General features: G+C 39.3%; 109 protein-coding genes, 2 pseudogenes and 1 riboswitch (1 of these 112 running past the window's edge). Of the genes and pseudogenes, 96 read left to right on the forward strand and 15 right to left on the reverse strand.

Going from position 1 to position 115,343, the window contains the following annotated elements; translation table 11 throughout:
• Window positions 1–577 precede the first annotated feature (577 nt).
• Window positions 578–2,665, reverse strand: coding sequence for a transglycosylase domain-containing protein (locus tag M3627_RS00005; protein ID WP_353056441.1), 2,088 nt, complete (start codon window positions 2,663–2,665; stop codon window positions 578–580).
• Between the two features lie 159 nt (window positions 2,666–2,824).
• Between M3627_RS00005 and speE the strand changes: the two genes are divergently transcribed.
• From speE to argS, 5 genes are all read left to right on the forward strand, one after another.
• Window positions 2,825–3,658: a spermidine synthase gene (gene speE, locus M3627_RS00010; protein WP_169361405.1), complete on the forward strand. Its 834-nt coding sequence runs from the start codon at window positions 2,825–2,827 to the stop codon at window positions 3,656–3,658.
• Between the two features lie 3 nt (window positions 3,659–3,661).
• On the forward strand, window positions 3,662–4,534 hold the full coding sequence (gene speB, locus M3627_RS00015) for an agmatinase (protein WP_251552226.1): 873 nt from the start codon (window positions 3,662–3,664) through the stop codon (window positions 4,532–4,534).
• Between the two features lie 492 nt (window positions 4,535–5,026).
• Window positions 5,027–5,551: a DUF3916 domain-containing protein gene (locus tag M3627_RS00020; RefSeq protein ID WP_251552227.1), complete on the forward strand. Its 525-nt coding sequence runs from the start codon at window positions 5,027–5,029 to the stop codon at window positions 5,549–5,551.
• Window positions 5,552–5,655: 104 nt separating this feature from the next.
• Window positions 5,656–6,075 carry a YwiB family protein gene (locus M3627_RS00025; protein WP_169361170.1) on the forward strand — a complete coding sequence of 140 codons (420 nt, stop codon included), beginning with the start codon at window positions 5,656–5,658 and terminating at the stop codon, window positions 6,073–6,075.
• Between the two features lies 1 nt (window position 6,076).
• A complete protein-coding gene (gene argS, locus M3627_RS00030; protein WP_251552228.1) occupies window positions 6,077–7,744 on the forward strand; it encodes an arginine--tRNA ligase in 1,668 nt (555 codons plus the stop codon).
• Window positions 7,745–7,880: 136 nt separating this feature from the next.
• Here the strand turns inward: argS and M3627_RS00035 are convergent, their stop codons facing one another.
• The 4 genes from M3627_RS00035 to M3627_RS00050 form a co-directional block, all read right to left on the reverse strand.
• Complete coding sequence (locus M3627_RS00035) at window positions 7,881–8,072, reverse strand: hypothetical protein (RefSeq protein ID WP_169361172.1); 192 nt, start codon at window positions 8,070–8,072, stop codon at window positions 7,881–7,883.
• 151 nt (window positions 8,073–8,223) lie between these two features.
• A complete protein-coding gene (locus M3627_RS00040; RefSeq protein WP_169361173.1) occupies window positions 8,224–9,102 on the reverse strand; it encodes an ABC transporter ATP-binding protein in 879 nt (292 codons plus the stop codon).
• The gene (locus M3627_RS00045; protein WP_251552229.1) at window positions 9,099–11,582 is read right to left on the reverse strand and encodes a hypothetical protein; all 2,484 of its coding nucleotides are present in this window, start codon (window positions 11,580–11,582) and stop codon (window positions 9,099–9,101) included. Before M3627_RS00045 ends, M3627_RS00040 begins: the two co-directional genes overlap by 4 nt.
• 197 nt (window positions 11,583–11,779) lie before the next feature.
• Window positions 11,780–12,097, reverse strand: coding sequence for a hypothetical protein (locus M3627_RS00050; protein WP_169361175.1), 318 nt, complete (start codon window positions 12,095–12,097; stop codon window positions 11,780–11,782).
• Between the two features lie 466 nt (window positions 12,098–12,563).
• Between M3627_RS00050 and M3627_RS00055 the strand changes: the two genes are divergently transcribed.
• The 16 genes and pseudogenes from M3627_RS00055 to M3627_RS00130 all read left to right on the forward strand — a co-directional run bounded on the left by M3627_RS00055 (window position 12,564) and on the right by M3627_RS00130 (window position 24,956).
• Window positions 12,564–13,037 (forward strand): DUF2975 domain-containing protein, encoded by a 474-nt coding sequence (locus M3627_RS00055; RefSeq protein ID WP_169361176.1) that lies wholly within the window; start codon window positions 12,564–12,566, stop codon window positions 13,035–13,037.
• Window positions 13,034–13,348 carry a cold shock domain-containing protein gene (locus M3627_RS00060; RefSeq protein ID WP_251552230.1) on the forward strand — a complete coding sequence of 105 codons (315 nt, stop codon included), beginning with the start codon at window positions 13,034–13,036 and terminating at the stop codon, window positions 13,346–13,348. Before M3627_RS00055 ends, M3627_RS00060 begins: the two co-directional genes overlap by 4 nt.
• Before the next feature lie 34 nt (window positions 13,349–13,382).
• Window positions 13,383–14,007: pseudogene (locus tag M3627_RS00065) on the forward strand (immunity protein Imm33 domain-containing protein).
• A gap of 12 nt (window positions 14,008–14,019) precedes the next feature.
• Window positions 14,020–14,700: a DUF1963 domain-containing protein gene (locus M3627_RS00070; RefSeq protein ID WP_251552232.1), complete on the forward strand. Its 681-nt coding sequence runs from the start codon at window positions 14,020–14,022 to the stop codon at window positions 14,698–14,700.
• Between the two features lie 655 nt (window positions 14,701–15,355).
• Window positions 15,356–15,497, forward strand: a riboswitch (cobalamin riboswitch).
• A 121-nt stretch (window positions 15,498–15,618) separates the two neighbouring features.
• Window positions 15,619–16,572, forward strand: coding sequence for an ABC transporter substrate-binding protein (locus M3627_RS00075; protein WP_251552234.1), 954 nt, complete (start codon window positions 15,619–15,621; stop codon window positions 16,570–16,572).
• 4 nt (window positions 16,573–16,576) lie between these two features.
• A complete protein-coding gene (locus M3627_RS00080; RefSeq protein ID WP_285841612.1) occupies window positions 16,577–17,560 on the forward strand; it encodes an iron ABC transporter permease in 984 nt (327 codons plus the stop codon).
• Between the two features lies 1 nt (window position 17,561).
• Window positions 17,562–19,031 (forward strand): heme ABC transporter ATP-binding protein, encoded by a 1,470-nt coding sequence (locus M3627_RS00085; RefSeq protein ID WP_251552243.1) that lies wholly within the window; start codon window positions 17,562–17,564, stop codon window positions 19,029–19,031.
• A gap of 1 nt (window position 19,032) precedes the next feature.
• A complete protein-coding gene (gene cbiB / locus M3627_RS00090) occupies window positions 19,033–19,989 on the forward strand; it encodes an adenosylcobinamide-phosphate synthase CbiB (protein ID WP_251552245.1) in 957 nt (318 codons plus the stop codon).
• A complete protein-coding gene (locus tag M3627_RS00095) occupies window positions 19,976–21,052 on the forward strand; it encodes a pyridoxal phosphate-dependent aminotransferase (RefSeq protein WP_251552247.1) in 1,077 nt (358 codons plus the stop codon). Before cbiB ends, M3627_RS00095 begins: the two co-directional genes overlap by 14 nt.
• A complete protein-coding gene (locus M3627_RS00100) occupies window positions 21,025–21,555 on the forward strand; it encodes a bifunctional adenosylcobinamide kinase/adenosylcobinamide-phosphate guanylyltransferase (RefSeq protein WP_251552249.1) in 531 nt (176 codons plus the stop codon). The genes M3627_RS00095 and M3627_RS00100 overlap by 28 nt, the downstream gene beginning before the upstream one ends.
• Before the next feature lie 9 nt (window positions 21,556–21,564).
• Complete coding sequence (cobS, locus tag M3627_RS00105; RefSeq protein WP_251552257.1) at window positions 21,565–22,314, forward strand: adenosylcobinamide-GDP ribazoletransferase; 750 nt, start codon at window positions 21,565–21,567, stop codon at window positions 22,312–22,314.
• Window positions 22,284–22,883 carry a histidine phosphatase family protein gene (locus M3627_RS00110; RefSeq protein WP_251552260.1) on the forward strand — a complete coding sequence of 200 codons (600 nt, stop codon included), beginning with the start codon at window positions 22,284–22,286 and terminating at the stop codon, window positions 22,881–22,883. The genes cobS and M3627_RS00110 overlap by 31 nt, the downstream gene beginning before the upstream one ends.
• On the forward strand, window positions 22,835–23,239 hold the full coding sequence (locus M3627_RS00115; protein ID WP_251552262.1) for a bifunctional adenosylcobinamide kinase/adenosylcobinamide-phosphate guanylyltransferase: 405 nt from the start codon (window positions 22,835–22,837) through the stop codon (window positions 23,237–23,239). The genes M3627_RS00110 and M3627_RS00115 overlap by 49 nt, the downstream gene beginning before the upstream one ends.
• Complete coding sequence (locus M3627_RS00120) at window positions 23,223–23,813, forward strand: cob(I)yrinic acid a,c-diamide adenosyltransferase (RefSeq protein ID WP_169361189.1); 591 nt, start codon at window positions 23,223–23,225, stop codon at window positions 23,811–23,813. Before M3627_RS00115 ends, M3627_RS00120 begins: the two co-directional genes overlap by 17 nt.
• 5 nt (window positions 23,814–23,818) lie before the next feature.
• Window positions 23,819–24,301 (forward strand): ECF transporter S component, encoded by a 483-nt coding sequence (locus tag M3627_RS00125; RefSeq protein WP_251552263.1) that lies wholly within the window; start codon window positions 23,819–23,821, stop codon window positions 24,299–24,301.
• The gene (locus M3627_RS00130; protein ID WP_251552277.1) at window positions 24,294–24,956 is read left to right on the forward strand and encodes a hypothetical protein; all 663 of its coding nucleotides are present in this window, start codon (window positions 24,294–24,296) and stop codon (window positions 24,954–24,956) included. The genes M3627_RS00125 and M3627_RS00130 overlap by 8 nt, the downstream gene beginning before the upstream one ends.
• A gap of 87 nt (window positions 24,957–25,043) precedes the next feature.
• On the opposite strand, the pseudogene M3627_RS20980 reads toward M3627_RS00130, so the two are convergent.
• Window positions 25,044–25,145 (reverse strand): annotated as a pseudogene (locus M3627_RS20980) (enoyl-CoA hydratase); the annotation flags it as partial.
• Window positions 25,146–25,440: 295 nt separating this feature from the next.
• On the opposite strand from M3627_RS20980, the gene M3627_RS00135 reads away from it, so the two are divergent.
• A complete protein-coding gene (locus tag M3627_RS00135) occupies window positions 25,441–27,495 on the forward strand; it encodes a bifunctional diguanylate cyclase/phosphodiesterase (protein WP_251552286.1) in 2,055 nt (684 codons plus the stop codon).
• 88 nt (window positions 27,496–27,583) lie between these two features.
• Here M3627_RS00135 and M3627_RS00140 read toward each other — a convergent pair whose 3' ends face one another.
• Window positions 27,584–28,249 (reverse strand): HAD hydrolase-like protein, encoded by a 666-nt coding sequence (locus M3627_RS00140; protein ID WP_251552288.1) that lies wholly within the window; start codon window positions 28,247–28,249, stop codon window positions 27,584–27,586.
• Between the two features lie 625 nt (window positions 28,250–28,874).
• Window positions 28,875–30,074 (reverse strand): IS256 family transposase, encoded by a 1,200-nt coding sequence (locus tag M3627_RS00145; RefSeq protein ID WP_251552297.1) that lies wholly within the window; start codon window positions 30,072–30,074, stop codon window positions 28,875–28,877.
• Between the two features lie 1,080 nt (window positions 30,075–31,154).
• On the opposite strand from M3627_RS00145, the gene M3627_RS00150 reads away from it, so the two are divergent.
• From M3627_RS00150 to M3627_RS00190, 9 genes are all read left to right on the forward strand, one after another.
• The gene (locus M3627_RS00150) at window positions 31,155–33,308 is read left to right on the forward strand and encodes a heterodisulfide reductase-related iron-sulfur binding cluster (RefSeq protein WP_251552314.1); all 2,154 of its coding nucleotides are present in this window, start codon (window positions 31,155–31,157) and stop codon (window positions 33,306–33,308) included.
• 158 nt (window positions 33,309–33,466) lie between these two features.
• Window positions 33,467–34,675, forward strand: coding sequence for an acetyl-CoA C-acetyltransferase (locus M3627_RS00155; RefSeq protein WP_169359438.1), 1,209 nt, complete (start codon window positions 33,467–33,469; stop codon window positions 34,673–34,675).
• A complete protein-coding gene (locus M3627_RS00160; RefSeq protein ID WP_169359439.1) occupies window positions 34,672–35,523 on the forward strand; it encodes a 3-hydroxybutyryl-CoA dehydrogenase in 852 nt (283 codons plus the stop codon). Before M3627_RS00155 ends, M3627_RS00160 begins: the two co-directional genes overlap by 4 nt.
• 20 nt (window positions 35,524–35,543) lie before the next feature.
• Window positions 35,544–36,680: an acyl-CoA dehydrogenase gene (locus M3627_RS00165; protein ID WP_169359440.1), complete on the forward strand. Its 1,137-nt coding sequence runs from the start codon at window positions 35,544–35,546 to the stop codon at window positions 36,678–36,680.
• 67 nt (window positions 36,681–36,747) lie between these two features.
• Entirely contained in the window at window positions 36,748–37,887 is a 1,140-nt protein-coding gene (locus M3627_RS00170; RefSeq protein ID WP_169359441.1) for an acyl-CoA dehydrogenase, read from the forward strand.
• 1 nt (window position 37,888) lies between these two features.
• Window positions 37,889–38,527 carry a TetR/AcrR family transcriptional regulator gene (locus M3627_RS00175; RefSeq protein WP_169359442.1) on the forward strand — a complete coding sequence of 213 codons (639 nt, stop codon included), beginning with the start codon at window positions 37,889–37,891 and terminating at the stop codon, window positions 38,525–38,527.
• A gap of 49 nt (window positions 38,528–38,576) precedes the next feature.
• On the forward strand, window positions 38,577–41,834 hold the full coding sequence (icmF, locus tag M3627_RS00180) for a fused isobutyryl-CoA mutase/GTPase IcmF (RefSeq protein WP_251552316.1): 3,258 nt from the start codon (window positions 38,577–38,579) through the stop codon (window positions 41,832–41,834).
• Window positions 41,835–42,153: 319 nt separating this feature from the next.
• Window positions 42,154–42,726 carry a DNA-directed RNA polymerase subunit delta gene (rpoE, locus tag M3627_RS00185; protein WP_251552324.1) on the forward strand — a complete coding sequence of 191 codons (573 nt, stop codon included), beginning with the start codon at window positions 42,154–42,156 and terminating at the stop codon, window positions 42,724–42,726.
• A 144-nt stretch (window positions 42,727–42,870) separates the two neighbouring features.
• Window positions 42,871–44,466, forward strand: coding sequence for a CTP synthase (locus M3627_RS00190; RefSeq protein ID WP_169359444.1), 1,596 nt, complete (start codon window positions 42,871–42,873; stop codon window positions 44,464–44,466).
• Window positions 44,467–44,984: 518 nt separating this feature from the next.
• Here the strand turns inward: M3627_RS00190 and M3627_RS00195 are convergent.
• Window positions 44,985–45,503 (reverse strand): DUF2529 family protein, encoded by a 519-nt coding sequence (locus M3627_RS00195; protein ID WP_169359445.1) that lies wholly within the window; start codon window positions 45,501–45,503, stop codon window positions 44,985–44,987.
• A 197-nt stretch (window positions 45,504–45,700) separates the two neighbouring features.
• Here M3627_RS00195 and M3627_RS00200 point away from each other — a divergent pair, with 197 nt between their 5' ends.
• The 10 genes from M3627_RS00200 to rpmE all read left to right on the forward strand — a co-directional run bounded on the left by M3627_RS00200 (window position 45,701) and on the right by rpmE (window position 54,734).
• On the forward strand, window positions 45,701–46,057 hold the full coding sequence (locus M3627_RS00200) for a response regulator (RefSeq protein ID WP_169359446.1): 357 nt from the start codon (window positions 45,701–45,703) through the stop codon (window positions 46,055–46,057).
• A 198-nt stretch (window positions 46,058–46,255) separates the two neighbouring features.
• Entirely contained in the window at window positions 46,256–47,113 is an 858-nt protein-coding gene (locus M3627_RS00205) for a class II fructose-bisphosphate aldolase (RefSeq protein WP_169359447.1), read from the forward strand.
• Window positions 47,114–47,214: 101 nt separating this feature from the next.
• Window positions 47,215–47,862, forward strand: coding sequence for a fructose-6-phosphate aldolase (gene fsa, locus M3627_RS00210; protein ID WP_169359448.1), 648 nt, complete (start codon window positions 47,215–47,217; stop codon window positions 47,860–47,862).
• Between the two features lie 20 nt (window positions 47,863–47,882).
• Window positions 47,883–49,160 carry a UDP-N-acetylglucosamine 1-carboxyvinyltransferase gene (locus M3627_RS00215; protein ID WP_169359449.1) on the forward strand — a complete coding sequence of 426 codons (1,278 nt, stop codon included), beginning with the start codon at window positions 47,883–47,885 and terminating at the stop codon, window positions 49,158–49,160.
• 428 nt (window positions 49,161–49,588) lie between these two features.
• Window positions 49,589–50,551: a class II fructose-bisphosphatase gene (gene glpX, locus M3627_RS00220; RefSeq protein ID WP_169359450.1), complete on the forward strand. Its 963-nt coding sequence runs from the start codon at window positions 49,589–49,591 to the stop codon at window positions 50,549–50,551.
• A gap of 119 nt (window positions 50,552–50,670) precedes the next feature.
• Window positions 50,671–51,954, forward strand: coding sequence for a transcription termination factor Rho (rho, locus tag M3627_RS00225; protein WP_169359451.1), 1,284 nt, complete (start codon window positions 50,671–50,673; stop codon window positions 51,952–51,954).
• Window positions 51,955–52,098: 144 nt separating this feature from the next.
• On the forward strand, window positions 52,099–52,641 hold the full coding sequence (locus M3627_RS00230) for a sigma-70 family RNA polymerase sigma factor (RefSeq protein WP_251552807.1): 543 nt from the start codon (window positions 52,099–52,101) through the stop codon (window positions 52,639–52,641).
• Entirely contained in the window at window positions 52,626–53,036 is a 411-nt protein-coding gene (locus tag M3627_RS00235; RefSeq protein WP_251552326.1) for a helix-turn-helix transcriptional regulator, read from the forward strand. The genes M3627_RS00230 and M3627_RS00235 overlap by 16 nt, the downstream gene beginning before the upstream one ends.
• The gene (locus M3627_RS00240; RefSeq protein ID WP_251552334.1) at window positions 53,026–54,354 is read left to right on the forward strand and encodes an FtsW/RodA/SpoVE family cell cycle protein; all 1,329 of its coding nucleotides are present in this window, start codon (window positions 53,026–53,028) and stop codon (window positions 54,352–54,354) included. Before M3627_RS00235 ends, M3627_RS00240 begins: the two co-directional genes overlap by 11 nt.
• 164 nt (window positions 54,355–54,518) lie before the next feature.
• Window positions 54,519–54,734, forward strand: coding sequence for a 50S ribosomal protein L31 (gene rpmE, locus M3627_RS00245; RefSeq protein ID WP_169359455.1), 216 nt, complete (start codon window positions 54,519–54,521; stop codon window positions 54,732–54,734).
• A gap of 242 nt (window positions 54,735–54,976) precedes the next feature.
• Here rpmE and M3627_RS00250 read toward each other — a convergent pair whose 3' ends face one another.
• Window positions 54,977–55,264 (reverse strand): hypothetical protein, encoded by a 288-nt coding sequence (locus tag M3627_RS00250; RefSeq protein ID WP_251552336.1) that lies wholly within the window; start codon window positions 55,262–55,264, stop codon window positions 54,977–54,979.
• Window positions 55,265–55,288: 24 nt separating this feature from the next.
• Here M3627_RS00250 and M3627_RS00255 point away from each other — a divergent pair, with 24 nt between their 5' ends.
• The 34 genes from M3627_RS00255 to M3627_RS00415 all read left to right on the forward strand — a co-directional run bounded on the left by M3627_RS00255 (window position 55,289) and on the right by M3627_RS00415 (window position 83,380).
• Window positions 55,289–55,867: a thymidine kinase gene (locus M3627_RS00255; protein ID WP_169359456.1), complete on the forward strand. Its 579-nt coding sequence runs from the start codon at window positions 55,289–55,291 to the stop codon at window positions 55,865–55,867.
• Window positions 55,868–55,915: 48 nt separating this feature from the next.
• On the forward strand, window positions 55,916–56,044 hold the full coding sequence (locus tag M3627_RS20690) for a hypothetical protein (protein ID WP_285841601.1): 129 nt from the start codon (window positions 55,916–55,918) through the stop codon (window positions 56,042–56,044).
• 317 nt (window positions 56,045–56,361) lie between these two features.
• Window positions 56,362–57,441 (forward strand): peptide chain release factor 1, encoded by a 1,080-nt coding sequence (gene prfA, locus M3627_RS00260; RefSeq protein ID WP_169359458.1) that lies wholly within the window; start codon window positions 56,362–56,364, stop codon window positions 57,439–57,441.
• Complete coding sequence (prmC, locus tag M3627_RS00265) at window positions 57,434–58,291, forward strand: peptide chain release factor N(5)-glutamine methyltransferase (RefSeq protein WP_353056442.1); 858 nt, start codon at window positions 57,434–57,436, stop codon at window positions 58,289–58,291. Before prfA ends, prmC begins: the two co-directional genes overlap by 8 nt.
• A 45-nt stretch (window positions 58,292–58,336) precedes the next feature.
• Entirely contained in the window at window positions 58,337–58,867 is a 531-nt protein-coding gene (locus M3627_RS00270) for a stage II sporulation protein R (protein ID WP_169359460.1), read from the forward strand.
• 67 nt (window positions 58,868–58,934) lie between these two features.
• Window positions 58,935–59,966, forward strand: a complete 1,032-nt coding sequence (locus tag M3627_RS00275) for an L-threonylcarbamoyladenylate synthase (protein ID WP_251552346.1) — start codon at window positions 58,935–58,937, stop codon at window positions 59,964–59,966.
• Window positions 59,967–60,054: 88 nt separating this feature from the next.
• Window positions 60,055–60,558: a manganese efflux pump gene (locus M3627_RS00280; RefSeq protein WP_169359462.1), complete on the forward strand. Its 504-nt coding sequence runs from the start codon at window positions 60,055–60,057 to the stop codon at window positions 60,556–60,558.
• 45 nt (window positions 60,559–60,603) lie between these two features.
• Window positions 60,604–61,035, forward strand: coding sequence for a low molecular weight protein arginine phosphatase (locus M3627_RS00285; RefSeq protein ID WP_251552355.1), 432 nt, complete (start codon window positions 60,604–60,606; stop codon window positions 61,033–61,035).
• A gap of 12 nt (window positions 61,036–61,047) precedes the next feature.
• A complete protein-coding gene (locus tag M3627_RS00290; RefSeq protein ID WP_251552357.1) occupies window positions 61,048–62,358 on the forward strand; it encodes a methyl-accepting chemotaxis protein in 1,311 nt (436 codons plus the stop codon).
• A 115-nt stretch (window positions 62,359–62,473) separates the two neighbouring features.
• Window positions 62,474–62,911, forward strand: a complete 438-nt coding sequence (gene rpiB, locus M3627_RS00295; RefSeq protein WP_169359465.1) for a ribose 5-phosphate isomerase B — start codon at window positions 62,474–62,476, stop codon at window positions 62,909–62,911.
• A 21-nt stretch (window positions 62,912–62,932) separates the two neighbouring features.
• A complete protein-coding gene (locus M3627_RS00300) occupies window positions 62,933–63,478 on the forward strand; it encodes a TIGR01440 family protein (RefSeq protein WP_251552366.1) in 546 nt (181 codons plus the stop codon).
• Window positions 63,475–64,734 carry a serine hydroxymethyltransferase gene (glyA, locus tag M3627_RS00305; protein ID WP_205964045.1) on the forward strand — a complete coding sequence of 420 codons (1,260 nt, stop codon included), beginning with the start codon at window positions 63,475–63,477 and terminating at the stop codon, window positions 64,732–64,734. Before M3627_RS00300 ends, glyA begins: the two co-directional genes overlap by 4 nt.
• A gap of 334 nt (window positions 64,735–65,068) precedes the next feature.
• Window positions 65,069–65,698: a uracil phosphoribosyltransferase gene (gene upp / locus M3627_RS00310; RefSeq protein ID WP_169359468.1), complete on the forward strand. Its 630-nt coding sequence runs from the start codon at window positions 65,069–65,071 to the stop codon at window positions 65,696–65,698.
• 602 nt (window positions 65,699–66,300) lie between these two features.
• Window positions 66,301–66,672, forward strand: coding sequence for an ATP synthase subunit I (locus M3627_RS00315; protein WP_169359469.1), 372 nt, complete (start codon window positions 66,301–66,303; stop codon window positions 66,670–66,672).
• A gap of 26 nt (window positions 66,673–66,698) precedes the next feature.
• Complete coding sequence (atpB, locus tag M3627_RS00320; RefSeq protein WP_169359470.1) at window positions 66,699–67,412, forward strand: F0F1 ATP synthase subunit A; 714 nt, start codon at window positions 66,699–66,701, stop codon at window positions 67,410–67,412.
• Between the two features lie 65 nt (window positions 67,413–67,477).
• Window positions 67,478–67,702: a F0F1 ATP synthase subunit C gene (gene atpE, locus M3627_RS00325; protein ID WP_144540512.1), complete on the forward strand. Its 225-nt coding sequence runs from the start codon at window positions 67,478–67,480 to the stop codon at window positions 67,700–67,702.
• Window positions 67,703–67,844: 142 nt separating this feature from the next.
• Window positions 67,845–68,372: a F0F1 ATP synthase subunit B gene (atpF, locus tag M3627_RS00330; protein WP_169359471.1), complete on the forward strand. Its 528-nt coding sequence runs from the start codon at window positions 67,845–67,847 to the stop codon at window positions 68,370–68,372.
• Window positions 68,369–68,905 carry a F0F1 ATP synthase subunit delta gene (locus M3627_RS00335; protein WP_251552381.1) on the forward strand — a complete coding sequence of 179 codons (537 nt, stop codon included), beginning with the start codon at window positions 68,369–68,371 and terminating at the stop codon, window positions 68,903–68,905. Before atpF ends, M3627_RS00335 begins: the two co-directional genes overlap by 4 nt.
• A gap of 27 nt (window positions 68,906–68,932) precedes the next feature.
• Window positions 68,933–70,441 carry a F0F1 ATP synthase subunit alpha gene (gene atpA / locus M3627_RS00340; protein WP_169359473.1) on the forward strand — a complete coding sequence of 503 codons (1,509 nt, stop codon included), beginning with the start codon at window positions 68,933–68,935 and terminating at the stop codon, window positions 70,439–70,441.
• Window positions 70,442–70,485: 44 nt separating this feature from the next.
• Window positions 70,486–71,352, forward strand: a complete 867-nt coding sequence (locus M3627_RS00345; RefSeq protein ID WP_169359474.1) for a F0F1 ATP synthase subunit gamma — start codon at window positions 70,486–70,488, stop codon at window positions 71,350–71,352.
• A gap of 28 nt (window positions 71,353–71,380) precedes the next feature.
• Window positions 71,381–72,796 carry a F0F1 ATP synthase subunit beta gene (gene atpD / locus M3627_RS00350; RefSeq protein ID WP_169359475.1) on the forward strand — a complete coding sequence of 472 codons (1,416 nt, stop codon included), beginning with the start codon at window positions 71,381–71,383 and terminating at the stop codon, window positions 72,794–72,796.
• Between the two features lie 24 nt (window positions 72,797–72,820).
• Window positions 72,821–73,225 carry a F0F1 ATP synthase subunit epsilon gene (locus tag M3627_RS00355; RefSeq protein WP_169359476.1) on the forward strand — a complete coding sequence of 135 codons (405 nt, stop codon included), beginning with the start codon at window positions 72,821–72,823 and terminating at the stop codon, window positions 73,223–73,225.
• 359 nt (window positions 73,226–73,584) lie between these two features.
• Window positions 73,585–73,818, forward strand: a complete 234-nt coding sequence (locus M3627_RS00360; RefSeq protein WP_169359477.1) for a DUF1146 family protein — start codon at window positions 73,585–73,587, stop codon at window positions 73,816–73,818.
• Window positions 73,819–74,144: 326 nt separating this feature from the next.
• On the forward strand, window positions 74,145–75,440 hold the full coding sequence (gene murA, locus M3627_RS00365) for a UDP-N-acetylglucosamine 1-carboxyvinyltransferase (RefSeq protein WP_251552410.1): 1,296 nt from the start codon (window positions 74,145–74,147) through the stop codon (window positions 75,438–75,440).
• Window positions 75,441–75,918: 478 nt separating this feature from the next.
• Window positions 75,919–76,818 (forward strand): stage II sporulation protein D, encoded by a 900-nt coding sequence (spoIID, locus tag M3627_RS00370; RefSeq protein ID WP_251552420.1) that lies wholly within the window; start codon window positions 75,919–75,921, stop codon window positions 76,816–76,818.
• A 1-nt stretch (window position 76,819) separates the two neighbouring features.
• A complete protein-coding gene (locus M3627_RS00375) occupies window positions 76,820–77,509 on the forward strand; it encodes a peptidoglycan DD-metalloendopeptidase family protein (protein WP_353056443.1) in 690 nt (229 codons plus the stop codon).
• 66 nt (window positions 77,510–77,575) lie between these two features.
• Window positions 77,576–77,836, forward strand: a complete 261-nt coding sequence (locus tag M3627_RS00380; RefSeq protein WP_169359480.1) for a sporulation transcriptional regulator SpoIIID — start codon at window positions 77,576–77,578, stop codon at window positions 77,834–77,836.
• 310 nt (window positions 77,837–78,146) lie between these two features.
• Window positions 78,147–78,569 carry a hypothetical protein gene (locus M3627_RS00385; protein WP_251552422.1) on the forward strand — a complete coding sequence of 141 codons (423 nt, stop codon included), beginning with the start codon at window positions 78,147–78,149 and terminating at the stop codon, window positions 78,567–78,569.
• Window positions 78,570–79,229: 660 nt separating this feature from the next.
• Window positions 79,230–80,222, forward strand: coding sequence for a rod shape-determining protein (mreB, locus tag M3627_RS00390; RefSeq protein ID WP_169359482.1), 993 nt, complete (start codon window positions 79,230–79,232; stop codon window positions 80,220–80,222).
• 16 nt (window positions 80,223–80,238) lie between these two features.
• Window positions 80,239–81,075: a flagellar hook-basal body protein gene (locus M3627_RS00395; RefSeq protein ID WP_169359483.1), complete on the forward strand. Its 837-nt coding sequence runs from the start codon at window positions 80,239–80,241 to the stop codon at window positions 81,073–81,075.
• 21 nt (window positions 81,076–81,096) lie between these two features.
• Entirely contained in the window at window positions 81,097–81,936 is an 840-nt protein-coding gene (locus M3627_RS00400) for a flagellar hook-basal body protein (RefSeq protein WP_169359484.1), read from the forward strand.
• Between the two features lie 15 nt (window positions 81,937–81,951).
• A complete protein-coding gene (locus M3627_RS00405; RefSeq protein WP_169359485.1) occupies window positions 81,952–82,248 on the forward strand; it encodes a DNA-directed RNA polymerase subunit beta in 297 nt (98 codons plus the stop codon).
• 15 nt (window positions 82,249–82,263) lie between these two features.
• Entirely contained in the window at window positions 82,264–82,704 is a 441-nt protein-coding gene (gene fabZ / locus M3627_RS00410) for a 3-hydroxyacyl-ACP dehydratase FabZ (protein ID WP_251552439.1), read from the forward strand.
• Between the two features lie 307 nt (window positions 82,705–83,011).
• On the forward strand, window positions 83,012–83,380 hold the full coding sequence (locus M3627_RS00415) for a hypothetical protein (RefSeq protein WP_251552441.1): 369 nt from the start codon (window positions 83,012–83,014) through the stop codon (window positions 83,378–83,380).
• A 40-nt stretch (window positions 83,381–83,420) separates the two neighbouring features.
• Here M3627_RS00415 and M3627_RS00420 read toward each other — a convergent pair whose 3' ends face one another.
• On the reverse strand, window positions 83,421–83,855 hold the full coding sequence (locus M3627_RS00420) for a YwpF family protein (protein WP_169359488.1): 435 nt from the start codon (window positions 83,853–83,855) through the stop codon (window positions 83,421–83,423).
• A gap of 247 nt (window positions 83,856–84,102) precedes the next feature.
• Here M3627_RS00420 and M3627_RS00425 point away from each other — a divergent pair, with 247 nt between their 5' ends.
• Window positions 84,103–84,501 (forward strand): single-stranded DNA-binding protein, encoded by a 399-nt coding sequence (locus M3627_RS00425; protein WP_169359489.1) that lies wholly within the window; start codon window positions 84,103–84,105, stop codon window positions 84,499–84,501.
• 83 nt (window positions 84,502–84,584) lie between these two features.
• On the opposite strand, the gene M3627_RS00430 is transcribed toward M3627_RS00425, so the two are convergent.
• The 3 genes from M3627_RS00430 to M3627_RS00440 form a co-directional block, all read right to left on the reverse strand.
• Window positions 84,585–87,296: a DEAD/DEAH box helicase gene (locus M3627_RS00430; protein ID WP_251552450.1), complete on the reverse strand. Its 2,712-nt coding sequence runs from the start codon at window positions 87,294–87,296 to the stop codon at window positions 84,585–84,587.
• Window positions 87,293–88,873, reverse strand: coding sequence for a hypothetical protein (locus tag M3627_RS00435; RefSeq protein WP_251552452.1), 1,581 nt, complete (start codon window positions 88,871–88,873; stop codon window positions 87,293–87,295). The genes M3627_RS00430 and M3627_RS00435 overlap by 4 nt, the downstream gene beginning before the upstream one ends.
• A 142-nt stretch (window positions 88,874–89,015) precedes the next feature.
• Entirely contained in the window at window positions 89,016–89,411 is a 396-nt protein-coding gene (locus M3627_RS00440; protein WP_169359492.1) for a helix-turn-helix domain-containing protein, read from the reverse strand.
• 179 nt (window positions 89,412–89,590) lie between these two features.
• Here M3627_RS00440 and M3627_RS00445 point away from each other — a divergent pair, with 179 nt between their 5' ends.
• The 3 genes from M3627_RS00445 to M3627_RS00455 all read left to right on the forward strand — a co-directional run bounded on the left by M3627_RS00445 (window position 89,591) and on the right by M3627_RS00455 (window position 92,246).
• A complete protein-coding gene (locus M3627_RS00445; protein WP_251552454.1) occupies window positions 89,591–89,923 on the forward strand; it encodes a hypothetical protein in 333 nt (110 codons plus the stop codon).
• 131 nt (window positions 89,924–90,054) lie between these two features.
• Window positions 90,055–90,516: a transcriptional regulator gene (locus M3627_RS00450; protein WP_169359493.1), complete on the forward strand. Its 462-nt coding sequence runs from the start codon at window positions 90,055–90,057 to the stop codon at window positions 90,514–90,516.
• Between the two features lie 902 nt (window positions 90,517–91,418).
• Window positions 91,419–92,246: a flagellin N-terminal helical domain-containing protein gene (locus M3627_RS00455; protein WP_251552462.1), complete on the forward strand. Its 828-nt coding sequence runs from the start codon at window positions 91,419–91,421 to the stop codon at window positions 92,244–92,246.
• 220 nt (window positions 92,247–92,466) lie between these two features.
• Here M3627_RS00455 and M3627_RS00460 read toward each other — a convergent pair whose 3' ends face one another.
• Window positions 92,467–92,613, reverse strand: a complete 147-nt coding sequence (locus M3627_RS00460) for a hypothetical protein (RefSeq protein WP_251552474.1) — start codon at window positions 92,611–92,613, stop codon at window positions 92,467–92,469.
• Window positions 92,614–92,682: 69 nt separating this feature from the next.
• Here M3627_RS00460 and M3627_RS00465 point away from each other — a divergent pair, with 69 nt between their 5' ends.
• From M3627_RS00465 to argJ, 17 genes are all read left to right on the forward strand, one after another.
• On the forward strand, window positions 92,683–94,059 hold the full coding sequence (locus tag M3627_RS00465) for a S41 family peptidase (RefSeq protein WP_251552483.1): 1,377 nt from the start codon (window positions 92,683–92,685) through the stop codon (window positions 94,057–94,059).
• 16 nt (window positions 94,060–94,075) lie between these two features.
• Window positions 94,076–94,753 (forward strand): hypothetical protein, encoded by a 678-nt coding sequence (locus M3627_RS00470; protein ID WP_169359496.1) that lies wholly within the window; start codon window positions 94,076–94,078, stop codon window positions 94,751–94,753.
• Window positions 94,750–96,009 (forward strand): efflux RND transporter periplasmic adaptor subunit, encoded by a 1,260-nt coding sequence (locus M3627_RS00475; protein ID WP_251552485.1) that lies wholly within the window; start codon window positions 94,750–94,752, stop codon window positions 96,007–96,009. Before M3627_RS00470 ends, M3627_RS00475 begins: the two co-directional genes overlap by 4 nt.
• A gap of 388 nt (window positions 96,010–96,397) precedes the next feature.
• Window positions 96,398–97,315, forward strand: coding sequence for a DMT family transporter (locus M3627_RS00480; RefSeq protein ID WP_169359498.1), 918 nt, complete (start codon window positions 96,398–96,400; stop codon window positions 97,313–97,315).
• Window positions 97,316–97,529: 214 nt separating this feature from the next.
• A complete protein-coding gene (locus tag M3627_RS00485) occupies window positions 97,530–98,543 on the forward strand; it encodes a hypothetical protein (RefSeq protein ID WP_251552487.1) in 1,014 nt (337 codons plus the stop codon).
• A gap of 86 nt (window positions 98,544–98,629) precedes the next feature.
• Window positions 98,630–99,379: an RNA polymerase sigma-I factor gene (gene sigI, locus M3627_RS00490; protein WP_251552495.1), complete on the forward strand. Its 750-nt coding sequence runs from the start codon at window positions 98,630–98,632 to the stop codon at window positions 99,377–99,379.
• Window positions 99,376–100,494 carry an anti-sigma factor domain-containing protein gene (locus M3627_RS00495; RefSeq protein ID WP_251552497.1) on the forward strand — a complete coding sequence of 373 codons (1,119 nt, stop codon included), beginning with the start codon at window positions 99,376–99,378 and terminating at the stop codon, window positions 100,492–100,494. The genes sigI and M3627_RS00495 overlap by 4 nt, the downstream gene beginning before the upstream one ends.
• Before the next feature lie 480 nt (window positions 100,495–100,974).
• Entirely contained in the window at window positions 100,975–102,282 is a 1,308-nt protein-coding gene (locus tag M3627_RS00500; RefSeq protein ID WP_251552499.1) for a right-handed parallel beta-helix repeat-containing protein, read from the forward strand.
• A 39-nt stretch (window positions 102,283–102,321) separates the two neighbouring features.
• Window positions 102,322–104,484: an NAD-dependent epimerase/dehydratase family protein gene (locus M3627_RS00505; protein ID WP_251552516.1), complete on the forward strand. Its 2,163-nt coding sequence runs from the start codon at window positions 102,322–102,324 to the stop codon at window positions 104,482–104,484.
• A gap of 1 nt (window position 104,485) precedes the next feature.
• Window positions 104,486–105,403 carry a hypothetical protein gene (locus M3627_RS00510; RefSeq protein WP_251552525.1) on the forward strand — a complete coding sequence of 306 codons (918 nt, stop codon included), beginning with the start codon at window positions 104,486–104,488 and terminating at the stop codon, window positions 105,401–105,403.
• Window positions 105,378–107,213, forward strand: a complete 1,836-nt coding sequence (locus M3627_RS00515) for a DUF2194 domain-containing protein (protein WP_251552529.1) — start codon at window positions 105,378–105,380, stop codon at window positions 107,211–107,213. The genes M3627_RS00510 and M3627_RS00515 overlap by 26 nt, the downstream gene beginning before the upstream one ends.
• 2 nt (window positions 107,214–107,215) lie before the next feature.
• A complete protein-coding gene (gene pelF / locus M3627_RS00520; protein ID WP_251552533.1) occupies window positions 107,216–108,643 on the forward strand; it encodes a GT4 family glycosyltransferase PelF in 1,428 nt (475 codons plus the stop codon).
• Entirely contained in the window at window positions 108,631–111,723 is a 3,093-nt protein-coding gene (pelG, locus tag M3627_RS00525; protein WP_251552535.1) for an exopolysaccharide Pel transporter PelG, read from the forward strand. Before pelF ends, pelG begins: the two co-directional genes overlap by 13 nt.
• A complete protein-coding gene (locus M3627_RS00530) occupies window positions 111,723–112,430 on the forward strand; it encodes a polyphosphate polymerase domain-containing protein (RefSeq protein WP_251552537.1) in 708 nt (235 codons plus the stop codon). The genes pelG and M3627_RS00530 overlap by 1 nt, the downstream gene beginning before the upstream one ends.
• A gap of 107 nt (window positions 112,431–112,537) precedes the next feature.
• Window positions 112,538–113,218, forward strand: a complete 681-nt coding sequence (locus M3627_RS00535; protein WP_251552538.1) for a DUF4956 domain-containing protein — start codon at window positions 112,538–112,540, stop codon at window positions 113,216–113,218.
• A gap of 284 nt (window positions 113,219–113,502) precedes the next feature.
• Window positions 113,503–114,537: an N-acetyl-gamma-glutamyl-phosphate reductase gene (argC, locus tag M3627_RS00540; RefSeq protein WP_251552540.1), complete on the forward strand. Its 1,035-nt coding sequence runs from the start codon at window positions 113,503–113,505 to the stop codon at window positions 114,535–114,537.
• A 14-nt stretch (window positions 114,538–114,551) separates the two neighbouring features.
• Window positions 114,552–115,343, forward strand: the 5' portion of a protein-coding gene (argJ, locus tag M3627_RS00545; protein WP_285841603.1) for a bifunctional ornithine acetyltransferase/N-acetylglutamate synthase. The gene runs 432 nt beyond the window's last position; only the first 792 of its 1,224 coding nucleotides appear in the window; its start codon is at window positions 114,552–114,554; the stop codon falls past the right edge of the window.

The following is a 115,343-nucleotide window of genomic DNA, read 5'->3' on the forward strand; positions in this document are numbered from 1 at the left end:
GGAAATACAAGGAGCCACAACCATATTTGCGGTCAACTTGAAGCGAATCCTAAAGTTACTTAACGAATGAGAGCAAGAATAAGGCAATGAAAAAGGGTATTTTCTGTTCAGTTTGAACAAAAAGTACCCTTTTTTAATTTTCAAAAACAAAATTATTATAAAAACGTAAGTTTTTCAGTGCCCTCGCTTTGCTCCTGCGGGGCTTTCAGCTCGAGCTATTCCCCCAGGAGTCGCCGCCTCCACTCCAAACAATAGGAATGGATAGATGTCTTACAAGAAATTAGCAGCTTTAAAAAGAAATAAAACCGTAAAATCAAGTTGCCGATTCACGGTTTCAAAAGTTAAATGAAAAAACTAACTGGTTTTCGGTAAAAACAATATAAAAGTAAATTGAGCTTGAAATTATTCTCCCTAGCTCAATTTTTTAAAGTTATCAATTTCATAAATAGCAATTTACCAATTAAAACACGAACAATTTATATGATTGATTGTAGCGGCAGGCGTCCGCCGAAACGGAAAACAACTCCATTTTATTTAGAAGATAGTCTTGACCCAGCCTTTTAACTGTTTTAAATGCTTAGTTTCCAAAGAAGTTGAAAGGGAAGATGGACCAGGATTCATCTTCTTTTTGTTGTTCCGATAAATCCTCGAATGTGTGCTGTTTTAGTCGTGGATCTGTACAAAGCTTAGTTGGAATATCTTTTTCTTTCAGATAAACAAGACGCTGCTTTTCACAATCAGAGGTTGCAAGTCCTCCTGTTTCTATATCTACGATAACCCCGCGTACACCTGCAGGAGCGATAAATGGCTCCTCGGGTAGTCCACGATGCACTTGCTCCATGAATTCAATCCATACTTGTTTCGTTACCTGCTTCGCTTCTGCATCACTCACTGCCTTGCCTTGGTCATAGCCATTCCAAACCCCAGTAGTTAGCTGTGGTGAGAATCCTATCAGGTACTGGTCTGTATTCGTTGTTCCCGATTTAGCTGCGTAAGGACGTGTTTGCTTTGCGCGTATACTAATACCGGTAGCAGGAGAGTAATCATTAAAAGTAGGGTCAAAAGTTCCAGTCATCAAATGTGATAATAAGAAAGCATCTTCTTCTAACAATACTTTCTTGCCTTTTCTTTTTTCCTCACTGATGTCATATATAACTTTGCCCTCATTGTCTGAGATTTTCGTAATATACGTTGGTTTCATTTGGATTCCTTTATCTGATATCGTATTGTATGCCTTCGTCATATCCAGTAAGGAAGCCTCTGGTGTACCTAACGCGGTAGCAGGTGTTTGATCGACCTTCATGTTGATATTAAAGCGTTCCACCAGTTGTTCAAATGGTTTATAGCCTATATGCTCCAATGTTTTCACTGCATATATATTGTCGGAGATTGCTAAGGCCTGCGCCATCGAGATTGGATGATTAGCAAACTCTCCATTTACGTTTTTAGGCTCGTATTCTCTTCGTCCATTGTCATAGGTGAAAATCGTTCGCTCACTTTTTAAGTAAGTAAGGGGTGAGAAGCCATTCTCTAGTGCTGCTGCAAACAGTAAAGGCTTGATTGTTGATCCAGTTTGTCTTTTTGCTTGTGTAACTCGGTTAAAGGGACTTTCGGTAAAGCTTCTTCCTCCAACCATAGCTGTTATATAACCTGTTTTGGGCTCCATACTGACGAAACCAATTTGCAGTTCCCCTTTAGGCATCCACTTTTCAATGGTTTCTTCTGCTACCTGCTGATGCTGTTTATTTAACGTAGTAGTAATCGTCCACCCACCTTCTTCGATGCGACGGCCTTTGCTCTCCACTATTTTTGTAGCTTCCTTCCAAACTTCCTCTAAGAAATAAGGTGCTGTCTTTTTGGCTACTCTTGATTCTTCTGTCTTTAGAGCTAAATGCTCTAGGTTAGCACGTTCCTTTTGTTCCGAAGTAATGAATTGCTGGTTATTCATTAACTGCAATATTAGCTTTTGACGATTAACGGCCTTTTCTTCGTTCACAATTGGAGAATAGTGGGTCGGCCCTTTTGGAATACCCATTAAAAGAGCGGATTCTCCTAAAGTTAAAGACTTAGCACTTTTCCCAAAATAATACTGACTTGCTGCCTCTACTCCGTACATCCCATGTCCAAAATAAACAGTGTTCAAATAACCCTCTAGAAGCTCATCCTTTTCATAAAAGATTTCTAAGCGATAAGCATACAATGCTTCATTTATTTTTCTTGTCCATGTTTTATCGTGGGTTAAAAACACATTACGTGCATATTGCTGAGTAATAGTGCTGGCACCTTCAACTTTTTTCCCTGCCTTTACGTCCTTTAGAAGAGCGGAAGCAATTCGAGAGTAATCAAAACCATTATGCTCGTAAAACTCCTGGTCCTCCACGGAAATAGTTGCTTGTGGAATAAAGGGAGACATTTCATCTAGTGATATCCAGTACCTACGCTGCTCATTAAAACGATCTCCTATGACATTACCTTGATTGTCTAAATATACAGAGGAAATTGGAACCTGAATAATCGGTGCGCCAACTATTTGCGCATATATTCGAAGGGTGACTATGGCACTTAAAAATGCACAGCTAGCAGCTATTCCTATTAGGAGAACTCTTTTTAATCTTTTATTTCGAGTAGTCTTCTTTTTATATTGCGCGCGCTTCAAAAAAATCAACCCCGTTCTCACCTGTGTTTTTAACAGTATGAGAACTATAGAAACAAATTAAACCGAGAATTAAAAAACTATTGCACTTTTGCCAAAAACCACTATACTTTCTTTGTATTTACTTTTTAGGTAAAGTAAAAGAATCATATTTTGGAAGGAGATAGATAAATGGCTGGATTTTGGTTTACAGAAAAGCAAACCGAGAACTTTGGCATCACAATGAAGGTGAAACGCACACTTCATACAGAACAAACGGATTTTCAACTGTTGGAAATGGCTGAAACAGAGGAATGGGGTAACATGCTCTTTTTAGATGGCATGGTTATGACTTCCCAAAAGGACGAGTTTGTTTATCATGAAATGGTTGCACACGTTCCTTTATTCACGCACCCTAACCCAGAAAATGTATTAGTAGTTGGTGGGGGAGACGGTGGAGTAATTCGTGAGATTATGAAGCATCCGAAGGTTAAAAAAGCGACATTAGTTGATATAGATGGAAAAGTAATTGAGTACTCAAAAAAATATTTACCAGAGATTGCTTGTGAATTAGAAAACCCAAGAGTAGATGTGCAAGTAGGAGACGGGTTTATGCATATTGCTGAATCTGAAAATGAATATGATGTCATTATGGTAGATTCAACAGAGCCGGTAGGACCTGCAGTAAATCTATTTACGAAGGGCTTTTACGCTGGAATCTCCAAAGCTTTAAAAGAAGACGGATTGTTTGTTGCACAATCGGACAACCCTTGGTTTAAAGCGGATTTAATCCGCCAAGTACAAAAAGATGTGAAGGAAATATTCCCAATTACAAATATGTATTTGGCTAATATCCCAACGTATCCAAGTGGTTTATGGTGCTTTACAATTGGATCTAAAAAATATGATCCACTACAAGTTCCAGATGAGCAATTCTTCGATATAGATACTAAATATTACACAAAAGAGCTTCACAAGGCTGCATTTGTTTTACCGAAATTTGTGAAAGACCTTGCAGGAGAGTAAATTATGAGATTCGATGAAGCATACTCAGGTAATGTATTTATTAAAAGTAAGAAGAATTACGACGAAGCACAGGCTGTCATTTATGGCATGCCGATGGATTGGACAGTAAGCTATCGTCCTGGATCTCGTTTCGGTCCCCAGCGTATTCGTGAAGTATCTATTGGTCTAGAGGAATATTCTCCATATCTTGATAGAGAACTAGATGATGTGAACTATTTTGATGCAGGAGATATTCCACTTCCATTTGGAAATGCAGCGAAAAGTCTAGACTTAATTGAAGGGTTCATCCGCCAGCTTTTGCAGGACGGAAAAATTCCGGTCGGCATGGGTGGAGAGCATTTAGTTTCTTGGCCAGTAATGAAGACGGTGGCGAACAAATATGATAACTTGGCAATCATTCACATGGATGCACATACAGATTTACGGGTGGAATATGAAGGAGAACCACTATCTCACTCCACTCCAATTCGTAAAATTGCAGAGCATATAGGACCTAAAAACGTCTACTCATTTGGAATTCGTTCTGGAATGAAGGAAGAATTCGATTGGGCAAAAGAAAATGGCATGCAAATTGCTAAGTTCGAAGTGCTGGAGCCTTTGAAAAAGGTACTTCCAACACTTGAGGGACGCCCTGTTTATGTGACAATTGACATCGATGTACTAGACCCAGCACATGCACCTGGTACAGGAACAGTAGACTGCGGAGGAATCACAAGTCGCGAACTACTAGCCTCCATCCACGCAATCGCAAACTCAGGTGTCAACGTAGTAGGCTTCGACCTAGTAGAAGTAGCCCCAATCTACGACCAGTCGGAGCAAACCGCAAACACAGCATCGAAACTACTACGCGAAATGCTACTAGGATGGGTTAAATAGAAAGTGGTCTCTAATGTTCTGCGGAGCTGAACGAAGTGAAGCGGAAGCACAATAGCAAACACAGCGTCGAAACTACTACGCGAAATGATCTTAGGCTGGATCAAGTAGAAAGCAGTCTATAGTGTTCTGCGGAGCTGAACGAAGTGAAGCGGAAGCCAAACCGCAAACACAGCGTCGAAGCTCATACGAGAAATGCTACTAGGATGGGTTAAATAGAAAGTGGTCTCTAATGTTCTGCGACGAGCAATCGCAGGTAAATGCCCAGTCCTATGTACTAAAAAAGTTGAATTAGATAAGCTCTTAAAATTTTACAACCAGTAAAATTTTAAGAGCTTTTTTAGGATATTTTCTAAAACAATGAAGTGAATATAAAAGTCTGAGCAGAAGAATAGATAAAGTAATACAATGGGCTTGTAGATATTTCCAAACTCATTTCTTACTTGTAATTAAAAAGGTGAATCGAATGAATAGAAAAAAAGAGAGGAGTCAAACATGTCTAATAAGAAACAAAGAGGAATAAGAAGAAAAACTAGAAATATGATAAAAAGAATTTTGGAGGAAACCTCGGAATTTCCCTCGGACTTTTATAATGGGTATTGGCATCTCCATTTACCAACTTCAGAAGGGTTTATCGATTCAAACAGAACGCCCATAGGAGTAAAGAAGACCTGTGTTCAAACCTTATTGAAACAGGCTGTTCATTTAATTGAAAAGAAGTCAAATTCTTTAGGGTACTATCGAGTAGTTGTTTATATTGATTTTAAAGCATTATTTGATGCTCAAATCATAGTGTTTGCGGAAGAATCATACTTCAAACAGTTCTTTAATCGAAACAATGATTCTCAAAAATGGCTTCCTTTGAGCAAAGAAAAAAGCCAAACTTGGAGATTAGATATTCCACAAAATATGAAAACATTAGGCTTTGAAGAAAGCATAAGAGACGAAGCTGGAAATGCTTATAAAAAAGATATCTGGTTTATAGGTGAATTAGAAGAAATTTTGGATGGCTTACGTTAGAAATAGAGAGAAACGTTGTAACTTAAGCTGTTTTTAAGCTATAATATGAAGGTTATATTTTTACATAAATAAATTAATATAAAATGCTTTAAAGGATGAAGTCCATGTCTGAACCATTAAAAAAACAAGTTACTGTTCGGTTGCGATCAACAATCCAACACCCGAAGTCTAAAAAAGAATCCTTTGACATTCGTACATCTGGCGTTCTAACCTTAAAGGGAGAGCAGCCTTATTTAGTTTATGAGGAAGTACAGAACGAAAAGGTAGTTCGAACAACAGTAAAATTAAATGCTGAATCTGCGTTAATACTTAGAAGTGGTGGTGTCAAAATGCGCCTGCCATTTCAAAGAGGAGAACAGCAGACCGGTAGCTATGACACAGGCTACGGCACATTCATGATTACAACCAATACAAAGAAATTGCAATTCACAGATGGTCAATTCCTAGTACATTATGAGCTTATAGTGGACGAAGAAGTGGTCGGTACATATAAATTAGAACTAACATATACGGAGGCGGAATAAAATGAATGCAGTAGAAAAAGTCCAACAATCCATTAAGGAAGCTTTGCAGCAAGCAATCTTTAAAGCAGAACTTGTAACCGAGGAGCAACTGCCATCAGTTCATCTTGAGACACCAAAAGATAAAGCAAATGGTGACTATGCAACAAACATTGCTATGCAATTAACTAAAATTGCGAAGAAAAACCCTCGTCAAATCGCAGAGGCAATTATTGAAAACCTTAATATGGACGGAACAATGATGGAGAAAGTAGACATCGCTGGACCAGGCTTCATGAACATTACTGTACGTAAAGATTACTTGCAGGATGTAGTAAAAGCAGTACTTTCAGAAAAAGAAAATTACGGCCGCACAACATCTGGTGGTAACGAAAAAATTCAAGTAGAATTCGTTTCTGCCAACCCAACAGGTGATTTACATTTAGGACATGCACGTGGAGCTTCTGTTGGAGATTCCTTATGTAACGTATTAGACTTTGCTGGCTACGATGTTTCTCGTGAATATTATATAAACGATGCAGGAAATCAAATCAATAACTTAGCCGTTTCTATTGAAGTGCGTTATTTTGAAGCATTAGGTATGGAAAAGGATATGCCTGAAGATGGATATCGTGGTCAAGATATTATTGATATTGCTGCTGACATTGCAAAAGAACATGGAGACAAATTTGTTCATATGTCTGATGAGGAGCGTTTCCAAGCATTCCGTACTCACGGGTTAAAGGTAGAATTGGCGAAGCTTCAAAAGGATTTAGCAGACTTCCGTGTTAACTTTGATAACTGGTTCTCTGAAACTTCCTTATATGAAGGCGGTAAAATTGATATTGCGTTAAACAAATTACGTGAAAATGGTCATATTTTTGAAGAAGAGGGGGCAACTTGGTTACGCTCTACTACATTCGGAGATGACAAGGATCGTGTACTTATCAAAAGTGACGGCTCCTTCACGTATTTATTACCGGACATCGCTTATCATGAGAATAAGCTAGCTCGTGGCTTCGATCAGCTTATTAATATTTGGGGAGCAGACCATCACGGATATATCCCACGTATGAAAGCTGCGTTTGAAGCACTTGGATATAACCGTGAAAAACTAGAAGTATCTGTTATTCAAATGGTTCAGTTATATAAAGACGGCGAAAAGATGAAAATGAGTAAGCGTACGGGTAAAGCGGTAACGATGCGTGAGCTTGTAGAAGAAGTAGGACTAGACGCAGTTCGTTATTTCTTCGGTATGCGTTCAGGTGACTCTCACATGGACTTTGACTTAGATTTAGCTGTTTCCCAATCAAATGAAAACCCAGTATATTATGCACAATACGCACATGCTCGCATTTGCTCTATTTTACGCTCAGCAGAAACACAAGGTATGAAGGCTACTACTGATTCCTTGGATTTACTGCAAAGTGAAAAAGAATTAGATTTATTGAAAAAAATTGGTGACTTCCCACAAGTGGTAGCAGACGCTGCAAAACTTCGTGCACCTCACCGAGTTGCAACCTATATTCAAGAGCTTGCAGCAACATTCCATAGCTTCTACAATGCAGACAAAGTATTAAATGCAGACAATATGCCACTTTCAGAGGCACGTCTAGCATTAGTGACATCTGCACGTCAAACGATTGCAAATGCATTGAAACTAATTGGTGTATCTGCTCCAGAAAAAATGTAATTAAACCTCTAAAGGCATTAAGAATTCGCTTCTTAATGCCTTTTTTATGCTATGTTAAAGTTAATGGTTGATAAGTATAGAAATTGAGCTTGAGGAAGCATTGCCAAGCTCATTTTATATTTCTTAACGCACCCCGTTACTTTAAGAAGATATTATCTTGCTTCATTGAGCCCTTGATAAAAAAACCTGTAGTTAAAACAATAATACCTATAATACCTCCGATAAATTCAGCAATATAAAAATCTCCATCTCGCACCAAACGAATCAAAAATCCTCCACCAAAAATAATGGTAATAATGCCCCCAAAAAATAATAGAAAATACTTCAAATTATTACCTCCTCTTTTCTTTTTAGTTAACGTTCCCATTCTGTATATATTCACATAATAAATGATTTAGGAAATATACTCCAAGCTCATTTTATGCTAAAGCTTTTACTTACCTGTATGACCGTTAATATAATCAAGCAATAGGTAGGGGCTACACCTCGTAAAAATGCTTATACCTTTCCTCCAGATTAGGCTTCCTTTGGTTGACGGATAGAATTTGTACTTTATTCTTTAGTAGCCACTCCAAATATTCTCCTACATCATGATTTTGATCTGTAATAATTCGGTTTTCCCACACCTGATAAGGTAATGAACTGTCGGTCATCAGCTTTTCTAACACGGTATCCTTGGGAACTAAAACTTCAATTTGATAAGGGAGATTTACTACTAATGTTTTGTCGTCTTTAAACAATGTTCCGTCTTTGATAAACCATATTTTTTTCGTCAGATCCTCCAAAATATCCAGGTTATGTGTGGAAATGAGAAAGCTAATTCCTTGCGCATGTAAGGTGCGAATCAGCTCCTTCAATTCGATCGTACTTGTAGGGTCCAGTCCATTAAAAGGTTCATCCATTAAAATGACAGAAGGCTTTGTTAGAATGCATAATGCAATAAGTAAATGCTGTCTCATCCCGAACGAGTAGGATTTTACGGGCTGGTCGACATAGGATCGAATTCCAATTTGCTCAATAACTTCTTCAATTGCCGTTTTCTCCAACCTATAGATGTTTGCAACAAATGCTAAATGGTCGAATCCAGTTAGCTGCATATATAAATAGTTATCGCTCGGTAAGAAGGTAACGTGTTTATAAAAGTCAGGACTCTGATTAGAGACGTTTTTGACCTTCACCGTTCCATATTCAAACTCTTCAATTGCTAGAATGGATCGTAAAAGAGTGGATTTACCTGCTCCATTTGGGCCTACTAGACCGATAACATCGCCTTCATAAATTTCAAATGAAATATCTCGCAAAACAATTTTTTTCCCATACTTTTTTCTAAGCTGGCGAACTTCTAATACTGACATCATGACACCCTCTTCCTTCTTGGTATGAAGCCTATTAGGAACAATAGCAAACCACTAAGTAACAGAATCATCGACCCATTACGGAAATTGACGGAGGACGAGCTCGCTAATACGGATTTCCAGCCATCTACAATGTTCCATGTATCAAAATAAACAAATGGATTAAGATACATAAAGGAAGTAGTAATGTATTGATTTGCGAAGTAATAACCCAATACGGAAACTAATAATGTGATAACTAAAGAAACATAATAGTTTTTAATCCATCTCCCAATTAAACTAAATAAGCTGTTCAGAAAGAAAATTTGGGCAACGATAAGAAATCCACTTTTAACGAGTAACACTAGTAAACTCTCAAAGTAAAAATAACTATTATCGACAGGAGAAAAAAACGTATTTTCGCTCGCATTTTTAAGAGCATAAACTAAAATCGGATAGTCCGGTTCACCGAATCCACCTATAATTGAACTGACAATAAATGTAATTCCTCCGCTAATTAGAATTGCCCCATAAGCAATTAATAGATTGTAGGCCCATTTGCTTGCATAAATAGATTGGAAAGTAATGGGCTTGGTAGCCAAAAAATGAATGGATGATGTTGGTCGCTGTTCCTCGGAAAGACATGTCCATAGCAGAAGTATAAACACACATAAGACCACCAACATTATGTTCCAATCTAAAAATTTATACATAGTGAACAAGCTACTATTTCCATATTTCGTGTTTCTTTCTTGAGATGATTTTAGTAAGGTGTAGTGTTCGTTACCTAAAGCATAACTAGGATCATTGAAATGAGAAATCCACTGATACCCGATCGGCCATGGTGTAATATTTTTCTTATCTAATATATGCTGTTGCTCCTCAGAAGCCATTACAGTAACGTTCCACATGGGTGAATCTAACTCTTTATAGGATTGGTCGGGCTTCGTAATTTCATTATATTTTTGAGCGAAATCTTTCGAACCAATATTATATTTTAACTCATCCAATACGTTGTATTCGTTTTCAGCGTGTCTAATCATCATGGTGAATGGGTTTTCCTCGGGAAAGTCTGTCGTCCCGTCTCCTGAATCCTCCGACATGCGATTCGCTTCAACTTCTCTATTAAAATCTTCTTCATGGACCCTCCACTGTACTTGTTCTTCAATAAGGAGGTTTTGTAAATCTTCCATAACATTCAAGTATATGGTTGGCAGCTTTTGATAGGTTTGATTGACGATAATAAATGTACTACCGATAATCCCAGTTAACAGAATAATGGTAAGCAACACATGACCTTTGCGCTTCTTTTTAATATGTTCAAATTGAAGCAACTGCATCCTCCCCTCTAGTTTCGGATAAAATCGCTTGCGAGCATAAGCAGGGAGGGGGGAGGTGAATACCACATTCTTCGATTTAAATACCGGAAAGCATGCAAGTATACCTAGAATGAGCAAGAGGAGCATTCCAGTTAAATACGTTACAAAACGATTGGTAGGTAGTAAATGCATCTCATAAGAAACAATTAGATGGATAGGATTAAACATATGAAATCCAAATAGAACAGAACAAATATAGCCACACACGACCAGGACGGTAATGATTGCTAAAAGTACACTAAATGAAAGCCGCTGTTTAAACAAACATATTGCAATCGTCAGCATAAGTGCCACAAAAATTGCCCAACCAATTGGTAGGAAGAGTAGCCATTTCCATACTGGCACCATAACTGTTCCTGCACCAATAAGCATATCTATTGGATAGTGTATCGTCTCTAAATTCCCAGTCAAAAGAGGTGGCAATAAGGTAAAGAATGCTACTAAAATCGTATATACAATCACAAGCATTAAAAAAGGTATGAGATACCCGTAATAGATTGCTGTATTTGAAAGTGAGTTAACTTTAAAGAACTCGAACGTCCTATTTTGTTCATCCGAAATAATTTTATAAATGAAGATGAGAAAAAATAGAAATGCAGTAAAGGGACTGAATAATAGCTGGAATAACTGCTTAGAAAATAGTGCTGTATTAAAAGGGGTCTCTTGTTCCGTAAAAGGTAGGCCTTGTTTCGTTAATGCGGCTGCTTTTTGTTGCTCAACTTTTAAAACCTCAGGATTAATATAACTTATAAAGTCATAGCTTTCATACTCACTATATGCTTTTAAGTAGGCGAGGTTTTCGTTGGAAATATTTAAATCTCCTCGAATCAGCTTAGTTGATATTTCTTTTAAATACACTTCTTGGATGAGTAAACTGTCTAGTGCTAGTTGTTGTTCCTCGGTTAAGCCTAAATCCTTTTTTTTATTTAATAGGCTACCAATGATAAAATTAATGGTTTCCTTTCGATCATTAAATGTGTCTTGTAGCTCTTGTTGAGTTGTTCCGGATTCATTACTATTAATAGCCATCAAAGAAACGATAAATAGAATGATAATAAAAGGTACCAATAATATGTATTTACTTTTTAAGATTCCTTTCATAACGAAACTTATAACTTCTCTCATGAGTTCCCCCCTGAAAAACAGACGTAGATTGTTCCACTTCCTCTTTATATATGATTATATGCTTGTAGAATCGAGCATATTTTCTAGAAAAAGAAAACATCCCTTTAAATAGTGAAACTTACAGAGAACTGCAGAGTTAAACAACTACGTAAAGGGATGATTTCTAAGAAAGCCTTTATTTTAACTATTCTATCTTCCTATTTATCAAGTTCACGTGATACTGGTGCGTAAGGACCTGTTTTAATGTATCCTGAGAAAAATGAGTAGTTTCCAGAGCCGTCTGCAAAACCTCTATTATAAATATACCCAGAATACGTTTTACCATTTCTAGTTTCAGTTACCCACATAGATTGATCTCTAGTAAAACGAACCGTTCTTGAAACAAAAATTTGTTCTGAAGATACATCAACTTTTGTTTCTTTACTTTCAGTGGCTTGTACATTTTCTGCTTGGGCTGTGAATCCAAAACTTAAAGCAATTACAAAACTTAACAATAATATTTTAAATTTCTTCATAAAGTATATTCCTCCGTATCAAATTTTATTTTTTTAGAAAACAAAATACTTAGGAAGAAAATCGGCCGATTATTCTTACAATTCAATCTTTTCATATTATGATAACCTTGTCCAGCTCTTTTTGTTACACACTTTCTTAGAGGAAATGCCCATTTTTAGTATGTTTTCAAGAGTAACTTGTGTAAGTAATTATAAATATTTTTTGAAATTTTCAAATGTGAGATCAGTCCACATTGCCTTTTAAAAGACGAAATTAGATTAAAATCCATAATTCTATAATGCAGAAAAAGTGCTAAATGCAGCAAATGGATCTCTTTCAGGAATAAAGACATTTAAAAACTTTCAGAATTCTATTCTGGTTCTTTTGTTATCCTAGAGTATTAATATATTTTATTTACAATAGTATTTATTCTAAAACAATCAAATATGTAATATAATGTAAATTATTAATGAGGGAGGTGCTTTTATGGAAAAAGGAATTCTATTGTTTTTAAAGTTAGCTATTGTTTTAATGGGAATCCCAGTTCTTGCTTTATGTATATTTCTAGTACCTGAAATAGCAAGCTTTGTAGTAGAATTATATCCTGAATATGCTTATTTGAAATACCTAGTTTATATCGATTTGTATGCAACAGCTATTCCTTTTTACTTTGCTCTATACCAAGCACTAAAGCTTTTAAATTATATAGGTCATCATAATACCTTCTCTGAACCTTCAGTAAGAGCCTTGAAGAAAATAAAATACTGTGGATTAGCTATTAGCTCTTTATACGTTTTAGGTATGCCAATATTCTTTCTTATGGCAGATAAGGATGATGCGCCTGGAATCATAGGCATCGGACTAGGCATGATTTTTGCTTCCCTTGTAATTGCAGCCTTCGCATCTGTTCTACAAAGACTTCTACAAGAAGCAATGACACGAATGGAACATAACAAATGAAAAGTAGAGGCTTAATTATTGGAATGACTATAATCAGTATTGCTGTCCTTACTTTTTTTCTTTTAAATAGAGCTGATTACCATGGCAAAGTAGGGGATATAACGGATAATAACTTTACCTTATATCCTCTGGAAGTTAACCCTGAATACGAGCATTTTACTCCTAAAGTTCATATCTCTAATTTCACCAAAATAACAGGTAAAATAAATAACATGCGGAGCTTAAAAGAAGGACAAGAAGTGGAAATATGGGCTGTGGAAAAGGAAGGAAAGATAGTTGCAAAAAAAATTAAGGTATTGAAAGACTCGTAAAAATTATGTTAAAACTGTTCAAGGAGAAGATATAATGTCATGGTACTTAGAGAGTGTTTATAAGAGAAATAAAGAAGCGCCCTATACTTTTTATATTCCTAGCCAGGAAGTAATTGATATTTTAAGAATAGGAGATCGGGTCAAATTAATTTTCGAATGCGAGACTAGAGCAGACGGGTATGCTGGTGAAAGAATGTGGGTGAAAATTACCCATAGGGATATGGAAAACTTTAAGGGAGTTCTTTCAAACGACCCATTCAATATAAGTGAATTAAAAATTGGACAAGAAATTTCATTTCGTGCAGAGCATATATGTGACACTGAGTATAATGATCCAAATGCTTCTAAATGGGATTATTATTTTGATACGAAAATAATTGTAAGCAACGATGTTTTAGAGAGAAGAATTTAATTTTATGTTAAAAGACGATCCAAAAGATGGTCAAGATTCTGGTTGGTCTGTTTTAAGTGGTTACGAAGACGATAGATTTTTAAGTAATTCTGATAATTTCCAGTATATATCCATAGGTGTAATTTTAAATATAGATGACTCTGTTCTATCTTTTATTGATGAGCCACCTCTATGTGCATATGAAAGAAATGACCACGGTGTCTTCTATAAAATAGAAGATTACGATTGGGAGTCTTACTTAGCTTAGGAGGGGATTTATATGAACATTGCTCAATTAAAAAAAGTACTATTTAAGCAAGCTACCATTTTTGAGACGGGTGGTTATCGACCAACGGAAGAATTAGGAGAGAGCTGGATTGGAAAGGTCATGTGGGGAAAAGAAGAAAATATACCTTCACAGTACGAGCCTTTAAGTACAATTTTTTTAAACAATCTCCCTTACGTACCGGAGGAATTGGAAAATATTCAACTAATCACCATTTATATGGACTTTAATGTATATGATCATTTAAATGATGATAACCTAGCGCCTTTTTTTATTATCAATTGCTATACAAGCTTCAATGGATTACAAAAAATAAATAACCAATCTGCGAGGATAAAGTCTTTTCCGTTACAGCCAAGATTGGTTAAGAACGATACTCCTGCCTGGGATTCTGAAGATATAGAAACGGAAGTCCAAGATGAGATTTTACGTCTTGAATTGGAGGAGGATATTGAATATTACGATGACATCGTGGAGGATATCTATCCTATGCATAAGATCGGTGGGTACCCCACTTATACACAGAGTGGAGTTTCATACGGTGAAGAATATCCATTTGTTTTTCAAATAAGCTCCGATCCGAAGGCACAATTCAATATAGTTGATAGTGGTAGTTTTTATTTTTTCTTTAATCAACGCAAACAAGATTGGATTGTATACTGTGATTTTTATTAATAGCAGGTAAAAAAGTAGTAATGGATTAAAGCTCATTTCAGTAAAAGTTTTTTTATATTATTATTTATCTCAAAATGTTTTGATTCAATTATTCCCTTTGTTTTTAGATATATTAAGAAGATGGAGCGAATTTCAGTTGTACACAACTAAGAGAGGGTGTTCTTTTTGACTGGATGGAAAGAAGAAAATAAACCAAATATCCTGAAAACAGCACGAGAACAATCAAAAGCAACGAAAAAATACTAAAAGAAGTACGAGAAACGATTGAAAAAAACAATGATGAAAACAAAAAATCGCGATGAAAAACTACTATATTAAGCTTTTTTAAGGTTAAAGTTGTGTTTTATATATTATAAAGAAGTCTTTACCAATCAACCATGAACCTTTTCTAATTATTGATTGAAGTGGCAGGCGGAGCGATAAGACCTCACAGCCACGCGCGTAAGCGATGGGTGAGGGCTTATCGCTCCCCCCCGCGGAAAGCGTCCGCCAGAGCGGAAATCTATTCTACTTTCCACATTTAAAAGCATATAAACTTCAATATTCTTTATTAATCGTTCGTATTGTTGAAATGTATAAAATGTATGCTTTTTCAAATACCGACTTCAACTCGACAACATCTAAATATAAGGTATAATAAATGCAAGAAACAATAGAATAACATTTGCTTAAAGGTGCTCTAGTTATCGGTTACTAGAGTTAAAAGGGAAGCTGGTTAAAGTCCAGCGCGGTCCCGCCACTGTAAGTGATGCATATGCATCATAAGCCAGAAAACCTGCCTTTACGTACACACCCATTACCTACGCGGATAGGTCTGGTGTAGGTCCGCTTTCGGTTTTTCGTGGCTGATTTATACCTATCTATCTCTCATCCTAGGATGGGGGATTTTTTGTTGTCTATATTTAGGAGGAATAAAGGATGAAGAAACTGTGGTTAATTATTGGAATGACCTTGCTGATTTTAGGTGGTTGTAATGAGCAAGAGACACTTCCAACAGAAAAAGAAAGTAGCCAAGAAATTGGTAACTCAGAAACGGCATTCCCACTTACACTGACGGATGCAGTAGGACAAGAAATTACGCTAGAGGAAGCTCCGACATCCATTATATCTATGATTCCGAGTAACACGGAAATTCTATTTGCTTTAGGGCTAGATGATGAAATTATCGGTGTAAATGATTATGAGAGCTACCCTAAGGAAGCCTTAGAAAAAGAAAAAATTGGTGGCATGGAGTATAACATTGAAAAAATTATCTCTTTAAGTCCGGATATCGTATTCGCTCATGAATCCATTGTTTCAATGGCAGAGTCAGGATTACAGCAGCTTCGAGATGCTGGTGTAAAGGTATATGTTGTACAGGATGCAAAGGATTTTAACTTAACCTATACAACTATTGAACAAATTGGCCGAGCAACGGGGAAATATGAGGAATCACAAGCCGTTATAGAGGATATGAAGGCAAAGGTTGATGAAATTCAAGAAAAAGTTGCAAAAGTAGAGACAAAGAAAACAGTATTCGTAGAAACTTCCGATGTACCAGAAATCTATACTCCTGGTAATGGGACATTTATGCAAGAAATTTTGACGATGGTCAATGCAGAAAACATTATGGCCGATCAAGATGGCTGGTTTCAAGTTAACCCAGAGGAAATAGTAAGCCGTAACCCAGATGTAATGTTAATCACCTATGACTACGTGGAAGGAATTGTAGAAAAGGTGAAGCAGCGTGATGGCTTTGACACAGTGACTGCCATTCAAAACGATGAGGTGGTACAAGTGGATGAGGATGCAACGAGTCGTCCAGGTCCACGTTTAGTAGAAGGCCTAGAGGAAGTGGCTAAGGCTATTTATCCGGAGGCATTTAGTGAGTAAATCAATGATCGGTTATATCTTGTCACTGGCTACGTTAATCGTAGCCATTTGGCTAGGTGTGTCGGTCGGATCTGTAAAGGTACCGATCAGTACTTTATGGGATACGGGTACAGATGCGATTGCAACAAATATCGTCTGGAAGATTCGCATGCCGCGAGTTATACTCGCAGGATTAGTCGGAGCATCCCTGGCAATAGCGGGAGCAGCTTTTCAAAGTCTGCTTAAAAATCCGCTAGCCGATCCTTATACATTGGGAGTGTCGTCCGGAGCATCAGTTGGTGCAGTGGCTACACTCTTTTTTGGAATATCAGTACCTTTTTTAGGAATGTTCACCTTGCCTGTTTTCAGTATGGCAGGGGCGTTAATCACTATGCTGATCGTCATATCCTTTGCGAAGCTTGTTGATCGAGCGATGAAAATGGAAACTATTATTTTAACAGGCATTATCTTTAGCTCGTTTCTCGGCTCAGTCATTTCCTTAATGATTGCATTAACAGGGGAAGAGCTGAGACAAATTATCGGTTGGTTACTTGGAAGTGTCTCTATGCGTGGCTGGAGCTATGTTCAAATGGCATTGCCGTTTATAATAATTGGTTCACTTTTATTATGGTTGAACCGTAGGGAGCTAAATGCAATGCTCTTTGGAGAAGAACGGGCACAGCATTTAGGTGTGGAAGTGAAGAAACGTAAAATGATGATTCTAATAGGAGGGTCCATGCTTACCGGGACCGCTGTAGCTGTTTCGGGAACCATTGGATTTGTCGGACTCGTAGTGCCTCATATGACGAGGCTGCTATTTGGCTCCGATAACCGGCATGTTCTTCCCTTAAGCTTCATAAACGGAGCTTCGTTATTAATCATTTGTGACTTGGTGTCACGTACCATTATATCTCCAACAGAGCTACCAATAGGTGTCATCACTGCCTTTATAGGTGCACCAGTATTTGCATTTATCTTCTTCCGACAACGTAAAAAAGGAGCTGCTTAGCATGCTAGAGATCAAAAACATTTCTGGTGGTTACAATCAAAAACTAGTCGTGCATGACGTATCCTTCCAGGTATCTAAAGGAGAGATGCTAGGAATATTAGGTCCAAACGGCAGCGGGAAATCTACCCTTTTAAAATTGATGAGTGGCATACTTACCCCTGCAACGGGAGAAGTATTGATTGAAGGTAAGCAACTAAAATCCTATTCCTCAAAGGAGCTTGCGAAAAGGCTGGCCGTTTTGCCGCAGCTGCACAATCAAGCTTTTTCACATACCGTTCGAGATACGGTTTCACTCGGTCGTTACCCTCACCAGTCGGGCTGGTTTTCAACATGGTCGCAAGAGGACGAGGTAGCGACACAGGAAGCAATGAGGCTGACTGCTATCGACAAATATGAAAAGCATTTACTAGAGCTTCTATCAGGAGGAGAACAGCAGCGGGTGTTTGTAGCACAGGCATTGGCTCAGCAGGCTCCCATATTGCTGTTAGATGAGCCGACCAATCACTTGGATATTGCTCATCAAAAACAACTTCTAGATACGATTAAGACACAAGCAATTGAGAATGGTATTACGGTTATAAGCATTTTTCATGATATTAACCTTGCATCGCTTTACTGTGACAGGCTTTTATTGATGGACCAAGGGAGGATTAAAGTAATTGGAGAACCGCATGAGGTAGTAAAAAAGAGTTTAGTGGAAACGGTTTATGAAGCCAGAGTTAGCACTAGTCCTCATCCAGAACGTCCTAAACCACAAATAACCATTTTGCCAGACGTAAAGGAAAAACAAGACGATAAACCAATTACAGTGTCCAATTTTCAAGTAACGGATGATTATGTTCTCTTCCGAGCAGAAAATCAATTAAAGACGTGGTCATCTGCAGTCATTAATGCAGGAAGTGGCTGGTATAGAAACTTTGTCAATCGAAGAGTGGATGCGAGCTACCATTGTGATAACGTTCAGGAGGAAATGATAGAATACCTTGCTACCGAAGGATTATCAGAGGCAGATACGGTAGGTATGATGACAGCGGTCAAAACTACGGACGCTATCATAAAAGAGTACAAAACACCTCTTGGTAATCTAGTCGTAATGGTAACTGCGGGGGTTGGAAATGCAGTGGATGTCTCTAGAGCGCATGAGGTTGAAATGTTTCCTTCTGTAGGTACGATCAATACATGGATTGTTATTAATGGTGAGCTAGCAGAGGAGGCATTTATTCAATCAGTTATCACTGCAACGGAGGCTAAAACGAAAGCGATGGCTCATGAACAAGTGAGGGATTCAAGAACTGGTACACTTGCGACCGGTACCTCGACAGATAGCGTCCTAATTGCTGCTACACAAAAAGGCACTTCTATTGAATACGCAGGTCCTATAACAGAGATCGGTAAAAAGATTGGGCAAGGCGTATTTGAATGTACAGTGGAGGCTATTCAGATATATAAAAAGGCAAAGGGATGGGTGTAAGATGGCATCTCATATGATAGCAATAGCAATTGGTCTTCTGCTAGATCGATTAATAGGAGATCCTCCTAATTGGCCTCATCCAGTCCGCTGGATCGGCACGTTTATTTCATGGCTAACCAAGCAATTAAACAAAGGTAGTAAGAGGAAGCTTAAAGGGCTGATCCTAGTCCTAGTTATAGTGGGCATATCATTTAGCATTGCTCTAGTGCTTGTAACCGTTGCTTATTCTATTCATATTGTTTTAGGAATTGCGCTAGAAAGTATACTTATTGCTTCTGGCCTCGCCCAAAAAAGCTTGAAGAACGCTGCAATGGATGTATACAAGCCTTTGATAGAGGGGGATTTACCTAATGCAAGGGTTAAGCTTTCATGGATTGTAGGAAGAGACACGGAATATTTGGACGAGGAGGAAATAACTAGAGGGGTAGTAGAAACCGTCTCTGAGAATATAAGTGATGGAGTTACTGCACCTCTATTTTTTGCCTTCTTATTTGGCGCTCCTGGTCTGTGGGCATATAAAGCAATCAATACTTTAGATTCCATGGTTGGTTATAAAAATGAACAGTACGAGGAGTTTGGTTATACAGCAGCAAAGTTAGATGATGTTGCGAATTATATCCCGAGTCGATTAACTGGGTTGGCCATTATGCTGGGAGGAAGAAAGGAAACTGACATTCCCTTGAAGGAGAGAATGAAGGGCTGGTGGATGGATGCTAAGAAGCATCCGAGTCCCAATAGTGGCTTTTTAGAAGCATCCACGGCCTATCAATTAGGCATACAGTTAGGCGGAAGAAATACATATAAAGGAGTCGTTTCCAATCGTGCATTGATGGGAATTCGTAAGGTTCCTTTAAGTGCAAGACATATATTAGGAGCGATTTCCCATTTACACACAGCCGTCTTTCTTTTCTGGTTTGGAATGACGGGGATAGGAGGTTTAATACTTGTCGTTACCTAGCCACGGAGCAAATGCTCACCAATTATATCAACGTCTAAACATTCCAATACCTGAGATGGTCATTGATTTTAGCGAAAATGTGAATCCACTAGGTCCCCCCAATTTTGTGAGGGAGCAGTGGGAATCCTATGCAAATCTAATAACGAAATATCCAGATCCCTATGGAGAGCCATTCCTAAGCGCGGCTGCAATGTATCATGGTGTGAGCTTAAAACAAATACTCATTGGCAATGGTGCAGCTGAGATATTTGCAAGCATTGCCATTCGCTATCAGCATAAAAAAGTAGTGATAATTCATCCGACATTCTCTGAATACGAGGCTACGATCAGACCATATGGGGCAGTAATCAAGGAGATTATAGCAATAAGTTCGCTGCCGATGAATGAGGTGCTTAGCGCCGTAGAAAACGCAGATGTTCTGTATATGTGCAGACCAAATAATCCTACAGGCTACCTGGTTCCCTTAGAGGAAATCATACAGATAGCGACTGCTGCAAAAAGGCATGTTTGTGATTTAGTGTTGGACGAGGCTTTCCTAGATTTTATAGAGGAACAGGAATCTTTTATTCCGTATTTAAGTGATTTTCCTAATGTTATCGTTGTCCGTTCAATGACTAAGATGTATGCAATTCCAGGGCTACGACTTGGCTATGCAGTAGCGGGGAAAGCAACAATAGATGATATTCGTTCAAGGCTGCCTCACTGGAATAGTAATGCATTGGCAACTACGATTGGTGCACAGTGCTTCAAGGAAGAGGAGTATAGACAGCATGCTATTCATTTTGCGCGAAAGGCACGAACGGACTTCACCCAATTTTTAGAGGGGCTTAATTGTAGAGTGCTACCATCTCAAACAAATTTTCTTTGCTTTCAGCTTCCCGACCCTGTTCAGTCGAAGGATTTTTTTGAATATTTACTAGCTAAAGGCTGCGTGCTCCGACATACGGAAAACTTTAAAGGACTAGATGGTAATTGGTTTAGAGTAGGGATGAAGAAAGAAGATGACATGCAGTACTTGAAAAAGGAGTTGACCACATGGTTCGAGGAAAGCTTGTCTTTATAACAGGGGGAGTGCGGAGCGGGAAAAGCCACTTTGCGGAGCAATACCTGATGAACGAGCAGGCTCCTCGTAATATATACGTTGCTTCAGGTGTAGCAACAGACAGAGAAATGGAACAAAGAATTGCACATCACCAAAGAGATCGGGAAAATTATCCGGTAAACTGGATTACGATTGAGCAACCGAGATATTTGGAGAAACTAGTGCCAGCAATCAAGGAAACAGATGGAATCCTTTGGGACTGTGTCACGACTTGGCTAGCAAACGAGCTTTATGTTAGTGACATGGAAAAGGTGGAAAAGAGGCTATTTGAAACAATCGACCGATTGTTAGAAAAGGTAAAGGTCATGGTCGTTGTATCCAATGAAGTGCTAGATGAACAACTTTCTAGCTATGAAAGTGTGCTTCTCTATCAGCAGTGGATTGGTCGTATTCATCAAAAGTTAGTTGCTAAAGCCGATGTTGCATACGAAATGGAGTATGGATTAGGACATCAGTGGAAATGAGGTGGAATGATGAATAGCCTGTTATTGGCACTTCAATTCTTTACCATTATTCCGGTTAAAAAAAATCTGCCGATGGAAAAAAGAGAAATAACTGGGATGTATACTTTTTTTCCTTTAGTAGGAGTTGGCATTGGAGCAGTCGCTAGTTTGGCTCTCTATTTTGAATGGAGCCCCTTAATGACTGCATTTGTGATTGTCAGTCTGGGAATCCTACTGTCAGGAGGACTCCATATGGACGGCTTTATCGATACTTCAGATGCTTTTTTTTCCTATAGAGATTTAAAAAAGCGAATGGAAATTTTAGATGACCCTCGAGTTGGTGCTTTTGGTGTGATCGCTATTGTTTTGCTGATTGTAGGTAAAGTAATCATCATAGCCGAGGTGTTGTCTTCTGAAAGTTTTCATTGGATATTTATAGTGATTATTCCTGTCTTATCACGCATAGTTCTTGTGGCGCTATTTAGTACTACAGTAAATGCTAAAGAGAGCGGTCTGGCCTATTTCTTTAAGCAAAGGATTCATATTCCACTACTATTACCGTTAACAGCATGCTCATTGTTTATAGCCATTTGTTTAATTGGTCTAACGACGTATTGGCTTATTGCGATTACAATCTTAAGTGTGTTAGTCGTATTTAGCTGTGTATATCGTAGCTGGACGTTAAAGAATTTCGGGGGCATTACGGGTGACTTACTCGGTGCCAGCCTAGAGCTGACGGAGGTTATTCTATGGATCACGCTTTTACTGTTACTCTCATAAGACATCTTCCCACGAAAGGGAATACTGATAGAAAGTATATTGGATGGACAGATGAGCCCGTTATTACTGGTCTAAAGACCGTTAATAAGATAGGAGAAGCAACACAAGTGTTTGGGAGTGATTTACTGCGATGCCGCCAGACTGCCGATATAATTTTTGGAGATATTCCATATATTGAAAGTGCTAAGCTCAGAGAGTGCTCCTTTGGTAGTTGGGAAGAAAAAACATACGAGGAATTAAAGCATGAAGCAAAGTACCAGGCGTGGCTAGACGATTATGAATGTATTGCCCCACCAGGTGGGGAATCTCTACGACAGCTAGAAGTAAGGGTAACAAAAGGGTTTTGTGAAGTTATTACTAGCTCTAATCATCCTATTATCATTACACACAGCGGGCCTATTCGAGCATTGTTAAGTAAATTTGTAAATGACTCTAAAAAGTTTTGGGATTGGGATGTGCCCCATGGAAGCATGTATACACTGTGTTGGAAAGATAGACAAGAAATACTGGAGGGAAAGCATTGCACGTCATATTCGGTGGAGCATTTAATGGAAAAAGAGCTTTTGTAGAAAAGAAGCTAGCTGGACGTCATGTTCAATGGATTAATGCAGGGGAAGAACTCCCTACGACATTATTTCCCGATAAAGAAATACTGGCGATAACAGGGTTTGAGAATCTGCAACAAGATCAGTTAAATATATGGTATACGTATTTAAAGAAATGGGATCTGGAAAAAGAGGTTTATGTGGTTGCTACTGAAATTGGAAGAGGGATTGTTCCGATGGAGGCAAGTATGCGGAAGATAAGAGATGATGTGGGAAGATTTTATCAGCAGCTTTTTGCTGTTGCAGAGAGTGTTACACGTATTTGGTATGGTATTCCACAAACTATAAAGGGAGATGTTCACAATGAAAATTTACACTAAAACAGGTGACAAGGGACAAACAGGATTAATCGGAGGCAGAACAGATAAAGACGATATTCGAGTAGAGGCATACGGAACAATTGACGAAGTAAACTCATTTATAGGAAAAGCAGTGACAGAGCTAGATCCAACCAAATTTGCAGATCTTCTAGAGGATTTGGAAACGATTCAGCACGAGCTATTTGACTGTGGTGGAGATCTAGCAAACGTATCTAATCGCAGAATCTATAAAATGACAGATGAGGCAATCGAGGCAATGGAAAAACGCATTGATGTATTAGTAGAAGAAGGCCCAGTATTAGAGCGATTTATCCTTCCGGGAGGAACTCCAGCTGCGGCGACGCTTCATATTGCGCGTACTATTACACGTCGTGCAGAGCGATTAACTGTGACGTTATCTAAAACGCAAGAGGATGTACCTTCCGTTGTACAGCGTTACTTAAATCGTTTATCGGATTATTTATTTGCAGCAGCTCGTGTGGCAAACGTGCGGGAAAACGTAAGTGATGTTGAATACGTAAGAAGCGCAAAAGTGTTTAAAAACGTTGGAAGCGAGAAAAAAGAAGGGGAGTAATCTATATGAAGCTTCGACTATTAACACTTGCAGCCATGTTCGCAGCTCTTTGTGCAATTGGAGCGTTGATCAAGATTCCAGTGGGGATTGGAAGTGCGGCACTAGATACAGTGCCTGCACTTATTTCTGCTCTTTTTTTACCGCCAATGTATGCAGGAGCGGCTTCTTTAGTAGGTCATCTAGTCTCTTCCTTATCAGCTGGGTTCCCACTAGGTCCATTACATATAATCATAGCCCTGGAGATGTTTGTCATTCTATTTGTTTTTACAAAGCTCCATCAAAAGGGATATCACTTTTGGAAATGGGTTTTCTTTATCTTTGCAAATAGTGTACTAGCAACCTTACCTTTCTACTGGATTATTTCACCTGCGTTCTTCATAGGTGCTTTACCGGGTATCACGCTGGCAACTATACTTAATGCTTCCATTGCTATGATTGTTTCACCTGTTGTTGAAAAGGTAATCGAACGAGTGAAGACACATGCGTAATGCTATATTATTGCCAAATGGAATAGTACTAACCACGGATAATTCGGCAGCGATAGGTAAAAAGGAAAACGATGTAGTGTCTATATCAGATGAGGCAGTAGCCTACTTTGCCGCTCGAGTCTCTATCTTGGAGCAGTGGGCAGCTAGCGCGTACCCACAAACGATAGTGGTTCATAATTTTTCAGGGAATGACAGCTGGAACAAGTATATAAAAGGAATAAAGAAATTGTTTAATGAGATTGCAGAGGAATGTCCAACCATTACAGGTAGCAGCGAAACGAATATAGAAACCATGCAATCAGCCGTGGCTATTACGATGCTTGGTCAGCAACAGCTAAAACACGATCAAGATGTTCAATGGTATGCCTACGGAAAGCCATGTATAGGGGAAGAGGTTATTAAAGAAGCAGACAAAATCGCAGACCTAAAAAAAGTTTGGGAGGCAATGAGGTCTGGATTGGTTCATGAAGTTTGGCCGGTCGGCTCTAAAGGGATAGCAGGTGAATGTAAGCAACTAGAGCTCGAGTGCAATATGAAAGGCTGGGAAGTCGAAAAATCTGCTGGTCCAGCAACGACGGTACTAGTAGGTATTAATAATTCGAGACAGCAGGAAGCAAAACTATACTTTGGCGAATACTTTCAAGCAATCATTTAGCTTACTTAGCCTTATAAAAAGCAGTCCATTTCCTAGTTGGAACAGACTGCTTTTTTTAGTGATTATAATATTACCCCTGAGATACATATGATGAATACCTTCATCCCCTGAGATCTTTATAAATAATTCCACATCATTTAATGTAAAAGTTCTTTCAAACCTAACTATATCTCCAATCTTTAAAGACATATAATCTCCCCCTTAAAAGAATATTATATTACTTGTATAGCCAAGTCTTACTGGATGGTACAACTCGTAAAATCTAATGGAAATGAAGCTATTTTTCTCGTCTTACGATTTTGGTATCTTTATCACTCCCAATTGAGGTATATTAAGAGACCGGTATCACCTTCAAAAGAAAGTTTCCGTAGAGCTTCAAGATGAGTTAATTTGTAGTACTCACTGCCGATAAAAGGAGGGTGATTACTATAGAAACATGGATTTTACGTTTATAGACACGAAAATGTAAAAGGAGATCAATTGAATGTTTGAAAATTATTTGGAAGAGGATATGGTCGTCATTCAAGGTGACTATGCTACTTCTGTTGTTATATTGTCCATTTTAATAGCCGTAATAGCCTCATATTCAGCCTTGACGATGAATGGAAGAGCGCAAAGGATTGGGTTTTTTCATCGAAATCTATGGTTAATGTTTGCTTCTATTGCGATGGGATTTGGAATATGGTCTATGCATTTTGTTGGGATGAGTGCATTCTCCTTGCCTGTCCATATGACATACAATGTTACACTGACTGTTTTATCTATTGTGCCAGCAATGGTAGCATCGTTTATAGCCTTTTATTTATCTAACCTGCCGAAAAGAGGGCTTTGGGTTTATATCCTAGCTGGAGTTTCGATGGGAGCTGGCATCTCTTCCATGCACTATATGGGAATGTATGCCATGAAAATGGATATCTTTTATTCTTATAACTACTTAATATTTATAGTTTCTATTGGTATATCAGTGGCAATCTCGATGTTAGCCGTCTATATTTTTTCAAACCTGCAACTTTATATGAAAAATCGTTGGATTCAATTATTTACTGCTCTAATTATGGGTTTAGCAGTGTCTAGTATGCATTATACAGGTATGTCAGCAGTCACTTTTTATGTGCCAAGTGATTTTCATGCACACGCACTAGCACATGACATGGGGAATATAGGTGGTTTAGTTATCATTGTCACTGCAGGAATGGCGTTACTGCTTGGTATACTTTTTTTATTGGGTCAAATAGATCGTTATGTGGCGTACCACACGAATTTTTTTGATTCCTTTACAAAACTACCAAACCGGCGACTATTTGAGCAAGATCTTCGAAAGCATTTATTTCCGGAGTACTTAATCATATGGCAGCTTCATGGATTAGAGGAACTCAATAAAGAATATAGTTATCAATTCGTTGATGAAGTGATTAAGCTAACAGCTCAAAGATTTCAAACAATGCGACCTCCATCCTCTGAACTATATAGAATTGAAGAGAACCGCTTCGCTTTTTTGATGAAGGATGTTAAGGAAAGCTCACATGTAAAAGAAGCTATGCAGAGAATTTCTGAATATCTACAAACGCCATTCTTTATTGATGGGGAAAAAATATATCTTTCTTCCGTTTGTGCAGTTGCAGAAGCTAACAATAAAACCGAGGCAGCAACCTTGTATGCTAACGCTTTAGCTGTTATCCGCCACTCCTCTACTAAGTTTGAAAATGAGGTAATTTTCTTTGATCCATCAATTCACACACATGCTTTTGAGCGTGAGATAGTGGATGGAATAGGTCGTGCCATTAAAACGGGGGAACTGTTCTTAGTCTATCAGCCGAAAGTTTCTCTTAAAGGGAATCAGGTGGAAGGTTTAGAAACCTTACTCAGATGGAAACACCCCATTCATGGACTACTATCTCCGGCTTTGTTTATTCCTATACTCGAAGCACATAATCGAATGGAGAGAGTTACGGACTGGATAATTGAGGAAGTCTGTAAACAAATCGCAAGTTGGAGGGAAGAGGGGATCTCTTTCGGGCAACTTTCTATTAATATACCTGGAGACTATGTAACCTCACCAAAACTTCTCCAAGTACTACAAGCTAATATGCGGAATTATGAGGTATTAGCCTCTCAGCTGGAGCTTGAAATAACGGAAACGAGCTTTGTTAGAAACATAGAAAAAGCAATCCAAGCTGTCATCGCTTTTCGAAAGGAAGGGCTATCCGTAGCTTTAGATGATTTTGGCACAGGTGTTTCTTCTTTGTCCTATTTAAAAAAAATGCCTATTTCCACGTTAAAGATAGACAAATCTTTTATAGATGAAATTCCGACATCAGAAAAGGATTCATCCATACTGGAAGCAATGATTGGGCTTGGTCAATCGCTAAAACTAACGATTGTGTTTGAAGGTGTAGAAACAAAGGAGCAAATAGAGTTCCTACGAAACACTTGCATCAAGCCGGTTGTACAAGGATATTATTACTCAAAGCCACAATCCAGTGAAGAAATAGTGTTGTGGAATCAAGTCCACTTAGCGACATCTAAAGGATTGGCATAGAAAGCATCGAGTGAGACTCGATGCTTTTTTCAAATTAGGAAAAGATAAATCTTAGTAGCTAACCGGTTCCGCTTTAAAAAGAGGAGAGTTATTTCTGAGAAAGGCTAGTTTTTATTAACACGTCATGGATATTAGAAAAGCTATCAAGAATATAATCAGCATGAATCAGCTCAGCTTCCTGTGAAAAATCAAATCGTACACCAATAGAGAGTAGATTGTTATCTGAAGCAGCCTTAATATCTGAGGAACGGTCCCCAACTACATACCCTCGCTTTACTCCATTCTCTTTCATAAGTAACGACACTAATTCAGATTTATTCCCAGATTTAACTAAATCAATGCTATACATATCCTTTATCCACCTATTTAGAGTGTAATGCTCCATAATTGCCTCTAGATAGGCAGCTTGACCATTACTTGCAATATACATGGGAAATTGAGTTGCAAGCTCCGCGAGAGTAGATTCTACACCCTCATATAATGCACCTCGATCGTTTTGAATCTGTTCGATAAGAGCCATTTGAAACAATTGATTACTCTCCTCACGAACTGCATCGCTATGAGCTGGACATAAAGTTTCCCAAACAACGGGTAAAGGTACCCCCATAATCTCTCTGTAAGTCTCAATCGGAGTCTCGCCGCTCCACAGGCCTTTATTTCGCAGTTGCTCAAAAGTAGCCTCAAGAGCAGGCTCTAATATTAGGTTTGTTTGAAACAACGTGCCATCCATGTCAAAAATAATTGCTGTATCCATTGGAACACATCCCTCCATCGACATTTGGTATAGATTACTTATCAGTATGATCTACCTTTTATAATGACGCTGTTTGACTCTAGCAAGATTCTTAATAGCTAGGTCAGTTTAACTTTAGTAGAACTTTTCAATTATTAACACACCTTTCAAAAATTAAATCTAAATGATACAAGGGGAGCATTTATATGAGGAGATTTTATGAGGTTATGAGGCAAATAAAGATTTTTATAGGACGTTTCTTCTAAGGTTATGGGCCATATAAAGACTTTTACGGGCGCTTTCTGAGTTTATGGGCTATTTCAAGACTTTAATGGGTCACTTCTTATATGTTTATGGGCGTTTCTTTTAAGGTTATGGGTCATATCAAAACTTTTATAGGCGCTTTGGGGAATGTAAAATATTTTGTGTAAATGTATTACTATCTTTATTCTAAACACATACTTACTTTATCCGTTAAGGGGATAAGGCTCTGCTGAAGAGCAACCTGAGCACTTAACCGATGGCCAAAAAGGAGAGGGTTTTTCTCTCTCTTTTTCTTATCTTTTTGGTCTAAATAAAGCGTAAAACTTTTGGGTGTAGCGTAGCGGAGCCCAACACGACTGTACATGAACAAGGGATAATCCTACTAAATCCGCCCCTCAAAAATAATTTTGAATTGTCCCTCACACTCTAGCCATCCTGGAATAGGCTTATTCCATTTTTTTATGGCATCCATCGTGGCCAAATAAAGAATCTTCTTTAGTGAATTGTCCGTAGGATAGGCTGTTTTTGTCTTTGTTACCTTTCTCAGTTGGCGATGGAATCCTTCCACTGTATTGGTCGTATAAATGATTTTCTGTATCTCCGTCGGGTAGGAAAAGTAAGCTGTAAGCTCCAACCAATGTTCCTCCCAAGAACCAATAACCTTCGGATATTTATCTTTCCATGATGCCTTTACTTTTCCAAACTCAAGTTCAGCTTGCTCCAAAGTAGAAGCCTTGTATACCTTCTTTAAATCGGTCATAAACGGGTTTCGTTCCCTTGAAGGCACATACTTCATGGTATTTCGTAATTGATGGATCACACACAACTGAATATGCGTCTTTGGAAAGGTGCTCTGGATCGCTTCTGTAAAGCCAGAAAGTCCGTCCTTACACGCAATAAAGATATCTTCTACACCACGACTTTTAAGGTCTGTACAGACACCTAGCCAAAAGCTCGCGCTTTCATTTTCACCTACCCATATACCAAGGATATCCTTAATTCCATCGGAATTAATGCCGAGAACAGTATAAGCAGCTTTATTAATAATACGGTTCTCGTGCTTCACCTTGAAGTGGACCGCATCCAAATAAACAATTGGATACACACGGTCTAAAGGGCGGGAGTGCCATTCGAAAATCTGAGGTAAAATTTTATCTGTTACCTTACTAACCAAGCTAGGAGATACTTCGACACCATATATATCTTTCATATGTGACTCGATATCTCTTGTGGACATTCCTTTGGAATACAAAGCTAAAATCTGTTCTTCTAAGCCATTGATGGACGACTCGTAATTCTTCACGATTTGCGGTTCATATTCACCATTGCGGTCTCTAGGTATATTTAATTCTGTATTTCCAAACTTTGTTCGAATCACCTTTGAACGATAGCCATTTCTACTGTTTCCGGTATTATTTCCTGTCGGGCTATGTTTGGAGTAGCCAAGGTGGTCTTCGATTTCGGCCTCAAATACAAGCTGTAATGTTTCTTTAAAAAGATTTTTCATCATCTCGATGATGTCATCAACAGATTGACACTCTCTAGCTAAATCCTTGATTCTCATATTTTCGTAATTTTGCATAATGATCATCTCCTATAGGAAAGTTATGGTCATTTACACAAAATTTTATACGTTCTCGCGCTTTGCGAGTTTATGGGCCATTTCAAGACTTTTATGGGCCACTTCTTCTAGGTTTATGGGATGTTTCTTAGAAGGTTATGGGCCATATAAAGATTTTTACGGGCGCTTTCTGAGTTTATGGGCCATTTCAAGACTTATATGGGTCACTTCTTCTAAGTTTATGGGATGTTTCTTAGAAGGTTATGGGCCATATAAAGATTTTTATGGGCGCTTTCTGAGTTTAGGTCACATTACTACTCTTTAACATTGCAGCATGCTTGGTGATTGAAGCGACAGGCGGCGACTCCTAGGGGAACAGCACGAGGGAGAGACTACAGGCTCGACCCGTGCCCCCAGGAAAGCGCCCGCCGAAAGCGGAAATCTGTGATTTCTAAATCTACTTAATTATGTGGAACTTATTATTAATTAATCTATGTAAAACTCGATTCCAATATCTAAAATCCTTTCCCCATCCTATATGATTGAAGCGACAGGCGGCGACTCCTAGGGGAACAGCACGAGGGAGAGACTACAGGCTCGACCCGTGCCCCCAGGAAAGCGCCCGCCAAAAGCGGAAATCTGTGATTTCTAAATCTACTTAAATGTGTAGCTTATTATAAATAAATTAATTTATGTAAAACTCGATTCCAATATCTAAAATCCTTTCCTCATCCTATATGATTGAAGCGACAGGCGGCGACTCCTAGGGGAACAGCACGAGGGAGAGACTACAGGCTCGACCCGTGCCCCAGGAAAGCGCCCGCCGAAAGCGGAAATCTGTCATTTCTAAATCTACTTAACAATGCGAGTTTCATTATTAAATTTATATCTATAATTCCTAAATACCATCTGCATTTAATATAATACTTTAACGCAAAGCCTAGAAGATTAAATTATTTTAAAAAAATAACATTTTTGAAAAGAATATATATTTCCCTATTGACTGAATGCTCATTCAGTTTTAATATTGTATTAATTCATATAATTCTATTATAATGTTATTCTATTAGTAATTAGGCACATCTTAGAGGGGGAAAAGGAATGAATCCATTGTTAATCGCAAACTGGGTGTTATTCATAGGTGTTGTACTGTATGCGGTATATCTATTTGTATATCTACTACGAACGAGATACGCATACATTAAATTGGGGAAAAAAGTTGAGTTTGAAGATAATGTGAAGGAAAGACTTCGCAAAATCTGGGTGTATGTATTTGGACAAAAGAAATTATTAAAAGACAAGAAGAGTGGATCTATTCACGTCATGTTCTTTTATGGATTTATCTTAGTACAGTTTGGAGCAATTGATTTTATCTGGAAGGGACTAGCACCTGATTCACATTTACCGCTAGGACCACTATATCCAGCATTTACATTCTTCCAAGAAATCGTAACTTTAGTTATTTTAGTAGCAGTAATCTGGGCATTCTACCGCCGTTACGTAGAAAAGCTAGTTCGTTTAAAACGTGGATGGAAAAATGGCCTAGTACTGATTTTCATCGGTGGACTAATGGTGTCTGTATTAGTCGGTAACGGTATGGGAATGATTTGGCATGGACATGAGGCAACCTGGAGTGAGCCTGTAGCATCTGCTGTTGCAACCGTTTTCCAAGGGATACCTGAGGCAGCCGCAATCACTGTATTCTTTGTTATGTGGTGGATTCACTTATTGTTCCTATTATCATTCTTAGTTTATATACCACAATCTAAGCATTTCCATTTAATCACTGGACCTGCAAACGTATATTTTCACCGTCTAGATAAAGTAGGTAGATTACGTCCTATTAATTTTGAAGAAGAAGAGGACGAGGAAGCGGATGAAGAGGAAATGCCAGTCTTCGGTGTCGGTCGCGTCCAAGACTTTACACAAGCACAGATGATAGACTTCTACGCGTGTGTAGAATGTGGTCGTTGTACGAATATGTGTCCAGCGACAGGAACTGGTAAAATGCTTTCTCCAATGGACTTAATTGTGAAGCTTCGTGATCACTTAACATTTACTGGAGCAGTAGAAACGAAACAAAAACCATGGGTACCTTCACTAGCATTCCAAGGAACAAAAGGAAATCAACTAGCGATGGCAGCTGGTGCAGAAGGTGCAGTCATTGAAGATATTTACAGTCCTTCATTAATCGGTGATGTAATCACTGAGGAAGAGATTTGGGCTTGTACAACTTGCCGTAACTGTGAGGACCAATGTCCAGTTATGAACGAGCATGTAGATAAAATTATAGACCTTCGCCGTTATTTAGTAATGACAGAAGGCAAAGTAAACCCGGATGCACAACGTGCAATGACAAACATTGAACGTCAAGGCAATCCTTGGGGTCTTAACCGTAAAGAGAAAGAAAACTGGAGAGATGCTCGCCCAGATCTTCATATTCCTACTGTAAAAGAAGCTTCTAAAGCTGGGGAAGAAATTGAATATCTATTCTGGGTTGGGTCTATGGGATCCTTCGACAACCGTTCTCAAAAAATTGCTTTATCGTTTGCTCATCTGATGAATGAAGCAGGAGTGAAATTCGCAATTTTAGGTAACAAGGAAAAGAATTCTGGAGACACACCGCGACGTCTAGGAAACGAATTTATGTTCCAAGAATTAGCTGCAGCAAATATTAAAGAATTTGAAAAAGCAGAGATAACGAAGATTGTTACAATCGATCCTCATGCATATAATATTTTCAAAAATGAATATGGCGATTTTGGTTGGAGTGGAGAAGTTCTTCATCATACAGAGTTACTATATGACTTAGTAATGGCTGGTCGCTTAAAACCTAAGCATGCGGTAAATGAAACAATTACCTTCCATGATTCCTGCTACTTGGGACGTTATAACGATGTGTATGATGCACCTCGTGAAATATTAAAATCGATTCCAGGAGTTCAGCTAGTAGAAATGGCGCGTAACCGTGAAAACGGGATGTGCTGTGGCGCTGGTGGAGGCTTGATGTGGATGGAGGAGCATGTTGGTAACCGCGTAAATGTTGCTCGTACAGAACAAGCGTTAGAAGTAAAACCAACCGTTATTTCTTCTGGATGTCCGTACTGCTTAACGATGCTGTCAGATGGTACGAAAGCGAAAGAAGTAGAAGATACAGTAGGAACATATGATATTGCTGAGCTTCTAGAAAAATCCATCTTCGGTGAGTCAGTGACTGAAATAGAAGAGGTTAACGAAGAACAGAATGTTCAATAATAATTGCAATCACAAATTACATTAAGTAAACTTAAACTAATGAGGAAGGGAGTGGAAATACTCCCTTTTCTTAACAGTATGAATCGAGCGAGCGTTCAGTCAGTAATATTTTATTTAAATAATCTTGAAAGCGTATACAAATCAAAGGGGTGACTGTATTGACGAAAACAGTAATTTTGGATGGGGCACGTACAGCTTTTGGTAAGTTCGGTGGAGCACTTAGTAACTTAACAGCTTCCGATTTGGGAGGAGTTGCTATAAAAGAAGCACTTGCAAAAGCAGGTGTAAATCCCGAGCAGGTAGATGAAGTGATTATGGGGACAGTTCTACAAGCCGGGCAAGGTCAAATTCCTTCTAGACAGGCAGCTAACAAGGCTGGAATTCCTTGGAATGTCCAAACAGAAACGATCAACAAAGTTTGTGCTTCAGGGATGAGAAGTGTAACGATGGCAGATCAAATCATTCGTTTAGGGGACGAAGAGGTAATCGTAGCTGGGGGAATGGAATCTATGTCCAACGCTCCATACTATTTGCCGAAAGGTAGATTTGGTTTAAGAATGGGAGATGGCCAAATGGTCGACGGAATGATTTACGATGGTCTTTCTTGTTCATTCCATCCGAAGCGTGTTCATATGGGAACTTACGGAAATTCGACTGCTGAGACGTTTGAGTTATCACGTGAAAAACAAGATGAATGGTCATATAGAAGTCACAGCCGTGCGTTGAAAGCGATTGAATCTGGAATATTTGCAGAAGAAATTGTTCCGGTTGAGATTCCCCAACGGAAAGGTGATCCGATTGTTGTGACTCAGGATGAGGCTCCTCGGACGGATACTTCGGTTGAATCACTTGCTAAGCTGAAACCTGCATTTGGTAAAGAGGGCACTATTACAGCTGGAAATGCACCTGGGGTAAATGATGGTGCTTGTGCACTTGTACTGACAAATGAAGAAAAAGCAAAAGAGCTTGGAAAAGAGCCACTAGCATATATAGTTGGCCACACTGCCATTGCAATTGAGCCAGAAAACTTTCCACAAACTCCGGGGCTAGTTATTAACAAGCTACTTGAGAAAACAGGGAAAACTATTGATGAAATTGATTTGTTTGAGATCAACGAGGCTTTTGCAGCAGTTGCGTTAGTGAGCAGTCAAATTGCTGGTTTATCAGAGGACAAAGTGAACGTGAACGGTGGGGCTGTTGCATTAGGTCATCCAATTGGAGCATCTGGTGCACGAATTATACTTACGCTTGCGTATGAATTGAAGCGTAGAGGGGGAGGCATCGGAATAGCTGCCATCTGTTCAGGTGGAGGCCAAGGAGATGCCATCATGATTGAAGTTCCAAAAACAGGGGGAAATCTAGCATGAACATTCAAAAGGTAATGGTAATAGGCGCAGGGCAAATGGGTTCTGGAATTGCACAAGTCTGTGCACAGGCAGGCTATGAAGTGAAGCTAAATGATCGAGAAGAAAAATTCTTTGACCGAGGCTTTCAAACAATCTCCAAAAATCTTTCTAGAAATGTAGAAAAGGGAAGAATGACCGAGGACGACAAACAAGCGGTTTTAAATAAAATCAGTAAGTCACTATCAATTGACGATGCAAATGACGTAGATCTTGTCATCGAAGCAGCTGTAGAAAACATGGAAATCAAACAATCTATTTTTAAACAACTAGATGCTATTGCACCAGCTCATGCTATTTTAGCAACGAATACGTCATCACTTCCAATCACAGAAATTGCAGCGGCTACCAATCGTCCAGAGCAAGTAATTGGCATGCATTTTATGAATCCAGTTCCCGTGATGAAGCTCGTTGAAATTATTAGAGGTCTTGCAACTAATGATGAAGTTTATGCAGCGATTGAGGAAATGACGAAAAAGTTAAGTAAGGTTCCTGTTGAAGTAAATGACTTCCCAGGATTTGTTGCAAACCGTGTATTAATGCCAATGATCAATGAGGCAATTTATACATTATACGAAGGGGTAGCAACGAAAGAAGCAATCGATGATGTCATGAAAATGGGTATGAACCATCCGATGGGACCTCTTCAGCTAGCTGACTTTATTGGTCTAGACACATGTCTATATATTATGGAAGTGCTTCATGAAGGATTTGGTGACAGCAAGTATAGACCTTGTCCGTTATTGCGTAAATACGTGAAGGCTGGATGGCTAGGGAAGAAAACTGGAAGAGGCTTCTATATCTACGAATAACCAACAAAGGGGATTTATTAATGGAGTTAACATTCACTGAAGAGCAGCTAATGATGCGCAGCATGGTTCGTGATTTTGCAAAAGCCGAAATAGAGCCTTTTATTGAACGGATGGAGCAAGGGGAGTTCCCTCGTGAAATTATAAAAAAAATGGGTGAGCTAGGTTTAATGGGGATCACGATACCAGAGAAGTACGGTGGATCGGAGATGGACTTTACTAGCTATGTGATTGCCATCCATGAATTATCCAAGGTAAGTGCGGTTGTAGGGGTTATCCTTTCTGTACATACATCGGTAGGGACGAATCCAATTCTTTACTTTGGTAATGAAGATCAAAAACAGAAGTACATCCCAAAGCTTGCATCTGGCGAGTATCTTGGAGCATTTTGTTTAACAGAGCCATCTGCCGGGTCGGATGCAGGTGCTCTTAAAACGAAGGCAATCAAAAAAGACGATCAGTATGTGCTGAATGGATCCAAGGTGTTTATTACAAATGGTGGAGAGGCAGATGTTTACATCGTATTTGCTTCGACAGATGCTTCGCAGGGCTCTCGCGGAATCTCCGCCTTTATCGTGGAGAAGGACACACCAGGTTTTATCATTGGAAAAGACGAACACAAGATGGGCTTGCATGGATCGAGAACAGTCCAAATCACCTTCGAGGATATGAAAATTCCAGTAGAGAACCTTCTTGGAGAAGAGGGCGAGGGCTTTAAGATTGCTATGGCCAACTTAAACACGGGACGTATTGGAATTGCAACTCAAGCTCTAGGTATAGCCGAAGCTGCTTTCGAAGCAGCGGTAGGATATGCAAAGGAGCGCGTCCAATTTGGTAAGCCAATTGCTGCAAACCAAGGAGTTGGATTCAAGCTTGCAGACATGGGGACAGCAGTAGAGGCAGCTAGATTACTAGTTTACCGAGCAGCCAATATGCGAGATAGAGGACTTCCTTGTGGGAAAGAAGCATCGATGGCTAAGCTATTCGCTTCTAAAACAGCGGTAGACGTAGCAATTGAGGCGGTTCAAGTATTTGGCGGCTATGGATACACAGAGGATTATCCAGTAGAACGCTATTTCCGCGACGCAAAGATTACCGAAATTTACGAGGGCACAAGTGAAATCCAACGAATCGTTATTAGTAAGCATTTGATGAATTAAGAGATATGTCTATCAGAACGATCTATAGCAGACAAAAATAAATATGACAAAAAGGCGGAATGTACAAATGAATTTTCAACTAACAGAAGAGCATGAAATGATTCGTAAAATGGTACGTGACTTTGCTGTGAATGAAGTAGCACCAACAGCTGCTGAACGTGATGAAGAGGAGCGTTTTGATCGTGAAATTTTCGATAAAATGGCAGAGCTTGGACTAACAGGAATTCCGTGGCCTGAAGAGTACGGCGGAATTGGATCAGATTATTTAGCTTACTGTATCGCAGTAGAAGAGCTGTCACGAGTTTGTGCATCTACAGGAGTAACGCTTTCTGCACACACATCTTTAGCTGGATGGCCAATATTCAAATATGGAAATGAAGAGCAAAAGCAAAAATATCTTCGTCCAATGGCAGAAGGAACAAAAATTGGTGGTTACGGATTAACAGAAGCGGGGTCTGGTTCCGATGCAGGTGGCATGAGAACAACTGCTAAATTAGATGGAGATCATTATGTGCTAAATGGCTCTAAAATCTTTATTACGAACGGTGGGATTGCAGACATTTATGTAGTGTTTGCTGTAACAGATCCAGAATCTAAGCATAAAGGAACAAGTGCATTTATCGTAGAAGCTGGATTTGAAGGATTCTCAGTTGGGAAAAAAGAGAAAAAGCTAGGAATTCGTTCGTCGCCTACAACAGAAATCATCTTTGAAAACTGCCGTGTGCCTAAGGAAAATCTATTAGGTCAAGAAGGCGAAGGATTCATCATCGCTATGAAAACGTTAGATGGCGGTCGTAACGGTATCGCTGCACAAGCGGTCGGTATTGCTCAAGGTGCTTTGGATGCTTCCGTTAGCTATGCGAAAGAGCGTGTACAGTTTGGCAAGCCAATTGCTGCGAACCAAGGAGTTTCCTTTAAGCTAGCAGATATGGCCACATCAATTGAAGCTTCACGATTACTTACTTATCAAGCAGCTTGGTTAGAGTCTAATGGACTTTCCTACGGGAAGGAATCTGCAATGGCTAAGCTAATGGCTGGAGATACAGCTATGAAAGTTACAACAGAAGCAGTGCAGGTATATGGTGGATACGGGTATACGAAGGACTATCCAGTGGAACGTTTTATGCGTGATGCTAAAATAACTCAAATTTATGAGGGTACACAAGAAATTCAACGTCTTGTTATCTCTCGTATGCTTACTAAGTAACATGGACAAAAAACACGAAGTATTGACCTCTGTAAAGGACGGAAACTTAATTGAAAAAAGACGTCAGCAAATGATTCGAGCAGCTGTCACTTTATTCAAACAAAAGGGCTTTCACCGTACTACTACAAGAGAGATCGCGAAGGAAGCGGGCTTTAGTATAGGCACGCTTTATGAATATATCCGCACCAAAGAGGATGTACTCTATTTAGTTTGCGATAGTATTTATCATGAGGTTCATGGAAGGCTTTCAGAATTTCAGCCTGAAAAAGGCACGACGATGGAGGATTTGAAAAATGCGATATATCACTATTATGGGGTGATAGATGATATGTCGGATGAGTTTGTCGTCATGTACCAGGAATCCAAATCGTTACCAAAAAAAGCACTCGAATATGTATTAACGAAAGAGCTAGAAATGGTGGATATATTCCATAAAATCATGGTTGGCTGTATTGAGGCTGGGGAGCTGAAGCTAACTGCGGAGCAGGCTAAACTCTATGCTCATACCTTGGCTGTCCAAGGGCAAATGTGGGCATTTAGAAGATGGGCCTTGCGCAAGGAATTTACCATCGAGCAATTTACAGATCTACAAGTGCAGTTATTACTCAGTGGGATGGGTAAAGCGAAGGACGTTCTTTAAATTAGTCCAGGGTTTGGAATAAATGTTCACACAAACAAGGAGGAACAACATGTCTAAGGTAGAAGTATATCGTCCAAAAAATCATGTTCGTTTTGTAACGGCGTCGAGTCTTTTTGACGGTCATGATGCATCCATCAATATTATGCGCCGCATTTTACAGGCGAGCGGAGCAGAGGTGATCCACCTAGGCCACAATCGTTCGGTTGAAGAGGTTGTTAATGCTGCTATACAAGAGGATGTTCAAGGGATTGCCATCTCTTCCTATCAAGGAGGACATGTCGAGTATTTTAAATATATGAAGGACTTACTTGCCGAAAGGGGAGCACCTCACATTCGTATATATGGTGGTGGCGGTGGAGTAATTATCCCAAAAGAAATTAAAGAGCTGCAGGAATATGGTATTTCCGGAATATTTTCACCTGAAGACGGTCGAAAGTTAGGACTGCAAGGGATGATCAACAAAATGCTAATGGAGTGCGACGTTCCAACAGAGCCTTCAGGAGCAAAAGAAACAATTGAGAAGGTTACAACTGAAAATCCGGAGGTACTCGCTCATCTGATTACACTAGCAGAAGAGGCACATCACACCAAGGATTCCGAAACAAAGAGTATGCTTGAGCTGGCACAAGGCTTGTCTAAGAATACTCCCGTGCTAGGGATCACGGGTACAGGTGGTGCAGGGAAAAGCTCCTTAACGGATGAATTGATCCGTCGCTTTCTTCAGGAATTGCCAGATAAAAAAATAGCGGTTTTATCGATTGACCCTACAAAGCAAAAAACTGGTGGGGCTCTGCTTGGAGACCGTATCCGTATGAATGCTATTTTTAATAAACGAGTATTTATGAGAAGCTTAGCTACTCGTGGATCACGGACAGAATTATCAGGCGCAATTGCAGATGTATTAGATGTTGTGAAGGTTGCCGGCTATGATCTGATTGTCGTAGAGACAAGTGGAATCGGTCAAGGGGATGCCGAAATTACGAATGTTTCTGACCTCTCTATGTACGTCATGACTAGTGAGTTTGGAGCACCGTCTCAACTAGAAAAAATTGATATGATTGACTATGCAGACTTAATCGTTATCAATAAATTCGAACGAAAAGGCTCTGAGGATGCATTAAGACAGGTGCAAAAGCAGTATCAACGCAGCCGGGAGCTATGGGATGTGGAGCTGGACAAAATGCCAGTTTACGGTACAATTGCTAGCCAGTTCAATGACAAAGGGACTAACTCATTATTTGCAGCGTTAATCGATACGCTGAATAAAAAATTGGGCACAGATTGGGCAACTTCTTACGATCAGTTTGTGAAAACGCAAAAGCAAAATGTCATTATCCCTAACGATCGCAGGTACTACCTTCGTGAAATTACGGACACAGTTAGAGGATATCATAACAAGTCTCAAGAGCAGGTAGAGTTTGCAAGACGATTGTTCCAACTAGAGGGTGCAATTGATGAGGTTAAGAAAAAAACAGCAGACGATGCTTTAATTCAATCATTAGAATCTCTAGCCGAGGGCGTTAAAGATGAATTAACGGCAGAATCAAAACGTATTCTAGACAACTGGCAGGCACTAAAAGATGCGTATGCAGGCGATGAGTTTGTCACAAAAATTCGGGATAAAGAAATTCGTACAATTCTACGTACGGAAAGCTTGTCTGGCTTGAAAATCCCAAAAGTCGCTCTACCGAAATTTGTCGATTACGGGGAGATTTTGAAATGGGTTTATAAAGAGAATGTACCAGGATCGTTCCCTTATACTGCAGGGGTATTCCCTTTCCGTAGAGAAGGAGAGGACCCTAAGCGTCAGTTTGCAGGAGAAGGAACTCCAGAGCGTACTAACCGTCGTTTCCATTATTTATCTAAGGATGACGACGCAAAGCGATTGTCTACAGCGTTTGACTCCGTAACGCTTTACGGAGAAGATCCGGATTATCGTCCAGATATTTACGGCAAGGTCGGGGAATCTGGTGTTAGCATTTGTACATTAGAGGATATGAAAAAGCTATATGCTGGCTTTGACTTATGTGCGCCATCCACGTCTGTGTCGATGACCATCAACGGTCCGGCTCCGATTATTTTAGCAATGTTTATGAACACGGCAATTGACCAGCAGGTACGCCTAAAGGAAGAAGAGCTAGGTAGAACATTGACGGTAGAAGAATTCACTCATGTGAAGGAAGCAACATTGCAAGTCGTTCGAGGTACCGTACAGGCAGACATCCTAAAAGAAGATCAAGGACAAAATACGTGTATCTTTTCGACAGAATTCGCACTTCGAATGATGGGGGACATCCAACAATACTTTATTGACCATAAGGTTAGAAATTACTATTCTGTTTCTATTTCTGGTTACCATATTGCAGAGGCAGGGGCAAATCCTATTTCCCAGCTGGCATTTACGATGGCAAACGGTTTTACTTATGTTGAGTATTATTTAAGCCGTGGGATGAATATTGATGAATTTGCACCTAATCTATCATTCTTCTTCTCAAACGGGCTAGATCCAGAATATACGGTGATTGGTCGCGTTGCCCGTCGTATATGGGCTGTGGTTATGCGTGAAAAGTATGGGGCAAATGAGAGAAGCCAGAAGTTAAAGTACCATGTACAAACATCGGGAAGAAGTCTTCATGCCCAAGAGATAGATTTCAATGATATACGTACAACGCTTCAAGCCTTGATGGCATTGCAGGATAACTGTAACTCGCTCCATACAAACGCGTATGACGAGGCAATCACCACTCCTACAGAGGAATCTGTACGTCGTGCCATGGCTATCCAGATGATTATTACAAAAGAGCATGGTTTATCAAAAAACGAAAACTCTTTACAAGGCTCCTATGTAGTGGAAGAGCTGACTGACCTTGTAGAAGAAGCGGTTCTAACCGAATTTGATCGGATCAATGACCGCGGCGGTGTTCTTGGAGCCATGGAAACTCAGTATCAGCGTGGCAAAATTCAAGAAGAGTCTATGTATTATGAGATGAAGAAGCATACAGGGGAACTTCCGATTATAGGAGTTAACACCTACTTAAATCCAAACCCTGCTTCTGAAGATGATATAGACAATATGGAACTTGCCCGTGCATCCAAAGAGGAAAAAGAAACTCAAATTAATAATTTAAGAGACTTCCAAGCTAAGCATGAAGCTAAAGTGGAGCATGCTTTAGAGCGCTTGAAGCAAGTTGCAATGAGTGGTGGCAATATCTTCGAAGAGCTCATGAGCACAGTCCAAATTGCTAGCTTAGGTCAAATTACTAATGCTCTTTATGAGGTCGGCGGTCAATATCGAAGAAATATGTAAAAATATTAGTGTCTCTAGGTATATTAGAGGCACTTTTTTATTATATTTTTTGTATAATGTATATATAAAGTCGTAGAGGAGAAGTGTGATGAAAAAGCCTGTTCAAATTATGGTTATAATTGTTCTCCTTTTAACGACAGTTTGGTTGTATAATAAAAGACTCGCTTCCATACCGTTACTCTTGCTTTCTTTTTATTTATTTTCTATAGTTGGTAGGAAAATATCTCTTTTCAAAAAGAATAAATGAATGTAGCATATAACTTAATTGTTTGTATATAATGGAAAGTATGCAAGCGGACATAGAAAGGACGTGCACGATTTGAATTTTCGTGAAATGACAACAGCACAATTACAAGAAGAATCACTAATAGATCTTGGATTTGCCATACTAGAAGACAAGAAAAATTCTTTAACATTAACAGAATTATTTGATGAGATTCAAAAGTTGAACGGCTTTACAGATGAAGAGATGGCAGATCGTAAGCCACAATTCTATACAGACATGAATATTGATGGACGTTTCCTAGCAATTGCTGAAAACCAATGGGGCCTTAGAGAGTGGTATCCAGTGGAACAAATTGAAGAAGAAACTGCTCCAACTGTAAAAGTACGTAAGAAGAAAACAAAAGCAGTAGATGATTTAGACGATTTGGATGATTTGGATGAGGATGAAATTATCTTTGAAGAAGAATTCGATGAATTTACTGAAGATGACGACGATGACGATGACGACGACGATGACGATGATGTAGTAGCAATCGATTTCGTGGAAGCGGAAATTGATGAAGTAGACGTAATCGAGGAAGATTTAATCGACGAAGACGATGAAGACTTTGAAATCATTGATGATGAAGATCTAGATGATGATGAAGAATTAGACGAAGAAGAATAATTCTTGACTTCTACTAGCAAACGCTATAAGATTTTATTGGGCTCTTTTTGAAGAGACATACTCATGTGCATACGCGCTCCCCTGCTAAAACCAGCAGGAGGAGCGCTTTTTATTATTGGAACACGATAAATAGGAGGAACGACAATGACTAAATTTATTTTTGTTACTGGTGGGGTTGTATCTTCGCTTGGTAAAGGTATTACAGCTGCGTCTCTTGGACGTTTATTAAAAAATAGAGGATTGAAAGTAACGATTCAAAAATTCGATCCTTACATCAATCTAGACCCTGGAACAATGAGTCCATATCAACATGGGGAAGTTTTTGTAACAGACGATGGTGCAGAAACAGACTTAGACTTAGGTCACTATGAGCGTTTCATCGACATCAATCTGAACAAATACTCTAATATCACGACAGGTAAAGTGTATTCGTCCGTTTTAAGAAAAGAACGTCGTGGAGATTATAACGGCGGAACTGTACAAGTCATTCCTCATATTACAAATGAAATAAAAGAAAGATTATTCCTTGCTGCGAGAGAAACTCAAGCGGACATCGTGATTACGGAGATTGGTGGAACAGTAGGGGATATAGAATCACTTCCTTTCCTAGAAACAATCCGCCAAATGAAGCGCGATGTTGGAAGTAATAATGTCATGTACATCCACTGTACGCTAGTACCATTTATCAAAGCTGCTGGTGAGATGAAAACAAAACCAACTCAGCACAGTGTTAAAGAGCTTAGAAGCTTAGGTATTCAACCAAATGTCATTGTTGTTCGCTCTGAAATGCCTGTACCACAAGATATGAAAGATAAAATCGCGTTATTCTGTGATATCAAACCAGAAGAAGTAATTGAATGTATCGATGCTGATTCTTTATATGAAATTCCTTTAAACCTACAAGCTCAGCATTTAGACCAAATCGTTGTAGATCACTTCCAGCTTACTACGCCAGAAGCAGATATGACGGACTGGATAGGATTAGTAGATCAAGTAAAATCATTATCGAAAAAAGTTCGTATTGGTCTAGTAGGTAAATACGTAGAGCTTCAAGATGCATACATTTCTGTTGTAGAAGCAATGAAACATGCAGGATATGCATTTGATGCAGATGTAGAGATTAAATGGGTAAACGCAGAGCACGTAAGCAATGAAAATGTTGCTGAAATTCTTTCTGACGTAGATGGTATCCTTGTTCCTGGTGGATTTGGAGATCGTGGAGTAGAAGGTAAAATTGCAGCGATTAAATTTGCTCGAGAAAACAAAGTACCTTTCTTCGGAATCTGCCTAGGTATGCAATTAGCAACAGTTGAATATGCTCGTAACGTGTTAAACCTAGAAGGAGCACACTCAACTGAGTTAGATCCAAGCACACCACACTCTATTATTGATCTATTGCCAGAACAAAAAGACGTAGAGGACCTTGGTGGTACACTTCGTCTAGGATTATATCCATGTAAATTAACTCCTGGCTCTAAAGCACAAGAAGCATACGGCGAAGAGCTTGTTTATGAGCGTCACCGTCACCGCTATGAATTCAACAATGAGTTCCGTGAGCAATTCGAGGCTGCTGGATTTATGTTCTCTGGGACAAGCCCAAATGGTCGATTAATCGAAATCGTTGAGCTTCCTGAGCATCCTTTCTTCGTAGCATCTCAGTTCCATCCGGAGTTTGTGTCTCGCCCGCAGCGTCCACAACCATTATTCCGTGAATTCATTAAAGCTTCCGTTGGAGAATAATTGAAGATAGAAAAATGAAAAGATAGCATCGAGCACTTTACTCTTTTGTAAAATGTTCGATGCTTTTTTTGTACACAAAAGTGATAATCTTTCACATAAACAGCAATGTAATTATTATACAGTATAGGTTATAATAGGATTAGTGAGGTAGGGAAGGAAGCGCCAAGTAGTAATTCTATTAAAAATCATACAAATTTTAAATATTCCAATTACATATGAAACTTTGATGTAAGATAATAAGTCTACTATTCATAAAGGTTTTTTTGGTGAGAGCGAGTTAGCAGGCAAGGGATTGTAGTAAAAAGTGGGCTCATTGTCGTAAAGTAGCGGGTGATTGTAGTAAAATACCGTTCTATTGTCGTAAAACTAGTCAGAGCGAACTAGCGGAAGGAAGTTTCTTTCAGAAACAAACAACTGTTAAAGTCACGAGGCAGGCGCCGATTCTAGTGAATAATGTTTGTATATTTTTATCATTAAAAAAAGCTAGCTTTTGGCAGCTAGCCTTTTATACCTAATATTTATTCCTCACTTTTAAGTATTTCGTCGATTTGTAATTTAACAGCCTCATATACGAACAATCCAGCTAGTGCGTGTGGGAAAACTACTCTAGAGCCATCTTCAGCAGGAAGTAATCCTTTAGAAATCTTTAAGGATATATATGTATATGCAAGATCAAATAACAAATTATCGTCCCCAGCCGGCTCGCTAGTTAAAACGCCAAAAGGGATAAACTGCTCACTTAAGCTTTTAGCGAGCGAAATTGCCTCATCATTAAGAGCGGAGCGAGTAATGATCCAAACTCTGTCTGCGCTAGTAAACTCTACATCAGGACTCCATCTTTCCATTTTTGGAAATGGCTCAGTAGCATACTGTGCATTTATCGCAATGCTATGCATTTCATCAAACGTTGCAAAATAGATTTTCCCTTCCCCTGCAGCCGCTTGTGCAAGGAGGCGAGCAGTTTCTTCTATGCTTTCTTCCTCGGAGCTAGCAATTCTTTGGAGCAGCCCGGAAAGTTGTGTTGTTAACATTTTCATTCTTTTCACCTCCAAATTATTATATAAGAATTTGGATAATCATTGTAGTAACTTGTATAGCAATCATAAAATAGTTTCTATTTTTATGAAATTTTATCCTTTTTATCATAATATTTTCAACGGTAAAAGGAGGAAAGAGGAATGTTTGTAGCGAATATTACATTACTAGAAAATACGGTAAAAAGGGGTCTTCCTTCATGAAACAGTTACTAATTGTAGATGATCAACTTGGGATACGGATGCTCTTAAAAGAAGTTTTCGCTCAAGAAGGGTACGAGATTAGCCTAGCTTCAAATGGTTATGAGGCATTGAAGCAATTAGAAGAAAAGCCGATTGCTGGTGTATTATTAGACATGAAAATACCAGGTATGGATGGGATTCAAATTTTAAAAAAAATAAAAGAACAATCACCTGAGTTACCAGTGATGATGATGACTGCTTATGGTGAGTTAAATCTAATTCAAGAGGCGATGGGCTTAGGCGCATCTCTCTATTTTACAAAGCCCTTTGATATTTTTGAAGTAAGGGATGCTGTGAACAATTTACTAAAATAATGAGGGTATGAGCAGGCAGTGGAAAACATCGCCTGTTTTTGTTATGATTGTGTAGGAAATGAGTAGGCTAACTCTAAACAGTTTATTTGGACAAAATATAGGGTATTTTATTATGTGGAACGTTTAGATGTGTGTCCTGCTTAAGCATTTGATTAATTATTTGCGATGTACCAATTAAAATATAGGAGGTCCTTTTAAATGGCTTTAGTTTCTATGAAAGAAATGCTTGAAAAAGGTAAAAAAGAAGGCTATGCAGTTGGACAATTCAACATTAATAACTTGGAATTCACGCAGGCTATTTTACAAGCAGCTGAAGAAGAAAAGTCACCAGTTATTCTAGGTGTTTCTGAAGGCGCTGCAAAATACATGGGCGGATTTACAACAGTTGTACATATGGTTAAAGGATTAATGGCGGACTATAATATTACAGTTCCGGTAGCAATTCATTTAGATCATGGTTCAAGCTTTGATAAATGTAAGGCTGCAATTGATGCTGGATTTACTTCTGTCATGATTGACGCATCACATCATCCTTTCGAAGAAAATGTAGAAATTACTTCAAAAGTGGTAGAGTATGCTCATGCTCACAGTGTTTCCGTAGAAGCAGAGCTAGGGACTGTTGGCGGTCAAGAAGACGATGTAATAGCAGATGGCGTTATTTATGCCGACCCAGCAGAATGTGCAGAGCTTGTAAAACGCACTGCAATTGACTGTCTTGCACCTGCTCTTGGATCCGTTCATGGTCCGTATAAAGGTGAACCAAACTTAGGTTTTGAAGAAATGGAAGAAATTTCTAAGTTAGCTGATTTACCGTTAGTACTACATGGCGGAACTGGTATTCCAACAAAAGACATTACAAGAGCTATTTCATTAGGTACAGCTAAAATTAATGTAAATACAGAAAACCAAATTGCTGCAACAAAAGCAATTCGTGAATACCTAGCAGCTAACGAAGAACAATACGATCCACGTAAGTATTTAATCCCAGCACGTGATGCAATAAAAGCAACTGTGATTGGAAAAATGCGTGAATTCGGAAGTTCTAATAAAGCATAAGTAATATAAATAGCTATAAAGGAGAAGTGCTCTTTGGCTCTTAAGTAGAGTGACAAGAGGGACTTCTCCTGTTTTTCCATCAAGAGGAGGATATTATTAATATGAAATTTTTTATCGATACAGCAAACTTTGACGAAATAAAAGAAGCACACTCATGGGGAGTAATCTCAGGTGTTACTACAAATCCATCTTTAGTAGCAAAAGAAAATATTTCTTTTCACGATCGTTTACGTGAAATCACAGCTTTAGTAGATGGTTCAGTAAGTGCAGAGGTTATAGCTTTAGATGCAGAAGGTATGATTAAAGAAGGTAGAGAGCTAGCTGCAATTGCACCAAACATCACAGTTAAGCTTCCAATGACACCAGAAGGCTTAAAAGCATGTTCGGTTTTCCGTGCAGAAGGTATTAAAACTAACGTAACTTTAATCTTCAGTGCAAACCAAGCATTAATGGCAGCACGTGCTGGTGCTACATATGTTTCTCCTTTCTTAGGACGTTTAGATGATATTGGCCATGATGGTATGGAATTGATTGCTAAAATCTCAACTATATTCTCTATCCATAACATTGACACAGAAATCATCGCTGCTTCAATCAGACATCCACAGCATATTACGGATGCAGCATTAAATGGTGCACATATCTCTACTACTCCATTTAAAGTTTTAAAACAATTATTCAATCATCCTTTAACTGATAAAGGAATTGAAGGTTTCCTAGCGGATTGGAACAATAGAAAAAGCGAGTAACCAACACGAAGGAGAACGGTATGGAAGTTTATAAAATAAAAGGAGGAAACACCCTCCGTGGCACGATTAAAGTAAGTGGGGCAAAAAATAGTGCAGTAGCTCTTATTCCCGCTTCGTTGATGGCTAATTCTCCCGTTACAATAGAAGGCTTACCTGAAATATTGGATGTTTTCACCCTAAAGGAAATTTTAGAAGAGGTTGGTGCAAAAGTAACCTTCTCTGAGGGGACTATGGTGATAGATCCGACAAATGTTGTAGATATGCCTATGCCTAATGGTAATATTAAAAAGTTACGAGCATCTTATTACTTAATGGGTGTTATGCTAGGGAAATTCAAAAAAGCAGCTATTGGGCTGCCGGGCGGCTGTCATTTAGGCCCTCGACCAATTGACCAGCATATTAAAGGGTTTGAAGCGTTAGGTGCAGAAGTGAGCAATGAGCACGGAGCAATCTATTTGAGAGCAGACGAGCTAGTTGGATCAAAAATATATCTAGATGTTGTAAGTGTGGGCGCCACAATTAACATCATGCTTGCTGCCGTCCTAGCAAAAGGTAGAACTATTATCGAAAATGCCGCAAAAGAGCCAGAAATCATTGATGTGGCAACGTTACTTTCAAATATGGGAGCTAATATTAAAGGTGCAGGAACAAACGTGATTCGTATTGATGGGGTAGAAGAGCTGCACGGTACAAAGCACACGATTATTCCGGACCGTATAGAGGCTGGCACTTTTATGATTATGGCTGCACTTGCCGGTGATGGAGTAACCATTGATAATGTCATTCCATTTCACGTGGAAGCTTTAACTGCAAAGCTTCGAGAAATGGGAGTAGCTGTAGAAGAGTTTGAAGAGAAGGTATTTATTCCTAAAACGACAAATTTACAAGCTGTTGACGTTAAGACACTTGTTTATCCTGGGTTTGCCACGGATCTTCAGCAACCTTTTTCTGTTTTATTGACACAAGCTACCGGAACTTCGGTCATTACTGATTCTATTTACTCAGCGCGGTTTAAACATATTGATGAGTTACGCCGCATGAATGCAAATGGAAGAGTAGATGGTAGAACTGCTGTGCTAACTGGACCTGTTAAGCTAGAGGCTGCAACCGTTCGAGCGAGTGATCTTCGCGCAGGGGCTGCTCTTGTACTGGCAGGCTTAATAGCAGACGGTGAAACCGAAATTCAAGATATCTACCATATAGACCGAGGATATAGCTCATTAATCGAGAAGCTACAAGGTATAGGGGCAGATATTAGAAGAGTGGAAGTACTGGAAATCGAACAAAATAATAGCTAGAAAAATGGAGGGTATTTTCTCCATTTTTTTAGAAACTAGACATAACTTAGGTGATTTCTGTCGATTGAGAGACAGGCGATTGCGCTTTTCTATTTGTCCAGCTCCATCGCCTTGCCCCTCGGGGTCAAATGGATAAAAGCAGCGGTGGCTGAGGAGCTGCCTCCTCGCTTTTCTCCATTTGCCTGTCGGGGCAGACATAGGCGATTGCGCTTTTCTATCTGTCTAGCTCCATCGCCTTGCCCCTCGGGGTCAAATGGATAAAAGCAGCGGTGGCTGAAGAGCTGCCTCCTCGCTTTTCTCCATTTGCCTGTCGAGGCAAAGACAGGCGATTGCGCTTTTCTTATTTGACAAATATGCTACAATGATATCGGAAGAAACAAATTCGTATGTATTTATATACAATCCGTAATACGGGAGGCACAAACGAAATGGAACGTAGTTTATCAATGGAATTAGTCCGAGTGACTGAAGCAGCCGCTATTGCATCTGCTCGCTGGATGGGACGAGGATTAAAAAATGAAGCAGATGATGCAGCAACTACTGCAATGCGTACAGTATTTGACACTATCCCTATGGAGGGTGTTGTAGTAATTGGGGAAGGTGAAATGGACGAGGCACCGATGCTATATATCGGAGAAAAGCTTGGCCATGGCACAGGAGGTCCTCAAGTAGATGTAGCAGTAGACCCTTTAGAAGGTACTAATATTGTAGCTTCTGGTGGCTGGAATGCATTGGCAGTTCTAGCAATTGCAGATCGCGGAAATTTACTTCATGCACCAGATATGTATATGGAAAAACTGGCAGTAGGACCTGAATCCGTTGGCCAAGTGGACATAAATGCGTCTGTACTTGATAATTTACGTGCTGTTGCTCGTGCAAAAAACAAAGATATTGAAGATGTTGTTGCGACTATCCTAGGTCGTCAGCGCCATGAAAAAATTATTGAAGAAATTAGAGCAGCAGGCGCTCGCATCAAGCTAATTACCGATGGCGATGTAGCTGGGGCGATTAACACTGCTTTTGATAATACTGGTGTTGATATTTTATTCGGCATGGGAGGAGCTCCAGAAGGAGTTATCTCAGCAGTTGGATTAAAATGCTTAGGTGGAGAAATTCAAGGGAAGCTTGTTCCTCAGGATGAGGCAGAACTTGAAAGATGTAAAAAAATGGGACTAGATGTTAACAAGATTTTACGTATGGAGGATCTTGTTAAAGGCGATGATGCAATCTTTGCTGCAACTGGAGTTACAGATGGAGAGCTTCTTCGTGGAGTACAATTCAAAGGCGCTTTTGGTTCCACGCATTCTATCGTAATGCGCGCCAAATCCGGAACTATTCGTTTCGTAGAAGGCCGTCACAGCTTAAACAAAAAACCGAATTTAGTACTATAAAACTAAACTTCTTTGTATACCCGATAGTTCTCTATCGGGTATCCTCTAATAAAACTTCTTTCCTTTTATCCAGTTTCAATAAGTAAACAACAAAATATAGTAAAGAGTGGTGCGTGCTAATGACACAAACAACGATCAATGAGCTAGAGAATATGACCTTAAAAGAGCTCTATACTCTTGCGCGCAAGTATAAAATAGCTGCTTATAGTAAATTATCAAAAAAAGAACTTATTTTTGCAATCTTAAAATCTCGTGCAGAGCAAGAAGGCTTTTTCTTTATGGAAGGTGTTTTAGAGATCATTCAGCAGGAGGGCTTTGGCTTCCTACGACCGATTAACTATTCTCCTAGCTCCGAAGATATTTATATTTCCGCGTCACAAATTAGAAGATTTGATTTGCGTAACGGAGACAAAGTAACAGGGAAAGTACGACCACCAAAGGAAAGCGAACGTTATTACGGTCTTCTGCATGTAGAGCTAGTAAATGGAGAAGATCCTGAAATTGCTAAAGAGCGAGTTCATTTCCCAGGACTAACACCTTTGTATCCAGATCGCCATATTAAATTGGAAACTGTTCCAGAGAAGCTATCTACTAGAATTATGGATTTAGTAGCTCCAGTAGGTTATGGTCAGCGTGGTTTAATTGTTGCTCCACCGAAGGCTGGTAAAACTTTATTAATAAAAGAAATTGCTAATGCTATTACAACGAACCATCCAAATGCAGAGCTAATTGTATTATTAATAGATGAGCGCCCGGAGGAAGTAACAGACATCGAGCGTTCTGTAAAAGCTGATGTAGTAAGCTCCACATTTGATGAGGTACCAGAAAATCACGTCAAGGTAGCAGAGCTTGTCTTGGAAAGAGCTATGCGCCTTGTAGAGCATAAGCGTGATGTTATTATCCTAATGGATTCTATCACTCGTTTAGCACGTGCTTACAATCTTGTAATACCGCCAAGTGGGCGTACTTTGTCAGGTGGTATTGACCCTGCTGCATTCCATCGTCCAAAACGCTTCTTCGGTGCTGCGCGTAATATCGAAGAGGGTGGAAGCTTAACTATTTTAGCCACTGCTTTAGTAGATACTGGTTCACGAATGGATGAAGTTATTTACGAAGAATTCAAAGGTACAGGAAACCTAGAGCTTCACCTAGACCGTAGTCTAGCAGAGCGCCGTATCTTCCCGGCCATTGACATCCGTCGTTCAGGAACAAGAAAAGAAGAATTGTTAATTCCTAAAGACCAATTGGATAAACTATGGGCTATTCGCAAAACTTTCTCTGATTCTTCCGATTTTGGAGAGCGTTTCTTGAAAAAACTACGTTTAACGAAAACGAACGAAGGTTTCTTCGAGCAATTGAGCGAGGAAATGAAAGCACATCGTAGTGGTAAAGTGTCACTATAATTGAACTAATAACTTTAAATGGAGACTCAAGACAACAGTCCTGAGTCTCCTTTTTTGATGTTTTTAAATAATGATTTCATAAATGAAAACTTTTCTAACTGCACACTCGTCTAATGTGCAAAAGGGGGGACAACGGTGGAGCGAATGCTAATGGGGGATACTAAATCCGAGAATTATGAGCAGCTCATCGATGAACTGATGAGTACACATGGTCAGGATATATTGCAGCTAGTCTATGCTTACGTACATAACGAAACGATTGCTGAGGATTTAACACAAGAGATTTTTGTGAAGTGCTACAAAGGGTTACCGAGCTATAGAGGCCGATCATCTATTAAAACATGGTTATGGCGCATTGCCATCAATCATGCCAAGGACTATTTAAAAAGCTGGTATAACCAAAATGTTAGGATAACAGAAGATGCGTTTCTAAATAGAGCTACATTGTCTTCAAGTGTAGAACAAATCATTGTCCAGCAAGATGAGGATGCATCGCTTGCAGCGGCAGTCATGAGCTTACCTATTAAATATCGTGAAGTAATTTACTTAGCTTATTTTGAAGAACTGACCATGAGGGAAGCAGCAGCCGTTTTGCAGCTTAATGAAAACACCATTAAGACGAGGCTGCGCAAAGGAAAACTTCTATTAAAGAATATATTGGAGGGGTCTGAGTGGAAGAACGATTGAAGGGCTTAAAAAAAGCTATGAAAAGTACTACATTTGAGCATCTGCAATTTTCAGAGGTACATCAAAAAGTAAATGACCAAATTAAACAACTCTCTCCAGCTGCTTTAACAGAAGAGATTTTACCTCTTTTAGTAGAATCTAAGACGGGTAGTGAGTTAGTAGAGCTTCTGCATGTAAGAGGAGAAAAATCTATTAGATGTAATGAAGGAGCTGTATATACCTCACTTCATCTGGCGGAACAAAACGGTGAGCTAGAATCCTTTTGGACTGAAGGAGAAAAGTATTATAGATTATCGAAAAAAGGACATAAGCTATTACAGAAAAAGCATTCTTCTACAGCAACTCGTTTCTCACTAAGGCAGTTATTTCACGAGGTGACTACAGATGAGCATTAAAGAATATTTACAGTCAGTTATTGCACATATTCGCTCTAAAGAGGCAAAAAGTTATGTGGAAGCTGAGCTAGCTAATCATATGGAACACTCGAAGATGTCTTGGATGACAAAAGGATATACGGAAAAGGAGGCAGAGGGTAAAGCTGCTTCCGAAATGGGCAGTCCTACCGTGCTCGGTAAATCATTAAATGAAATCCACAAGCCTAGAATAGATTGGCTGCTTCTCTCCTTACTAATTGGAATATTATTACTGAGCTTTTTGCCAATTATAGCTTTGAATCAGCCACATTATGAGTACAGATATGGTCATATGATTCCTGCGTTTTTATCTAATCATGTAATTCATATTATCTTAGGCTTTGGCGTTGCTCTTGGATTAATGTTTTTGGATTATCGAAAGTTTGCACAATTGGGTTATGTTTTTTTCGGCATTGCCTCCTTATTTATAATATTTTTATATAGTTTTTACAATGCACAAATAAACGGAAAAGTAATGATCCAAGTTGGATTTATTAGTTTAAAGGTTTGGATGTCGATCCCACTTTACTGTATTGCCTGGGCAGCATTGTTTTCTAAACAGAACTTTGCCTTATGGAAAGCGACTGTACTAGTAGGAATTTCATTTATTTTATTTAGCTTTAATGCGGACTTGTCAATTTTATTAATATACGGAGCTCTTGTTGCAGTGTTATTCATGAAAAGTAAGTTTTCAAGAAAGCAAAAAAGTATAGTTACTGGAGCTGTGGCAGCTTTAATCATTAGCTACATTATATTTGCATGGTTCAGCTATCAAAATGGAAGTATTGCAAAATACCAGATAGCACGTCTACTGGGCTTCTTTAATCCAGCAAGTTATGCTGAAGGTGCAGGATATATGAATGTATTGCTTACAGATTTACTTCAAGGAGCTAAATGGTTTGGAGCAGGAACGACCTATAAACTTCCAGAAGCACATACAGATTTAGTTTTTGGACATCTCATTCAATCCTATGGTTTAGCTATGGCGATTGGAATATTTATAATACTAAGCTTAGTGATTGTGCGCTTTTTACACAATACTTCTTCAGTGAAGGACTCCTTCGGAAGATTAATCATTACAGGATGTATTACAATTTTTTCGACACAATTCATCTATGCCGTTGGAATGACAGTTGGGTTAGTTCCAATTGTATCGATATCACTACCGTTTTTTAGCTACGGATTTATGCCAACCGTACTCAATGCTTTCTTAATAGGCTTAGTCCTTAGCGTATATAGACGAAAACACTTTGTACAGACACTCCACGTTCCTAAAATAACTTCTAAGGTAAGTCATTAAACAAAAACTAATGACTTGTCTAGAACGTGAAGACATGTTATTATATGAAACGTAAGTTTATACATTTCTGCTACATATGCGATTGACATCAATCGGATCGTGTAAGGTATCAGTTTCATAACCAACTCTGTTCCAGATGGTTCAGGGCGAGAGGAGAGATAGAGATGAAAGCAGGAATTCATCCCGATTACAAAGAAGCAACAGTATCATGTTCATGTGGTAACACATTCACAACTGGTTCTGTAAAATCAGACATTAAAGTCGAGTTCTGTAACGAATGTCACCCATTCTATACTGGACGTCAAAAATTCGCAGCTGCGGATGGCCGTGTTGATCGCTTCAACAAAAAATACGGAATTAAAGAAGAAACTCAAGACTAATAACAAAGTACCTGCAGAGCACTTAGTGCTTTGCAGGTATTTTTGTTTATAGTTTAGGAAATTATAAAATTCTCAATCTGTGGATAGTGTCTAGCTCTACCGCCATGCCCCTCGGGGTCAAATGGATAAAAGCTCCGGTGGCTGAGGAGCTGCCTCCTCGCTTTTCTCCATTTGCCTGTCGGGGCAGAGATAGGCGGTTGCGCTTTTCTTGATGTCTAGCTCCACCACCATGCCCCTCGGGGTCAAATAGATAAAAGCTCCGGTGGCTGAGGAACTGCCTCCTCGCTTTTCCCCATTTGCCTGTCGGGGCAGGGATAGGCGCTTGCGCTTTTCTTGATGTCTAGCTCCACCGCCTTGCCCCTCGGGGTCAAATGGATAAAAGCTCCGGTGGCTGAGGAACTGCCTCCTCGCTTTTTTCCATTTGCCTGTTGGGGCAGGGATAGGCGGTTGCGCTTTTCTTGTGACAATTCCTTTAAAATAGTTTCGGGGAATACACCCGTATGATATAAATAGATAGAAGCAAAATACATAGTCGATAAGTAAGGAGATATATCATGGCTCAACTATTTTTTAAGCACGGCGCGATGAACAGTGGAAAATCAATTGAAATTCTAAAGGTAGCACATAATTATGAAGAACAAAACAAACCAGTCGTTATTTTCACACCTGGTATTGATACTCGTGATGAGGTGGGACACGTCTCTAGCCGAATTGGTTTGAAGAGAAAGGCCACTGCAATTTATGATGAAACAAACCTATATGAAGTAGTAAAAGAAATAGATCCGAAACCATATTGTGTGTTAATCGATGAGGTGCAATTCTTAAAAAAAGAGCATGTTCTTCAGCTTACACAAATTGTAGATGAACTAAATATCCCTGTCATGGGCTTTGGCTTAAAGAATGACTTCCAAAACGAAATGTTCGAGGGTAGTAAATATATGCTGATCTATGCTGATAAAATCGAAGAAATGAAAACGATATGCTGGTTCTGCCATCGCAAAGCAATCATGAACTTACGAGTGGATGAGAGCGGTCAACCAGTATATACAGGAGAACAAATTCAAATCGGTGGAAATGACTCCTATTATCCAGTTTGTCGCAAATGCCACTCCAATCCACCGCTTACTCAGTGAACGAGTAGGTATTTCTAATACAATATAGAGAACCTTGCGGAGACGGCGATGAACCTTGCAGAGACAGGGACTAACCTTGCGGAAATGAGCAAGAACCTTGCAGAAAGCCAAAAACCTTGCGGAGACGAAGCCGAACCTTGCAGAGATGGCGATGAACTTTGCAGAGACAGGGACTAACCTTGCGGAAATGAGCAAGAACCTTGCAGAAAGCCAAAAACCTTGCGGAAATGGGCAAGAACCTTGCAGAAAGCCGAAAACCCTGCGGAGACGAAGCGAAACTTTGAACAAACGGTTCCCACCTGTGCAGTTGAGCTATCAATCCGTAAAGTAGCGGATGGCGAGCGAAATTGTATCTTCGCGAGCCCTTTACTGAATAGAATAGGTATATATTCTTTCATTAGCATAAAGGCTCTTTAAAATAGAAAAAGTAGCAAGGACTCGGCTTTTTCTTTATAATAGTACTATTAGACATATAAATGAACGAGGTGAGCACGATGTTTGATCGATTACAATCGGTAGAAGACCGTTATAATAATTTAAATGAATTGCTTAGTGATCCAGATGTAGTGAATGATACGAATAAGCTAAGAGAGTATTCAAAGGAACAATCGAATCTACAGGCGACAGTGGATGCGTATAGAGAATATAAGGATGTTAAAAGCCAATACCAGGATGCAAAGCAAATGCTTGATGAGAAGCTAGATGCAGATATGCGTGAAATGGTAAAGGAAGAAGTGAACGAGCTAGAAGGTCAGATTGCTGAGCTAGAAGAGCGTTTACGTATTTTGTTGATTCCGAAAGATCCGAATGATGACAAAAACGTTATTATGGAGATTCGTGGAGCTGCGGGTGGAGATGAGGCAGCCTTATTTGCAGGAAATCTTTTCCGTATGTACAGCAGATTTGCGGAAACACAAGGCTGGAAAATCGAGGTTATGGAATCGAATCCAACTGGTTTAGGCGGATATAAAGAAATTATCTTCATGATTAATGGGAATAATGCCTATTCGAAGATGAAATACGAAAATGGTGCACACCGCGTGCAACGTGTTCCAGAAACTGAGTCAGGCGGCCGTATTCATACATCTACTGCAACAGTAGCAGTTCTTCCAGAAGCGGAAGAGGTAGACGTAGAGATTCACGAAAAAGAAGTTCGTGTAGATACTTTTGCATCATCAGGTGCTGGTGGACAATCGGTTAACACGACTATGTCAGCTGTTCGTATGACCCATTTACCTACAGGGATCACTGTTTCCATGCAGGATGAAAAATCTCAGATTAAAAACAGAGAAAAAGCAATGAAAATTCTTCGTGCACGTGTAGCGGATAAGTTCCGTCAAGAAGCGCAAGCAGAGTATGATGCTGTCCGTAAATCAGCGGTTGGTACTGGTGACCGTTCGGAACGAATTCGCACATACAATTATCCACAAAATCGCGTGACTGACCATCGTATTGGTTTAACTATTCAAAAGCTAGACCAAATTTTAGAAGGTAAGCTAAATGAAGTAGTGGATGCACTGATTTTAGAGGATCAAGCTGAAAAGCTAGAAAGAATGAATGATACAAATGTCTAAGACCATTTATGAGGCCCTGAACCGGGCTTCTTCTTTTTTAGAGGAAAATAACCGTGAAAAAGAAGTAGCTCGTTATATTTTGCAATTTGTCCTAGGGAAAAATTACTCTGAGCTTATGATGGCCATGTATGAAGAGATATCAACAGATTCTTTTAATACTTTCTGGAGCTATGTGGAGGAGCATGCAACCGGTAGACCGTATCAATATATTATTGGTCAGGAAACCTTTTATGATCGAGAATTTTTAGTGAACGAGTCTGTTCTAATTCCACGCCCCGAAACCGAGGAACTAATAGAAGAGGTAAGAAAGCGTGCACCCCATCTATTTAAGGATAAAAATCCGTTAAATATTGCAGATATCGGTACGGGAAGCGGAGCCATTGCGATTACTATTCAAAAGGAGCTGCCAAATGCAAAGGTGACTGCTACAGATATATCTGAGAATGCGTTACAGGTAGCTGTTCAAAATGCAGAAAGACTGTCAGCAACTATCGACTTTAAACAAGGAGATTTGGCGGAGCCTATATCACATGAAAAATGGGATATTGTTTTATCGAATCCACCTTATATTGCACACTCTGAGGCGCCAAGCTTATCAGATACAGTGATAGATTATGAACCGCATTTGGCTTTATTTGCAGATGAGGATGGTCTTTTACTTTATCGTAAATTATCAGAGCAGCTTCCTTCCTTGATGAATTCAACTAGTTTAATAGGTTTTGAGATTGGCTATGAGCAGGGGCCAGCTGTTGCTGGAATGCTTCAAAAAGCCTTTCCTAAAGGGAATGTAGAGGTTATTCAAGACATTAATGGAAAAAATCGTTTTGTTTTTTGTACAAATGCTGAATAAGATATGAATCTATTGGTAACAATGTTCCTAAGGGAGGAATGTTACATGTTACCAGATTACGAGATAAAAAGAGCAGGTAAAGTAGGACAAAAAATAGATGCAGTTATTCTCTTTGTATGGATGCTATTGGTTATTCAAACGATTTTATTTGTTTTTATTCATAATGCGGAACAAACGGAGGCGATGCGCTTTCGATTAGTTGCTAACAGCAACACCGCTTATGATCAGCAGGTGAAAATGGAAGTACAGGAAAAAATAGCGCCAATCTTAGTAAATTATGAAAAGGATCCGGACGCTACAATAATAGAACTAGAGAAAACAGTTGTGAGTCTATCCAGTAGCTTGCAGGAGAAGATGACAATCACACAAGGTCAAACGATCTTTCCGCCAAAGGAATGGGAAAGTGGAATTGCAGCTCAGACGCAGGTGGAGGCAATTGTAGTTTCTATCGGTAGTGGAAGAGGAGATAATTGGTGGTGCGGTCTATTTCCTAAAGCATGCTATAAAGAAGAAGTAAAAGAAGAAAAGCCTAAATTCTTTGTTTGGGAATGGTTAAAAAAGAAATTTTCCACATAGTTTTCCACAATTGTCTGAAAGTTATTAACATTTTGTGGATAAGGTTCTAAAAAAGGAGAAGTTACGTATGAATACAAAAATTTTATCTGTGGGTAACTTATCCACAGAAGAAATAAGTTATACAGAGGCCGTCCAATTATTACATTCGGGTGAAGTGGTAGCTTTCCCAACGGAAACTGTTTACGGCTTAGGGGCCATCGCAACGAATGAAAAAGCGGTAGCGAAAATTTTTGAAGCAAAAGGCAGACCCCAGGATAATCCTCTTATTGTGCATATTGGATCTAAGGATGAAATTAGTGATTTTATCTCTCACATCCCGGAAAAGGCTCAGCTATGTATGGATGCATTTTGGCCTGGACCATTAACGTTAATACTTCCGCTGAAGGAAACTGTTTTGGCTTCCAATGTTAGCGCAGGCTTGGATACTGTCGGGGTAAGAATGCCTAATCATCCTGTAGCTTTAAAACTTTTACGTGAACTAAAACTTCCGGTTGCTGCTCCGAGCGCAAACCGAAGTGGAAAACCTAGCCCAACTAAAGCAAGACACGTGCACAAGGATTTAAATGGTAGAATCCCTGCTATAATAGATGGCGGAGCAACTGGGATGGGACTTGAATCGACGGTGCTTGACTGTACTAGCGAGATTCCAACTATTCTACGACCAGGTGGAGTAACAAAGGAAATGCTTGAACAAGTTATTGGCAAGGTCAATGAAACAAAGCTTGTAGATAAATCAGAAGCTCCAAGAGCACCTGGCATGAAATATGCTCACTATGCCCCGAATGCACCTGTCTATTTAATAGAGGCATCTGTACAATCGATACAAGAAGCTATCGCTAGTATACATAAGGAAGATAAAAAGGCTGCCCTCATTGCAACGGATCAATTGAAAGTAGTAGATGCCAACTATTATTTTTCACTTGGTAACAACGAACAAGTAAAAGAAGCTGCTCATTTGTTATATGAGGCACTTAGAAGCTGCGACGATACAGATGCAGATATCGTGCTTGCCCCTGTTTTCAAAAAGGATGGCGTTGGAGCAGCAATTATGAATCGTTTAGAAAAAGCTGCAGATGGTAAATGGTTTTTCGAAAAGTAAAACAAGTTAAAAAAGGTTGTCTATATTTTGTATTCTCTCCGGTCCATTTGCATACATTTAATTATGCAAATAGACGGGAGAGATTTTTTTGTGGACAGAAATATTAGCAGGATTCTTAATGTCGGTAGATGTACTTATCTTATTTTCTCTTGTATCATATAGAAAACAGGTTTTGACTCTAGCTGCTTGGGTTGCATCCTTACATATGCTCTTCCCCTTAATAGGTTATTATGCAGGTGTTTTGGTACAAACCTATTTACAGCAGGCAAGCCCTTATTTATCAGGAGTTCTGCTAACCTTGGTAGGTCTTCAAATGGTATTATCAAAATCTCCAAAAGAAATACCGATGATGCCACCGTATATCTTGGCTATAGTAGCGAGTCTAGATACCTTCTCCGTAAGTATTTCCTTTGGTATGCTCCAAGTAGAAAAGTTCATTTTTATTCTAAGTGCAGGCATCTTCGCTTTTGTAGGAGTAATTGTTGCACAGAAAATTATATATAAAAACACTGTGATGAACAGAGGTATGATTATGAAACTGGCTGGTGGAGTTTTATTAGTCATGGGTTTGCTTACTCTTCAAAATATATAACAAAATAAACAGCCTATACACACTAACATAAAGGAATGATCTAGTATGAATATTTTATTTGTCTGTACAGGAAATACTTGTAGAAGTCCGATGGCAGAGGCAATTTTAAAAGCAAAGAAGTTAGATAAAGTAAATGTGAAGTCAGCAGGTATTTATGCAATGGATGGAGAAAATATGTCTCTAAATAGTCAAAAAGTTCTAATGGACAACAACATTCCTTTTACCCATAAATCCTCCTCCCTACAGCCGTCTATAGTTGAGTGGGCAGATTTAATTTTAACGATGACTGCTGCTCACAAACAGGCCCTTATTTTTGCTTTTCCCGAAGCAATTTCTAAGATTTATATGTATAAAGAATTTGTAACTCCGGACGATATACAGGATGTAATGGATCCTTTTGGAGGAAACCTGGGTATATACGAACGGACTTACGAAGAACTTAGTATGCTAACAGAGGGATTAGTCAAGAAGCTATAGGGGGAAAAATGGATGAAAGAGAAAAGAAAGAAGCACGCCTTTGGATTTCAAAAGAAGATTGTGCTTTTTGTAACGGTTCTTGCAATTATTACGTATTCAACAAGTGCATTATTTATCAATTATGTACAACCTTATTTACAAACGATGGATATAAATATAGGAGCCCTTCCATTTGAAATTCTTACATATGCTTTAGGTATATTCTGGTCAGGCCTTCTTGCTTACTTTTTCAGTGGATTAATCATCAAGCCTCTGTTTAACTTGGAGAAGGTTGCAACACTTGCTTCAGAAGGTAAAATTGGCGTGGATGTAGAAGTTCCAAACTCTAAAGATGAGATTCAATCCGTAGCTATTGCCTTCCAAACGATGTTAGAAAATCTTCGTGAAATGGTCCAAGGAATAGAAGAAAACTTTGATAAAACAAACAACAGTGTACAAAAGCTTGCAGAAGAAGCTTCCGTTGCATCTGATCAGGCAGAGGCAATCGCCTCTACTATAGCTCAAATTTCCGAAGGAGCAGAGCAATCCGCTATGGCTGTGCAAGAAACAGCTGAGTCAGTAGAGGATGTTAGAGTACTTGCTTCGGAGGTAAATAAGCGTGCTGAAAAATCTTCTGTACAGTCAAAAGAAATGATTACCGAGCTATCAGAAACTACTAAGGTCATACAATCTTTAGTGAGTGGCATACAAAAAATTGCCTCTGGCAGTGAATCTGCTTTAGGGAATGTTCATCAGTTAGAAGAGAATGCCAGCAAGGTTGAAAGTATTATTCAGTTAGTTGGAGACATAGCAGCACAAACTAATCTGCTGGCACTGAATGCTTCTATAGAAGCTGCACGTGCAGGAGAGCATGGTAAAGGTTTCGCAGTAGTAGCAGAGGAAGTACGTAAACTTGCAGATGAAAGTGCGAAGGCGGTACAAGGTATTTCTACTCTTATTCTAGCGATACAAAGTGATGTTCAAACAGTAGTTCAACAGATGACGAACCAGGTAAGCTTTGCTGTTGGGGAAGCCAAACGTGTATCTGAAACGAATGCAGCAGTAGAAGGCATGTCGACAAAAGTTCATGAAATGGCTGAATCAGTAGTAGAGATTTCTTCTCTTGTAGAAAAACAGCTTTCTAATATAGAAAGCACTGCTCGACAATCTCAGGATGTGGCAGCGATTGCAGAGGAAACTTCAGCAGGAGCAGAGGAAGTAAGAAGTGCTACGGATGAACAAGCTCGCTCTATTGAACAAGTTGATATTTTAACAGAAGACTTGAAACGTCAGTCAGAAGATTTGTTCCAGGTGATCTCTCAGTTTGACCGTACTGCCCAATAATGTTATAAAATGAATATGTCAAAAACGGATACAGCTCAAACGATTTGAGTTGTATTTTTTTGCTCAAAAAGGTGGTATGATGAATTTGAGTACTAAACAGAAAAGAGGGAACAAGATGAAAATTGCAATTTCTTCTGATCACGGAGGCAATAACCTTCGTAAAGAAATTATTCAACAGCTTGAAGAACTCGGACTTTCCTATAAGGACTTTGGTCCACAGACAAATGATTCTGTCGATTACCCTGACTATGCAGCACCAGTAACAGAAGGTGTAGCAAGTGGAGAGTTTGATCGTGGAATTTTAATTTGTGGGACAGGTATTGGAATGTCCATCGCTGCCAACAAGATTAAAGGAATTCGTTGTGCTTTAGTGCATGATGTTTTTTCTGCTAAAGCAACACGTTGTCATAATGACTCTAACGTTCTTGCAATGGGAGAGCGAGTAATTGGTCCAGGCCTTGCACGAGAAATCGTGGCAACTTGGTTAGCTCAAGAATTTGAAGGCGGTCGTCACGAACGCCGTATTGAAAAAATTTCAGCTTTAGAAAAATAACATGGAATAGAGGGATTTCAGATGGAAGCAAAAAATTTGTGGCAACAGCAAATGGAACAGCTTCTCCTGGAAGTGGAGCAGCAAATAACGTTTCATGAAAATGATTTGTTCGTTGTAGGATGCTCTACCTCTGAAGTAATCGGGAAAAAGATAGGAACTGCCGGTGGGTTAGAGGTAGCAGAGGTTTTATTTGAACCGATTCGAGCATTTGCCGAGCGCAATAAAATACTTCTGGCCTTTCAAGGCTGTGAACATATCAATCGTGCATTAACAATGGAAAGAGCCACACAGCAGCTATATAGACTGCCGGAGGTTTCAGTTATTCCAGTTGTTCGTGCAGGAGGCTCTATGTCTGCCTACGCATATACCCAATTTCAGGAGCCTGTAGTGGTGGAACATGTGCAGGCTAAAGCAGGACTTGATATTGGTCAAACCATGATTGGCATGCAGCTGCAACCAGTTGCTGTACCGATACGTGTATCCACCAAAATGGTAGGGGAAGCGATTATAACGATCGCTAATACTCGACCGAAACTTATTGGCGGGGTACGAGCATTTTACGGATGAATTTAGAGGAGGAACTAGAAGTGAAAAAGATTCAATCACAAGATCCAGCAGTATTTGAGGCAATGTTATCAGAGAAAAAACGTCAACAATCAAACATCGAACTTATTGCATCAGAAAACTTTGTATCAGAAGCTGTAATGGAAGCACAGGGTTCTGTTCTGACAAATAAATATGCAGAGGGTTATCCTGGCAAACGCTATTACGGTGGCTGTGAGCATGTAGACGTAGTAGAGAATATAGCTCGCGATCGCTTAAAAGAAATTTTTGGAGCAGAGCATGCAAACGTGCAACCACATTCTGGTTCTCAGGCTAATATGGCCGTTTATATGACAGCTTTACAGCCTGGTGATACTATTTTAGGGATGAACTTGTCACACGGTGGGCATTTAACGCATGGTTCTCCTGTAAACTTTAGTGGAATTCAATATAATTTCATTGAGTATGGTGTAAACAAAGAAACTGAAATGATAGATTACGAGGAAATTCGCTCTATCGCTCTAGAACACAAGCCTAAAATGATTGTTGCTGGTGCAAGTGCATATTCACGTACAATTGACTTCGCTAAATTCCGTGAAATTGCGGATGAAATTGGAGCATACTTATTCGTAGATATGGCTCATATAGCAGGCTTAGTAGCTGCAGGTCTTCATCCAAACCCAGTACCACACGCTCATTTTGTGACTTCTACAACGCACAAAACGTTACGTGGACCACGTGGTGGATTGATCTTAACTACTGAGGAATTCGCTAAGAAAATTGATAAAACAATTTTCCCAGGTATTCAAGGCGGTCCATTAATGCACGTGATTGCTGCAAAAGCGGTTGCTTTCGGTGAAGCACTTCAACCTGAGTTTAAAGAATATCAACAGCAAGTAGTTGCAAATGCTAAGGTACTAGCTGACAGCTTAACAGCAGAAGGAGTTCGTATTGTTTCTGGCGGTACGGATAACCACGTTATGCTATTAGATGTTTCTGCACTAGGCTTAACTGGTAAAGTAGCAGAGCATGTACTAGATGAAGTAGGAATTACTGCTAACAAAAATACAATTCCTTTCGATACTTCTAGCCCATTCATTACTTCAGGAGTTCGTGTAGGAACACCAGCGGTAACTTCACGTGGCTTCAAAGAAGAAGAAATGAAAGAAATTGCTTCTATTATTGCTAAGCTATTAAAGAATCATGAGGATGCTACAGTAATTGCTGAAGCAAAAGAAAGAGTGCAAGCTCTAACTGATCAATTCCCTCTATATAACTAACTGTTGTGTGGGAGGCCTATGACTGTGTCATAAGCCTCCTTTCATTATGGCATTCAGCTTTATTGGAACTTAATAAATGAAGGCAGAACAAATAATGTCTCTTTTTAACTGAAGATCTCAATGGAAGTCGGACATACTATTCAAAGTAACTGTCTTGACGGTAGCTTCAGTCTGCAAACGGATGTATTTGTGTCGCTTATGTTAATGTAACCGACAGAAATCGTTCGTTTAAATGAAATAGACGCAATATTAAGTCCCTGTGATTACTAGTATGATTACTACCGTTTTTGTTATAATGGCAAAGATGAAAAAAAACAAGAAGGAGAGATGTAATATGGCAAAAGTATACGTATTTGATCATCCACTGATTCAACATAAACTTACATATATCCGTGATGTGAAAACTGGTACGAAAGAGTTCCGCGAATTAGTAGATGAGGTAGCGACATTAATGGCCTTTGAAATTACACGTGACTTACCTTTAGAAGAGGTGGAAGTAGAAACTCCTGTTCAGGTTACAAAATCGAAAGTAATTGCCGGAAAGAAATTAGGACTAGTTCCAATTCTTCGTGCGGGTATAGGCATGATCGATGGTATGTTAAATCTTATTCCAGCTGCAAAAGTGGGACATATCGGACTTTATCGTGATCCAGAAACATTAAAACCGGTTGAATATTACGTTAAGCTTCCTGCAGATGTTGCTGATCGTGACTTTATCCTAGTAGATCCAATGCTTGCAACTGGCGGATCTGCCATAGAAGCAGTTAACTCTCTGAAAAAGCGTGGTGCAATGAGCATTAAGTTTATGTGTCTAATCGCTGCTCCTGAAGGTGTAAAAGCACTTCAAGACGCTCACCCAGACGTTGACATTTATATTGCTGCATTAGATGAAAAGCTAAACGACCACGGGTATATAGTTCCTGGTCTTGGAGATGCTGGAGACCGTTTATTCGGAACAAAGTAAAATACGGCATTTTCTCTATCGAGAGTAAAATTAGGATAATTAGGTAATGCTTGCAGTATGTTGGCTTTCCAGTTCCAGATGGAGGGTCAACCTGCTGCATAAATGTATGGTAAGATGGTAACGTGTGCTAAACAAGAGAAGTATTTTTACGGTGAAAACTCTTGTTTTGAAAAAGTTGCGAAATTTTCTTTTAAATTTGTCGATAAATTGTCAATCTAGTCATCTACGTGAAGTTTTTCACTGATAGCAATTGACATCAAATAGCCCCTATTGTATGCTTACAAAGGATAAATCATGATAGGGGTTTCATGCGTGAAACACTTGATGTATCAACTTTCTACTAGATTCACAGTTTTTACTTATATTAGGGGAAACGTGAGTACACTTTTATGCGTCATTTGACGTCCGTTACAAGAGATAGCTCTATTTTCAGCGATTCTCTCACAGCTTGTAGGTTCTATAGAAGATACGTTCACGTTTTAGTGAATTGATCATACTTTTGGAACCACTCCAATCTTTTAGTGATTTGTTTATGCCAGGTCTTATGACTAGAGCAGCGAGAATCGCTACCATTCGAAAATATGATTCAGGAGATTAGACCAATGCTAGAAATGCAACGTATTTTTACGAGGCAAAAAAAGTACATATTTTTTTTGCTTGCGATATGTGTTCTTGGATGGGCATTTACGCCATATCCTGCTATTTTTGCGGGCTTAGCAGTAGGTTCCTTATTCGGTCTGTATAATTTCTGGATACTAGTACGAAGAATGGAAAAATTTGATCGTGTGATGTTAGGTGAAAAGGGACGAGCAGGCTTAGGGACAAGTTTTCGATTTGCCTCAGGTATTGCTGCAGTTGCAATTGCACTTATTTTCCCAGATGATATTCATCTAATTAGTACGGTTATCGGATTAATGATTCCCTATGTTCTACTTATAGTAGAACGAATTTTGTTAGTTAGAAATCAGCCATGAGTATGTGAAAGAGAGGTGAAAGAATCGTGGGACACTCAAATCCAGAATTTGTGCTTTGGGGTATGACGGGGAACTGGTCAAACATCCTTATGTTGTTTGTAACTTCTCTGATCGTTTTCTTAATTGCATTTTTTGCAACGAGAAGCTTAAAGCTTAAACCAACTGGGATGCAAAATTTCATGGAGTGGATAATGGACTTCGTGAAAGGAATTATTAAGAGTAATTTCGACTGGAAAACAGGCGGAAGATTCCATATTCTTGGAATTACATTAATCATGTTTATCGCAATAGCCAACCTATTAGGTCTACCGTTTGCAATTACGTATGACGGAGTGCTTTGGTGGAAATCACCGACAGCAGATCCAACAGTTGCTATGACACTATCAGTGATGATTATCGTTTTAACTCACTATTACGGTATTAAGATGAAAGGTTTCAAACAGTACAATATTGATACGTACTTGAAGCCAATGCCACTATTATTCCCATTAAAAGTTATAGAAGAATTCGCAAATACGTTGACACTCGGTCTACGTCTTTACGGTAATATCTATGCGGGGGAAGTATTATTAGGCTTAATCGCAGGTTTAGCAACATCTAGTATTTTTGGCTTTTTCGGAGCAATCGTTCCGGCAATGGCTTGGCAAGGGTTCTCTATCTTTATCGGTGGAATCCAAGCATTCATTTTCGTTATGTTAACAATGGTTTATATGTCACATAAAGTGTCAGCAGACCATTAATATAACTGTTTAGGAAACTAGGCAGAAAATAAAAAAAAACAACATTCCAAGGAGGAAATTAAACAATGGTAGGTTCAGTTGGTCTTTTAGCAGCAGCTATAGCAGTTGGTTTAGGTGCACTTGGTGCAGGTATTGGTAATGGTCTAATCGTTTCAAAAACAGTAGAAGGTATCGCTCGTCAACCAGAAGCACGTGGAGCTTTACAAACAGTTATGTTCATCGGGGTAGCGTTAGTTGAAGCCGTGCCGATTATCGCAGTAGTTATCGCGTTTATCGTATTAAACCAATAGTATTTATATTTAAGTCTATAATGGCGGAAACTAACTCCGCCATTCTCTTTATGAAAAAACATGAATTAGAAAATAATAAACACAAGTTTAAACATTATAGAAGCAAGATCTCTTAATAGCGTTTGAAAGGAGTGAAACAATCGTGTCTTTTGAATACCTAGTACTTGGTGCTGGTGATACTCATAATGGGTTAAATGTTTGGGATATCGCAGCTACATTATTCTTCTTCATCTTATTGATGATCCTATTGAAGAAAGTGGCTTGGGGTCCTTTAATGGGAATCATGACACAGCGTGAAGAGTTGATCGCGAGCGAAATCGAAGCAGCTGAAACTAGCCGTCAAGAATCTCAGCGTCTACTTGAAGAACAACGTGACTTACTAAAAGAAGCACGCACAGAAGCGTTAGCGATTGTAGAAAATGCGAAGAAGCAAGGGGAAGCATCACGTGAAGAAATTATCACTACTGCTCGCTCTGAAGCTGCGCGTTTGAAAGAATCTGCTATCCGTGAAATCGATACAGAAAAAGAAAGAGCGATTGCAGCGGTACGACAAGAAGTCGTTTCACTATCTGTACTTGCAGCAGCTAAAGTTCTTGAAAAAGAAGTGTCGGAAGAAGATAACCGTGCGCTAATCGAGGCAACGATTGCGAAGGCAGGCGAAGTTAATTGAGTAATTCAACTGTAGCAAAACGCTATGCCATCGCTTTGTTCGATCTAGCACAACAAAAAAACGAAATTCAAGCAGTAGAAAATGATTTACGTGAGCTTAATGTAGTCTGGAAAGGCAATAAAGATTTGAAAACATTGTTTACATCTCCTAAGCTTTCTATAGATAAGAAAAAAGAGCTAGTACGTCAAATTTTCTCAAACGCTAATCCAATCGTCATCAATACACTTCTAGTGCTTATTGACAAGAAAAGATTAAGCGAAGTTACAAACATCATTGAAGAGTTTATGACCCTTTCTAATGAAGCACAAGGTGTTGCAGATGCAAAGGTTTATACAACTCGTGAGCTAACAGAGGTAGAACGTGCAAACGTTTCTTCTGTATTTGCTAAAAACGTAGGTAAACAATCATTACGTATTCAAAACATCGTTGATCCATCTATTATTGGTGGTATCCGCGTTCAAATCGGAAACCGCATTTACGACAGCACTCTAAGTACAAAATTAGATCGCTTAAAACGTAACTTGATCGGTTAATATTATGAATTATGAGAGGTGACATACATGAGCATCAAAGCTGAAGAAATCAGTGTCTTGATTAAACAGCAGATTGAGAATTATGAATCTGAGATGAAAGTTAGCGACGTTGGTACGGTTATTACAATTGGTGACGGTATCGCGCGTGCTCATGGCCTCGACAACGTCATGGCTGGAGAGCTTTTAGAATTCTCGACTGGTGTATTAGGTATGGCACAAAACTTGGAAGCGAATAACGTTGGTATCGTTATCCTTGGGCCATACACAGACATCAAAGAAGGCGATGAAGTACGTCGTACAGGCCGTATTATGGAAGTTCCTGTTGGTAAAGAATTGATTGGCCGTGTAGTAAATCCACTTGGTCAACCACTTGACGGACAAGGCCCTATTGCAACAACAAAATCACGTCCAATCGAAAGTCCTGCACAAGGGGTTATGGCACGTAAATCTGTACATGAACCACTTCAAACAGGTATTAAAGCGATTGACGCTCTTGTACCAATCGGACGTGGTCAACGTGAGTTAATCATCGGTGACCGCCAAACAGGTAAAACATCTGTTGCGATTGATACAATCCTTAACCAAGCAGACCAAGATATGATTTGTATCTATGTTGCTATCGGTCAAAAAGAATCGACTGTTCGTAACGTAGTAGAAACACTTCGTAAAAAAGGTGCTTTAGATTACACAATCGTTGTAACTGCATCTGCATCTGCTCCAGCTCCATTATTATACTTAGCTCCTTATGCTGGTGTAACTATGGCAGAAGAATTTATGTTCGATGGTAAGCACGTATTAATCGTTTATGATGATTTATCTAAACAAGCTGCTGCATACCGTGAGCTTTCATTACTTCTTAAACGTCCTCCAGGTCGCGAAGCATATCCAGGGGATGTATTCTACTTACACAGCCGTCTACTTGAGCGTGCTGCGAAGTTAAACGAAACATTAGGTGCAGGTTCAATCACTGCATTACCATTCGTTGAAACACAAGCTGGGGATATCTCTGCTTACATTCCAACAAACGTAATCTCAATTACGGATGGGCAAATTTTCTTACAATCTGATTTATTCTTCTCTGGTGTACGTCCAGCTATCAACGCTGGTTTATCAGTATCCCGTGTTGGTGGATCAGCTCAAATTAAAGCAATGAAAAAAGTTGCGGGTACACTTCGTCTTGACTTAGCTGCATACCGTGAGCTTGAAGCATTCTCTCAATTTGGATCAGATTTAGATGCTGCAACACAAGCGAAACTTAATCGCGGTGTTCGTACAGTAGAAGTACTAAAACAAGACTTGAACTCTCCAATTAAAGTAGAAAAACAAGTTATTATTTTATATGCTCTTACTCGCGGTCATTTAGATGATGTTCCAGTTAAAGATATCTCTCGCTTTGAAGCAGAGCTTAGCAGCTGGTTAGATACAAACCACACAAACGTTTTAGATCATATTCGCACGACAAAAGATCTTCCTTCAGAAGAGGATTTAAACAATGCAATTTCTGCATTCAAAAAAACTTTTGCTAAATCTGAATAATATCTTTGTCTAAGTGAAAAAAACAATAAGGTGGTGAAATACCAGTGGCATCTTTACGCGACATTAAAAATAAAATTACGTCAACTAAGAAAACGAGTCAAATCACAAAAGCTATGCAAATGGTTTCTGCTTCTAAGTTGAACCGTGCGGAGGAAAATGCGAAAGCATATGTTCCTTACATGGGTAAAATTCAAGAGGTAGTAGGTGCAATTGCTTCAGGTACGAGTGACAGTGGACACCCAATGTTAATAAACCGTCCTGTAAAAAAGACTGCATATCTTGTCATCACTTCTGATCGTGGGTTAGCAGGAGCATACAACAGTAACGTTATACGTGCCGTTGCAAATGCAATCGCTAGTCGTCATGCATCGAAGGATGAGTATGTTGTTTTAGCAATTGGTCGTATGGGACGTGACTTCTTCGTAAAACGTGGTTCTAATGTAATCGGAGAAGTTATCGGTTTACCTGACCAACCAGCTTTTTCTGATATTAAAGAAATTGCTCGCAAAGCTGTTGGTATGTTCACGGATGGTACATATGATGAACTTTATATGTACTATAACCACTTTGTCAGTGCCATCTCTAGTGAAGTTACAGAGAAAAAGGTACTGCCACTTACGGATATTGCACAAGAAACTGGCGCAGCTACAACTGCTTCATATGAGTTCGAGCCTTCAAGTGAAGCAATCCTTGAAGTGTTACTTCCTCAATATGCAGAAAGCCTAATTTTCGGTGCATTACTCGACGGTAAAGCAAGTGAACATGCTTCGCGTATGTCTGCGATGAAATCTGCAACAGATAACGCATCTGATTTGATTAGTAACTTAACATTAGTATACAACCGAGCACGTCAAGCAGCGATTACGCAAGAGATTACGGAAATCGTCGGCGGAGCATCGGCTCTAGAATAGGAAGAAAGTAAGACAGGAGGGAACAGTAGTGAACAAAGGACAAGTACTACAAGTAATGGGTCCAGTTGTTGACGTAAAGTTTGACAACGGCCACTTACCAGCTATCTATAATGCATTAACTGTAGCTATTGAACGTCCAAACGAAGCTCCTACTACGTTAACGTTAGAAGTAGCTTTACACTTAGGTGATGATTCTGTTCGCACAATTGCGATGTCATCTACTGATGGACTTAAACGTGGTGCAGAGGTAATAGATGCGGGTGCAGCAATTTCTGTTCCAGTTGGTAATGTAACTCTAGGACGTGTATTCAACGTTCTTGGTGATATTATTGACTTAGGAGAAGAAATTCCTACTACAGAGCGTCGTGATCCAATTCACCGTCAAGCACCAACATTTGAAAACCTTTCAACAGAAGTTGAAATTCTTGAAACAGGTATTAAAGTAGTAGACCTTTTAGCTCCATATATCAAAGGTGGTAAAATCGGTCTATTCGGTGGTGCCGGAGTAGGGAAAACAGTTCTTATCCAAGAACTTATCAATAACATTGCTCAAGAGCATGGCGGTATCTCGGTATTCGCTGGTGTTGGAGAGCGTACGCGTGAAGGAAATGACTTATTCCATGAGATGAGCGATTCAGGCGTTATCAAGAAAACAGCAATGGTATTCGGACAAATGAACGAGCCACCTGGAGCACGTATGCGTGTTGCCTTGACTGGTTTAACAATGGCTGAATATTTCCGTGATGAGCAAGGTGCAGACGTACTTCTATTCATCGATAATATCTTCCGTTTCACACAAGCAGGTTCTGAGGTATCAGCCCTTTTAGGTCGTATGCCATCAGCAGCTGGTTACCAACCAACACTTGCTACAGAAATGGGTCAATTACAAGAGCGTATCACGTCAACTAACACTGGTTCTGTAACATCTATCCAAGCGATTTATGTACCAGCCGATGACTATACGGATCCAGCTCCAGCTACAACTTTCGCTCACTTAGATGCGACAACAAACTTAGAGCGTAAATTATCTGAGATGGGTATCTACCCAGCGGTTGATCCTTTAGCTTCTTCTTCACGTGCACTTTCACCAGAAGTAGTTGGTCAAGAGCATTACGAAGTAGCACGTCAAGTGCAATATACGTTACAACGTTATAGAGAGCTTCAAGATATCATCGCAATCTTAGGTATGGATGAATTAGGAGACGAAGACAAGCTTGTAGTTAACCGTGCTCGTCGTATTCAGTTCTACCTATCTCAAAACTTCCATGTTGCAGAACAATTTACAGGTCAAAAAGGTTCTTACGTTCCAGTTAAAGAAACTGTTGCAGGATTCAAACAGATTCTTGAAGGGAAATATGACCATTTACCAGAGGATGCATTCCGTCTAGTTGGACGCATTGAAGAAGTTGTTGAAAAAGCGAAAAGCATGGGCGTAGAAGTATAATAAATCGGACCAGGAGGTAAAAATATGAAGACACTTATAGTCAATATTGTCACTCCCGACGGCCCGGTATACGATTCTGAAGTAGACATGATTATCGCTAATACAGCATCGGGTGAAATTGGTATTTTACCTGGCCATATTCCAATGGTTGCACCTCTTCGTATTGGTGCAGTTAAATTGAAAAAAGATGGTAAATCTCAATATGTATCAGTAAGTGGTGGATTTGTTGAAGTACGTCCTGAAAAGGTAACGATTTTAGCTCAATCTGCTGAGGTTGCCGATACAATTGATGTAGCTCGTGCAAAAGAAGCGATGAAACGTGCAGAATCACTACTTCAAAGTAAACAAGACACGACAGACTATGTTCGTGCTGAACTTGCTTTGAAGCGTGCGATGAATCGTATCAACGTTTATGAGGGTAACATTTAATTTGGACGAAACATAAAACGGGCAGATTTATTTCTGTCCGTTTTTTTTCTTGCAAATCAGCTATAATTTACGAACTCCAGTGGATAATACAGATTATTCGTCATAAAATAAGGTATAAAAAGAAATGTTTATTTAGAAGGCAGGAGAGCATTCCAGTAAGAATTTTGATTACCTAATTGGAACTGTAACCTTTTCTGGCTATTAAATGAACAGGTAGTTAGTCTTTTGATCATTTATACTTTTTTATAGACTATACATGTATTATTTACATTTTGATCAAATGAAAACATGGAAGAATTTGATGAACATTCTTCTTAAAAGTATAAAAACGAAAGATTTAGCTAAAGTGGAGGGGAAATATGGGTCTTTTAAATTCAGAGCAAGCATTAATTGCCATACTTGCAAATATCTTTTTTATTGGTATTTCGTTTTATGCTTTACAAGCTCTTATGGTGGACAAATTTATTAAAAAGAATCATGTATTTCAAGCCCAGCTTTTCTTTATATTGGCAAGCATTATGTTAGGTTCTACAGTAGCAAACTTTTTCTTAAATTTAACTTCCTGGTCTAACCAGTTACAGTACTTATTTTAGTAGAAGATCCTACATGCTCATGCAAATTATGGACAAGTTTGTATGAGCATGTAGAATCTCCTCATATTTCCTGGGAAATATGCTGTCGAAGATGTTTATTACAAAACATGTAGGGTAATTTATAAATATCTACACGAAAAGACTGGGTACTACGTATAATAGACTAAGAAAATTTACCAAAAGAGGACATGAAAATAGGGTTTTCGGTGCTTGTATATAGTCGAAATACGTTGTATGATGATATTGTTTTGAAATAATAAACAACACCATACATATTTTTCTTTTATATATCAGCTAAAGAGGATTATGAACGCGGAGGGAACTAAGTGGATAAAATTGTTGTTAAAGGCGGCCAAAGGTTAACAGGTAACGTACGGGTCGAAGGTGCTAAAAATGCAGTATTACCTGTATTAGCAGCAGCTCTACTCGCGACAAAGGGTAAGAACGTAATTAAAGATGTACCAACACTTGCAGATGTTTTGACGATAAATGAAGTACTAAAAAGTTTAAATACAGAAATTTCATATAGCCCCGAACTAAACGAAGTAATAATTGACTCTCAACAAAAGTTATCAAGTGAAGCACAGTTTGAGTATGTGCGTAAAATGAGAGCATCCATTCTTGTAATGGGACCAATTCTTGCTCGTAATGGTTTTGCTCGAGTTGCATTACCAGGTGGTTGTGCTATTGGCTCTAGACCAATTGACCAACATTTAAAAGGCTTTGAAGCAATGGGTGCAGAAATTTCATTTGGACATGGATTTGTCGAAGCTAAAACAACTGGACGTTTAAAAGGTGCTAAAATCTATCTAGACGTACCAAGTGTTGGAGCGACAGAAAACATCATGACTGCAGCAGCTCTAGCTGAAGGAATTACAGTTATTGAAAACGCTGCGAAAGAACCAGAAATTGTTGATTTAGCAAACTTTATCAATGAAATGGGCGGTAAAGTTAAAGGTGCAGGTACAGATACAATCCGTATCGAGGGTGTAGAAGAATTACACGGTACTGAGCATCACATTATTCCGGACCGTATTGAAGCAGGAACTTTTATGGTTGCTGCAGCAATTACAAAAGGCGATGTATTAATTGAAAATGCTGTACCAGAGCATATGACAGCTCTTATTTCTAAAATGCAGGAAATGGGCATTGAGATTAAAGAAGAGGGCCAAGGTCTTCGTGTGCGCTCTAATGGAAACTTAAAATCAGTGGATGTTAAAACAATGCCACACCCTGGATTCCCAACAGATATGCAATCACAAATGATGGCATTGATGATGACAGCTCACGGTACAGGTATTATTACGGAAACAGTTTTTGAAAACCGTTTTATGCACGTAGAAGAATTTAGACGTATGAATGGTAATATGAAAATTGAGGGACGTTCTGTGATGATGGATTCTCCATCTAACCTACAAGGTGCAGAGGTGGCGGCTACGGATCTTCGTGCAGCTGCAGCTCTAATTATTGCAGGTTTAGTGGCTGAGGGCGTAACTCGAGTAACACAGCTTTATCATTTAGATCGCGGTTATGTTAATTTTGACAAAAAGTTAGCTGCTTTAGGCGCTGACATTGAGCGTATTGGAACAGAAAATACCGAAAAAGCGGCTCAGCTCGTTTAATCATATGAAAGGCACAATGCATTTATTCCTGCATTGTGCTTTTTTTGTGAATTTTTTTACATTAAATCAGGAGTGGTTTTACGGGCAATAGAAAGTAAGCAAGGATTTCACTAACGAATAGCGGGTAGCTCGCGAAATTGTATCTTCGCGAGCTGTTTTATGAATAGAAGAGCTATCTATTCCTTCATTAGCTAAAATGCTTTTAAGTGTATAAAGCATAAGGAAAACTTGTTTAATTTTCTAATTAGTATTTTAAGCCGTTTTGAGAAGAGTAATACTTTTAAGATATTTTCCCTCTACTATTTATAAAAAATGGGTTCTATACCCCTTAAAATGCGTTTAAATGGGTATTTATCTTGAAGACTACTATTCTTTTAGGAAGATGCATAGAAGCTTGTCCGTCATGAGATAGTTTTGTACTGCATATAGTAATCCTATGAAACAATACATTCTCTTAATAATCCTATGCATCGGTCTAATGATTTTGCCTTTTCTTATGATTAAAGACAAAGTGAAAGAAAAGGCTGTACCAGAAGTCGTACCTGAAATTGAAGTTGACTGTCCAATACTAATTGAGGTGAAAGGGGTAAAGGAGAAAATTCCTCTTGAAACGTATGTGTTAGGGGTAGTTGCTGCAGAAATGCCAATCACATTCCATGAAGAAGCATTAAAAGCACAGTCGATTGCTGCGAGAACCTACGTTTTAAGAGAAACTGATTATGGATCAAAGTCAATTGATAAGACAGTACAAAAGCAAGTGTATGTAGGTCCAGAAGAAAGGAAAAAACGCTGGGGGGACTCCTTTAAGGATTACGAGGACAAGCTTCAACGAGTCGTAGCTTCTACAGAAGGTGAAATTATTGTCTATCAGGATCAGCTAATAACTGCGATGTTCTTTTCTACGAGCAATGGTCAAACAGAAAGTGCTGAGAACTATAGTGGATATGCAATACCTTATTTGGTATCCGTACCAAGTCAGAAGGAAGAAGAGTATTCAAAGAAGGTGCAACAAACGTTTGAGTTCTCTCATAAAGAGTGGGCGGACGCGTTTAAGATCAAATGGTCTAATAATATCGTAGGCAATGTGAAAATAGCACATACTGATTCAAATCGAGTAAAGACTATCGAAATGAACGGTAAAAGCTGGACAGGCAGAGAGGTTAGAACATTACTTGGCTTGCCTTCTACTGATTTCGAGATAGCTTTTCAAAATGATAAAGTGATAGTGGAAACTACTGGTTACGGGCACGGAGTAGGGATGAGCCAATACGGTGCCGAGGTTCTAGCAAACGATTCCAAAAAAGCACATGACATATTATTGCATTACTATACAGGAACAAAAATAAAAAGTTTTTCTCCATGTTTAAAATCTCCTTAATATGCCAACAATGCAATTAGAGGTGATGAAAATGAGAGAAGAACAATCTAAAAAGCCTTCTCAGCAGAAGAGTAAGAACCCGAAAAAACCTTGGTTTTGGCCACTAGTATATGCAGGTTTTTCGGTAGCGTTTGTCGGAATGATTTGGGGTTATAATGTGTATGTCAGCGATGATTCTGCAGAAGAATCGGAATGGACAGACGCAAGTAATCCAGACAAAGTTGCAATTGAAACGAATGCAAAAGCGGAATCTATGAAATATCCTTTTAAGGAAGCTATGCTAGATAACGTGGAAATTGTACAGCACTATTATGATTTAGAGGCAGACGAAGCAACTCGTGAGAAATCATTGCTTGTGTTTGACCAAACTTACGTAGCGAGCACTGGTGTATCTTTAACGATGAACAATGAGCCATTTGAAGTTGTAGCAGCATTAAGCGGTAAAGTGGAAGCAGTAAACGTAGACCCATTCCTAGGAGACGAAATCGTAATCTCTCATGCAAATGGTATGCAAACAAAATATCGTTCTGTCGCTGGCATTCTAGTAAAAGCAGGAGACGAGGTTGAACAAGGCCAAGCTCTTGGAACTGCAGCTGAAAATGAATGGAATCCTACTGCAGGTATCCACCTTCAATTTGAAGTACTTGAAAATGGAGTCCTTGTTAACCCGGAATCATTACTAGCATTTTAATTCATAATAGCCCACCCGTATGCATAAAATGGTGAAAAGTTCCTTTACTAACGAAAGGAAGAGTTGGTGCACGAAACGATTCGTCATAGATGCATACGATTGGGTGAAATGGTAATTGAAACAAAGAAAACAGTTCGCGCCATCGCGAGCAAAACAGGTCATTCCAAAAGCACCGTACACAAAGATCTAACGGAAAGACTCCATCTAGTGGATCCAGTACTGGCAAGGGAGGTAAAGGAAATCCTTGCCTACCACAAGTCAGTCAGGCATCTACGTGGTGGAGAAGCTACGAAGCAAAAATGGAAGACCAAAAAAGATGATAGGTAAGGTCGTGAAATGAACTATTTCACGGCCTTTTCTTATTGGTAGGAAATTATAAAGTTCTGATTCTGTGGATAAATTGATGTCTAGCTCCACCGCCTTGCCCCTCGGGGTCAAATGGATAAAAGCTCCGGTGGCTGAGGAACTGCCTCCTCACTTTTCTCCATTTGCCTGTCGGGGCAGTGACAGGCGATTACGCTTTTCTTCTATGTATCGGTAGTATGGATGGATAAAAAAAGATTATACATACGAAAAAGGAAAATATACTTTCCAAAATTAGTAAGTGAAAGTTAAGATATTTGAAAGGGGTGTGGAGTTGAAAAGGAATAATATTCTTATTGGTGGCGTGATATTGATATTGTTAGTCGCAGGCATTCTTCTATACAATTATTTTTCCAAGGAACTTACAGTAGGAGACGTTTTAGAAGAAAATTACTTTAGTAAAGAGGCAGCAATATCCGTTCAAAAGATAAAAGATGGAAAAATAATACCCATTCAAATTTCAGATGATAAACAGAAGGGTTTAGTGAAGTTATTCGAGGATTTAAAGCTAATTAAATCCGACGAAAGATATCCCGTCCTCGATGCGGATTATATAATTGCTCCTAAATCAAATTACTCGCAAAAAGTGTACGTATTCCTCGATGAAAATATAATAGTTTTCAGTGAAAAAACAAGTGATAGTTATGTAATCCAAAGTAAAGATTTTACGCAAACGATCAAACTATTACTGGATTAATCACGTATTTTAGAAAGTACTTCAGTAGCTAGCTAATTGAGGTGCTTTTTATTTTGCTCAATTGACGAATATAACATATTCATATGCAAACTTACGCATACTAAAATTAGGTTGCGGAGTAGTTTCCGCAACTGCAACACTCTAAGTGGTTAGCGCAACACTTTTGGATTTCCCGCAACACTTTGAGCTGATTTGCTTTGCGGAATAAATCCCTGTGAGCGGTGATATTTTCAAAAACGCTTTCCAATCGATATCAATTATGCAAGCGGTCTCCCAGTACGAAGCGAATTGTGTGGAAATTGTGTGTGACACAGGGACAGACCCAAATCCCTGCAGTGATATTTTCAAAACGCTTTCCAACCAATATCAACTATGCAAGCGATCCCCCAGTCAGAAGCGAATTGTGTGGGAATTGTGTGTGACACAGGGAAAGACACAATTCAATCCGAAAGTCCCAATATAAGTATATGAACACTTACCTAGACAGGAATAGTGATAATAGTTTCTAATTCGTCAAAAATTTCTATTTTTTTATACTTTTTTGTCCAAAATGCTATTGAAAAAAACTGTTATTCTGACAAAACTATGATAAAATTAGATGTTAGATACATTACGGAGTTTACATATAAAAGTTTTAGTGAGGAAGGGGAAACACTAGTAATGTTTGCAAAAGATATAGGAATTGATTTAGGGACAGCAAATGTGTTAATTCACGTGAAGGGCAAAGGAATTGTATTAAATGAGCCTTCCGTGGTTGCTTTAGATAGAAATACGAATAAAGTACTAGCAGTTGGAGAAGAAGCTCGACAAATGCTAGGTAGAACCCCAGGAAATATTGTAGCGATTCGTCCACTAAAAGATGGAGTAATTGCTGATTTTGATGTGACAGAAGCGATGCTTAAGCATTTTATCAATAAATTAAATGTAAAAGGCTTTTTATCCAAGCCTCGTATTTTAATATGCTGTCCTACAAACATTACAAGTGTTGAACAAAAGGCAATTCGTGAAGCAGCAGAAAAGTCTGGCGGGAAAAAGGTTTATTTAGAAGAGGAGCCAAAAGTTGCTGCGATTGGAGCAGGCATGGATATCTTCCAACCTAGCGGGAATATGGTTGTGGATATTGGTGGTGGAACTACTGATATCGCGGTACTTTCTATGGGTGATATTGTTACTTCTGAATCCATCAAGGTTGCTGGAGACGTTTTTGATAATGATATTCTTCAATATATTAAAAAAGAGTACAAGCTGCTGATCGGAGAACGAACTGCAGAAAATATTAAAATTGCGGTTGGAACAGTTTTTCCAGACAGTCGTCATGAGGAAATGGATATTCGCGGACGGGACATGGTAAGTGGTTTACCAAGAACGATTATGATCAAGTCCGATGAAATTGAACATGCACTTAGAGAGTCTGTATCGGTTATTGTACAATCGGCTAAAAATGTGCTAGAAAAGACTCCACCTGAGCTATCTGCAGATATTATTGACCGTGGCGTAATTATTACCGGTGGTGGAGCATTATTGCATGGAATGGATACTTTATTGATGGAAGAATTGAAGGTTCCTGTGTTTACTGCAGAAAGACCGATGGATTGTGTTGCTATTGGCACTGGAATTATGCTTGATAATATCGATAAAATAAGTAGAAGATAAGAGTGGAGGCTTTATCATGTTTCGAGGATTTAATACAGTAGCATCCGGAATGATTGCCCAACAGCGAAGAACCGAGCTATTAACCAATAATATGGCAAATGCGAATACACCAGGCTTTAAAGCAGACCAATCAACTATTCGTTCGTTTCCTGATATGTTAATGTCACGTTTAGGGCCGACTAAAATTCCAACAGAGAATCCGATAAGCGGAAAATCTCTTTCTACAGTTGGTGGAATTAGTACAGGCGTGTATATGTCTGAGATTGTTGCCTTGCAAACACAAGGACAACTAAAGCAAACAGACTTAAATACAGATCTTGCTTTAATAGATGGTGGGCTTCCAGTGGATGCTGAATCAGGAAAAGCAGGTGCATTATTTTTCCGACTCGAGCATCCTGCAGGTGGAGAGGCATACACTAGAAACGGTAACTTTACATTAGACGCAGCAGGCTTTCTGACGAATGCTCAAGGTTTATATGTATTAAATTCTTCCGGACAACGCATTCAAATGCAAAATGATGACTTCCGCGTAGGCGATGATGGACAGATTTATGTGGATAACGAGTCAGTTTCTCAAATTGGTGTTTCATTTGCAGCAACACCTGATCGTTTAGTTAAACAAGACAATGGTTTATTTAGAACCGAAGATGGCAATGAGCTCCCTTCCGCATATGACAATGGAGAAGTAAGCTTTGCGATGCAGCAGGGCTATATTGAAGGATCTAACGTGGACACTGCAAAGACCATGACAGAACTCATGTCTGCGTATAGAACGTTTGAGGCAAATCAAAAAATACTTCAAGCATATGATCAAAGTATGCAAAAAACAGTCAACGAGGTTGGCCGAGTTTAACTAATGAAGGAGGTGCAGTAAATGCTACGTACTATGATTACAGCAACCAACACGATGTCCCAATTACAAAGCCAATTAGATATTATAGGGAATAACCTTTCCAATTCTAATACGCATGGTTATAAATCAAAAGAAGTTAAATTTCAGGAATTACTGTATCAGCAATTTAACAATGATAAGTTAGATAAAGCTGACAGACAGTCCCCTGTAGGTATTCGTTACGGGGTGGGAGCAGCGCTTGCTCAGTCGCAGATGAATTGGAAGCAAGGGAGTATCCAATCTACTGGTAGAGACCTAGATTTTGCTTTCCAGGAGCCTAAGCAATATTTTCAAGTCATTATGCCAGACGGTCAGAATGGTGAAAAAACAGCTTATACTCGTCAAGGAGCGTTTTATGTTTCTCCGGTAGAGAATGGTCAGCTGATGCTCGTTAACGGGGAAGGATATCCAGTTGCCGACGCCCAAGGACAAGCGATTACCTTAAGAGAAGGTGTTTCCAGATTCTCTGTCAATGAATCCGGTGTCTTAGTAGCAGAGTATCCAGATGGCACAACTGATCAAAGAGAATTAGCGGTTTCTGTACTGCAAAAGCCTCAATTCATGGAACACTTGTCTGCTGCGTATATTGTTATACCAGAGAATTTAGATGAGTTAGGTGCAAATGCTGAGGATGTTATGGTAGATTTACAGGGAGCGGCCAGAGGAGAAATTTCTTTGAGCAACCAAGTGTTAGAAATGTCTAATGTGGATGTTTCCAAAGAGATGACAGACTTAATGACCACTCAACGGCAGTATCAGTTTAGTGCACGTTCCATTTCCATTGCAGATCAAATGATGGGCTTAATTAATGGGATACGCTAGTAAGGAGTAATTTGTATGACAGAAGAAGTAAAATCTTCTAGCAGACAACAACGTAGGCTAGAAAAAACACAAGGGCAAGCTAATAAGAAAGAACCAGTAAATGAATCAACAGAACAAACGAAACAAACTAAATGGGTTCAAATTCGTATGTTTCCAATTTGGTTGCGTATCCTAATTGTTGCGGCTCTTATAGCAGTGGCAGTAGCTGCTGGACTTATGGTCGGCTACGGAGTAATAGGCGAAGGCGAGCCAAAGGATGCGCTCAAATGGGAAACGTACCAGCATATATTTGACATTAAAGACGGTAAATAATTGGAGGGCGATTCCATGCTAACAACGGAGCAAATACAAGCTATTCTACCTCATCGATATCCATTTTTAATGGTAGATCGTATTTTAGAACTAGAAGAAGGTAAACGAGCGGTAGGATTAAAAAATGTAACGATTAATGAAGAATTCTTTAATGGTCACTTTCCTGGATATCCTGTAATGCCAGGCGTTCTTATTGTGGAAGCGCTAGCCCAAGTTGGAGCAGTGGCAGTATTACAAATTCCTGAAAACAAAGGAAGACTCGCTTTCTTTACAGGAATAGATAACTGTCGTTTCAAACGCCAAGTGAAGCCAGGCGATCAACTGAAACTTGAAGTGGAGCTGACTAAGCTTCGCGGGCCGATGGGTAAAGGACACGGTATTGCGACAGTAGATGGGGAGCTTGTTTGTGAAACGGACATTCTTTTTGCCCTGGGACCTGTACAAGAAAAGAACTAATCGTAGTCTTCCACGTTTAACTATTTATATGAGTTAATTTTGATTTTTCCAAGTAAATGATTGGAGCGGCAGGCGGCGACTCCTGTGGGATGAATGATACAGATAAGACATTACAATCGAGCGCGTTAGCGACGGGTGATGGCTTATCAATTGCACTTTATTTTTGAAAAAGCTTAAACTATTACTCCTATTTTTCATTGAAAAAAGAGGTAATAATACCATAGGATAGTTCCTTCTTCTCTTGGATAACCTATCGTAAGTCACATGAAGATTGTGATGACGATATCAAGAAAGGAGGAATTTTTTTATGTGGAAAAAAGCTGTTCCTACTATTGCATTATGTTCGTTTTTATTAGTTGGGTGTAATAACGATGAAGCAGTACCTTCAAACAACGAAACACCGATGGGAGAGTTAAACAACGGTAATCGTGTCATTACTCCTTCTCCGGGTGGAGATACTGGCAATGGTGTTGGAGGTAATGGCGGTGGAGCTGGTACTGGTACTACTGATGGTATGAACGGTGGTATGGGTGGCCAAGATGACGGTAACCGTGGTATAAATCATGGTGATGACAACGGTACAATGGGTGGAAACAATGGTAATGGTAATTCAACTCTAGACAGAGATAAAGGAACATGGGTAGAAGAACCTACTGTTGATGGCAATGACCGATAAAGAAATTCTTCACATAAAGAAAAGCTGATTCCAATTGGAGTCAGCTTTCTTTATCTTTCTTTAAGGAAGGTCTAGTTTTCATGTCCTTTTCGAATTGGGTTAATAATTCTTCTCCGATTAACCCATCCTCAATTAGCTCTGCAAGTAACGATTCGGCATATTTTCTACGTACACGCTTTAACGTTCCACGAAGCAGGACGGAAAGGTGATCACCTATTTTTTTCACGGAGTATGTCGCTACTTCAAAATGAGCGGGTTCATTTTCCGGGTAAGAGATGACAACCTTTGCGTTAAACAATTCATTCGATGCTTTTAATTCATTAAAGAAATCCTCATGTTTTTGGTCGATAAATAACTCTAAAATCCAAGATCGACTGGTATTCTCTTGGTTAATCACAATACCATCCTCTAATAGAATCGGCAGTTCTTCATTATTACGAATAAGAGATACGGAAATCATTTTAAAAGTTTTCATAGACAATCCACCTTTAGTCTGGCTAATTATTCTCCATTATAGCATAGCGATTCTATGGAAAAAAATAATTATGAAACTAGCAAATTCCTATTTTTAATTTTTAGGAATGAGAGGGAGAAAGGGGTTGTCGAAAAAGAGGTTTTCAATTTTAAATTTTAGTCTGGAATAACGCCCCAAAACGCTAAAATGCGACTTTGCCAATTATGCTTGTAAAGCTTATGATATGGCTAATAAAGGAGGTGACAGATTGAATACAGTTTCGATAATTGGAAGAATGACGAAGGCTCCACAGCTGAAACACTTATCCGAGGGGAGAGTACAAACAGGATTTGTAGTTGCTGTAAGCAAGGGCTATAAGAGCGAAGAAGCAAATTTTGTCCTTTGCACGATTTGGGGGAAACTAGCTGAAACAACTGTGAAGTACTGTGGAAAGGGCTCCTTGGTAGGAATTACTGGCCGCTTAAATACGAGATCTTATGAAAAAGGAGAGGGCATAAGAGTATTCGTGACAGAGGTTATAGTGGAGGATATCCGATTTTTAGCTACCAAAAATCGTGACGAAACAGAACAAAGTAAAGAAGAAAATAAGCAAGTAGAAAGTGATTTTGAATTTCCAGCAGAACAAATAAAAAAACTTCCAGTGTAAAAATTTGAATGGCCGCAACCAAATCAAATGATACAAGAGAGAAAAAACCTGACCAATCGCTGGCCAGGTTTTTGCTGAAAAATTCAAATCGAAAGGGTGAGTAAATCCTTCAAGTCTGCATCTGACATTTCCGTGATCCATTGACTAGAATGAATCAGTTCCTCAGACAATGCCTGCTTCTCTTCCAGTAGCTTATCAATTTTTTCTTCAATTGTACCAATTGTTATAAACTTATGAACATGAACAAAATTCGTTTGTCCGATTCGATAAGCTCTATCTGTCGCTTGGTTTTCAACCGCAGGATTCCACCAGCGATCGGCATGAAGGACATGGCTAGCAGCTGTAAGATTCAGTCCTGTTCCCCCTGCCTTCAATGATAGAAGGAAAACTGGGAATTCCTTGGCCTGAAATGCTTCAACCAAATGGTCACGCTGATTTTTTGGCATACTTCCTGTTAGGAAAGGAGCGTCAATTTGGAACAGCTCCGTCAAGCAATGCTGTAGTAAATGGCCCATTCCAATGTATTGGGTGAAGATGAGACATTGCTCACCTCGGGCAGCGATTTCACCAGCCAGCGTCACAATTCGTGCTAGCTTTTCAGAGCGTTCAAGCATGTCATCTGCGTCATCAAAAGGCTCCTTCAAGTATAGGGCAGGGTGGTTACATAGTTGCTTTAACTTACTAAGCATTTTTAAGATGAGTCCTTTTTTCTCAAAGCCGGAAAGCGTATCCAGCTTACTGACCGTTTCTTGTATGAGAGACTCATACAAAGCCGCTTGCTCTGTTGTGAGGCCACAGTATTCTCGCTGCTCCAGCTTTTCTGGTAGGTTAAGCAATAATTCAGGGTCCTGCTTCGTTCTTCTAAGTAGGAAGGGCTGGATTTTGACACGTAGCTTATGCTTCACAGAGTCCGAATTATCTCGCTCAATTGGTGCTATATAGTTTTCCTGGAACTTACGGAAAGAGCCTAAATATCCCTTATGGATAAAGTCGAAGATGGACCATAGCTCGGATAGTCTGTTTTCAACCGGTGTTCCAGTTAAAGCGATATGATGCTTACCAATTAGCTTACGAATGGCACGTGATTGTTTGGTATGCATGTTCTTTATATTCTGAGCCTCATCGATTGTAATACTAGACCATTCGATTTCCTGTAATGCTTCAATATCCTGCATTGCAGTACCGAAAGTAGTAATGACAACATCTGCTTCTTTGTCTATTTCCCGTGTTCGTGCTGTCCCATAATGAGTTTGAACAGTTAACGATGGAGCAAATTTAGCAAGCTCCTTCTGCCAGTTTCCAAGAACAGAGGTCGGACAAATGATTAAAGATGGTGTCTTTTGTTCACCGCTTTCATGAACATGGAGCAGATAGGCGATTAATTGAACAGTTTTTCCAAGCCCCATGTCATCTGCAAGACAGGCACCAAACTTTTCATTGCGCATAAAGACAAGCCAGTCTAATCCTAGCTGCTGATATGGACGAAGTGAGGTTAATAGGTTGGATGAGACATCAACCGTAGGATAACCTTTTTTCTCTGAAAGTTGTTCCATTAACACCTTAAGAGATTGCTGCATTTCAAATTGAAATAGTGGATCCTCATCGGACTGCTCGTCATCATCAATGGCTAACGCAATTTCTTCAGGAATCTCACGGAACAATAGCTCCTTAACCGTCCAATTTTCATCCTCGGACTGCTTCATCAACTTTCGGATTTGTTGCATCCATGCAGCGTCAATTCGGAACCATTCATTTCCTGCTTGAATATAAGAACGGTTTTCATTGACCATTTTTTGAAATTCATCTGCAGGAATTTCGTGACCGTTTAAAGAAAAGTTCCAGTTAAACTGAAGAATTTCATTTAAACCAGCAGCTGTCTTATACGTATTAGCAGTCTTTGCGATTGTTTTTACCTTCATTTTGGATTCCTTGAGGCTCTTCAGCCAGCTCGGAAGGACAACCTCAAACCCAAGGGCCTGTAATTTGATCAAGTCATCACGTAAAAAAACACGCACTTCTTCATCAGTTAACGGTGAAGAGAAAAAGGTAGATAATTCTACAGCATCAATGGAGGAAACAAGGGAAAATATTTTATCCTGAGTTTCCTCGATGTAGGTGCTATGATCTCTCCATTTGTCTGGCAGTGCTTCCTTAATAGGTGATGTCTTTTTACGATAGGCAGGCGTCCAATAGACACTGCTTTTCTTACCGCGAACAACTGTCTCTATTAACCAAGTGTCATCTGCTTCATCTGGCTCGGATAGACGTAAGGCAACCAATAGATTCGGATGTGTCGATTGGGACTTTATCGGCCAGCCGCCCTGCTGGAAGAAAGGTACTAAGGCAGGTAAATCCTCCATCGTCAGCCCACCCTGGAACAGCTTCTGCTGAATGGCATGCTGGACAAGCTGCTTTCCTCGTTCTTCAAGCGGAGCCGAAACCTCTAAGTTATTCTCCTTTAGCTCGACTGTGTTCCAAAGGTCAGGTGAACTCCAAACGCCTCCAGCTTCTTTAAACGTCGTTAGCCATTCTTGAGCAGACTCATTTGCCGCAGAAAAGGTGATAAAGGGATGCCCTTCGGAAGAAAAAATCTCCATTACCTCTACTGGAGAAGCTACTAATACGTTATCCTCAATTTGTGCATTGAGTCCAAAAAAGCTTTCACGATGATTTAAGTAGAGAGCCTCCACCCATTCTTGAATAGAAGCTGCATTTGTAGATAAAAGAAAGCTTCCATTTGCTGCTTGTTCGATATACAGAGAAAATTCTTTTGTAATAGATAAAGGCTTATTCATAATGGCAGGTTTCCTTTCTCTATTTCTTGTTGCAAGGCGCGAAGTCGGCGATATTTTTCACGAACACTTTCTACGTAAGCATTCCAATAGTCAATTTCGTTTGCTTTCTTCGCCACCTGTTTCATTTTCTTCCAAACGCGAACAGCTTGCTTGTAGCTGTATCTGTTTTTTTCTTGGATATAACGCATGGCATAATGATGATAAAGTGGAAGAAGTACTTCAGGAGCCTCCTCTCTTACAACCGCTAAACCACAGGACTCCGTATACTCTAGTGAAGAGTTGGTAGCCTGGTGAAGCGCCATCCATTCTTTATACCGCTTCTGTTCGATTAGTAAACCGGAGTATGCCTGGATCCCGTATAAACCAAAAGATAAATATAGCTTTTCCAGTTCCTCTGTTGTTAAGTCCACTTGGTTGAATAGTATTTGCAGTCTTCTAATGAGCATAACCTTTGCTGGATGTTGAATGACTTCCGTTAAATAATAGGAGATATGAGGCAATAGCTTTCTACTCAGCTCATTTACTAAATCCTTGTTGGACGCATGTAGAGCCTTTTCACTAACCTCTACCCACTCTAGTAGCTGGTTTCTATCCATATTCTCCGCTGCTTCCAAAAGCTCATCAATCATAGATAGGGTAAGATAGAAATATGGCAGCACCATATTTAACATGAGTCCATCTTCTTCTATAGTAAGCTCCTGCAGGTATTTAACCTCTTGCATACGAGTAGCCTTATCCGTTACTAGGGCATCCCAGAAAGCCAAGTATATGTGCTTTCGGTAATAGATCAGCCCTTCCTCCTCATAGTAAAAGGAACGTATAATTTCCATCATTCGATCGTAAAACGGATCTGCTGCGAACATTCTAGGTTTTGCAGCTAGCTGGGACAGACTCTCATCTAAATCCTCCGTATAGTTTGTTAAAAACTGATACACTCGGTTGCGCATATTAGTTTCGGCATATTCATTAAAATAAAACCAGGCACGTTGCAGAATACCTAGCTTGACATACACATCAAAAATAGGTTGCCATTCTCGCTCAAATGGTCGAGATTTTCGAACCTGTGCTTCAAGGTCATGGATTGCAAATTCTAACAAATAGAAGCTTGTTGGCGGGTAACTTGAGATAAACTTCCGGAAAAAATTATCGATAATTAAATCCCAGTTTTTCGGATTTCTTTCATTGGAAAGTAACGATAGTTGTAGATGCTCCGAGTTAGATTTCCAATTAGAAACCCAATCCGATAAGGAAAAGTTTTGTTGATATAGATAAAAAACGGCTGCTACAATATGTCTACATGGCTTTTGCATTTGGCAAGGACAATGAATGAGGTCTACCATCGGCAAATATTTAACCTCAATATTTGTTACGTCTCGGATAACAAAATCTATCCGGTTTTCGGATAGGGAATAATTTGATATGGATACCGCACCATTACGTACAAAAAAGGTTGCTCTTCTTACGAGTTCCTCATCTTCTGTGACTGTCGGATTTAATTTCTCTTCTATATTTCTCATCGATGTATCTATATATTCTTTATAATGACGAGCTAATTTTTGATACGAAGTTAGGTTCAAACAAATCTCTCCTAATAAAAAAGGCTTTCCTTCCATTATACGTTTAAACCTGCTCGAATAAAAGCCAAAGGGAGAGCAAAACTGTTTCCGAGGAAAAAAAGCAAAATAAAAAGCCTCACTAGTATTGAAGAAAGTGAGGACCTTACTCTGTTTTTAATTTCTTTATATACCGCTTGAGCTCTTTGTCGTCGTTAGAATGTGATTTAATATCCATCACTAACTCACGGAACTCTTTCAGATGCTGTAGCGGTGCGATGTTTTCCTCGTAAAAGGACTCTAAGTATCTTGCTCGGCTTTCTCGCGCCTCTAGCCCAGGGTTCTTACTTTTAGAAGGTTTGCCCATCAGCATATGTAAAAAATCATCCTTAGGTATGGCATAAACCTCCTGGATTGTTCCCAGTAAGGTGATAGGGATTGCTAAATCACCTTTTTCATACTTAGACAAAGCAGAATGATCAATGCCCATTCTTTTCGCAGCTTCCATTTGTGTAATATCTAATTGTTCACGGTACGCTCGGATATGCTCGTAAAAGGCCATATAATTCCTCCTCTACAATGCCACAAGAATAACGAAAAGAGAGGAGGTTAGATTAAAAATCGCCAAATTGGAGATTAATGTAATTATTTTGATGTAATGCAGTATAAAAGTATTATAGGACAATTTACTTAAGAGAGGAGAGGAAAGTAGTAGAAAGAATCCAAGTATTTATCCCTTTGTTGTTTGATTCTTTAGATGGTTATTCGAAGAATGGTTTAAATCATGTGAAGCTAATTGGAGTAAAAAAGCAAAATGTACAATACATTGTAGAAAGTCCTAAAAAAGATATGAGGCATATCCCCTTAATCGTATCGGAATATTTCAGCATCTATGATCTTCAGCTGGACTTTAACCGAAATATGCTTCTGTTCTATATAAATTGTGTGAAAGAGGTATCAAGAGAGGAAGTCCTACAAAGGATTTTTGATGCTATTTTAGTAGAATATAGTGCGGAAAGATATGGTTTTTTTATATGCCCTAGAGGAAAAAGGAAGATAGAGAGTGCATTGTAAATTAAATAGAAATATTTTAATAGCGAATGCATTTAGCGTTCGCTTTTTTGGCTAAATACACTACACGAAAAAAAGATATTATGATATACTACAATAAATCAGAAAATTCAAAAAGGATAGGAGGGGATGGAATGTTACTTGTACAATTAATGAAGCCTTTTTATACTCAGCTGGAAGGGGATAGGATCAAGCTGGTCTTCGCCTATCAATACTTTTCCTTGCGTAAGGACGATGAGCTTTTTGACTTCATACCTGTAGAAGGAAAAGAGATCATAGTTAACGCTAACTCGTTACAAGTCGAGAACCTGTCCGAAGTATTTGTCTTCCAAAAAGGAAATCGTTTTATTCGACTTCCTCTATACCAACTCCTATTAGTCTCTGATATTCATGTACACCTTCAAACCATTATTAATGCAAACAATGTAGACGAGTCTAGCTCGATGCTATTAGAAGGAACACAGGAAATTATAGACCATTTAGAAAAAGAAAATTTTGATAGAATGATAGATTATGCCTTACTCCATAAAGATGCAACTCTATTTAGAGAACTACAACAATACAAAGACACGTACGGAGGACATCATGTCGACTAATTTCATACCTTGAAAACACCTTGCAAAAGTTATCTGCTGCTAAGGTGTTTTTTTTATGGCTAAATTACTGAAAGGATGAAAACAAATGAAAAAGAATAACAAATGTACTTGAACCTACTATTCCAAACAAAATATCCTCCCAATTAAAACCCAACTTAGCCATATACATAAACCTCCTGCTCGTTATTGTTGATGTTGTTTGTTGTTACGGGTGCCTGGCACCTGCAATAAATCTGTAATGCATGTGTAATATATACCCAATGTTTAGGAGGTTAGACAGTGTTTTAAAAATATTTTTGTTGTTTAGGAAGGCGTTAATTTCATAGTATCAATTGTTGGCTAGCTACACCGCCTTGCCCCTCGGGGTCAAATGGAGAAAAGCTCCGGTGGCTGAGGAACTGCCTCCTCGCTTTTAACCATTTGCCTGTCGGGGCAGGGATAGGCGGTTGCGCTTTTCTGGATGTCTAGCTCCACCGCCTTGCCCCTCGGGGTCAAATGGAGAAAAGCTCCGGTGGCTGAGGAGCTGCCTCCTCGCTTTTCTCCATTTGCCTGTCGTGGCAGAGATAGGCGGTTGCGCTTTTCTGGATGTCTAGCTACACCGCCTTGCCCCTCGGGGTCAAATGGAGAAAAGCTCCGGTGGCTGAGGAACTGCCTCCTCGCTTTTCTCCATTTGCCTGTCGTGGCAGAGATAGGCGGTTGCGCTTTTCTGGATGTCTAGCTCCATCGCCTTGCCCCTCGGGGTCAAATGGAGAAAAGCTCCGGTGGCTGAGGGGCCGCCTCCTCGCTTTTCTCCATTTGCCTGTCGTGGCAGAGATAGGCGGTTGCGCTTTTCTTTTTTTTTGTTGATATTCTAGGTGGGTGGGTCGATATAAAGGTTAGTAGAGTGAATGGGGGGTTAGGGGATGCTAGGTAAGTGGAATGCGATGGGGTTATCTATTCTTCGCAATATGAATCAGCATTGGTCGGTTGCTAATCGGTCGATGGAACGTCTTTCCTCTGGTTATCGGATTAACCGAGCTGCGGATGACCCGGCTGGTCTTGCTATTTCGGAGAAGATGAGGGCGCAGATTAGAGGTCTTGGTCAGGCGGCTCGTAATATTCAGGATGGTATTTCGTTGTTGCAAACAGCTGAGGGAGCACTTAATGAGACACATGCTATACTCCAACGTATGCGTGAGTTAGGAGTGCAGGCTGCAACCGATACTTTAACGGATGAGGATCGCAGCTTACTTAATATTGAGTTTGAGGAATTGAAAAAAGAGGTTACTAGAATCTCCAAGGATACTAATTTCAATACGAAAACCATGCTTGATGGCACTAACACCTCCATTAACATTCAGGCAGGGGCAAATGCAGGACAGTCTATTGAGCTCCTCTTTGGAGATATGTCAGGAGGAAGCCTTGGCTTGAATGATCTGTCGATTTCCTCAAGAGCTGATGCAGAAAATTCAATCGGTGGGTTAGACGATGCTATTAACAAGGTATCTCGGGAAAGATCTCGGATGGGGGCATACTCGAATCGATTGGAGCACGCCTACAATAACGCAGTTAACATGGAAGAAAACTTAACTGCAGCGGAATCTCGTATACGTGACGCAGATATGGCAAAGGAAATGATGGCATTAGTGAAAGCTAATATACTAATGCAGGCCAGTCAATACGTACTAAGCATGCATATGCAACAGGCTCAATCCGTATTGCAGCTATTAAATTCGCACAAACAATCGTGACACATTGTTCACGGTTGTTTTATTGTTTTGGAAATTATAAAATTCTGAACCTGTGGGTAAATTTATGTCTAGCTACACCGCCTTGCCCCTCGGGGTCAAATGGATAAAAGCTCCGGTGGCTGAGGAACTGCCTCCTCGCTTTTAACCATTTGCCTGTCGTGGCAGGGATAGGCGGTTGCGCTTTTCTGGATGTCTAGCTACACCGCCTTGCCCCTCGGGGTCAAATGGATAAAAGCTCCGGTGGCTGAGGAACTGCCTCCTCGCTTTTCTCCATTTGCCTGTCGTGGCAGAGATAGGTGCCTGCGCTTTTCTTATTTTGCTGTCTACTTTGTTCTAAAATAGAAGCTTTGTAACCAAATATATACAAGAAGCTTTAGCATTTCACAATTTTTTACGTTAAGATAGGTTTATAGATTATAGAAAGAGGGAAAAAGGTATGAGGAAGGTCTCGGGATTAACTACATTGGTATTCCTATTAACATTATTACTTGCACCTATGTACACATGGGCAGCTCCAATTGATGAAGTCAGGCAACTGGTCAAGGAATATTACAAGGGAGAGCTCCAATCTAACATAACAGAACTGGACTCCATTGAATCCATAGTGGGGCAGTTAGATCCTTACTCTACCTACTTTACAAAGGAAGAGTTTGAAAGATACACAGATTCGATAAACAATAAACCCACTGGTATCGGGATCTCAATTGAAGAACATGAAAAAGGCATCCAAATAGTGAGCACGTTTGACGGTGCTCCAGCAAAGGAGGCTGGCATTGAGCCGGGAGACATTATTCTTTCTGTGGATGGGAATTCTACGGAGCGCATGTCTGTGCAGCAGGCTTCCTCACTGATCACAGGAAAAGCCGGTACAAAGGTTAACATAGAAGTGTTAAAGATTACAGGACAAAAACAGTCATACATATTAACAAGAAAAAGCTTTCAGGTTCCAGTTGTTTCTACTGAAATGTTATATGGAAACGTTGGCTATATAAGCATCAACTCCTTTTCAGAGGATGGCGCTTCCTTAGTCATTGCAGCAAAGGAGCGACTTGCAAAGAAAGGTGCGACCTCTTATATTTTAGATCTGCGCAATAATGGCGGGGGCTACGTAAACACTGCGGAGGAGCTAATTGGTTTATTTCCAAATAGTCCTCATGCGTATATGCTAATGCTAAAAAATCAGGTAGGTTTAGTAAAATCGATACCGCAAAAGGATTTATTTCCTAATAACACAAAGGTACTGATCAATGGCTATAGTGCGAGTGCATCTGAAATGACTGCGGCTGCACTATTAGATCACAAATCAGCTACTCTTTACGGACAACGAACTTATGGAAAGGGCTCCATGCAGTCGTTTTATCCATTGTCGGATGGGTCTTATCTAAAACTGACGGTGGCCGAATTTGCAGGACCTAAAGGCACTGTTGTGAATAAAACAGGGGTGCAGCCACAGGTGGTGACCAAAGAGGGAATGGAGCTTGAAAAGGCCCATTTAGATACGATTTTAGAAAGTTATCCATCTTATAAACGATTATCTAAACTAGAAAATGTAGCGCAGACAAAACAATTCACGGTTACATTTTCAGAAGCTGTTCAGCTGAATAAAAAAGAGGGAATCGAATTGATCGCATTAGGTGATACCAAGAAAATCCCTTTGAAAGTAGAACAAAAATCTACCAATCAAATTAAAGCAATACCGACAAAACTAGAAAAAGGAGCAGCCTACTTACTACTGATCCACCCTACCTTCCAATCTTCGAAAGACATTCAGATGGAACAAGGTGCTTACGTCGAGGTAACTGTTCAACAATAAGAGGGGGGAACACTTGGTGTTTTTTGAATTTAGATTTTGGAAATATCTTTTCCATCAGCAAGACTTGGCGAATTCATTAAAGGATGCGACAGTGCGCGATTTTAAGGGACGTGTATGGATGGTCGCTTTGTTAGGCGTGCTTCTTTTTGCACTTCGCGATATCTGGGGGATGCACACAGAAGGACTTACGACTTTATTTGCAAAGGGATTTGGTGAAACCTATATTATTGCTAGAATTGTCTCCTTAATTGGAGCTATTCTTTGGTCGCTTGTTTACATGGCATTTTATTTTTTCCTCATTTCTTACGTGCTTCATAAGCTAACGAGCGTAGACTTATCTAAAGTTGCAGTGCTGCAATTATTTGTAGTCGGACTTCTTTTATTGGAAAAGGCATTTGTCTTTGTTATATACGCAATCGTTGGTTATACAACAGACTTTTCAGTACTATCGTTTGGACCACTAGCAGCGGTGTTTTTAGATAATGATTTCTTTGTTTACTTCTTTAATGAATTAAGTCTAATTACTGGCTTAATCATTGCGATTCAGTTTCAGTTCCTGCGTAACTACACAGAATTGTCTATTCGAAATCTAATCATTATCTTAATAGCAATTCCTATAGTATTGGCATTACTTGTGGCAGGCTTTGAAGTTCTTCCTATTGAAACATGGATTGAAGGGGGGCAAGCCGTATGAATAAATGGTTAGTAATAGGAGTTTCTATTATTGTTTCTACGTTTATAGCAGCAAACGCAATTCTGCTGTTCGAGGAAAATAGTGAGATTGCGAGAACGTACTACTTAAAGGATCATGAAACTGTTCAAACGAATACATATTCCAAGGAGCTAGAAAAAGAATCGGTTGTAGTACCGACCGATGCAGTCACGGTGACTGTCGATGTGGAACGAGTAAGTAATTTAGCGGTCTCAGAAGGTGAAGAAATAGGTGCTGATACCGAACTGGCCCAGCTAAAGCCAGATTTTGCTGAAGAGCAACGAGGCATATGGGAAACTGAGGTACAGGCCTATAGACAGGAACAAATGCAGTTAAATCAAATTATAAGTGACCTAGAGTATGAAAGATCGAATACAGAAGGGTCTTACACGGATACAGACACAGCTACTAGCAATACGAACGATGAGGTAACAGATGTCAATGTCCAGGTGGATGTTCAGCTTTCTCAAGATGGAAGCTATTCACAGGCTATTGGAGCAGCAAAGCAAAAGCTTGCGGAGGTAGACCGTCAGCTACAGATCATGGAAGCTCAGCTAAACCAGGAGCCAGGTGCAATGTCACTGCTTAGCCCAATCGCAGGAACCGTTGGATCGATTGAGAATAAAGACGGTAAATACTTTATCGAGATATATTCCGTAGAGAAATCATTGCTTACCTTCGTGCCTGAGAAAGAATGGCATAAGCTAGAAGCAGGAATGCTCGTACGAAATTATTCTTCACATAGCGAATCTATGGCAGAGGGAACGATTGCAACAATCACACAAGCCCCTGCAAATGGCTCTCCTTGGCTTTCGGCATATAAACAATATGACGCGCAATCAAAGGAGCCACTTTACGAGGTAATGATCCAACTAAACGAGCAGCCAGAACAGTTACCGTTTGCCGCAAACATGAACTCTGCAATCACGACACAGCAAGCAGAGAACGCCGTAACAATAAAAAGAGAATGGCTTTTAAACCCGACAAAGGAACAAGCCGAGCTTTACGTGTTAACTCCTGAAGGGAAGATTACACGAACTGCAGTAAATACTCCATTCCATTTAAACAAGCACGCTGTCGTATCAACAGGACTTGAAAATGGCATGATCGTCCTAGACGATAAACCAAAAACACCAGAAGCCCCAGCCTTCCTACCGTTCCCGTTGGAAACACCGTCATGGACGAGCATCAAGGCAGTTAGCTGGAAGGATTACGTTAAATACCTGACGTATAAATAATGGTATTCTATTAAACTAAAAAGAGGATGTATGTTCACTAGGTGAGCATAGATCCTCTTTTCTGATGAATCATTCGTTGAGTTGTTTTACCGAGCGAAATTATTATTACAAGTGCCTGGCACCTGTAATAATTTATTGGGTGATTGTAGTAATTTATAGCTGGATTGTTGTAAATCTGGGGTGGCCAGCGACTTGGGTTTGATTGTAGTAATGTAGCTATGAATTGTAGGAAACTACCCTCGAATTGTCGGATATTTTTCTCGTCCGACCGATGCCTGGGTTTGATTGGTATCTTAATCTATCAAAAACGATTACTAATACTTAACATATTAATATTACTTCGCTATACTAAAGATTAATCTAAATTGAAAGTAAGGCGAATAACTATATGAACAACCAGTGGAAAATATACGGTATACTCGTACTCGTTATGTTAATATGGGGCGCTAATCTTCCGATGCTTAAATATTTGATCGCAGAGGTATCCCCAGTAACCCTGACCGCCTTCCGTATTTTTACAGCTGGTGTTACAGTTTTTCTTATTTTATGGAAAATGAAAATGATTCGAAAGCCTTCGAAGCAGGAATGGAAATATATTGCGATAGGGTCTTTGACTAACGTAGTAATCCATCACTATTTCCTGAATATAGGGCTCTCGGTTACAAGTGGAACACACGGAGCACTGATCCTAGGGACAGGGCCAATGCTTACAGCGATAGCAGGAGCATTTATCCTAAGGTATTTTCCTTCTTTGATTCAATGGCTAGGTCTGGTATTAGGGATAATTGGGGTAAGCCTTTCTGTAGTAGGCGGTGGTGACTTAGGGGGCTCTGCCATCGGAGACTTCTTTGTATTCCTTGCTATACTTGCACAGGTCATGAGCTATATGGTGATAAGTAAGGCTGCAAGAACATTGGATCCAAGACTGCTGACAGCATATATGCTCGTAATCGGCTCATTTATATTAATGATTATCAGCTTTATACAGGAGCCAGGAGCAATTGTTCAATTTACAGAAGTAGATCCAGTATTCTGGTTGATTTTCTTTGCCTCTGCGATCCTAGGCACAGCAGTTGGTCACATGCTATACAACTACTCGATAGGTCAAGCGGGTGCAACTAAATCAGCGATATTCATGAACCTAAACACTATTTTCTCTTTAGTATTCTCTGCCATTTTCTTAAACGAGGTGCTAGGGTGGAATCATCTGGCCAGCCTAATCTTTATCATAGCCGGTGTAATACTCGGCTCAGGAGCAGCAGAGGATCTATGGAAAAAGCATAAAAAGAAAAAAGCAGCTGCCTAATATTCGGTAGCTGCTTTTTCATTGTAGCGTGAGTATTACAGGTGCCTGGCACCCGTAATGTATTTAAAACATTATGACAAGTGCCAGGCACCTGTAATAAAACAATCTAAAAAAATAAAAAAAGTTTCCGAGCGACCCCCATAAAAATGAGTGAGCCTTCGAATAACTAGGTGTCCGGGTAATAGTTGGACAAAAATTTATACGAGGTGATTATATGCAGAATTGGAAGAAGACTGGTGCTGCTCTATTAGTGGCAACTTTAACAGTATCAGGCGCCGGCTATGCTTGGGCGAACAGTAATTACGACACCGTAAACATTAATGATGTAAACAAAAACACACAGGAAACATCGTCAGCTTCTGAGACAGCACAGGTAACGCCGACTCAAGCGGTTGCAGCAACATCAACGACTGTTGCAACAGCACAAACAACTACAAACAAGGATCTTCCCGTGGAATTGGCAACCGAAAAGCTAGTTGGATTGGTGAAGGCATATGAAAGTGCTAGTAATGATGACGCAAAAGCAGCAATCTTGAACGTGATTAATCGAGTTATTGCAGAGTATGAAACTACTCAAAAAGATATCTACCAAAAGAAAGCTCCAGAGCTTACGGCTGCAATCGATCGATTAATCGTGTTATTCAAAGACTATCAGCAAGCACCTAATGCAGACAAAAAAGCAGCAATTATCGCTCAAGTAAAAACTGTAGTTACGGAGCTGCAAAATTATTTAGCTAAACAAGAGGACCCTAAAGAAAATACACCACCAGTCATTGTTCCTCCAATTAAGGATAAAGACAAAGACAAAGCAGACAGAGATAAGAAAAAAGCAGAGTTAGAAAAGAAAAAGGCTGAAGAAAAAGCAGCTAAGGAAGCAGCAAAAGCTGCGGCCGAAGCAAAAAGAGCGCAAGAAAAAGCAGCTGCTGAAGCAAAAAGAGCACAAGAAAAGGCAGAACGAGAAGCAGCAAAAGCTACAAAGCAAGCTGAAATAGAAGCAGCGAACAAAGCTAAAGCCGCTGAATTGGCTGCAAAAAAAGCAGCACAGGAACAAAAGAAAGCTGAACAAAAACCAAAGCATCCTAATGGTAAAGATGAAAACCGTCACAACAAGGGACCAAAGCACAATCAACAACCAAAACATGATAAGCATCAAAAACAGAAAGGTCACCATAACAAACATGACCACAAACATGGTCATCATGGGCAAGGAAAAAATGATAGAAATTAATCATATTTCAGAATACCGCTTTTCATTTCCCGGATAGACAGATACAATACAAGTTTATACGGAACTAATGGGAACGGAGGGTATATATGCTTTTGTCCATCATTCATGGCCTCTTCAAATCAAAACAGAATAAAAGAAAGCTAGAATTTGGGACAATGGCTGGCGATGAGGAGGCAATCAATGACCTCCTCTTAGCCAATACCTCCTTTATAAAGAAAACGGCAGCTTACATTTGCAAGCGGCCAATCGATGAACAGGATGAAGAGTATAGTATCGCGCTTAATGGATTTCATGAAGCGGTCCTTGCATTCAATCCTGAAGAAAATGCATCCTTACAAACACTTGCACATCTTATTATAAAAAGGCGACTTGTTGACTTTATTCGAAAGGAAGCTACCCGCAAGGAAAAGGTGCTTCTACTCCAAACGGGGGCTACCGAGGATAGAATAGACGAGCAGCATTATATATGGAACGAGCAATCCATTGAATCATACACAGAAGAACAGCGAGCGGAAGCAAGGAGAGAGGAACTGGTGCGTTTTGGGGAGCTGCTAGCAACTTATAACTTGTCATTTGATGAGTTGACGGCTTCAGCACCAAAGCACAAGGATACACGGAAAACTGCCTTTCTAGTGGCACAAATTATTTCCGAATCCGAAGAGCTTTACGAGTCCTTTATTCAGCATAAAAAGCTTCCGCTCAAGAATATCGAAGCACTGGTAGATGTATCGCGAAAAACGTTGGAACGGCATCGCAAATATATGATTGCCGTCGTACTGCTACTCAACAGTGACTTCGTTTATATAAAAGATTATGTGAAGGGAGAAATCATATGATGCGCAACTTTCGAGGCGTTGTCTGTGAGAAGAAAGATGATTACTATGTCTTTCTCACAAGTGAGGGCGAATTTCTGCGCGGTACCCCATTGGTTGATGACCCAATGATCGGATCCGAAGCAGAATTTCAATTGCTAGAAGCAAAAGCTCCATTTTTACTGACACAAATAAAGCCTAAAATTCTAGCCCCAATACTTGTCGCGGCAATTGTTCTCATATTTTGTGTCGCATCTTTGATCCCTCAGCAAACGAGCGCTTATGCTTATGTACAATTAGAAGGTGAGCATGCTGTCGAAATCGGTGTAGATGAGGACGGGCAGGTTATTTCACTCCGTTCTCTCGATGAAGACACTCCTATCGATATTAATAATTGGGAGGACCTAGCGCTTGCTGCTGTCTTAGTCCACGCAGTCAAGCAGGTAGGAGCAGCTCAGGATGAATTAGTAATCACAACCGTTTATGAGAATGAAACCAATCAAGAAGTAAAAGCTCAAGTAAACCAAGCGGTAAAAGAAGTAAAGGCAGTACAATCAGAGCAGCATATTAATGTAACAGAAAGCTCTGCAGAAGAACGTAAAAAAGCAAACAAAAATAACACATCCATTCAAAAGTACAAACAAAAAGAACAACAACCAGTTAAAGAAAACAAAACCAGTGTAGAACAACAAAACAATTCCAGTGTAGATAAACAAAATAAAACCAGTGTAGAACAACAAAATAATTCCAGTGCAAAGCAACAAAAAAAATCCAGTGTAGATGAAAAACAAAAAAACAGTGTAGAAAAGCAAAAACCAGTCGTTCCAGCTCCACCTCCAGTTGCCACCCAGAAGCCGGAGAAAGAGAAAAAGGAACACCCAAACAAACAAGAAAATGCACCAAAAAATAAAACTCATAATCCCGAAAACAAACCGAACCCTAACCAGTCAAAAGATAAACCGAAACACTCGAACGACCGTAAACACAAGGATGAAAAACAACACCCATCCAGGAACGATCACAAAGGTGTAGGTCCAAAAGACAATAATAAAGGGCACGACAAACCGAAAAACAATCATCACAATGGCAACAATCAAGGCAACCACCATAGAGACAAGAATAACAACCATAGGCCATGAGCTTCTACTATGTAATGAGTATGTGTAGACTCATGGGCCACATAAAAAATGCTTTGTCTTATTAGACGAGGCATTTTTTTCGTATAAATGGAGAATCGGTCGGTTTTTTTCAATAATCGGTCGGTCCAGCAAAATAATCGGTCGGTGAACCCCAATAATCGGTCGGTCACTTCAAATTGTCGGTCGGTTCTATCCCAAAATCGGTCGGTTTTCCCGAATAATCGGTCGGTTCCAAATACCAAATAAATCCCAAGCCCCTTTCATTTCTCTATCCTAATATAATAGCCACAAAAAAGCAGAAACGCTGTAAAATCAGCATTCCTGCTTTTTTGAGGTTAAATTCGAACCATTCCATCTAATTTACTAACACTATTTCCTTAATAAGGAAAATTTTTTAATATGCTTAGAAATAATAAAAAGAGTTTGGCATAATTGAATTCGTTTTTCATACAATGAATATTAGCCTAGGAGGTTTATCACATGATTCCGAATAGTAAAAAGGTAACAATAATTGCATTTTTATCCATAATATTTTTTATCCAAATTAATTCAGTAGCGTTGGCAGAAAACTCGAGTGAAAAAAATTACTATGTTTCTCCAAAAGGTAAAGATGCTAATCCTGGTACTAAAAAGAAACCGTGGAAGACAATACAGCATGCTGCAAAGGTGCTTGAACCCGGTGATACGGTGTTTGTACGAGAAGGGGTCTACTCCGAATTTATTCATATAACAAAATCAGGCTCTAAAAATCTTGGGAATATCACTTTTCAATCATTTCCAGGAGAGGTGGCCATTCTGGAAGGCAAAAAATTAACAGTAACATCAGCTAAGAGAGCCTTCTTTTATATAGATAATGCAAGTTATATCCGAATTGAAGGATTTGAGTTAAGAAACCTCAAAACGAGAAAACAGAATCGATATCCGGTCGGAATACTGGTAAAAGGCGGAAGTAGCAATATTCATCTTTCCGATAATAACATTCACCATATTGAAAATAAATCTCGAAAAGGAAATGCACATGGCATTCTCATTTATGGGAATACCTCCAACGCTATGAGTAGCATTACGGTTAATAACAATGAGATTCACCATCTGAAACTCGGAAGCAGTGAGGCACTTACCTTTAGTGGGAATATACAACAGTTCGCTATCACGCACAATGAAATCCATCATAATAACAACATTGGGATTGATGTTGCAGGGTTTTACAATGCTTGTGAAACAGACGACTGCGTAGATCAAGCGAGAGATGGAATCATCGCAAACAATAAAGTCTATAAAAATAGCTCTAAAAGAAATGTATCATACAAAGAATATTCAGCTGGTGGAATTTATGCAGATGGTTCTACTCAGCTTACTATTGTAAATAATATAGTAGCTTACAATGATTTCGGAATTGAGCTAGCAAGCGAGAAGGAAGGAAAAACGTCTAGTGAGATTGATGTGAAAAATAATATTATTTATTCCAATAATGGAGCCGGAATAATTGCGGGAGGGGCAGAAAAAAACAATGGAGGTTCTAGCAACAATAGCATAGTGAGCAATGTTCTCATGTTTAATGACCAGTCAGATGAAGGCTATGGAGAAATAACGATGCAATGGAACACAAAAGAAAACCAAATTTTAAATAACATAATATACAGCAAGGAAAAAGATGAATACCTCCAAAACTTAGGGGACGACGCAATGAGTAATATTTATCTCAACAACACTATTCATTCATTTGAAGAGAAACCTTTTTTCTTTGCACCAGTAACAGCTTTCTTTAAAAACTTACGTTGGTGGTAAATGATCTTCTACAATTTGATGGAGAGGGATGTTATTTATTTGAGAGTTTTAATAACAGGTGGATATGGCTTTATCGGTTCTCATGTAGCCGACCGATATTTTAAAGAAGGCTATGATGTATTTATCTTGGATGATTTATCTACCGGAAATAAGGAACATATTAAATTCAAGCATAAGAGTTATATCGTTTCTGTGGAAGATAAAAAGTGTGAAGAAATTTTTCGTTCGTATCACTTCGATGTGGTCATTCATTTGGCAGCCCAGGTTAGTGTGATGAAATCTATTTTAGATCCAAAACGAGATACAGAAATTAACGCAGTAGGTTTAGTGAATATATTATCCCTATCTCACAAGTATAAAGTAGGAAAATTTATTTTTGCGTCATCTGCTGCAGTTTATGGGGCTAATGAACAGCTTCCCTTACAGGAAACTAATAGGTGTAATCCTATCTCTCCTTATGGTATGAGCAAGTGGTTAGGAGAATCATATTGCGAAAAATGGCGAGAACTATATGGTTATGAAAGTGTCGTCTTTCGATTCTCTAATGTGTATGGGCCTCGTCAAGGCAATACAGGAGAAGGTGGAGTCGTCTCTACTTTCTTAGAGAGAATAACGGAAGGTAAACATTTAGAAATATACGGTGATGGAGAACAAACACGAGATTTCATCTATGTAGGCGATGTTGCAGACGCCATTTATCGGACGTCAAACTCTAATTTAAGTGGAATTTACAACTTGTCCACGAATAGTGAAATAAGCATAAATGAGTTGGTCGGTTTGATGGAGGAGCTTCATGGAGAAACAGAGGTTGCCTACACTGCTGCCAAGGAAGGAGACATTCAGCGTTCCTCTCTATCAAATGAAAAGATAGTAAACGATTTAGACTGGAGCCCAATGTTTAGTATGAAACGGGGTTTGGAGCAGACATATGAGTGGATGAAGGATAAAAAAGCGAAACAGACGTCCGAAAAAACAGTTACTTCTTCCAAAAAAGCTCCTAGTCTCTTCAAACGATTTCAGCCCTATATAGAAAATGTGCTGGTATTCTCTGTGATTGCCTGGTTAACTCTAGCAAACCAAGTGAGCGTCTTGAATATAGTAGACTTTGCCTTATTTTATATATTAATTATAGGTGTGATTTATGGGAATAGGCAGTCTATTATAGCTGTTTGCCTTTCTATTGGACTCCTCATCTTTGAAAAAACACTAGAAGGTAGAGAGTTGATCTCCCTTACGTACGATACCTCTTTCCTCTTGCAAGTGGCACTCTTTCTATCCATAGGGCTTATTGTAGGCTACTCAATTGAACGAAAGAACAACCTATTAAAAGAACAAAAAAGTAAACTGGAGGAGCATGAAGATCGCTATTCTTTTTTAAGTGACATGCATGCAGAGATGAGAGAAGTAAAAAAAGAGCTGCAATTGCGCGTGCTCAATACAGGAGACGGACTTGGAAAAATACATTATCTCCTGAAAGAGTTAGATACCCTAGACCCTGAACGTATTTATTTGAACAGTATAGATGTGCTACAAAAAATGATGAAGGTAAAAAAAGTGTCTATATATAAGTTTTCGAATGACAATGCCTCCTACAAATTAGTAGCAGATTCAGGCTCCTTTAAATCTTCTGCAACTCTGAAGGTAGAAGATGATTATGTTCAGCAAATAGCAAACAAGAAAAGTATTTTTGTGAATAAAACACTCCTCCTCAATGCCCCTTTAATGGCTGCCTGCCTGTCAAATGGTGAAGAAAAAATAGCACTTATTACAATTGATGACTTAGAATTCGAGCATATTTCACTTTATCATGAAAACCTATTTAAAATTATTACAGAATTGATAGAAGCAGCATTAGTTAGGGCGCTACACTTTCAAAGCCTGTCTGAGCAAGAACATTTTCTGGCGCAGAGTCCAGTATTAAAGGAATCTGTCTTCCAAAAAATTCTTCAAACGAAAAGAGAAGCATATACCAAATTTCAAATACCGTATCTTCTGTTAGAAGGAATGACAAATGAGGAAACCTTCATTCATGACGCCACAGAAATATCAAAAGAAATTGATGAAACAGATTATATAGGAGAGAGTAACGAGCATCATCTACTAGTTTTGCTTGCTAATACCTCTAAGCAAGCAGGTGAGCAACTAGTATCCAGGCTAAGTGAAAAAGGCATTGTATTAAAGCTGGTAGAAGGAGAGCTTTAAGATGATGTACGGCTATGTAATTTACCTTATATTATCGGCTATCATTTTATTTTTCATCTCACAGAGAAACGTAAAGGAATGGATACTGAAGTTCATAGTTGTAAGTTTTCTACCTGTTATCGGGTGGCTTTTGCCCATTCAGTGGCCAAAAAGGGCGATAGTAAACAAGGGAGAAGAGCTAGATAGCTATATTAATCAGATGAATGAGGATATAGCCTTGGAAATATTATCAAGCCAAGAAAAAATAGATAAAGAAAAAGAATTGAATATTGTTCCAATAGAGGACGCATTAGTAATCAGTAATTATACTGCTAGAAGAAAAGCGATGATTAACGTATTAAAGGAAGATCCACTGGAGTATATGGAGGTTATAAAAACAGCCGTGCTAAATGAGGATCCTGAAACTTCACATTATGCTGTTACCGCAGTAATGGAAGTGAAGCGAAAGCTATCCATCGCCATTATGGAGCTTTCGGATGCCTACCACAGTAATAAACAAGATGTCGCAAATGCTATATCGTACACCAATGCTATCAAGTCCTATATGAACAGTGGCTTTTTAGATGAACAGACCCTAAAGAAATATAAGTATTTATATATCGAAGTGTTAGAACAGTTGATACTTCATAACGTATCAGAGGAACACATATATAAGGAAAAGTTTAGAGCAGAGGTAGAGATGAAGGAATATTTAGCAGCAGAAACTACATGTAAACAATATCAGAAGAAGTTTCCAGCCTCTGAAGAACCTTATATTTGTTTCATCGAATTATTTTACACTACTAAATCTTCTATTAAGCTACAAGAAACATTGAATCGATTAAAAAATTCAACTATCCAATTTTCAAATAGGGGACTTACTATCGTAAGGTATTGGTCGGAAGGATTTGAACATGAAGCTAACAGGGAACTTCTCTAAAAAAATATATATCATTTTAATACTAGTCTTATTATTTGGTTTACTCCTTCAATTCGCCCATTCCAAGTTTGTCTTACAATTTCAACAAAATCAAAGCTTGATAGAGGAAAAGAAAGAGATTATGAAAAACGGCTTTGGTGAACAAAAGCCTATTGCAAGTGGGAACGCTTATTGTGTTTTCTATGATAAGGCCGATGCCTACAGTAATAGATTAAAAGCTAATGCGATACAATCTTTGGAATATATGAAAATGAAGACTTTAGAAGTAAATGTGGAGGAAAGATTGGAAGAGTTAAGCAATTGTAAAGTGGTGATTCTCGCGACAGACAAAATAGGACATTTAGGAGATATAGAAAATGTGGAGCAGTATGTTCATCAAGGTGGATATATTCTTTTCATGTCGGTCCTAGAGCCTGATGATCATTATCAAATTTTATACCGTAAAGTTGGAGTCACTTCTTTTCACGATTATATAAACACGAAGGGAATAAAACTAACTTCTAACGTGTTGATAGGAGAGAAAGATCTCATAATCGATGATGAATTTATTACTAATACATCCTTAAGTATAGCGCTAGCTGATGAGGCAGAATTATTAGCGAAAAGTTATCAGGACATTCCACTGTTATGGAAATCGAATTATGGGGAAGGGGCATTTATGAGTTTCAATGGAACCTTACTCCAGGAGAAGATAAACCGCGGCTTTTTTGTAGGTGCATTAAGCTTGCTAGAGCCCAATTTCATCTATCCAATTTTTAATCTAAAAGTATTTTTCATTGATGACTTCCCTGCACCAATTGTTAGAGGTACTACGCAGGTTATTTATGACGAATATAAGAAGGATATCCCATCTTTTTATCAGGAAATTTGGTGGCCAGATATGTTGAAAACTGCTAGAGACTACGATTTAAAATATACCGGAGCCATCATTGAAACATATAACGATAGAGTAGAGCCTCCCTTCGATAATATAGACGACAAGGATACTCATTACTTAATATCTTATGGACGTGAGTTAATAGATAGCGGAGGGGAATTAGGATTCCACGGCTATAATCATCAATCGTTAGTAATGGATAAAGAGGTTTCTAAAGTTTACGGCTATAAGGAATGGAAAAAGAAGTCTGACATGTTCAAATCCATTCAAGAGCTTGTTACCTATACTAAAAATGCTTTTCCTCAGTACACAGTTACCTCCTATGTTCCTCCATCCAACACGCTGTCAGTGGAGGGAAGAGAAGCCTTGAAGCTAGCATGGAAGGATTTAACGGTTATCTCTTCCTTATACCCTCAGGACGGAGAGGGAGTGGCCTATGTCCAGGAATTCGAAGTAGCGGATGATGGAATTATTGAGATGCCACGAGCAACCTCTGGCTATTATGAGAAGGTTTATGATCGTTGGGCAGAGGCGAATACATTGACTGGAGTCGGTGTATTTTCTCACTTTGTTCATCCAGATGACGTTATTAGTGAAGACCGAAGCAACAACATGGGATGGGAACAAAATTATGAGCTTTTTAATGAGTATATGAGTCGGGTTCAGCATACGTATCCATGGGTTCGGGCTTTGCCGGCAACTGAAGCTGCATTAGATATGGCCAAGAATATCTACTCCCATGTTACTTGGAGTCATAGTGAATACGCGATAGAGGGGCACGTGACCAATTATCGTTCAGAATCCTTTTATGTATTTAGGACGACAAGTAACATAAAGAGCTTAACCAACTGTACAGTTTTAACTATCGATGAAAACACCTATTTAGTTACTGCCAAAGCTGCTAATTTCAAAATAGAATTGGAGGAAGCTTGAGCGTGAAAATATGTCTGATAGCCGAAGGGTCATATCCTTATGTAAACGGAGGGGTATCAAGCTGGATTCATAGTCTAGTAACAGAAATGCCGGAGCATGAATTTATCATTTATGCTATTGGAGCAGAAACAAAGCAAAAGGGAAAGTATAGGTACACACTTCCAGCTAATTTACTTGAAGTGAAAGAAATCTTCCTAGACGAGTATTTATACGAAGAAAAGAATTGGGGAAGAAGATATAAGCTTACGGATGAGGAAAAGAATAATCTTGTGTCACTTATAACTGGCAGTAAGGACATTCACTGGAGTGAACTATTTGACCTTCTAAGGAGCAAAAAATTTGAGAATGTTGGTGAGTTCCTTTCAAGCAAGGATTACTTCGACCTAATCGAATTCTTAGCAGGGGAGACATATAGCAGGGTACCCTTTACGGAGTTATTTTGGACAGTGAGGTCTATGATTCTACCTTTGTTCTTAACGATTCGTCATGATGTGCCAGAGGCGGACGTTTATCACGCAGTATCTACCGGCTATGCTGGAGTGGTTGGAACTTTAGCGAAGCATGTGCATCAAAAGCCGCTTTTGCTCACGGAGCATGGTATTTATTCGAGAGAGCGAGAAGAAGAAATTATAAAAGCGGACTGGGTAAAGGGCTATTTTAAAGATTTATGGATTAATTATTTCTATACATTATCTAATTCCATTTACGGGGCATCCGACCAGGTAATTACTTTGTTCGATCGAAATAAGGAAATTGAAGTAGAGCTAGGGTGTCCGGAAGAGAAAATAGTCATTATACCGAATGGAGTGGAAATATCTAGCTATAGTGACTTACAAGCAGCAGAAGATGAAGATATCCTGCGTATTGGCGCGATAGTTCGTTTAGTACCTATTAAAGATATCAAGACAATGATTCAAAGCTTTGGATTAATAGAAAAAGAAATATCCAATGTAGAGTTATTTATCATGGGACCAACCGACGAGGATGACATGTATTATAGGGAATGCCTCCAGATGGTAAACACATTAGGGATTAAACGAATTATCTTTACAGGAATGGTAGACGTAAAAGAGTATGTAGGGAAAATGGATATTCTACTGTTAACTAGCATTAGTGAGGGGCAGCCATTGGCTATATTGGAGGGCTTGGCAAGTAAAAAGCCATTCGTCGCAACGAATGTAGGGGGCTGTAAGGAGCTAATATTAGGCAGTAAGGGAGATAACTATGGCCAGGCGGGTTTTATAGCATCCGTCATGAATTATGAGGAAATAGCCAGCTATATTCTTCAGCTTTGTAACGATAAAAAACTGAGAGAAACGATGGGAAGCAATGGTTTTAATCGTGTGAAAAATAACTATAAGCGAAGTAGTTTCATCACAGGCTATAGGGAACTTTATTTGTCAGTAGGAGGAGTGGCATGGCAGGCATAGGCTTTGAGCTTAGAAAGCTGTTCAAAGAGGAAGGCATTGTCCAAAATTTAAAAGCCTATGGATATTCCTCCTTTACGACGATTGGACCAATGATTCTTTGTATTGCTTTAGTATTTATACAGCAAAACATGATCACGAAGAATGGTGGTAAACCATTTGACAATGAATTGTTCATCTCAACGATGACCTACTGCTTTATTTTTTCTATTCTAGTGACATCTGGATTAGCGATGGTATTAACTAGATTCATAGCGGATAGTATTTATGAACGGAAGCTGAAGAAAATCATTTCTTCCTTTTACGGAGCGCTTATTATTATCTTGCCGTTTGCAGGGATGATTGCAGGAGTGTTTCTTTATGGAGTTTCAGCAGGCTTGGCTTTTAAAATAGCTGCCTACTTATTTTTTATCGAGCTAGTCATTATATGGGTGCAGGGAATTTATCTCTCTGCTTTGAAGGATTACAAGCGTATTGTGAGAAGCTTTACAATTGCCATCCTTACTTCCATGGCGATCAGTTATTTGCTGTTTACCTTAACGGAGATTAACCTCACCACTATTGCACTGATAGGAATGGACGTCGGCTTTGCGATTTTTGTAGGAATGACTATGTACCATTTTGAGCAGGTTTTTCCAAGAGACGAAGAGAACAGCTACTTTTCCTTTCTTCGTTACTTCCAAAAGTTGCCTTCCGTCTTTTTGAGTGGAATCTTTTTGTATGCGAGCGTTTACGTTCATAATATCATCTATTGGTTTTTTTCAGGAAATCATCTATTGGTTGCCGATCGATTTCGGTTAATGCCCTTTTATGATTTACCTGTGTTTTATGCGTATCTAACAGTGGTACCATCGCTGGTGATGTTTGTCGTTATTGTAGAAACGGATTTTTATGAGAAATTCTTAAGCTTTTATAAAAATATTATAGACGGTGGGACATTTAACAGTATTCAAATAGAGAAAAAAGAAATGCAAAATGTATTGTTTTTAAGGATTGGATTTGTAGTAGAGGTACAGCTTGTATTTACAGCCTTGTCCATTGCATTAGGCTTAATCTATCTACCAAGGATAGGATTTTCTATGGAGCAGCTAGATTTGTTTATCTTCTTATGTCTAGGTTATTTTTTCTATATTATTGCCTTTATTGTAATCCACGCGCTCATGTATTTTGATGACCGTAAGGGAGTGTTGTGGATCAGCGCTTTATTATTTTTCTCTAATGCAATCCTTACGTATGTATCCATGAATATGGGTATTGATGGACTCGGTATATTCATCGCTGCGTTTGTAACCCTTGTCGTAGCAATCGCTCGACTACTCTATATGCTTTCTAACCTATACTATTACACGTTTTGTTCCCAGCCAATTACCACACAGAAAAAGAAATTTAAAGCCTCAAAAGGTATTATAACGATGCTACTAATTGCTTCGATTATTTTAGCTGGTTGTACAGAGAGTATGAGCGAACAAGAAGAGAACGTTGTTCAGGAAACTCCAGCTATTGTGCAGGACAACACAAAGGATTTAAAGTTGGTGGAGGATAAGCGGCTATATGAAAGAGATGTAGATAGCTCGATTAAGTCGTTGTATATCACAGTCTTACCTGAAGATAAGCCTAAAGAGGAAGCATTAGATTGGTACAGTTTAAATAGACTAGAGGACCGATATAGTGAAGAAAAATTAGAGGTTATTTTTGCTGAGGGAACAGAAGACGGGGCAGGTTCAAAGGAAGGCATGTTCGGTCACGGAGCAGTTGAGGCAAACGCCAACATAAGCCTAAGAGGGAACACCGCAAGATATGCTGCACAAAAGTCTTATAAGATTAAGCTTTATGATAACGCTGGTTTGTGGCAAAACCAGCGTATTATCAATTTGAACAAACACATTTCAGATCCCAGCCGTCTAAGAAATAAACTGAGCTTCGATTTAATGGAGCAAATCCCAAATTTAACTAGCCTTCGTACGCAATTCGTACATCTTTATGTGAAGGATCAAACATCTGGAGAAAATGATACTTATGAGGACTATGGGCTTTACACCCAGGTGGAGCAGCCTAATGAGATGTTCTTGAAAAACCATTGGCTTGATCCCAATGGCTATTTATATAAAGTCACTTTCTTTGAATTTGGTCGGTACCCAAATGAGCTAAAATCCCATAACGATCCTACCTATGATAAAAAAACGTTCGAAACCATATTAGAGATTAAAGGTAGAGAAGAGCATGACAAATTGATCACTATGTTGGATGACGTAAATAACATGAAAATACCTATAGAAGAATCGATCGAAAAGCATTTTGATTTGGACAATTTCTTGACATGGACGGCCGTAAACATACTCATGGACAATATGGATACTGACGCTAACAATTTCTACTTATATTCTCCTTTAAACTCAGAAAAGTGGTATATCCTGCCGTGGGATTATGATGGATCGTGGGAACATCAAAGAAAAAAAAGTTATATAAGAACTTATCAGGCTGGTATTAGTAATTACTGGGGAAGTATCTTGCATAATAGATATTTTCGGACAGAAAAGAACGTTCAGAAGCTTACTGAGAAGCTGCAAGAGCTTTCGGAAGTAATTAATGACGAAACGGTTGAGAACCAAATCAACCAATATGCACATTTAATAGAGCCTTTTTTATATAGAAATCCAGATGTAAAGTTTTTACCTCAATTAAATTCCTTTTTTGAAGAAGAATTATTGCAAATAAAGAAGACTCCAGCAAGGGCTATGGAGAGATACTTAGAAGACCTAGAAAAACCAAAGCCTTTTTATATGGATAATATTGAAACGACGGACACTGAAGTTTTATTTACTTGGCAAATCTCCTATGATTTACAAAAGGATGACCTATTCTATACGGTCACGGTAGCTAGAGACCCAGAGTTCAATGAAATAATAGAAACGAAAGAAAATATTCGCCAAAACTCTTATTCGATGAAAAAACCTGAGGAAGGGAAATATTTTTGGAAGGTTACTGTAACAGACAGTAAAGGCCATGAACAAAGCTCCTTTGAGATGTATCTAAGTGAAGAAGGAGATGAATTCAACGGAATCAGAGAATTCGAGGTGGACTAATGGCTATTGCAAACAAGAGATTTCGACATGAGATGAAGTACTATTTAAACGTATTCGATTATCTGGCCCTTCGACAGAAGGTATCATCGATTCTTTCACTTGATAAAAATTCAATCAGTCCTAATGGTTATGGAATACGGAGCTTATATTTTGATGGGATCCATAATCACTCCCTCTACGATAAAAACAATGGAGTTTTTAATAGAGAGAAGTATCGTATAAGAATTTACAACGAAAGCAAGGAAAAAATCAGCCTGGAAAGAAAGAGCAAGTATGGAGATTTCATATGTAAAGAATCGGCACCTCTTTCACTACGAGAATATGAGGCAATTCTAGCTGGCGAAGTAGACGTACTTGCCAACAAGGACAATGCACTGTTAAAGGATTTTTATATGGCATTGAAATACCGAGGATTTAGAGCAAACGTCATCGTAGATTATATTCGTGAGGCATATGTGTACGAGCCAGGAAATGTGCGGATAACATTCGACAAAAGACTTGCAGCAGGCGTGAATACGGTTGATCTATTTGACCCTAATATCATTTTAGAGGAGCCTCTACACTCGGAGCAAACCATTTTAGAAGTGAAATTCGATCATTTTCTCCCGGACAACATCCGCCAGCTAGTACAGCCAGAAAGATTCGTCCGCTCCGCTATATCCAAATATGTCATTTGTAGAGAAGTAAACTTTTTGCATTTTAAGTAGTAAAAATTAAGAATAATCTCCACTAGCATAGCTCGAGCAGGTTGTTTTCTGCTCAGGCTAATGCAATATTTTATATCAATTAAAATAAGTAGCCGAGGAGTAGAATGATGAATGATACTGTAAATTTTCAAGACGTTATAAAAAAGAGCGTTATTCATCTCGAATCATTTCGTAGTGTTTCCTATATTGATATTTTTCTAGGCCTAGCCTGTTCTTTTGTTATTGGCATGTTCATCTACTGGATATATAAGAAATTTTTTCGAGGCGTTGTATATAGCTATAACTACAATGTCTCTTTTGTTTTAATGACGATGATTACCTCTCTAATTATCATGACAATTAGTACTAACATTATTCTATCGCTCGGAATGGTAGGGGCACTAAGCATAGTCCGTTTCAGAACAGCCGTAAAAGATCCTTTAGATATTGTCTATATGTTTTGGGCGATAGCTGCAGGAATTGCAACAGGAGCAAAAATGTACCCATTAGCGATTATAGGTTCCCTAGCATTTGGTATCACCATCGCATGGCTTTCCAAAAAGAAAGTAAGGCACCAAGCATATTTACTAGTCATTAGGTACACAGACGACGCAACCTATCAGATCCGTGCAGAGCTAAAAAGCTTAGGAGCTAAACTCAAATCCAAATCCGTCCGCAATAACTTCACCGAACAAACAGTAGAAATCAATCTAAAAGACGACAACACAGCCTTCATGAAAACCATAGGGGACATAGAAGGCGTCATCGAATGCTCCTTAGTCAACTACACCGGAGACTATGCACAATAATTAGTACAGACTTGTTTTTTTATGAGTTTTGTTTTGTTACAGGTGCCTGGCACCTGTAACAAAACTCCACAACCTATTATCTGTACAAACTAGCCAATCTAAGTGGAAACACTCCAACTAGATTGGCTTTTGTCAATAACGAAGGTGTTACTGGTGCCAGGCACCTGTAACAATATGTATATAATAATTCACCCATAAAAACTACTAAAAACAAATAAAAATACAATTGACTTTATATTTATACATAGTTATAATATTGCTAACAAATGGTAAGAGGTGAGTGCATGAAGGTAGGTATTATTGGAGCAACAGGGTATGGTGGGCTTGAGTTAGTTCGTTTCTTACATAATCATCCTGAAGTGGAAGTCGTTGATCTGTTCTCTTCATCCGAACAGGGTATACATTTTTCGGATAAATATTCACATTTAATGAATATTCATGACCTGCCGCTTCTCGAAATTGAGTCTGATAGATTAGCAGAGTATGATGTATTGTTTACGAGCACTCCCTCAGGGGTCTCATCGAGTTTACTACCAGCACTTATCGGTAAAAAGCCGAAGCTGATTGATCTATCGGGTGATTTTCGTCTAAAGGATTTAGCTGCATACGAGCAATGGTATAAAAAATCACCAGCCCCGGCGGATGCGGTAGAGCAAAGCGTATACGGTTTAACAGAATGGAACACAGCCGCAATCGCAGAAGCTCAGCTGATCGCAAACCCCGGATGCTATCCGACAGCCGTCCTGCTTTCCTTGCTACCGCTTATTAAAGAGAACCTAATCGACGTAAGTCATCTCGTTATTGATGCTAAAAGTGGTATCTCTGGAGCAGGCAACAAGCCGAGCCAAATGACACATTACAGTGAAACAAACGAAAACACGGCAATATACAAGCTGCATGAGCATCAGCATATTCCAGAAATTGAGCAGGCCATTCAAATGTTCGCAAACCAGTCTGCGCCAATCACCTTCACCACGCATCTTGTTCCAATGACCCGGGGGATTCTGGCAACAAGCTACGCACCGGTAAACGATGGCGTCACAGAAGCAGACCTAGTAAACGCTTTACAAGAAACATACGTAAACGATTCATTCGTACGAATCATAAAAGATACGAATAAATTCGGCACAAACCAAGTGTATGGCTCTAACTATTGCGATATTCACGTAAAAGTAGATCCGCGCACGAACCGAGCAACAATCGTCTCGGTCATCGACAACCTAGTCAAGGGTGCAGCCGGGCAGGCTATTCAAAACATGAACGTTCAATTCAATCTCAACCAAACGACCGGATTATCGCTCGTTCCATTATTCATTTAAAAGGAGGAAACCCCATGTTGACAGAAACAATGACGATGAAGCGCATCACCTACAAAAACATCGCTTCACCAAAAGGTTTCAAGGCGACCGGCATCCACTGCGGCGTTAAGCACAAGAAAAAAGACTTAGCCCTACTCACAAGTGAGGTGCCCGCTAGCGTTGCTGGGGTTTTCACGACGAACGCAGTCCAGGGTGCGCCACTCATCGTAACGAAGGAAGTCGTATACACCACACAGAAAATGCAAGCACTCATTGTAAACTCAGGAATCGCAAACTCCTGCACAGGAAAGCAAGGCCTAATCGACGCCTACACGATGCAGGAAAAAACAGCAGAAAAGCTTGGTATTAATCCAAACTTAGTTGGAGTTGCCTCCACTGGCGTTATCGGTGAAATGATGAAAATGGAGCCAGTCCTAGCGGGAATCAAACACCTCGAACCAATCGACGAGCTAGAAGGAGCTATCAATTTCTCTCAGGCAATCATGACGACAGATACAGTTACGAAGGATACTTCCTATAAAACCATCATCGATGGCAAGGAAGTCATCATTGCAGGAACCGCCAAGGGGTCCGGCATGATCGAGCCTAACATGGCGACAATGTTCGCCTTCATCACAACAGACGCCAATATCGAATCAAACCATCTGCAGGATGCACTAAAATCCATTACTGATGTTACTTTCAACTCCATAACAGTAGACGGCGACACATCCACGAACGACATGGTAGTCGTGATGGCAAACGGCTTAGCGGAAAACAATTCATTAACTCCACTTCATCCAGACTGGGATAACTTCGTCCAAACG

Source organism: Psychrobacillus sp. MER TA 171 (assembly GCF_023713305.1).
Classification (GTDB): Bacteria; Bacillota; Bacilli; order Bacillales_A; family Planococcaceae; genus Psychrobacillus.

Bases quoted from the DNA above. Each gene is read 5' to 3' on its own strand.
- M3627_RS00360 (WP_169359477.1), top strand. From the start codon at position 73,585: ATGGGTCTTTTAAATTCAGAGCAAGCATTAATTGCCATACTTGCAAAT.
- M3627_RS00120 (WP_169361189.1), top strand. From the start codon at position 23,223: ATGAAAATTTACACTAAAACAGGTGACAAGGGACAAACAGGATTAATC.
- M3627_RS00080 (WP_285841612.1), top strand. From the start codon at position 16,577: ATGATCGGTTATATCTTGTCACTGGCTACGTTAATCGTAGCCATTTGG.
- M3627_RS00285 (WP_251552355.1), top strand. From the start codon at position 60,604: ATGAATATTTTATTTGTCTGTACAGGAAATACTTGTAGAAGTCCGATG.
- M3627_RS00495 (WP_251552497.1), top strand. From the start codon at position 99,376: ATGATGCGCAACTTTCGAGGCGTTGTCTGTGAGAAGAAAGATGATTAC.
- M3627_RS00485 (WP_251552487.1), top strand. From the start codon at position 97,530: ATGCAGAATTGGAAGAAGACTGGTGCTGCTCTATTAGTGGCAACTTTA.
- M3627_RS00055 (WP_169361176.1), top strand. From the start codon at position 12,564: ATGGAAAAAGGAATTCTATTGTTTTTAAAGTTAGCTATTGTTTTAATG.
- M3627_RS00240 (WP_251552334.1), top strand. From the start codon at position 53,026: ATGAGCATTAAAGAATATTTACAGTCAGTTATTGCACATATTCGCTCT.
- cbiB (WP_251552245.1), top strand. From the start codon at position 19,033: ATGGCATCTCATATGATAGCAATAGCAATTGGTCTTCTGCTAGATCGA.
- cobS (WP_251552257.1), top strand. From the start codon at position 21,565: ATGAATAGCCTGTTATTGGCACTTCAATTCTTTACCATTATTCCGGTT.
- M3627_RS00050 (WP_169361175.1), bottom strand. From the start codon at position 12,097: ATGAAGAAATTTAAAATATTATTGTTAAGTTTTGTAATTGCTTTAAGT.
- mreB (WP_169359482.1), top strand. From the start codon at position 79,230: ATGTTTGCAAAAGATATAGGAATTGATTTAGGGACAGCAAATGTGTTA.
- prmC (WP_353056442.1), top strand. From the start codon at position 57,434: ATGTCTAAGACCATTTATGAGGCCCTGAACCGGGCTTCTTCTTTTTTA.
- M3627_RS00275 (WP_251552346.1), top strand. From the start codon at position 58,935: ATGAATACAAAAATTTTATCTGTGGGTAACTTATCCACAGAAGAAATA.
- atpE (WP_144540512.1), top strand. From the start codon at position 67,478: ATGGTAGGTTCAGTTGGTCTTTTAGCAGCAGCTATAGCAGTTGGTTTA.
- M3627_RS00085 (WP_251552243.1), top strand. From the start codon at position 17,562: ATGCTAGAGATCAAAAACATTTCTGGTGGTTACAATCAAAAACTAGTC.
- M3627_RS00200 (WP_169359446.1), top strand. From the start codon at position 45,701: ATGAAACAGTTACTAATTGTAGATGATCAACTTGGGATACGGATGCTC.
- M3627_RS00205 (WP_169359447.1), top strand. From the start codon at position 46,256: ATGGCTTTAGTTTCTATGAAAGAAATGCTTGAAAAAGGTAAAAAAGAA.
- M3627_RS00375 (WP_353056443.1), top strand. From the start codon at position 76,820: ATGCCAACAATGCAATTAGAGGTGATGAAAATGAGAGAAGAACAATCT.
- M3627_RS00515 (WP_251552529.1), top strand. From the start codon at position 105,378: ATGAAGCTAACAGGGAACTTCTCTAAAAAAATATATATCATTTTAATA.
- M3627_RS00020 (WP_251552227.1), top strand. From the start codon at position 5,027: ATGTCTAATAAGAAACAAAGAGGAATAAGAAGAAAAACTAGAAATATG.
- M3627_RS00170 (WP_169359441.1), top strand. From the start codon at position 36,748: ATGAATTTTCAACTAACAGAAGAGCATGAAATGATTCGTAAAATGGTA.
- M3627_RS00300 (WP_251552366.1), top strand. From the start codon at position 62,933: ATGGAAGCAAAAAATTTGTGGCAACAGCAAATGGAACAGCTTCTCCTG.
- M3627_RS00160 (WP_169359439.1), top strand. From the start codon at position 34,672: ATGAACATTCAAAAGGTAATGGTAATAGGCGCAGGGCAAATGGGTTCT.
- rho (WP_169359451.1), top strand. From the start codon at position 50,671: ATGACACAAACAACGATCAATGAGCTAGAGAATATGACCTTAAAAGAG.
- M3627_RS00140 (WP_251552288.1), bottom strand. From the start codon at position 28,249: ATGGATACAGCAATTATTTTTGACATGGATGGCACGTTGTTTCAAACA.
- M3627_RS00110 (WP_251552260.1), top strand. From the start codon at position 22,284: ATGGATCACGCTTTTACTGTTACTCTCATAAGACATCTTCCCACGAAA.
- prfA (WP_169359458.1), top strand. From the start codon at position 56,362: ATGTTTGATCGATTACAATCGGTAGAAGACCGTTATAATAATTTAAAT.
- M3627_RS00175 (WP_169359442.1), top strand. From the start codon at position 37,889: ATGGACAAAAAACACGAAGTATTGACCTCTGTAAAGGACGGAAACTTA.
- glpX (WP_169359450.1), top strand. From the start codon at position 49,589: ATGGAACGTAGTTTATCAATGGAATTAGTCCGAGTGACTGAAGCAGCC.
- upp (WP_169359468.1), top strand. From the start codon at position 65,069: ATGGCAAAAGTATACGTATTTGATCATCCACTGATTCAACATAAACTT.
- M3627_RS00025 (WP_169361170.1), top strand. From the start codon at position 5,656: ATGTCTGAACCATTAAAAAAACAAGTTACTGTTCGGTTGCGATCAACA.
- M3627_RS00395 (WP_169359483.1), top strand. From the start codon at position 80,239: ATGTTTCGAGGATTTAATACAGTAGCATCCGGAATGATTGCCCAACAG.
- M3627_RS00100 (WP_251552249.1), top strand. From the start codon at position 21,025: ATGGTTCGAGGAAAGCTTGTCTTTATAACAGGGGGAGTGCGGAGCGGG.
- M3627_RS00475 (WP_251552485.1), top strand. From the start codon at position 94,750: ATGAATAAATGGTTAGTAATAGGAGTTTCTATTATTGTTTCTACGTTT.
- argC (WP_251552540.1), top strand. From the start codon at position 113,503: ATGAAGGTAGGTATTATTGGAGCAACAGGGTATGGTGGGCTTGAGTTA.
- M3627_RS00145 (WP_251552297.1), bottom strand. From the start codon at position 30,074: ATGCAAAATTACGAAAATATGAGAATCAAGGATTTAGCTAGAGAGTGT.
- spoIID (WP_251552420.1), top strand. From the start codon at position 75,919: ATGATTTTGCCTTTTCTTATGATTAAAGACAAAGTGAAAGAAAAGGCT.
- M3627_RS00230 (WP_251552807.1), top strand. From the start codon at position 52,099: ATGCTAATGGGGGATACTAAATCCGAGAATTATGAGCAGCTCATCGAT.
- M3627_RS00405 (WP_169359485.1), top strand. From the start codon at position 81,952: ATGACAGAAGAAGTAAAATCTTCTAGCAGACAACAACGTAGGCTAGAA.
- M3627_RS00270 (WP_169359460.1), top strand. From the start codon at position 58,337: ATGTTACCAGATTACGAGATAAAAAGAGCAGGTAAAGTAGGACAAAAA.
- speE (WP_169361405.1), top strand. From the start codon at position 2,825: ATGGCTGGATTTTGGTTTACAGAAAAGCAAACCGAGAACTTTGGCATC.
- M3627_RS00430 (WP_251552450.1), bottom strand. From the start codon at position 87,296: ATGAATAAGCCTTTATCTATTACAAAAGAATTTTCTCTGTATATCGAA.
- M3627_RS00150 (WP_251552314.1), top strand. From the start codon at position 31,155: ATGAATCCATTGTTAATCGCAAACTGGGTGTTATTCATAGGTGTTGTA.
- M3627_RS00355 (WP_169359476.1), top strand. From the start codon at position 72,821: ATGAAGACACTTATAGTCAATATTGTCACTCCCGACGGCCCGGTATAC.
- M3627_RS00400 (WP_169359484.1), top strand. From the start codon at position 81,097: ATGCTACGTACTATGATTACAGCAACCAACACGATGTCCCAATTACAA.
- M3627_RS00195 (WP_169359445.1), bottom strand. From the start codon at position 45,503: ATGAAAATGTTAACAACACAACTTTCCGGGCTGCTCCAAAGAATTGCT.
- M3627_RS00130 (WP_251552277.1), top strand. From the start codon at position 24,294: ATGCGTAATGCTATATTATTGCCAAATGGAATAGTACTAACCACGGAT.
- M3627_RS00440 (WP_169359492.1), bottom strand. From the start codon at position 89,411: ATGGCCTTTTACGAGCATATCCGAGCGTACCGTGAACAATTAGATATT.
- M3627_RS00190 (WP_169359444.1), top strand. From the start codon at position 42,871: ATGACTAAATTTATTTTTGTTACTGGTGGGGTTGTATCTTCGCTTGGT.
- M3627_RS00315 (WP_169359469.1), top strand. From the start codon at position 66,301: ATGCTAGAAATGCAACGTATTTTTACGAGGCAAAAAAAGTACATATTT.
- M3627_RS00125 (WP_251552263.1), top strand. From the start codon at position 23,819: ATGAAGCTTCGACTATTAACACTTGCAGCCATGTTCGCAGCTCTTTGT.
- M3627_RS00530 (WP_251552537.1), top strand. From the start codon at position 111,723: ATGGCTATTGCAAACAAGAGATTTCGACATGAGATGAAGTACTATTTA.
- M3627_RS00165 (WP_169359440.1), top strand. From the start codon at position 35,544: ATGGAGTTAACATTCACTGAAGAGCAGCTAATGATGCGCAGCATGGTT.
- speB (WP_251552226.1), top strand. From the start codon at position 3,662: ATGAGATTCGATGAAGCATACTCAGGTAATGTATTTATTAAAAGTAAG.
- M3627_RS00500 (WP_251552499.1), top strand. From the start codon at position 100,975: ATGATTCCGAATAGTAAAAAGGTAACAATAATTGCATTTTTATCCATA.
- M3627_RS00535 (WP_251552538.1), top strand. From the start codon at position 112,538: ATGAATGATACTGTAAATTTTCAAGACGTTATAAAAAAGAGCGTTATT.
- atpA (WP_169359473.1), top strand. From the start codon at position 68,933: ATGAGCATCAAAGCTGAAGAAATCAGTGTCTTGATTAAACAGCAGATT.
- M3627_RS00135 (WP_251552286.1), top strand. From the start codon at position 25,441: ATGTTTGAAAATTATTTGGAAGAGGATATGGTCGTCATTCAAGGTGAC.
- M3627_RS00450 (WP_169359493.1), top strand. From the start codon at position 90,055: ATGTTACTTGTACAATTAATGAAGCCTTTTTATACTCAGCTGGAAGGG.
- M3627_RS00290 (WP_251552357.1), top strand. From the start codon at position 61,048: ATGAAAGAGAAAAGAAAGAAGCACGCCTTTGGATTTCAAAAGAAGATT.
- M3627_RS00040 (WP_169361173.1), bottom strand. From the start codon at position 9,102: ATGATGTCAGTATTAGAAGTTCGCCAGCTTAGAAAAAAGTATGGGAAA.
- fsa (WP_169359448.1), top strand. From the start codon at position 47,215: ATGAAATTTTTTATCGATACAGCAAACTTTGACGAAATAAAAGAAGCA.
- M3627_RS00060 (WP_251552230.1), top strand. From the start codon at position 13,034: ATGAAAAGTAGAGGCTTAATTATTGGAATGACTATAATCAGTATTGCT.
- M3627_RS00455 (WP_251552462.1), top strand. From the start codon at position 91,419: ATGCTAGGTAAGTGGAATGCGATGGGGTTATCTATTCTTCGCAATATG.
- M3627_RS00480 (WP_169359498.1), top strand. From the start codon at position 96,398: ATGAACAACCAGTGGAAAATATACGGTATACTCGTACTCGTTATGTTA.
- fabZ (WP_251552439.1), top strand. From the start codon at position 82,264: ATGCTAACAACGGAGCAAATACAAGCTATTCTACCTCATCGATATCCA.
- sigI (WP_251552495.1), top strand. From the start codon at position 98,630: ATGCTTTTGTCCATCATTCATGGCCTCTTCAAATCAAAACAGAATAAA.
- M3627_RS20690 (WP_285841601.1), top strand. From the start codon at position 55,916: ATGAACCTTGCAGAGACAGGGACTAACCTTGCGGAAATGAGCAAGAAC.
- M3627_RS00075 (WP_251552234.1), top strand. From the start codon at position 15,619: ATGAAGAAACTGTGGTTAATTATTGGAATGACCTTGCTGATTTTAGGT.
- M3627_RS00420 (WP_169359488.1), bottom strand. From the start codon at position 83,855: ATGAAAACTTTTAAAATGATTTCCGTATCTCTTATTCGTAATAATGAA.
- rpiB (WP_169359465.1), top strand. From the start codon at position 62,474: ATGAAAATTGCAATTTCTTCTGATCACGGAGGCAATAACCTTCGTAAA.
- glyA (WP_205964045.1), top strand. From the start codon at position 63,475: ATGAATTTAGAGGAGGAACTAGAAGTGAAAAAGATTCAATCACAAGAT.
- M3627_RS00510 (WP_251552525.1), top strand. From the start codon at position 104,486: ATGATGTACGGCTATGTAATTTACCTTATATTATCGGCTATCATTTTA.
- M3627_RS00045 (WP_251552229.1), bottom strand. From the start codon at position 11,582: ATGAGAGAAGTTATAAGTTTCGTTATGAAAGGAATCTTAAAAAGTAAA.
- icmF (WP_251552316.1), top strand. From the start codon at position 38,577: ATGTCTAAGGTAGAAGTATATCGTCCAAAAAATCATGTTCGTTTTGTA.
- M3627_RS00070 (WP_251552232.1), top strand. From the start codon at position 14,020: ATGAACATTGCTCAATTAAAAAAAGTACTATTTAAGCAAGCTACCATT.
- M3627_RS00465 (WP_251552483.1), top strand. From the start codon at position 92,683: ATGAGGAAGGTCTCGGGATTAACTACATTGGTATTCCTATTAACATTA.
- M3627_RS00250 (WP_251552336.1), bottom strand. From the start codon at position 55,264: ATGTATTTTGCTTCTATCTATTTATATCATACGGGTGTATTCCCCGAA.
- pelG (WP_251552535.1), top strand. From the start codon at position 108,631: ATGGCAGGCATAGGCTTTGAGCTTAGAAAGCTGTTCAAAGAGGAAGGC.
- M3627_RS00415 (WP_251552441.1), top strand. From the start codon at position 83,012: ATGTGGAAAAAAGCTGTTCCTACTATTGCATTATGTTCGTTTTTATTA.
- argS (WP_251552228.1), top strand. From the start codon at position 6,077: ATGAATGCAGTAGAAAAAGTCCAACAATCCATTAAGGAAGCTTTGCAG.
- M3627_RS00255 (WP_169359456.1), top strand. From the start codon at position 55,289: ATGGCTCAACTATTTTTTAAGCACGGCGCGATGAACAGTGGAAAATCA.
- rpmE (WP_169359455.1), top strand. From the start codon at position 54,519: ATGAAAGCAGGAATTCATCCCGATTACAAAGAAGCAACAGTATCATGT.
- M3627_RS00215 (WP_169359449.1), top strand. From the start codon at position 47,883: ATGGAAGTTTATAAAATAAAAGGAGGAAACACCCTCCGTGGCACGATT.